The organism is Actinophytocola glycyrrhizae (assembly GCF_042653545.1).
Taxonomy (GTDB): Bacteria; Actinomycetota; Actinomycetes; order Mycobacteriales; family Pseudonocardiaceae; genus Actinophytocola; species Actinophytocola glycyrrhizae.
On record NZ_JBHSIS010000002.1, the window covers coordinates 1141287 to 1256629 of the forward strand.

Consider the following 115343-nt stretch of genomic DNA (forward strand, 5'->3'; position numbering starts at 1 on the left):
TCCCACGCCCTCGGCCCAGATCGCGCCGTCGGCGGAGCCCGCGAACGACTTGCAGCGGGCGTCGGCCGCCAGGCCGCCGGTGGCGGCGAAGTCGACGAAGGTGTTCGGGGTGACGAGCGCGGACACGCCGCCCGCCAGTGCCAGCGTGCACTCCCCCGACCGCAGTGCCCGCACCGCGAGGTGCAGCGCGACCAGCGAGGACGAGCACGCGGTGTCCACGGTGACCGACGGGCCCTCCAGGCCAAGCGAGTAGGACACGCGCCCGGAGATCACGCTGCCCGCGCTGCCGGTGCCGACGTAGGCGCCGACACCCTCGGGGATGTCGAGGACCCGGCCGATGTACTCGCTGTACATGGCCCCGGCGAACACGCCGGTCCGGCTGCCGCGCAGCGACAGCGGGTCGATGCGGGCGCGCTCGAGCGCCTCCCACGACGCTTCGAGCACCAGCCGCTGCTGCGGGTCCATCGCCTGGGCCTCGCGCGGGCTGATCCCGAACGGGGCCGGGTCGAAGTCGGCGAGGTCGGGAAGGAACCCGCCTGCCCGGCGGAACCGGGCGCCGGGACCGTCGAAGTAGGACAGGTCCCAGCCGCGGTCGGCGGGGAACGGGGACGTGGCGTCCACACCGGCGTCCACCAGCTCCCACAGCGCCTCCGGGGAGTCGGCGCCGCCGGGCAGGCGGCACGCCATGCCGACGATCGCGATGGGCTCCCGGTCGGCGGCCTCGACCGCGCGGAGCCGCTTGCGGACCTGGTCGAGGTCCGCGGTCGCGCGCTTGAGGTAGTCGCGCAACTGCGTCTCATTCGCCATCGGAACCTCCGTCGATCAACGCGAACATCTGCTCGTCGGTGGCCAGGTCGAGGTCAGGCTGGGAACTGACGCCGTAGGAGTCGCCGCCGTAGACGCCGGTGTCGTACCTGGCGATGAGGGCCTGCAGGCGGTCCACGACCCGGGTGCGGGTCTCGTCACCGGCCCCGGTCAGCGCCAGCGCCGCTTCGAGCCGGTCGAGTTCCGCGGTCAGCGGCGGGACGCCCGCGACCGCGGAAACGGCCAGCGCGGTGCGCAGGTGCTCGGCGAGCTTGGCCGCGGTGGGGTGGTCGAAGATGAGCGTGCTGGGCAGCCGCAGCCCGGTGGCGGCGGCGAGCCGGTTGCGGATCTCGATCGCCGTCAGCGAGCTGAAGCCCAGTTCGGTGAACCCGCGGCCGGGGTCGACCGCGGCGGGCGAGGCGTGGCCGAGGACAGCGGCGGCGTGGCCGAGGACCAGGTCGAGCAGCAGCCTGCGCTGCTCCAGCTCGGACAGCCCGCCGAGGCGGGCGACCAGGTCGGGGCCCGCGTCGCCCCCGCTGCCCGCCGTCCGCCACACCGGGGCGCGGACCAGGCCGCGCAACAGGCCGGGCACCGGTCCGGTGCCCGCGCCCGCTCGCATGGCGGCGATGTCCAGGCGGGTGGCGACCAGGTGGGCGGTGCCGGCGCGCAACGCGGCGTCGAACAGGGCGGCGCCGTCCTCGTCGGACAGGGCGGCACCCGCCCGGGTGGCCCTGGCCAGGTCGGCGGCGTCGAGGTGCGCGCTCATCGCGCTCACCCGCTGCCACATGCCCCAGCCGATCGCGGTGCCGGGCAGTCCGGCGGCGCGCCGCCGCTGGGCGAGTGCGTCGAGGAAGGCGTTGGCGGCGGCGTAGTTGCCCTGGCCGACCGAGCCCATCGCGGCGGCGGCCGAGGAGAACAGGACGAACAGCCGCAGTGGCATGTCCCTGGTCAGCTCGTCGAGGTGCACGGCGGTGTCGACCTTGGGCGCGAGGACGGTGTCGAACTGCTCGGGCAGCAGCGACCCGATGACGGCGTCGTCGAGCGCACCCGCGGCGTGCACCACGCCGGTGAGGGCGCGGTCGCCGATGGCGGCGGCCAGGGCGGCGCGGTCGCCGGTGTCGCAGGCGATGACCTCGGCGGTGGCGCCGAGTCCGGCCAGCTCCGCGACCAGTTCGGTGGCGCCGGGGGCGGCCGGGCCGCTGCGGGAGAGCAGGACCAGCTCGCGGACCCCGTGCTCGGCGGCGAGGTGGCGGGCCACGACCCCGCCGATCATCCCGGTGCCACCGGTGACCAGCACCGGTCCGGCCAGTTCCGGCAGAGCGGCCGAGCCAGTGGCATCGGCAGCGACATCGGCACCGGCACGGGCCAGGCGCGGCACCAGAAGGCTCCCGCCGCGGACCGCCACCTGCTCCTCGCCGAGGCCGACGGCCTCGGCGACGGCGGAGGCGGCGGTCTCGGGGTCGTCGACGTCGACGAGGACGATCCGGCCGGGGTTCTCGCTCTGCGCGGTGCGGACCAGGCCGCGGACCGCGGCGGCGGCGAGGTCATCGACGCCGTCGGCCGGGTCGGCGGCGACCGCGTTCCTGGTGAGGACGACCAGGGTGGCGTCGGCGAGGACCGGGTCCTCCAGCCAGAGCTGGAGGGTGGTCAGCGCGTCCTCCAGCAGCGTCCTGGTGGCCTCGGGCAGGTCGCCGCCGGGGGTGTCGCCGGACCAGACCACGACGTCCGGGACGGCGCGGCCCGCGGCGACCGCGAGCGCGAGCGCGTCGACGTCGGTGTGCCAGTCGATGTCCGGGACACGGCCGGCGAGCTGCTCCGCGATGCCGAGCGAGTCGTCACCGACGACCGACCAGGACACGGGGACCGGGCCGGGGACCGACGCGGCGGGGGCGGTCCAGTCGATCCGGAAGAGGGCGTCACCGGGGCCGGTGGCGGTGCGCAGGTCCGCCGGCGAGACGGCGCGGGTGGCCATCGACTCGGCGGTGAGGACCGGGGCACCCGCCGGGTCGGCGATGTCCAGGCGGACGGCGTCGGCGCCGTCTGCGCGGGACAGGCGGACCCGCAGGCCGGTCGCGCCGACCGCGTGCAGTGCGACCCCGCGCCAGGCGAAGGGCAGCCGGACCGTGCCTGGGTTCTCGACCATGCCGCCGACCTCGACGGCGTGCAGGGCGGCGTCGAGCAGGGCAGGGTGGACGCCGAACCAGCGGGCGTCGGCGTGCGCCTGCTCGGGCAGGGCGACCTCGGCGTACACCGCGCCGTCCGCGGCCTTCCAGACGCCGCGCAGGCCGCGGAAGGTGGGGCCGTAGGCGTAGCCCGCGGCGGCGGCGCCGGCGTAGAAGCCGTCCAGCGGCACCGGCTCGGCACCCGGCGGGGGCCACTGGGTGAGCGAGAGCGGCTCCACCGGTCCGGCGGGGACGAGGTGGCCGACGGCGTGGGCGGTCCACGGGGCGTCGGTGTCGGCGGACTCGGGGCGGGAGAACACGGTGACCGGCCTGCCGCCGCCCGCCTCCGCCGCCCCGACGGAGACCTGGAGGCGCACGGCGTCGCGTTCGGGGACGGCGAGCGGGGCCTGAAGGGTCAGTTCGTCGAGGCGGACGCAGCCGACCTGGGCCCCCGCCAGCAGCGCCATCTCGACGAAAGCGGTGCCGGGCAACAGGTTCGTGCCGCGCAGGGCGTGCTCGGCCAGCCAGGTCTGGGTGCCCGCGGCGAGCCTGCCGGTGAGCAGTACACCGTCGGAGCCCGCGACCGGGAGGGCCGCGCCGAGCAGCGGATGCGCGGTGGCGCCGAGGCCCACACCGGTGACGTCGCTGACGAGGTGGCCGCGCTCGGGCCAGAAGCGGGTGCGCTGGAACGCGTAGGTGGGCAGCTCGACCGGGCGGCCCTGCGGCAGCACGGTCGTCCAGTCGACGGCGACGCCGTGCACGTGTGCGTCGGCGACGGCGGTGAGCCAGCGGTCGCGGCCGCCGTCGTCGCGGCGCAGGGTGCCGAGGACGGCACCTGCCGCGTCGAGGACGTCCAGGGTCTCCTGGATCGGGGCGGTCAGCACCGGGTGCCCGCTGACCTCCACGAAGACGGTGCGCCCTTCGGCGATCAGGTTGCGGGTGGCCTGCTCGAACAGCACCGGCTCGCGCAGGTTGCGGAACCAGTAGGAGGCGTCGAGGGCGGCGGTGTCGAGCAGTGCGCCGGTGACGCCGGAGTAGAAGGGGATCTCGCCGGTGCGGGGGGCCAGCCCGGCGAGGACGTCCAGCAGGCGCTCGCGCACCTGGTAGGTCTGCCGGGAGTGCCCGGCGCAGTCGGTCGGGACGCGCTTGGCGCGCACGCCCCGGCGCTCGCACTCGGCCAGCAGCGCGGCCACGGCGTCGTTGTCGCCGGACACGACCGTCGACATCGGACCGGACAGACCCGCGATGCTGAGCTCGGTCTCCCAGGGGCCGATGAGCCGGGCGGCGTCGACGGCGGAGACCGGCAGGGAGACCATGCCGCCCTTGCCCGCCATGTGCTCGGCCAGAAGCTTGCTGCGCAGCGCCACCACGCGTGCGCCGTCCTCGAGGCTGAGGCCGCCGGCCACGACGGCGGCGGCGATCTCGCCCTGCGAGTGCCCGACGACCGCGGAGGGCCGCACGCCGACCGAGCGCCACAGCGCCGCCAGCGCGACGTTCACCGCCCACAGGGTCGGCTGGACGACGTCCACTCGCGCGAGCGACGGACCCTCGCCCCGCAGGACCTCCAGCAGGGACCAGTCGACCAGCGGCGCGAGCGCCAGCTCGCACTCGGCGAGCCGCGCGCGGAACACCGGCTCGGACTCCAGCAGCTCCAGCGCCATGCCCTCCCACTGCGAGCCCTGGCCGGGGAAGACGAACGCGACCCCGCCGTGGCGGGCGGCGCCGGTCAGCACGCCGTTCCCGGCGCGGCCGTCGGCGACGGCGGCGAGCCCGGCCGCGAGGCCGTCGCGGTCGTCGGCGAGCACGACGGCGCGGTGTTCCAGCGTGGCCCGCGAGCGGACCAGGGCGGACGCGACGTCGTGCGGGTCGGTGCCCGGGTGTGCCGCGGTGTGCGCGGCGAGCCGGGCGGCCTGGCCGCGCAGCGCGTCGGCGGTCGTCGCGGACAGCACCCACGGCACCGGGCCGGGCCGTGCGCCACCGGTCTGCCCGGCACGGTCCCGGTCGGGGGCCTGTTCGAGGACGACGTGGGCGTTGGTGCCGCTGACGCCGAAGGACGACACGCCGGCGCGGCGGGGGCGGCCGGTCACCGGCCACGGCCGGGACTCGGTCAGCAGCTCCACCGCGCCCGCCGACCAGTCGACCTCGGGCGTCGGCTCGTCGACGTGCAGGGTCGCGGGCAGCACGCCGTCGCGCATCGCCATCACCATCTTGATCACGCCGCCGACCCCGGCCGCGGCCTGGCTGTGGCCGATGTTGGACTTGAGCGAGCCCAGCCACAGCGGGTCACCCACCCGGTCCTGGCCGTAGGTGTTGAGCAGCGCCTGCGCCTCGATCGGGTCGCCGAGGGTGGTGCCCGTGCCGTGCGCCTCGACGGCGTCCACGTCGGACGTGCCGAGGCCCGCGTTGGCGAGCGCCTGGCGGATGACCCGCTCCTGCGACGGACCGTTGGGGGCGGTCAGGCCGTTGGACGCGCCGTCGGAGTTGACCGCGGTGCCCCGGACGACCGCCATGATCGGGTAGCCGGCGCGCAGCGCGTCGGAGAGCCGGGCGACCAGCACGACGCCGACGCCCTCGGCCCAGCCGGTGCCGTCGGCGCCCGCGGCGAACGCCTTGCAGCGCCCGTCCGGCGACAGCGCCCGCTGCCTGCTGAACTCGACGAACACCGCCGGGGTCGACAGCACGGTGACACCGCCCGCGACGGCGAGGTCGCACTCCCCCGTCCGCAGTGCCTGTGCGGCCAGGTGCAGGGTGACCAGCGACGACGAGCACGCGGTGTCCACGGTCATCGCCGGGCCCTCGAACCCGAAGGTGTAGGAGACGCGGCCCGCCAGGACGCTGCCGGAGGTGCCGGTGCCGATGAAGCCCTCGACGCCCTCGGGCAGGACGCTCATCGTGGTGGCGTAGTCGTAGTACATGAGCCCGGCGAACACGCCGGTGCGGCTGCCGCGCAGGCTGGAGGGGTCGAGCCCGGCGCGCTCCAGTGCCTCCCAGGAGGCCTCCAGCATGAGCCGCTGCTGCGGGTCCATCGCCAGGGCCTCGCGGGGGGAGATGCCGAAGGGCGCGGGGTCGAACTCATCGGCGTCGTGGACGAAGCCGCCCTCGACCACATAGGACTTGCCGGAGCTGTCGGGGTCGGGGTCGTAGAGGCCGTCGGTCTGCCAGCCGCGGTTGACCGGCAGCGGGGAGACCGCGTCGGTGCCGTTGGAAACCAGCTGCCACAGGGCTTCCGGGCTGTCGACGCCGCCGGGGTAGCGGCAGCTCATGCCGATGATGGCGATGGGCTCGTCGGACACGGTCCGGGTGGTGGCGGCCCCGGTCGTGCGTTCGACGCCGAGGAGGCGCTCCCGCAGCCGGGTGCCGAGCACCTCGGGGTTCGGGTAGTCGAACACGAGGGTGGCGGGCAGGCGCAGGCCGGTGGCGCCCGCGAGCCGGTTGCGGAGCTCGACGGCGGTCAGCGAGTCGAACCCCAGCTCCTTGAAGGGGCGGCGGGGCTCGACCGCGTCCGCCGACGGGTGGCCGAGCACGGTGGCGGCCTCGGTCCGGACCAGCTCGACCAGGACCCGCAGCTGCTCGTCGTCGGTGAGGGCGGCGATCCGCGCGCCGAGACCGGTCGCGACCGGGGCGCTGCCCGCGCGGCGGGCGCGGGGGCGGACCAGGCCGCGCAGGAGCGCCGGGACCTCGCCGCCCGGGTCGCGCTCGTGGCGGGCGCGCAGGAGGTCGACGTCGATCGGCATGGCCACGACGTGCGGCCTGCCCGCACCGATGGCCCTGTCGAGCAGGGCGAGGGCGTCGCCGGTGGTCAGCGCGCCGCCCGCCTGGGTGATGCGGGCGCGGTCGGCGGCGTCGAGGTGCGCGGTGATGCCGCTTTCCAGCTCCCACAGACCCCAGCCGACCGACAGGGCGGGCAGGCCGTGCTCGACGCGGTGCCGGGCGAGGCCGTCGAGGAAGCCGTTGGCGGCGGCGTAGTTGGCCTGGCCCGCCGCGCCAAAGGTGGCCGACGCGGAGGAGAACAGGGCGAACAGGGCCAGGTCCGCGGTGGCGGTCAGCTCGTGGAGCAGGGCGGCGGCGGTCGCCTTGGGCGCGAGGACGGCGTCGACCCGGTCCGCGGTCAGGGTCTCGGCGGTGCCGTCGTCGACGGTCCCGGCGGCGTGGACGACGCCGGTCAGCGGGTGCTCGGCGGGGATCGCGGCCAGGACCGCGGCGAGCGCGTCCCGGTCGGACACGTCGGCGGCGACGAAGGTGATCGTGGCCGCTTCTGCGAGGTCCGCGAGTGCGGCGGCGCCCGGGGCGCCGGCGCCGCTCCGGCTGGCCAGTACGAGGTGCCGGACCCCGTGGCTGGTGACGAGGTGGCGGGCGACGGCGGTGCCCAGCGCACCGGTGCCGCCGGTGATCAGGACGGTGCCGCCGGGGTTCAGCACCGGGGACCCCTCACCGCTGCCCGCGGTGCGGGCCAGGCGCGGTACGAGGACCTTGCCGTCGCGGATGCGCAGCTGCGGCTCGGCGACGGTGAGCGCGGCGGCGGGCGCCAGGGTGCCGTCGGTGTCGACGACGGTGAACCGGCCGGGGTGCTCGGTCTGGGCGGCACGGACCAGGCCCGCGACGGCGTCGGCTGCCGGGCCGCCGGTCGTGACCAGCGCGAGGTCGGTGTCGTCGGCGACGGCCCGCTGGAGCGCCGCGAGGGCGGCGTGGGTGGCCGAACGGGTCGCGGTGCTCATGGCGTCGGCGGTGGCAGCCGACGCGGTCGGGATCTCGACCAGCGGGACGCCGGTCCGGGGCTGCCCCGGCGCGCCCGCCGGGATCCAGTCCACGGTGAACAGCCAGGGGCGGGCGCCGGGCCGCGTCACGGCCGGGTCCGCGGGCCGCAGCACGAGCCGCTCGACGGTGGCGACGGGCGCGCCCGTCTGGTCGGCGACGGCGAGGGTGACGGCGTCGGGGCCGTCGGCGGTGATCCTGACGCGCAGGGCGGGCGCCCCGGCCGCGTGCAGGTGGACACCGGTCCAGGCGAACGGGAGCCGGACGCCACCGGTGACCAGACCACCTACGCCCGCCGCGTGCAGGGCCGCGTCGAGCAGGGCGGGGTGCAGGCCGAACCGGTCCGCGGGGATGTCCTCGGGGAGGGCGACCTCGGCATAAACGGTGCCGCCGGTGTCACCATCGACCCAGGCGGCGGTGAGGCCCTGGAAGGCGGGCCCGTAGTCGAGCCCTGCCCGCGCGGCGGCGGCGTACCAGTCGTCGACGGGGAGCGCGGTGGCGGCGGGCGGCCAGGTGGCGAGGTCCTCGGGGGCAGCGGCGGAGGTGGTGGACAGGACTCCGTCGGCGTGGCGGGTCCACTCGCCGTCCGCGCCGCCGGAGAAGATCGCGATGGTGCGCCTGCCGTCGGGGTCGGGGGCGCCGACGGTGATCTGGACGGTGACGCCACCTGTTTCGGGGAGGCGGAGCGGGGCGCCGATGGTCAGTTCGTCGACGACGGGGCTGCCGGCGAACTCGCCGGCCCGCAGGGCCAGCTCCACGAAGGCGGTGCCGGGCACGAGGACCGAGCCGAGGACGACGTGCCCGGCCAGCCACGGGTGGGTCGCGGTCGACAGGGTGCCGGTGAGCAGCGCGCCGTCGCCGGTGGCGAGGGTGACCGCGGCGCCCAGCAGCGGGTGGTCGGCGCCCGCGAGCCCGGCGGCGGCCACGTCGGCGGCGGGGGCGTGCGCTGGCCAGTAGCGCTGGCGCTGGAAGGCGTAGGTGGGCAGCGGGATCACACGTCCTGGCACGACGGCGGCCCAGTCGGCGTCGACGCCACGCACCCAGGCCGCGCCGAGACCGGTCATGAGTGCGCGGACCTCGTCGCGGTCGCGGTGCCGCAGCGGCACGGCGTCCTCGACGTGGGCCGAGAGTGTGGCGTCGGGGCCCAGCTCCAGGAAGGTGGTCACGCCGTCCTGGCGAACCGTGGCGACGGCGTCGGCGAACCGGACGGTGTCGCGGACCTGACGCACCCAGTACGAGGGCTCGGTCACGTCACCGGCCATGCGGATCGCGGGCTGGTGGTAGGTCAACGACCCGGTGACGGTCGCGAACTCGGCCAGCATCGGCTCCATCAGCTTCGAGTGGAACGCGTGCGACACCACCAGCCGCTTCACCCGGCGACCCTCGGCCCGCCACCGCTCCTCAAGAGCCGAGATCTCCGCCTCGGTGCCGGACACCACCAGCGAACCAGGACTGTTGACGGCCGCGACGTCGATGCCATCCGGAACGTCCTCTTCGGACACCTCAGCCGCCAGCATCGCCCCACCGGCGGGCAACCCGTCCATCAACCGGCCCCGCGCCGACACCAGCGCACACGCGTCGTCGACCGACAGCACACCGGCCACGTGCGCGGCCGCGATCTCACCGATCGAATGGCCCACCAGGTGGTCGGGGGCGACACCCCAGGACGCCAGCAGGCGGAACATGGCCACCTCGAACACGAACAACGCCGCCTGCGCGTGCCTGGTCTGGTCGAGCCGTTCCTGGTCGTCCCACGGAATCCCGCCCAACCGCGCCGAAAGGTCCTCGACCGTCTCGGCGAACACCGGGAACGCCGCACACAGCTCGCGGCCCATCCCGGCCCGCTGCGAACCCTGACCGGAGAACAGGAACGCGAGCAGGCCAGGCTCGGTGCGACCGGTGAGGTACCCGCGGCCGGCCAGGCCGGTGCGTGCCTCGTCCACATCGGACGCGACGAGGGCGGCGCGGTGCTCGAAGGCGGCGCGGGTGGTCGCCAGGGAGTGCGCGAGGTCGGCGAGACGGGTGTCCGGGGCGATGGTCTCGGCCACCCGGTCGATCTGGGCGGCGAGCGCGGCCTCGGTGCGGGCCGACACCAGCACCGGGACGAACGGCGGGGCGTCGGCGACGGGGCGCTCGGCACGCTCGGGCGCGCTCTCCACGATGAGGTGGGCGTTGGTGCCGCTGATGCCGAAGGAGGAGATGCCGATCCGGCGCGGCTCGTCGCCCGGGGGCAGCGGCTGGGCGGTGGTGAGCAGCTCGATCGCCCCGGCGGACCAGTCCACGTGCGGGGTGGGCTCGTCCGCGTGCAGGGTGGCTGGCAGGGCGCCGTTGTTCAGCGCCAGTACGGACTTGATGACGCTGGCGACGCCCGCGGCGGCCTGGGTGTGACCGATGTTGGACTTCAGCGAGCCCAGCCACAGCGGCCGGTCCCGCTCGCCGCCGTAGACCGCGAGCAGGGCCTGGGCCTCGATCGGGTCGCCGAGGCGGGTGCCGGTGCCGTGCGCCTCGACGGCGTCGACCTGCTCCGGGGAGAGCCGGGCACTGGCCAGTGCGGCGGTGATGACCCGCTGCTGGGACGGCCCGTTCGGCGCGGTGAGGCCGTTGGAGCCGCCGTCGGAGTTGACCGCGGACCCGCGGATCACCGCGAGCACCGGCAGGTTCTCCGCCAGCGCCCGCGACAGCGTGGTGACGAGCACCATCGCGGCGCCCTCCGCCATGCCCATGCCGTCGGCGGCCGAGGAGAACGCCTTGCAGCGGCCGTCGGAGGCCAGTCCGCCCTGCCGGTCGAACTCGTGGAACATCGTCGGGTGCGGCATGACGGTCACGCCGCCGACGAGGGCGTGGGTGCAGTCGCCCGCCCGCAGCGCGTGGCCGGCGACGTGCAACGCGGTCAGCGAGGACGAGCACGCCGAGTCGACGGTGACGGCGGGGCCTTCCAGCCCGAGGGTGTAGGCGATGCGGCCGGACACCACCGACGTGGCGCTGCCGGTCATGACGTAGCCCTCCGAGCCGGCCGCGCCCGCGCCGACGGCCACGTCGTAGCCCTGGCCGTTGGCGCCGACGAACACCCCGGTGCGGCTGCCGCGCAACGTGTGCGGGTCGATGCCCGCCCGCTCGACGACCTCCCACGCGATCTCCAGCGCGAGCCGCTGCTGCGGGTCCATCGCCACGGCCTCGCGCGGGTTGATCTCGAAGAAGGCGGGGTCGAACCGCGCGGCGTCGTGCAGGAAACCGCCGTGGGCCCGGCCCGCGAGGTGCTCGGGCACCCAGCCGCGGTCGGCGGGGAAGCCGGTGACCGCGTCGCCACCGTGTTCGAGCAGCCGCCACAGGTCCTCGGGGGTGCTCACCCCACCGGGGAGCCGGCAGCTCATCGCGACGACGGCGACCGGTTCCTGTCCGCCGGACTCGGCGGTGCGCAGGCGCTGGCGGGTCTCGTGCAGTTCGGCGACAACCCGGCCCAGGTAGTCCCGGAGTTTCTTTTCGTCAGCCATCGTGTCCAGTCGCTCCTTCATCACCGGCGAGGTCAGTTGACCCCGAGGTCCCGGTCCACCAGGTCGAACAGCTCGTCGTTGGAGGCGGTGCCCAGGCGGGCAAACAGGTCGTCGGCGGCGGTCGTGCGCTGCCTGGCCAGCAGCGACTCCAGCCGCATCACCACGCGGACGCGGGCGACGTCGTCGTCGGCCAGCGCGGACAGGGCGGCGTCGAGCCGGTCGAGCTCGTCGGGTGTCGGGAGGTCCCCGCCGGCCGCGGCGGGTTCCGGTTCCAGCCGGTCGAGCAGGTACCGGGCGAGGACGGCCGGGGTGGGGTGGTCGAACACCAGCGTCACGGGCAGCCGCAGCCCGGTGGCCGCGGCGAGGCGGTCCCGCAGCTCGACCGCGGTCAGCGAGTCGAAGCCCGCCTCGCGGAAGGGCCTGCCCGCCGCGACGTCGTCTGCGCTGTCGTGGCGCAGCACGGCCGCCGCGCTGGCGCGGACCAGCCCGGTCAGCGTGCGCTCGCGCTCGGCCGGGGTCTGCCCGGCCAGTGTCCCGGCCAGTGTCGTCGCCAGCCCCGCGTCGGCGGCGGTCTCCTCGGCGTGGGCGGGGGCCGCGGCGTTGACCAGCCTGACCTCGGCCAGCTCGCCGATCAGCGGGCTGGGCCGCATGACGGTGAACGCCGGGGCGAAGCGGTACCAGTCGACCTCGGCGGCCGCGACGAAGGTGTCGTCGTGGTCGAGGGCCTGCTGGAGGGCGCGGACGGCGGGCCCCGGCTCGATCAGCGGGACGCCGCGGCGCAGCATCGGCTCGACCTCGGCGGCGTCGACCATGCCGCCGCCGTCCCACGGGCCCCACGCCACCGACAGGGCGGGCACGCCGTCGGCGCGGGAGCGCTGCGCGAGGGCGTCGAGGTAGGCGTTGCCCGCGGCGTAGCCGCCGTGCCTGCCCACACCCCACACGCCAGCGATGGACGAGAAGTGCACGATCGCGTCCACCTCGGCCGGGTCGAGCAGCTCCGTGAGGTGCCGTGCCCCGGCGACCTTCGCGCCCACCAGGCCGGCCAGGTCGGCGACCCCGGTGTGCTCGAGGCGCTCCAGGGTGCTGGCGCCCGCCGTGTGCATGACGGTGCGGACGGGCAGCCCCTGGGCCCGCAGGTCGTCGAGCAGGGCGGCGACGGCGGCGCGGTCGGCGACGTCGCAGGCGGCGAAGGTCACCGCGGCGCCCCGGGCGGCCAGGTCCCTGGCGAGTTCGTCGGCGCCGGGGGCGTCCGCGCCGCGCCTGCTGACCAGGACCAGGTCCTCGGCGCCGTTGTCGGCCAGCCAGCGGGCGACGTGCCCGCCGATGGCGCCGGTGCCGCCGGTGACCAGCACCGCGCCGCGCGGACGCCAGGTGCGGACCGGACCACCGCCGCTCGCACGGACGAGCCTGCGGGCCAGGAGCCCGCCGGGGCGCACGGCCAGCTGGTCCTCGCCGTCGTCGCGGGTGATCGCGGCGACCAGGCGGGCGGCGGCGCGGGTGTCCACCTCCTCGGGGAGGTCGACGAGACCACCCCAGTGCCGGGGGTGCTCCAGCGCCGCGACCCGGCCGAGGCCCCAGACCTGGGCCTGCTCGGGGCTGGCCGGGGCGTCCTGGGCGGCGGCGACCGCGCCCTGGGTCACGCACCACAGCGGGGCGCCGGGGTCGGCGTCGAGCAGGGCGTGCAGGAGGGTCAGGGTGGCGGCCAGGCCCGCGGGGAGGACGGGGTGCGCCGGGTGGGCGGCCGTGTCCAGTGCCAGCAGCGACAGGACACCGGTCCAGCCGCCGTCGCGCAGCCGCTCCGACAGGTCCGCGGCGTCGGCGGTGGCCGGGTCGACCACCAGGGTGTCCACGGTGGCCAGCCGGTCGCGCAGGGCGGCGGTGACTCCGGCGGCGACCGGGTGGCCGGCGTCCGGCGTGACGACCAGCCAGCGGCCGGTCAGGACCGGCGTGTCGGGTTCGGCGACCGGTTGCCAGGTGACCGTGTAGCGCCAGGCGTCCACGGCGGCCCGCTCACGCAGGCCGCGCCGCCAGGCCGACAGGGCCGGGAGCAGCGGGGCCAGTGCGCGGCCGGAGGCCAGGTCGAGCACGTCGGCGGCCTCGGCGGCGTCGCCCGACTCCACGGCGGACCAGAAGCGGCCCTCGGCGGCGGTGCCCGCCGGGGGCGGCTGCGCCGTCCACTGGTGTGGTGCCGGCCAGTAGCGCTTGCGCTGGAAGGCGTAGGTGGGCAGGTCGACGAGGGCGCCGCCGGGGAAGACGGTGGTCCAGTCCGGGCGGGCGCCGTGCACGTGGGCCTCGGCGAGGCTGGTGTGGAAGCGGCGCATGCCGTCCTCGTCGCGGCGCAGCGTGCCGACCACGCGTGCCTCCGCGTCGGTCTCCCGCACGGCCATCGCCAGGACGGGGTGCGGGCTGACCTCGACGAACAGCCGGTGCCCGTGGGCGAGCATGGCGGTGGTGGCCGCGTCGAAGCGGACGGTCTCGCGGAGGTTGGTGTACCAGTACTCGGCGTCCAGCCCTGCGGTGTCGATCTGCTCGCCGGTGACGGCGGAGTAGAACGGGAGGTCCGACGACCGGGGGGCGATGCCCGCGAGGTCGCGGCGCAGGCGGTCGCGGATCGCGGCGACCTGCGCGGAGTGCGACGCGTAGTCCACCGGGATGTGCTTGGCGCGCTCACCTTCCGCGGTGAACGTGGCGACCAGGTCGGCGAGCCCGGCTGGCGTGCCGGAGACGACGACCGACGCGGGGCCGTTGACCGCCGCCAGCTCGACCGCGCCCTGCCAGTGCGGGAGGCGGGCGCGGACCTGCTCGGCGGGCAGTGCGACCGAGACCATGCCGCCGCGGCCGGACAGCTCGTCGGCGATGGCCCGGCTGCGCAGGGCGACGACCTTCGCCGCGTCGGCCAGCGACAGCGCGCCGCACACGACGGCCGCGGCCACCTCACCCTGGGAATGTCCCACCACGGCGACGGGTTCGACGCCGCACGAGCGCCACAGCGCCGCCAGGGACACCATCACCGCGAACAGCAACGGCTGGACGACCTCGACCCGGTCGAGCCACCCGTCGTCACCACGCAGCACCGAGGACGGGACGAAGTCGACGTGCGGGGCCAGTGCGTGCTCGCAGGACTCGAAGGCCGCGAGGAACACCGGGGACGTGTCGAGCAGGTCGACGGCCATGCCCGCCCACTGCGAGCCCTGGCCGGGGAAGACGAACACCGGCCTGGTCCGGCCGCCGTCGGGGTTGATGGTGGTGCCGCTGACCACCGCGGCCGACGGGGTGCCCGCGGCCAGCGCGGCGAGACCGTCGAGCAGCTCGGCGCGGTCGCCGACCACGGCGGCCCGGTGCGCCAGCCCGGCGCGGGCGGCCAGGGTGGCGCCGACGTCGGCGGCCGGGAGGCCGGGGTGGGCGGCGAGGTGGGTGCGCAGGCGGGCGGCCTGGGCACGCAGCGCCTGCTCGCTGCTCGCGGAGAGCACCAGCGGGACCGGCCCGTCGGTCACCCCGGCTGTCGGCGCGGGCGCTTCCCCGGGCTCCTCGATGATCACGTGTGCGTTGGTGCCGCTGGCGCCGAAGGACGACACGCCCGCACGGCGCGGCCGGTCGCCGCGGCCCCAGGGGCGGGGCTCGGTGAGCAGCTCGACGGACCCGGCGGACCAGTCGACGTGGGTGGTCGGCGCGTCGACGTGCAGGGTCGCGGGGAGCAGCCCGTTGCGCAGGGCCAGCACGACCTTCATGACCCCGGCGACACCGGAGGCGGCCTGCGTGTGGCCGATGTTGGACTTCACCGAGCCCAGCCACAGCGGCTCGTCCCGGTCCTGCCCGTAGGTCGCGAGCAGCGCCTGGGCCTCGATGGGGTCCCCGAGGGTGGTGCCGGTGCCGTGCGCCTCGACGGCGTCCACATCGGACGGTGCGAGGCCCGCGCTGTCGAGCGCGGCCCGGATGACCCGCTGCTGCGCGGGGCCGTTCGGGGCGGTGAGGCCGTTGGAGGCGCCGTCGGAGTTGATCGCGGAGGCGCGGAGCACGGCGAGGACGGGGTGGCCGAAGCGGGCGGCGTCGGAGAGGCGTTCGACCAGCAGCACGCCCGCGCCCTCGCCCCAGCCGGTGCCGTCGGCGGCGTCGGCGAACGCCCGGCAGCGGCCGTCCTCGCTGAGCCCGGACAGGGTGCTGAACTCGACGAACGGGCCGGGGGTCGACATCACGGTGACGCCGCCCGCCAGCGCCATCGTGCACTCCCCCGCCCGCAGCGCCGACGCGGCCATGTGCAGTGCGACCAGCGAGGACGAGCACGCGGTGTCGACGGTGACGGCCGGGCCTTCCAGCCCGAACGTGTAGGCGAGCCTGCCGGAGAGGATGCCCGCCGTGGTGCCGCCGACCAGCTGGCCGGAGACGTCCTCCGCCGACGACGTCAGCACGTAGCCGTAGTCCTGGGCGTTGCTGCCGACGAACACGCCGGTGCGGCTGCCCGCCAGTGCGCGCGGGTCGACGCCCGCCAGCTCGAAGGCCTCCCAGCTGGTCTCCAGCAGCAGCCGCTGCTGGGGATCCATGGCTACGGCCTCGCGGGGGCTGATGCCGAAGAACGCGGCGTCGAAGTCGGCCGCACCGGTCAGGAAGCCCCCCGCACGCACGTAGGACGCGCCGCGCTCGCGGCCGAACAGCTCGTCGAGGTTCCAGCCGCGGTCGGCCGGGAACGGCGAGAGCGCCTCGCCGCCGTTCGCCAGCAGCTCCCACAGCTGTTCTGGGGTGGCGATGCCGCCCGGGTACCGGCAGGCCATGCCGATGATCGCGATCGCGTCGTCGTCGGTGGTGGCGGTGTCCCGGGTGACGGTGACACGGACCGGGGCGCTGTCGGCCACCAGTTCGGTGAGCAGGTGCGCGGCCAGCGCGCTGGGCTTGGGGTAGTCGAAGGCGAGGCTGGCGGGCAGGCGCAGACCGGTGGCGGCGGTGAGCCGGTCGCGGACCTCGACGGCGGTCAGCGAGTCGATGCCGAGGTCGGCGAACGACAGGCCGGGGGCGACGTCGGCGGGGCCGCGGTGGCCGAGCACGGCGGCGACCTCGGTGCGGACCAGGTCGAGGACGAGGTCGGCGCGCTCGGCGGCGGGCAGCGGCGCGAGCCGGCCAGCCCACCGGGTGCGGGCGTCGGTCCGGCCGCCGGTCCGGTCCTCGTCGCCGCCGGTCCCGGCGAGCACGGCGGCCGCCTCCGGCACGGCGGTGATGAGCGGGCTGCGCCGGGAGGTGCAGAAGATCGGCGCGAACACGGCCCAGTCCACGGCGGACACCACGAGCGTGGTCTCGTCGGCGTCGAGCGCCTGGCCGAGCGCGGACAGGCCCAGTTCTGGAGCCATCGGGGCCAGTCCCCACCTGGCGATGTGCTCCGCGGTCTCCCCCGCGGCCATGCCCTCGCCGGCCCACGGGCCCCAGGCGAGAGCGGTGGCGGACAAGCCGCGGACGCGGCGGTTCTCGGCGAGCGCGTCGAGGTAGGCGTTGGCGGCGCCGTAGGCGGCGGCGTTGCCGCTGCCCCAGATGCCGCCGATGGAGGAGAACAGCACGAACGCCTCGGCGTCGGGCAGCAGCTCGTCCAGGTTGCGCGCGCCGCCGACCTTGGCCGTCAGCACGTCGGCGAACTCGGCGAGGGTGACGTCGGTCAGCGGGGCGGACTCGGCGACGCCCGCGGTGTGCATGACGGCGGTGACCGGGTGGTCGGCCAGCACGCGGGCGAGCGCGTCCCGGTCGGCGACGTCGCAGGCCACGACGGTGGCGGTGACGCCGAGTTCGGCCAGTTCGGTGACGAGGTCGGCGGCACCGGGGGCACCCGGGCCGGAGCGGCTGGTGACGACCAGGTCGGTCGCGCCGCGCCCGGCGAGCCAGCGGGCGACGCGGCGGCCGAGTGCGCCGGTGCCGCCGGTGATCAGGACGGGACCGGCAGGCCGCCAGTCGCGGTCCGGTGCGGCGGCGGGGGCGCGGTGCAGGCGACGGCCGAAGGCGCCGGTGCCGCGCACGGCCACCTGGTCCTCGCCGCTGCCGCCCGCCAGGACGGCGGCCAGCGCGGCGCCCGCCCGGGTGTCGATGGTCTCCGGCAGGTCGACCAGGCCGCCCCAGCGGCCGGGCAGTTCCAGCGCGGCGACCCGTCCAGCGCCCCAGATCTGGGCGAGCATGGGGTCGGGGGCGGTGTCGGCGCGGCCGACGGCGACCGCGCCCCGGGTGGCGACCCACAGTGGCGCGTCGAGCGCCGCGATGCCGAGCGCCTGCAGCAGCACGACATTGGCGGCGAGGCCGGTGGCGGTCGGCCCGTACTCGGGGTGCGGTTCGGCGTTGCCGCCGAGCAGGGACAGCACGCCGTCCACGCCGTCGGCCGCGGTGACCGCGTCGAGCACGAGCCCGGCGACCTCCCAGCGGTCGTCCTCGGCGGGCAGCGCCAGCTCGACGACGGTCGCGCCGTGGTCGCGCAGGGCGTCGGCGGCCGGGTCGGTGCCACCTTCGGGGGTGACGACGAGCCAGGTGCCGAGGGCGTGCGGGGTGGGCAGGTCGGTCAGGGGCGCCCAGGTGACGCGGTAGCGCCAGGAGTCGACGGTGGTGGTGTCCCGGCGGCCCTTGCGCCAGCGGTGCAGGGCGGGCAGCACGGTGGCCAGGCCGTTGCCGGGGTCGAGCCCGAGGGTCGTGGCGACGGCCGCGGTGTCCTGGGCGTCGACCGAGCGCCAGAATCGTTCCTCGGCCGGGTCGGCGTTGGCGGTGCCCGCGCGCTCCGGCAGCCAGTAGCGGTCGCCCTCGAAGGGGTAGGTCGGCAGGTCGGTCAGGCGCCCGCCCCAGGGGGCGAACACGGCGGTCCAGTCGACGCGGACCCCGGCGACGTGCGCGGCGGCGAGCCCGCCGAGTGCGCATCCGACCTCGTCGCGGTTCCGGCGCTGCAGCGGCACGGCGCCCTCGACGTGCACGGACAGGGCGTTGTCCGGGCCCAGTTCGACGAAGGAGGTCACACCGTCCTCGCGGAGCGCGGCGACGGCGTCGGCGAACCGGACGGTGTCGCGGACCTGACGGACCCAGTAGGCGGGGTCGGTGACCTCACCGGGCAGCCGGATCGCGGGCTGGTGGTAGGTCAACGACCCGGCGACCGTCGCGAACTCGGCCAGCATCGGCTCCATCAGCCTCGAGTGGAACGCGTGCGACACCACCAGCCGCTTCACCCGGCGACCTTCGGCCCGCCAACGTTCCGCCAGGGCCGAGATCTCCGCCTCGGTCCCCGACACCACAAGCGAAGTGGGACTGTTCACCGACGCGACATCGACACCGGCTGGAACGTCCTCTTCGGACACTTCCGCCGCCAGCATCGCCCCACCGGCGGGCAACCCGGCCATCAACCGGCCCCGCGCCGACACCAGCGCACACGCGTCGTCGACCGACAGCACACCGGCCACGTGCGCGGCCGCGATCTCACCGATGGAATGACCGAGGACGTAGTCGGGAGCCAGGCCCCACGACTCGGTGAGCCGGAACAACGCCACCTCGAACACGAACAACGCCGCCTGCGCGTGCCGTGTCCGGTCGAGCCGTTCCTGGTCGTCCCACGGAATCCCGCCCAACCGCGCCGAAAGGTCCTCGACCACCCCAGCGAACACCGGGAACGCGGCACTCAGCTCGCGGCCCATCCCGGCCCGCTGCGAACCCTGGCCGGAGAACAGGAAGGCCAGGCGGCCGTCGGTGGCGGTGCCGCGGACCTGGCCGCCGCCCGCGGCGATCTCGCGCAGGCCGCGCAGGAGTTCGGTGCGATCGCGGGCGAGCACGGCCGCGCGGTGCGGCAGGGCGGCGCGGGACGTGGCGAGCGAGCGGGCGACGTCGAGGACACCGAGGCGGGGCCTGCCGTCCAGGTGGGCGACGAGCCGCTCGGCCTGCGCCCGCAGCGCGGTCTCGGAGCGGGCCGACACCAGGCACGGGACCGGCGTGGCAGGCTCGGCCGGCGCGGGCACGGTCGGGGTTTCCGGGGCCTGCTCGATGATCGCGTGGGCGTTGGTGCCGCTCATGCCGAAGGCCGACACCCCCGCCCGGCGGGGGCGGCCGGTGGCCGGCCACACCTGGGTCTCGGTGAGCAGGTCGATGCCGCCCTCGGTCCAGTCGACGTGGCTGGCGGGCTCGGCCACGTGCAGGGTCGGCGGGAGCAGTCCGCGGCGCAGCGCCAGCACGGTCTTGATCACGCCGGCGACACCGGCGGCGGCCTGGGTGTGGCCGATGTTCGACTTGACCGAGCCCAGCCACAGCGGCCGCTCGCGCTCCTGCCCGTAGGTCTCGATGAGCGCCTGCGCCTCGATCGGGTCGCCGAGCCTGGTGCCGGTGCCGTGTGCTTCCACGGCGTCCACATCGGACGGCGCCAGCCCGGCCGCGGCGAGTGCGGCGGCGATGACCTTGCGCTGGGAGGGCCCGTTGGGGGCGGTCAGACCGCTGGAGGCGCCGTCGGAGTTGATCGCGGAGCCGCGGATCACCGCGTGCACCCGGTGCCCGGCGCGCAGCGCGTCGGAGAGGCGGGCCAGCAGGAGGACACCGGCGCCCTCGCCCCAGCCGGTGCCGTCGGCGGCGTCGGAGAACGCCTTGCAGCGCCCGTCGCCCGCCAGGGCGCCCTGCTTGCCGAACTCGCTGAACAACCCGAGCCCGGCCAGGACGGACACGCCGCCCGCCAGTGCCGTCTCGCTCTCGCCGGCCCGCAGGGACTGGCAGGCGAGGTGGATGGCGACCAGGGAGGAGGAGCACGCGGTGTCCACCGTGACCGCCGGGCCCTTGAGACCGAAGACGTAGGCGACGCGGCCGGACACGACGCTGGCGGCGCTGCCGGTGAGCAGGTGGCCTTCCGCGGTGTCGGGCAGGTCGGCCGCGGTGGCGTAGGCGGAGGAGCCCGCGCCGAGGAACACGCCGGTCTGGTGGCCGCGCAGCGACAGCGGGTCGATCCTGGCGTCCTCCAGCGCGGACCACGCCGTCTCCAGCGCCAGCCGTTGCTGCGGGTCCATCGTCAGCGCCTCGCGGGGGCTGATGCCGAACAGTGCGGCGTCGAAGCGGTCGGCGTCGGCGAGGAACCCGCCGCGCAGGCCCATCGCGTCGCCAGCGGCGGTGTCCCAGCCACGGCCCTCCGGCAGGCCGGTGACGGCGTCGCCGCCGTCGGCGACCAGCCGCCACAGCGCCTCCGGGTCGGCGACCCCGCCGGGGAAGCGGCAGCCCATGCCGATCACGGCGATCGGCTCGGGTGCCGCGCCACGCGCCTCGGCAAGCTCCCTGCGGGTCTCGGCGAGGTCGGCCGTGACCTTCTTCAGGTACCGCAGCAACTTCTCTTCGTTGGTCACGACACACCAAGCTCTCTGTCGATGTAGTCGAAGACGTCGTCGACCGAGGCGGCCTCGAGCCGCTCGGCGACACCATCACCGGTCACGGCGGGGCGGGTGAACCGCCGCAGCCGCTCGGCCAGCGCGGCCGGGTCCAGCCCGCCTGCCAGCAGCGCGTCGAGCTCGGTCGTGAGCCGGTCCAGCGGGTCCGCCTGGACCGGGACCTGCTCGCCGCCGAGGCGTTCGAGCAGCCGTTCCGCGAGGTCGGCCGGGGTGGGATGGTCGAACACGAGCGTCGCGGGCAGCCGCACCCCGGTGGCGTCGGCGAGCCGGTTGCGCAGTTCGACCGCCGTGAGCGAGTCGAACCCGAGGTTCTTGAACGACTGGTCCGGGCCGATCGCCTCGGCGGTGCGGTGCCCGAGGACGGCGGCGGCCTGCGAACGCACCCGGTCGAGCAGGGTGCGGCGGCGCTCGGCCGCGGGCAGCCGGGCCAGGTGGTCGGCGAACGATATTTCCACCGCGCCGGCCGCCGCGCCGGTCGTCGTGGCGGCGATCCGGCGGGACCGCGGGGCGACGAGCCCGCGCAGCAGGGCCGGGACCGGGTCGGTGCGGCGCACCGCGGCCAGGTCCAGGTGCATGGGGACCAGGTGGGTGTCCTGTGTGGCGATCGCGGCGTCGAACAGCGCCATGCCGTCCTCGGCGGTGATCAGCTCGCCCGCCCTGGCCCGGTCGCGGTCGGACAGGTGCCCGGTCATCGTGCTCGCCTGCGCCCACAGGCCCCAGCCGAGTGAGACGGCGGGCAGTCCGATGGCGCGGCGGTGGGCGGCCAGGGAGTCCAGGTAGGTGTTGGCGGCGGCGTAGTTGGCCTGGCCTGGCGAGCCGATGGTGGCCGACGCCGACGAGAACAGGGCGAACAGGGCGAGGTCGGCGGTCGCGGTCAGCTCGTGCAGGACGGCGGCGGCGGTCTTCGGGCGCATGACCGCCGCGGTCCGCTCCGGCGTGAGCGTCTCCAGGACGCCGTCGTCGAGGACGCCTGCCGCGTGCACCACGCCGGTCAGCGGGTGCCCGGCCGGGATGGCGGCCAGCAGCGCGGCGAGCGCGGCGCGGTCGGCGACGTCGCAGGCGGCGACGGTGGCGTGCGCACCGAGGGCGGCCAGGTCGGCGACGAGTTCGGCGGCGCGGGGGGCGTCGGGGCCGCCGCGGCTGGTCAGGACCAGGTGCCGCACACCGTGCGCGGTGACGAGGTGCCGGGCGAGGATGCCGCCCAGCGTGCCGGTGCCGCCGGTGACGAGGACCGTGCCGCCGGGGTCGAGGCGCCGGGGGAAGGTCAGCACGTTCTTGCCGGTGTGGCGGCCCGTGGCCATGTGGCGGAAGGCGGTGGCGGCGTCGCGGACGTCCCAGCCGGTCACCGGGAGCACCTGCAGGGCGCCCTCGTCGATCAGCCTGGTGATGGTGACCAGCATGTCCGCGATCCGTTCGGCGCCCGCGTCGGCGAGGTCGAACGCGCGGTAGGTGACACCCGGGTGGTCGGCGGCGACGGCGTCCGCGTCGCGGATGTCGGTCTTGCCCATCTCGATGAACCGGCCGCCCGCGGCGAGCACCTCCAGTGACGCGTCGACGAACGGCCCGGTCAGCGAGTTGAGGACCACGTCGACGCCCCGGCCGTCGGTGGCGGCGCGGAAGGCGAACTCGAAGTCGGTGTCGCGGGAGGAGGCGATGTGGTCGTCGTCGAGGCCCATGGCACGCAGCACGCCGTGTTTGGCCGGGCTCGCGGTGGCGTAGACCTCGGCGCCGAGGTGGCGGGCGATCTGCACGGCGGCCATGCCGACCCCGCCCGCGGCGGCGTGCACCAGGACCGTCTGTCCTGACTGGACACCGGCGAGGTCGGCGAGGCCGTGGTAGGCGGTGAGGAAGACCGTGGGGACCGAAGCCGCCTGCGCGAAGCTCCACTCCGGACGCATCGGGGCCAGCATCGACCGCTCGGTGACGGTCACCGGGCCGAAGCCGTCGGCGAACAGGCCGAACACGCGGTCGCCGGCGCGCAGGTCGGTGACGGCGGAGCCGGTCTCCAGCACGACGCCCGCGCCCTCGGTGCCCATGCCGGTCTGGTCGGGCACCACGCCCAGCGCGATGGCCACGTCGCGGAAGTTCACGCCCGCCGCCCGCACGCCCACCCGGACCTGGTCGGGACCGAGGTCGGCGGTGGCGCCGGGCGCGGGGACCGCGGCCAGGTGGTCGAGGGTGGCGCCGCCCGCGACGTCGACGCGCCACGGGTCGGCGGGCAGCGCGATGCCTGCCGGGGTCGCCTGGGCCAGCCGCGGCGCGAGCAGGCCGCCGCCGCGGACCGCGAGGCGCGGCTCGTCGGTGGCGGCGAGCGCGTCGAGCAGGCCGGGCAGCGGGGTGTCGTCGAGGTCGACGAGGCGGAAGCGGCCGGGGTTCTCGGTCTGGGCGCTGCGGACCAGGCCGTGGACGGCGGCCCCGGCGAGGTCGCGGACGTGGTCGCCGGGTGCGGCGGCCAGCGCGCCGCGGGTCAGCACGGCGAGGACGGTCCCCGCGAACCGCTCCTCGGCCAGCCATGCCTTGGCCAGGGCGAGTGCCGTCGTGGCGGCGGCGACCGGGTCGGTCTCCTCGCTGGTCCACAGGACGGCGTCGGGCAGGTCGGCGCCCGCGTCGACGGCCTCGGCCATGGCGGCCGGGTCCGCGTACCAGGCGACGACCCCCAGGGCGGCGGTCATGCTCTCGGCGAGGCCCCCGGTGTCGGCGCCGACGACGGCGACGCGCTCCGGCGGGCGGCCCGCCGGGGTGACCGGGGTCCAGTCGACGCGGTAGAGGGAGTCCGCGCCGGCTCGGGCCGAACCGGCCGGGCGCAGGGTGAGCGAGTCGATCGCGGCGACCGGGTTGCCGAGCGGGTCGGCGACGAGGACCGCGACGGTGTCCGGGCCCACGGCGGTGATCCGGGCCCGCAGAACGGTCGCGCCCCTGGCGTGCAGCGACACCCCGGCCATCGCGAACGGCAGCAGCGCGCCGGAGAGCAGCCCGCCTGCACCCGCGGCGTGCAGCGCGGCGTCGAGCAGGGCCGGGTGGAGGCCGAAGCGGGCGGCGTCGGCGTGCGCGGCGTCGGGCAGGACGACGTCGGCGTAGACGGTGTCCGCCGCCCGCCACACGGCCCGCAAACCCTGGAAGGTCGGGCCGTAGCCGTAACCGGCGGCGTCGAGGTCGGCGTAGAGGCCGGTCACGTCGACCGGCTCGGCCCCGGCCGGCGGCCAGTCGGCGAGACCCGTGGGGGCGGCGGGCTGGTCGGGCGACAGGGTGCCCGCGGCGTTGCGGGTCCAGTCGGCGTCGCGGTCGGCGGCCGGTCGCGAGTGGACGGTGAAGCGGTCCTCGTCGAGCCGGACCTGGATGGTGACCGCGCCCGCCGCCGGGATGACCAGTGGCGCCTGGAGGGTGAGGTCGTCCACCTGACCGAGGCCGGTGGCGGCGCTCGCGCAGAGGGCGAGGTCGGCGACGGCGGTGCCGGGCAGGACCGCCGTGCCGTGCACGGCGTGGTCGGCCAGCCACGGGTGGGTGGCCAGTGACAGCGTGCCGAGCCAGATGGCGCCCGCGCCCGCCACCGGGACGGCGGCGTCGAGCAGGGGGTGGTCGGCGGGGTCGAGGGGGACCTCGCGCCTGGGGCGCGGCCAGTACCGCTCGTGGTCGAAGGCGTAGGCGGGCAGCGGGACGGGCGCGGTCTCGGGCAGCACGGCCGACCAGTCGACCGGCAGGCCGCGCACCCACGCCTGCGCCAGCGCGGTGAGCCAGCGCTCCCGGCCACCGGACTCGCGGCGCAGCGTGCCGAGCACCACACCGTCGCCCGCCAGGGTCTCCTCGACGCCCACGGTCAGCACCGGGTGCGGGCTGACCTCGACGAACGTGTCGCGGCCCCGGTCGCGGACGGCGGCGACGGCCTGGTCGAAGCGGACGGTGCGGCGCAGGTTCTCGTACCAGTACCCGGCATCGAGTCCCGTGGTGTCGAACTCGCCGCCGGTGAGGGCGGAGAAGAACGGCACCTGCGCGGCGCGGGGACTGATGCCCGCGAGGGCGGTGTGGAGCTCCGCACGGATCAGCTCCACGTGCGCGGAGTGGGAGGCGTAGTCGACGGGGACGCGGCGGGCCCGGTCGGGAGCGGCCGCCAGCAACGACTCCAGCGCGTCGGCGTCCCCGGAGACCACAGTGGACAGTGGACCGTTCACGGCCGCGATCCCGATCGCGTCGCCCCACGGCGCGATCAGCTCGGTGACGGCGTCCACCCCGGCGGCGACCGACACCATGCCGCCGCGGCCGGACAACACCGCCCCGATCGCCTTGGCACGCAACGCGACCACCGCCGCGCCGTCCTCGACGCCCAGTGCCCCGGCGACGACCGCGGCGGCGATCTCGCCCTGCGAGTGGCCGACGACCGCGGCGGGCCGCACCCCGGCCGAACGCCACAGTGCGGCGAGGCCGATCATCACCGCCCACAGCGCGGGTTGCACGATGTCGACCCGGTCGGGCACGCCGTCACGCAGGACGTCGAGCAGCGACCAGTCCACGTGCGGGGCGAGCGCGCGCTCGCAGTCCTCGATCGCGGCACGGAACACCGGTTCGGTGTCGAGCAGTTCGGCGGCCATGCCCGGCCACTGCGCGCCCTGTCCGGGGAAGACGAACACGACTCCACCGGTGTGCCTGGCCGTGCCGCGGACCAGGCCGGGTGCCTCGGCGTCCTCGGCGAGGGCGGCGAGCGGCACGCGTGGGTCGGTCTCGCCCGCGACGACGACGGCGCGGTGGTCGAGTGCGGCGCGGCCGGTGGCCAGGGTCCAGGCGATGTCCGCGGGGTCGCCCTCGACGGTGCGCAGGCGGGTGGCCTGCGCACGCAGGCTGCGCGCGGTGTTGGCGGAGACCACCCAGGCGGTCGGGCCGGGGACGGCAGCGGCAGCGGCCGCTGTCTCGGGGGCTTCCTCGATGATCACGTGGGCGTTGGTGCCGCTGACCCCGAAGGAGGAGACACCTGCCCGGCGGGTTCTGCCGGTCTCGGGCCACGAACGGGACTCGGTGAGCAGCTCCACCGCGCCCGCCGACCAGTCCACCTCGGGGGTGGGGGCGTCGACGTGCAGGGTGGGCGGCAGGGTCCGGTGCCGCAGGGCCTGCACCATCTTGATCACCCCGGCGACACCGGAGGCGGCCTGCGTGTGGCCGATGTTGGACTTCACCGAGCCCAGCCACAGCGGCTCGTCCCGGTCCTGGCCATAGGTGGCGAGCAGTGCCTGGGCCTCGATGGGGTCCCCGAGGCGGGTGCCGGTCCCGTGTGCCTCGACGGCGTCCACATCGGACGGCGTCAGCCCGGCGGCGGCCAGCGCGGCCCGGATGACCCGCTGCTGCGACGGCCCGTTCGGGGCGGAGAGGCCGTTGGAGGCACCGTCCTGGTTGACCGCGGAGCCGCGGACGACGGCGAGCACGGGGTGGCCGTTGCGGGCGGCGTCGGAGAGGCGTTCGAGCAGCAGCACGCCGACGCCCTCGCCCCAGCCCGCGCCGTCGGCCGACGCGGCGAACGCCTTGCAGCGACCGTCGGCTGCCACGCCGTTCTGCCTGCTGAACTCGGTGAAGATGCCGGGCCGGGCCATGACGACCACGCCACCGGCCAGCGCCATGCCGCACTCCCCCGCCCGCAGCGCGGCCGCCGCGAGGTGCAGCGCGACCAGCGACGACGAGCACGCGGTGTCCACGGTGACCGCGGGCCCTTCGAGACCGAAGGTGTAGGAGACGCGACCGGAGACCACGCTGGCGGCGCTGCCGGTGGCCAGCTGGCCCTCGACGCCGTCACCGGACTCGGTGAGCACGGACAGGTAGTCCTGGCTATTGGTGCCCGCGTACACCCCGGTGCGGCTGCCGCGCAGCGACAGCGGATCGATCCCGGCGGACTCGAAGACCTCCCAGGCCGCTTCGAGGAGCAGCCGCTGCTGCGGGTCCATCGCGAGGGCCTCGCGGGGCGAGATCCCGAACAGGGCGGCGTCGAACTCGGCGGCGGTGTGGACGAAGCCGCCCTCGGTGGCGTGTGAGCTGCCCGGCCGGTCGCGGTCCTGCGCGGCCAGCCAGTCCAGGGGCCAGCCCCGGTCGGTGGGGAACGGTCCGATGCCGTCGCGGCCGTCGGCGACCAGTTGCCACAGGTCCTCCGGCGAGGCGACGCCGCCGGGGTAGCGGCAGCTCATGCCGATGATCGCGATGGGGTCGTCGCCCGAGGGGACCGCGGCGGGCAGGGCACCGGTGTCCTCGACGCTGTCCGTCTCGCCGAGCAGTACGGCGAGGTGGGCGGCGAGAACACGGGGGCTGGGGTGGTCGAAGACCAGGGTCGCGGGGAGCGCGATGCCGGTCAGCGCGGTGACGCGGTCGCGGAGCTCGACGGCGGTCAGCGAGTCGAAGCCGAGTTCGGAGAAGGCGCGGTCGGGCTCGACGGCGTCGCCGCGCGCGTGGCCGAGTACCTCGGCGGCGGCGGAGCGGACCAGGTCGAGCAGGACCTCGTCCCGGTCGCCCGCCGCGAGTTCGCGGTGCAGGTCGGCCGCCCCGGCGCGGTCCGGTCCGGCCGGGGCCGGTGCGGCGGCCTCGGGCAGCGCGGACAGCAGCGGGCTTGGCCTGCCGGAGGTGAAGGCGGGGGTGAAGGCGGCCCAGTCGATGTCGGCGACGACGATCGGGCCGAGGTCGTGGTCCACCGCGTCGGCGAACGCGGCAGCGGCGGCGACCGGGTCCATGGCGGACAGGCCGCGGCGGCGCAGGGTGTCCTCGGCGCCCTCGGCGGCGAGCATGCCCGCCCCGGCCCACGGACCCCACGCGATAGCGGTGCCGGTGCGGCCCAGCGCCCTGCGGCGCTCGACCAGGACGTCGAGGTAGGCGTTGGCGGCGGCGTAGGCGCCGTGACCCGCGCTGCCCCACACCCCGGAGATGGACGAGAAGACGACGAACGCCTCGGCTTCGGGGAGCAACTCGTCCAGGATGCGCGCACCGTCCACTTTGGCGCGCAGCACGGCGGCGACCTCGGCGAGCCCGGTGTCGGCGACGGCCTGCTGGTCGACGGCGCCCGCGGTGTGCACGACGGCGGTGACGGGGTGCTCGGCGAGGAGGGCGGCCACGGCGTCGCGGTCGGCGATGTCGCAGGCGGCCACGGTGACGCGGGTGCCGAGCGCGGTCAGCTCGTCGGTCAGTTCGCCCGCGCCGGGGGCGGCCGGGCCGCTGCGGCTGGCCAGCACCAGGTGCTGTGCGCCGCGCTGCGCGAGGAGCCGCGCGACCTGGGCACCGAGGGCGCCGGTGCCGCCGGTGACCAGGACGGTGGCCGGTTGCCACGGGGTGGCGGTGCCGGTGAGCGGGGCCCGGCGGACGCGGCGGGCGAAGAGGCCGGAGCCGCGTACGGCGACCTGGTCCTCGGTGCCGTCGGCGAGGACCGCGGCGACCCGCTCGGCGGCGCGCCGGTCGAGGGTGGCGGGCAGGTCGAGCAGCCCACCCCAGCGGCGGGGCTGTTCCAGGGCGGCGACGCGGCCGAGGCCCCACACCTGCGACTGTTCGGCGCTGGGCGCCGGGTCGAGCCTGCCGACGTGCGCGGCGCCGGTCGTGGCCGTCCACAGTGGAACGTCGAGCCGGGCGGCCTCGATGGCCTTGATCAGGACGATGGTGGCGGCCATGCCGGTGGTGAGGCCCGGGTACTCCGGGTGCGGGCCGGTGCCGGTGCCCAGCAGGGACAGCACACCGGCGAGGGCGCCGGACCCAGCACAGTCGAGCAGGTCACCGGCGACCTGCCACGGGTCGGTGTCGGCCGGGTCCACCACCAGCCCGCGCACGTCGACGCCGACGGCGCGCAGCGGGGCGGCCAGGTCGGGTGTGCCGCCGGGCGGGGTGACCAGCAGCCAGGTGCCCGACGGGACGGCGGCGCGGTCGGCGACCGGGGTCCACTCGGCGCGGTAGCGCCAGGCGTCGGCGGCGGACCGGCGGGCGGCGGTGGCGCGCCAGGCGGAGAGCGCGGGCAGGACGGTGGCGAGGGTGTCGTCGTCGAGGCCGAGTGCGGTGGCGACGGCCGCGGTGTCGGCGCGTTCGACGGCGGCCCAGAAGCCCGCGTCCTCCGCGGGGACGGTGGCGGCGGGCACGAGGGGGTCGGCGGCGAAGGTGTCGAGCCAGAACCGCTTGCGCTGGAAGGCATAGGTGGGCAGGTCGACGGTCCTGCCCGCGGGCGCGACGGTGCGGGCCCAGTCGACGTCGGTGCCGGACACCCAGGCCGCGGCGACGCCCGCGAGCACGGCGCGGACCTCGTCCTGGTCGCGGCGCGCCAGCGGGACGGCCTGGTCGACGTGGGCGGACAGGGCGGCGTCGGGCCCCAGCTCCAGGAAGGTGGTCACCCCCTCCTCACGGACCCGCGCGACCCCGTCGGCGAACCGGACGGTCCGCCGCACCTGGTCCACCCAGTAGGCGGGATCGGTGACATCTCCGGGAACGACGACAGGGATGCGTGGCTGGTGGTAGGTCACCGACCCGGTGACCGTCGCGAACTCGGCCAGCATCGGCTCCATCAGCTTCGAGTGGAACGCGTGCGACACCGCCAACCGCTTCACCCGGCGGCCTTCCGACCGCCAACGCCGTTCAAGAACGTCGATCTCGTCCCCGGCGCCGGACACCACAAGGGAAACCGGGCTGTTCACTGCCGCGATGTCGACACCGGCCGGAACGTCCTCCTCGGACGCTTCCGCCGCCAGCATCGCCCCACCGGCGGGCAGCGCCTGCATCAGGCGACCACGGGCGGAAACCAGCCGGCAGGCGTCGTCCAACGACAGCACACCGGCCACGTGCGCGGCGGCGATCTCGCCGATCGAATGGCCCACCAGGTAGTCGGGAGTGACGCCCCAGGACTCCAGCAGACGGAACAACGCCACCTCGAACGCGAACAGCGCCGCCTGGGCGTGCCGCGTCCGGTCGAGCCGTTCCTGGTCGTCCCACGGGATCTCGCCGATCCGGGCGCTCACCGCGGCGAGGGCCTCGGCGAACACCGGGAACGCGGCGCACAGCTCCCGGCCCATCCCCGCACGCTGCGACCCCTGACCGGAGAACAGGAAGGCCAGGCGGCCGGGGCGGGTGTCGCCGACGACGGCGGCGTCGGCGGGCCGCTCGCCAGCCGACACGGCGGTCAGCGCGGTGGCGGCGGAGCGGGGGTCCCCGGCCAGGACGACGGCACGGTGGGCCAGGTCGGCCCGGCCGGTGGCGAGGGTGAACGCGACGTCCACAGTGGACAGGTCGGCGGTGGCGACGCGGGCGCCGATGGCGGCGCACTGGTCGGCGAGCGCGGCCGCGGTGCGTGCCGACACCGGCCATGGCACCAGAGCGGGCACCAGGGCGGGCGTGGTCTCGGCGACCGGCGCCACCTGCTCGGTCGCGGGCGCGGCCTCCAGGACGACGTGGGCGTTGGTGCCGCTGACCCCGAAGGAGGACACGCCTGCCCGGCGAGGTCTGCCGGTCTCCGGCCAGGGGCGGGCCTGCGTGAGCAGTTCGACCGACCCGGCCGTCCAGTCGACGTTCGTTGCGGGGGCGTCGACGTGCAGGGTCCTCGGCAGGACACCGTTGCGCAGCGCCATGACCATCTTGATGACGCCCGCCGCACCCGACGCGGCCTGGGTGTGGCCGATGTTCGACTTGATCGAGCCGAGCCACAGCGGCTCGTCGCGGTCCTGGCCGTAGGCGGTCAGCAGGGCCTGGGCCTCGATCGGGTCGCCGAGGGTGGTGCCGGTGCCGTGCCCCTCGACGGCGTCCACCTCGGACGGTCCCAGCCCGGCGGCGGCCAGCGCGGCGCGGATGACCCGCTGCTGCGACGGACCGTTGGGCGCGGTGAGGCCGTTGGAGGCGCCGTCGGAGTTGACCGCCGAGCCGCGCACGACGGCGAGGACCTCGTGGCCGAGGCGGCGGGCGTCGGAGAGGCGCTCCACCAGCAGGGTGCCCACACCCTCCCCCCAGCCGGTGCCGTCGGCGGCGTCGGCGAAGGACGCGCAGCGGCCCGCGGTGGCCAGGCCGCGCTGGGTGCTGAACTCGGCGAACAGGTCGGGGCTGGTCAGCACGGACACGCCGGCGACGACGGCCTTGTCGCACTCGCCCCTGCGCAGCGCGGCGGCGGCGAGGTGCAGGGCGACCAGGGCGGACGAGCAGCCGGTGTCGACGGTGAGGGCGGGACCCTCGAGGCCGAAGGTGTAGGCGACGCGGCCGGACATGACGCTGGCCGAGGTGCCGGTGATGTAGTGGCCCTCCAGCCCGGCGGCCACGCGCATGCCGACGCCGTAGCCGGAGGTGGAGGCGCCGACGAACACACCGGTCGCGCTGCCGTGCAGGGAGTGCGGGTCGATGCCCGCCCGCTCCAGCACCTCCCAGGCTGCCTCCAGCAGCAGGCGCTGCTGTGGGTCCATGGCGACGGCCTCGCGCGGGGAGATGCCGAAGAGGTCGGCGTCGAAGCCGGTGGCGTCGTGGACGAAACCGCCCTCGGGGGTGAACCCGGCCGCCGGATCGACCTCCCAGCACCGGTCGGCGGGGAACGCGCCGATGCCGTCGACCCCGGTGGCCACGACCTGCCACAGGTCCTCGGGAGTGCGGATGCCCGCGGGGAACCGGCAGGCCATCGACACGATGACGACCGGGTCGTCGTGGTCCGCGGCCGCGATCGTGACCGGCGCGCCCGTGTCCTTCCCGGACTCGCCGGTCAGCTCGGCCAGGAGGTGGCGGGTGAGGGCCAGCGGGGTCGGGTGGTCGTAGAGCAGGGTGACGGGGAGCTTGCGGCCGAGCGCGGCGGCGAGCTTGTTGCGGGTGCCGACGGCGGTCAGCGAGTCGATGCCGACCTCCTTGAACGGCCTGCCGGGCTCGACCGCGTCGGTGTTGTCGTAACCGAGGGCGCTGGCGGCGCAGCGGCGGACCAGTGCCAGCACGGCGTGCTTGCGCTCGGTGGGCGGCAGCGCGCGCAACCGGGCGGCCTCGTCGTCGGCAGGCTCGTCGTCGGTGACCGGCCCCGCCGGGACCGGGGTGCGGAGGTCGGCGATGAGGGCGCTGGGGCGGACGGCGGTGAACGCCTCGGCGAAGCGGTCCCAGTCGACGTCGGCGACGGTGAGGGCGGAAGCACCTTCGTCCACAGCGGCGGCCAGTTCCGCGACGCAGCGGGCGGCGGGCATGGGGGTGAAACCACGACGGCGCAACGAGTCCTGGACGCCGTCGCGGGTGGCCATGCCGCCGCCGTCCCACGCGCCCCAGGCGATGGCGGTGGCGGGCAGGCCCGCGGCGGCGCGGTGCGCGGCGAGCGCGTCGAGGTAGGCGTTGGCCGCGGAGTAGGCGGCCTGGCCGCCGCTGCCCCACACCCCGGCAACGGACGAGAACAGCACGAACGCCTCGGCGTCGGGCACCAGCTCGTGCAGGTGGGCCGCGCCGAGCACCTTGGCGCGGCTGCCGTCGGCGAAGTCGGGCAGTTCCAGGTCGGTCAGCGGCATCGACGGGTCGGTGCCCGCGGTGTGCACGACGGCGGTGACGGGGTGCTCGGCCAGCAGCGCGGCGAGCGCGTCCCGGTCGGCCACGTCGCAGGCCGCGACGACCGCGTCGGCGCCGAGGTCGGCGAGGCGGGCGACCAGGTCGGCGGCGCCGGGGGCGGTGGGACCGCGGCGGCTGGTCAGTACCAGCTTCCGCACGCCGCGGCCGGCCAGCCAGGCGGCGACCTCCGCGCCGAGGGCGCCGGTGCCGCCGGTGACGAGCACGGCACCGGAAGGGGTCCACGGCTGCGCGGGCGCGGCGGCGGGGGCGCGGCGGAGCCTGCTTGCCAGGACGCTCGCGCGAACGGCGAGCTGGTCCTCGCCGGTGGCGCCGAGGGCGGCGGCGAGCAAGGCGCCGGTGGTGGTGTCCTGGCCGGCGGGGAGGTCGATCAGGCCGCCCCACCGGCCGGGGTGCTCGAGGGCGGCGACCCGGCCGAGACCCCAGACCTGGGCCTGCGCCGGGTGGGCGACGGTGTCGCCGGGGGCGGCGGCCACGGCGCCCGCGGTCGCGCACCACAGCGGGACCGCGATCTCGGTGTCGGTGAACGCCTGGATCAGGGCGACCGTGGCACCGACGCCGGTGGTGACGGCCGGCTCGTCGGGGTGCGGGGTCTCGTCGAGGGCGACGAGGGAGAGCACACCCGCGAGGTCGGGCAGGGTCGCGGCGGCGTCGTCCAGGAGGGCGGAGATCGCCCAGCGGTCGAGTTCGGCGCGGTCGAGTGCCACGGTGTGGACGTCGAGGCCCTCGGCACGCAGGGCGGCCACGTACGCGGCGGACCCATAGTCGTCGGCATCGTCGTCGGCATCGTGCTCGGACGGGGACGTCACGACGAGCCAGCTACCGCCCGCCGCGGTGGCGGTGACCGGCTGCCACTCGACGCGGTAGCGCAGGCCGCCGCGCGGGGTGCTCTCGCTACGCCGCCACGCGGACAGGGACGGGAGCAGGTCGCGGAGCGGTGTGTCGCCGGGGACGTCGAGCATGGCGGCCAGGCCGTCGAGGTCGGCGCGCTCGACGGCGTCCCAGAACGCGGAGCGGTCGGGCCCGGCGGCGGTGGGGGCGTCGAGCCAGAAACGGGTGCGCTGGAAGGCGTAGGTGGGCAGGTCGACGGTCGGGCCCGCGGGCAGGACCTCGGCCCAGTCGACGGCGACGCCGTGCACCCAGGCCTCGGCGAGGGCGGTGAGCCAGCGGTCCTGGCCGCCGCGGTCGCGGCGCAGCGTGCCGAGCACGGTGCCGGGCTGGTCGATCGCCTGCAGGGTCTCCTCCAGCGCGGAGACCAGGACGGGGTGGGCGCTGACCTCGATGAAGGTCGTGCGGCCGTCGGCGGCCAGCGCCCTGGTCGTCTCGTCGAACCGGACCTGCTCGCGGAGGTTGCGGTACCAGTACTCCGCGTCGAGCGTCGCGGTGTCCACGACGGACCCGGTGACCGCGGAGTAGAACGGGAGCTCCGACGCTCTCGGCGCGATGTCCGCGATGGCGGCGAGCAGCTCGTCGCGCAGCACCTCGACGTGTGCGGTGTGGCTGGCGTAGGCGCCCGCGACGCGGCGGGCGCGGAGGTCCCGGCGCTCGCATTCGGCCAGCAGTTCCTCGACGGCGGCGCGGTCGCCCGCGACGGTGGTCGACAGCGGTCCGGAGCGGGCGGCCACGCTGAGCGCGTCCGCCCAGGGGGCGATCAGTGCCTCTGCTTCCCCGGCGCCGAGGTTCAGCGACACCATGCCGGTGCGGTCGCCGAGGTGCTCGGCGGCGATCCTGGCTCGCAGCGCGACGATCCGGGCGCCGTCGGCCAGGCTCAGCCCGCCGCTCACGACGGCGGCGGCGATCTCGCCCTGGGAGTGGCCGACGACCGCGGAGGGCACCACACCCGCCGAGCGCCACAGGGCGGCGAGCGCGACGTGGACCGCCCACAGCGCGGGCTGCAGGACGTCGACGCGGTCCAGCGACGGGCCGTCCCCGAGCAGTACGGCCGTCAGGGACCAGTCGGTGTGCGGGGCCAGGGCGGCGGCGCACTCCTCGATGCGGGCGCGGAACACCGGCTCGGTGTCGAGCAGCCCGGCGGCCATGCCCGCCCACTGTGAGCCCTGGCCGGGGAAGACGAAGACGATGCCGCCGCGTCCGGGGTCACCCGCGCGGCGCAGCACGCCGGGGGTCTCCTCGTTGGCGGCGAGCGCGGCGAGTCCGGCGCGCAGGGTGTCGGTGTCGGCGCCGAGGACGACGGCGCGGTGGTCGAGGGCGGCGCGGGTGCCCGCCAGCGAGCGGGCCACGTCGACCGGGTCGGCGTTCGAACGGTCCACATGGGACAGGAGGGCGGCGGCCTGCGCGGCGAGCGCGTGCCTGGTGCGGCCGGAGACCACCCAGCCAAGCAGCTCGGGCCGGGGTGCCTCCTCGACCGGCTCGGCGGGCTCCTCGGCCGGGGCCTCCTCGATGATCACGTGCGCGTTGGTGCCGCTGACGCCGAACGAGGACACACCGGCGCGGCGGGGTTCCGCCTTCTTCGGCCAGGGCCGGGTCTCGGTCAGCAGCTCGACCGCGCCCGCCGACCAGTCGACCTCGGGGGTGGGCGCGTCGACGTGCAGGGTCCTGGGCAGCGACTCGTTGCGCAGCGCCATGACCATCTTGATGACCCCGGCGACACCGGCCGCGCCCTGGGCGTGGCCGAGGTTGGACTTGACCGAGCCGAGTCGCAGCGGCTCGGTCCGGTTCCTGCCGTAGGTGGCCAGCAGCGCCTGCGCCTCGATGGGGTCACCGAGCCGGGTGCCGGTGCCGTGCGCCTCGACGACGTCCACATCGGACGCGGCGACGCGGGCGGCGGCCAGGGCGGCGCGGATGACCCGCTCCTGCGACGGCCCGTTCGGCGCGGAGAGCCCGTTGGAGGCACCGTCCTGGTTGACCGCGGAGCCGGTGACGACGGCCAGAATGGGGTGACCGTTGCGGCGGGCGTCGGACAGGCGTTCGAGCATGAGCACGCCCGCGCCCTCCGACCAGCCGGTGCCGTCGGCCGCGGCGGCGAACGCCTTGCAGCGGCCGTCCTGCGCCAGGCCGCGCTGCCTGCTCAGCTCGGTGAAGATGTCGGGGTTGGTCATGACCGTGACGCCGCCCGCGAGCGCGAGGTCGCACTCCCCCGCCCGCAGCGCGGCCGCCGCGAGGTGCAGCGCGACCAGCGACGACGAGCACGCGGTGTCCACCGTGACCGCGGGCCCCTCGAAGCCGAAGGTGTAGGAGACGCGGCCGGACAGGACGCTGCCTGCGTTGCCGGTCAGCAGGTGGCCCGCGCCGTCGGGGAGTTCGCGGACGCCGAGGCCGTAGCCGGAGGTGGCGGCGCCGACGAAGACGCCGGTGCGGCTGCCGCGCAGCGCGACGGGGTCGATCCTGGCGCGCTCGACGGCCTCCCAGACGACCTCCAGCAGGAGCCGCTGCTGCGGGTCCATGGTGAGGGCCTCGCGGGGGCTGATGCCGAACAGGCCCGCGTCGAAGTCGGCGACGTCGTCGACGAAGTTGCCCACCCGCACGTAGCTGGTGCCGGGGTTCTCCGGGTCGGGGTGGTAGAGGCGGTCGAGGTCCCAGCCGCGGTCGGCGGGGAAGGCGCCGATGGCGTCGCGGCCCTCGTCCAGCAGCCGCCAGAGTTCCTCGGGGGTGTTGGTCCCACCGGGGAAGCGGCAACCCATGGCGGTGATCGCGATCGGCTCCCGCTCGCGGGCCTGCGCCGCCGACAGGCGCCGCCGGGTCTGGCGGAGGTCGGCGGTGAGCCGCTTGAGGTAGTCGAGGTACTTCTGGTCGTCCGCCACTGACACGTCACCTCTCCAGGCAGGCGAAGGCATCCCGCACCCATCCGCGCACCCGGGTCGGCCACCGCTTTCACCGTGCTGAAACGTTGTGGCACCGGGCTTTTCGGACGTTGAGGCGACCATATGAGCGGCCAGAACCCCGCAGACACCCCTACAGCCCCCACCCGTGGGCCCCGCACCACCTGTGTGCCGCGGACGCGCGAACGCCGCATCGGGCGGTCGGTCCGCCCCGATGCGGCGTTCGGCGCAAGCCAGGAGGACTCAGATACCCAGCTCCTGCTCGATCATCCGGAGCATGTCGGCGTCGGTGTCCGCCTCGGCGTCGGTGTCGGCGAGGTCGAGCCCGGCCGGGGCCGGGCGCCCGTCGACCCACCGGTCGAGGAAGGTCCGCAGCCGCACGGCGACCCTGGCCCGGGTGAGGCCGTCGGGGGCCTGCCTGCCGAACACCTCGTCCACCTCGTCGAGCCCGGCCAGCAGGGCAGCCACCCCGCTGCGGCCGCCGCCCAGCTCGCCACGCAGGTGGCGGGCGAGGTCGCGGGCGGTCGGGTAGTCGAAGGCGGTCGTCGCGGGCAGGGCCAGCCCGGTGACGGCGGAGAGCCTGCCGGCCAGCTCCACGGCGGTCAGCGAGTCGAAGCCCAGTTCGCCGAACGGCTGGTCCGGTTCGACGGTGCTCGTCCCGCCGCTCGTCCGGTCGTGGCCGAGGACCACGGCTACCGCACCGGTCACCAGCTCCAGCAGCGCCGCGTCCGCCGCGGCGTCGTCGAGCCCGGCGAGCCGGTTCCGCAACTGCTCGCCGCGGTCGGGCTCGGGCTCGGCGACGTGCGCGGCCTCCGCCATGGCCAGCACCTCTGGCAGGTCTTCGACGAGCGTGCTGGGCCGGACCAGGGTGAACGCGGCGGCGAACTGTTCCCACCGCACGTCCGCCACGGTCACGCAGGTCTCGCCCGCGTCGACCGCCTGGCCGAGCGCGGTCAGGGCGACCGGGCCGGGCAGGGCCCGCAGTCCGCGCCGCCGCAGGTACTCGCGGGCGGTGTCGTCGGCGGCCATGCCGGTGTCGGCCCACGGGCCCCACGCCACCGACGTCGCGGCGCGGCCCCGGCCGCGACGCTGCTCGGCGAGCGCGTCGAGGAACGCGTTGCCCGCGGCGTAGGCGGACTGGCCGCCGCTGCCCCAGGTGGCGGCGATGGAGGAGAACAGCACGAACGCCTCGGCGTCGGGCAGCAGCTCGTCCAGGTGCCTTGCACCGTCCACTTTGGCCCGCAGGACATCGGCGAACCCGTCGGTTCCGGTGTCGGTGACCGGGACGGCCGCGGTGACGCCCGCCGCGTGGACCACCGAGCTGACCGGGTGCTCGGCCAGCAGTGCCGCCAGGGCGTCCCGGTCGGCCACGTCGCAGGCGGCGACCGTGGCGGTCGTGCCGAGCGCGGCCAGGTCCGCGACCAGGTCGGCCGCCCCGGGGGCGGCCATGCCGCTGCGTGCGGTGAGCAGGAGCCGCCGCGCGCCGCGTTCGGCCAGCCAGCGGGCGACCTGGGCGCCGAGGGCGCCGGTGCCGCCGGTCACCAGGACGGTCCCGGCCGGGGTCCACCGGTCGGGGCTCGGCTCGCCGAGCGGGGCCCGGCAGAGCCTGCGGGCCATGGCACCGGCAGGCCGCAGCGCCACCTGGTCCTCCCCCGTCCCGGCAAGGACGGCGGCGAGCCGGGTCCCGGCCTGGGTGTCGAGCCGGTCCGGCAGGTCGACCAGGCCACCCCAGGTGCCCGGGTGTTCCAGGGCGAGCACCCGGCCCAGGCCCCAGACCTGTGCCTGGAGCGGGTGAGCGGGCGGGTCGGCCGGGCCGGTGCCGACGGCACCCCGGGTGAGCACCCAGAACGGCGCCGCCACGGCGGCGTCGCGGAGCGCCTGCGCCAGGGCGAGGGTGGCCGCGAGACCGGCGGTGAGGCCGGGGCCGTCGGACTCGTCCATGGCGAGCAGCGACACCACGCCGTCGACCGGGCCCGTCTGTTCCAGCCGCTCGGCCAGGGCCGCGCGATCGGGTTGTCCGACGGTCAGCGGCACGACCGCGGCCCCGTGCTCGGCCAGGATGCCGGCGACCGCGCGGGCTGGTCCGTCGGCGACGCCGGCGGGCGGGAGGGCCAGGAGCCACGTGCCGGTGAGGGCGGCGGGGGTGTCGGCCAGCGGCTTCCAGGTGATCCGGTAGCGCCACTGGTCGGTGGTCGCCTGGTCGTGGAACTGCTTGCGCCAGGCCGAGAGGGCGGGCAGGACGGCGGCCAGCCCGTCGCCCGGTTCGAGGCGCAGCGTGGTGGCGACGGTGTCGACGTCCTGGCTCTCCACCGCGGACCAGAACCGGGTCTCGACCCGGTTCGCGGCCGGGGCCGCCGGGGGCTCTGGCCAGAACCGCTCGTGGTCGAAGGGGTAGGTCGGCAGCGGCACGCGCTGTCCGCCCCACTCCCCGGCCATGGCCGCCCAGTCGACCCCGACGCCCGCGACGTGCAGTTCGGCGAGGGCCCGCAGCAGGGTCTCCGTCTCGTCCCGGCCGTGCCGCAACGTGGCGACGGCGCCGGTGACGTGGGCGGCGAGCGCGGTGTCGGGGCCGATCTCCAGGAACGACGCCACACCCCGCTCCCGCAGCCACGCCACACCGTCGGCGAACCGGACGGTGTCGCGCACCTGCCGCACCCAGTACGCCGGGTCGGTCACCGCACCCGGCAACGGAATCCGGGGGTCGTGGTAGGACAACGACTCCGTCACCACGGCGAACTCGGCCAGCATCGGCTCCATCAACGCCGAGTGGAACGCGTGCGACACGACGAGCCGCTTCACGCGACGGCCTTCGGCCCGCCACCGCTCCTCCAGTGCCGAAATCTCCTCCTCGGTTCCCGACACCACCAGCGACGTCGCACTGTTCACCGCCGCGACGTCGACACCAGCCGGAACGTCCTCTTCGGACACCTCAGCCGCCAGCATCGCCCCGCCCGAAGGCAACGCGGCCATCAGCCGACCCCGAGCAGCCACCAACGCGCAAGCGTCATCCAGCGACAACACCCCGGCCACATGCGCGGCCGAGATCTCGCCGATCGAGTGCCCCAGCAGGAAATCCGGCCGGACGCCCCACGATTCGAGCAACCGGAACAGAGCGACCTCGAGCGCGAAGATCGCCGCCTGCGCACCATCCGTCCGGGCCAACAACACCTCGTCGTCGACCGGAACCCGCTCGAACCGTGAACACACCTCATCCCACGCGGCAGCGAACACCGGGAACGCCGCATACAGTTCCCGGCCCATCCCGGGCCGCTGAGAACCCTGACCGGTGAACAGGAACGCCAGACCGCCCGGCGCGCGCTGCCCGGTCACCAGGCCGGGTGCGTCCGCACCCGCTGCCAGCGCGGTCAGCCCCGCCGTCAGTTCGGCCGTGTCGCGGGCCAGGACCACCGCGCGGCGGGACAACCCCGCGCGGGTCGTGGCCAGGGACACCGCGACGTCGGCCGGCCGCTCGGCACCGACACGGCGCAGGAGCCGGTCCGCCTGGGCGCGCAGTGCCCGCTCGGAGCCCGCGGAGACCAGGTGCGGCAGGACAGCGGGAACCGGGCTGTCCTGCCGCGTCTCGGTCACCTCGTCGCGCACCTCCTCGATGATCGTGTGTGCGTTGGTACCGCTGATGCCGAACGACGACACGCCTGCCCGGCGCGGGCGGCCCGCCGCGGGCCATGGCCGGGGCTCGGTGAGGACGGCGACCGAGCCCGCCGACCAGTCGACGTGCGGGGTCGGGGCGTCCACGTGCAGGGACGCGGGCAGCGTCCCGTTCCGCAGCGCCATCACCGTCTTGATCACCCCGGCGACCCCGGCCGCGGCCTGGGTGTGGCCGATGTTGGACTTGACCGACCCGAGCCACAGCGGCTCGGCGCGGTCGGGCCCGTAGGCACAGATCAGCGCCTCCGCCTCGATCGGGTCGCCGAGCGCGGTGCCGGTGCCGTGCGCCTCGACCGCGTCCACATCGGACGGGACGAGCCCGGCGTCGGACAGGGCATCCCGGATGACCCGCAGCTGGGCGGGTCCGTTCGGGGCGGTGAGCCCGTTCGACGCGCCGTCGGAGTTGACCGCCGATCCGCGGACCACCGCCAGGACCGGGTGCCCGTTGCGGCGGGCGTCGGACAGGCGCTCCACCAGCAGCACGCCGACGCCTTCGCCCCAGCCGGTGCCGTCGGCGGCCGCCGCGAACGGCTTGCACCGCCCGTCGGGCGCGACCCCACGCTGGCGGCTGAACTCGACGAACGCGGCGGGGGTCGACATCACCGTCACGCCACCGGCCAGTGCGAGCGTGCACTCGCCGCGCCGCAGCGCCTGGACGGCCAGGTGCAGGGCGACCAGGGACGACGAGCAGGCGGTGTCGACGGTCATGGCAGGCCCGGACAGGCCGAACGCGTAGGAGACGCGGCCGGAGAGGACACTGGCGGCGTTGCCGGTGCCCAGGTGGCCGTCGAGACCGGCGTCGGAGTCGAGCAGCAGGCCGAGGTAGTCCTGCCCGTTGGTGCCCGCGAAGACGCCGACGCGGTCGCCGTGCACGGACCGCGGGTCGATACCCGCCCGCTCGAACGCCTCCCACGACGCCTCCAGCAGGAGCCGCTGCTGCGGATCCATGGCCAGGGCCTCGCGCGGGGAGATCCCGAAGAGGCGGGCATCGAAGCCACTCGCGTCCGCGAGGAAGCCGCCTTCCCTGGCGTAGGTGGTGCCGGGGCGGTCGGGGTCGTCGTCATGCAGGGTGCCGAGAGGCCAGCCGCGGTCGGCAGGGAACGGGGCCATGGCGTCCACCCCGGTCGAGACCAGCTCCCACAGCTCCTCCGGCGAGGACACCCCGCCGGGGAAGCGGCAGCTCATGGCGACGATCGCGACCGGGTCACCGTCCACCGGGGTGGACGCGGCAGCCGGTTCGGTCCGCGCCGGTCCGGTGTCGGCGAGCAGGCCCACGAGGTGGTCGGCGACGGCGCCCGGGGTCGGGTGGTCGAAGACCAGCCCCGCGGACAGGGTGAGGCCGGTGGCCGCGCCGAGCAGGTTGCGCAGCTCGACGGCGGTCAGCGAGTCGAAACCGAGGTCGCGGAACGCCTTGCCGTCCTCGATCCCGGCGGGTGAGCCGTGGCCGAGCACCGCGGCGACCGTGCCGCGCACCAGGTCCCGTACCGCCCGGCCGCGGTCGGCCGGGGTGAGCGGGGCCAGCCGCGCACGCCAGTCGTCGCCCGCGGTGTCCGGCGTGCCCGTCACGAGTCCGGCCAGCAGCGGGCTGGGCCGGGCGGCGGTGAAGCCCTCGGCGAAGCGTGTCCAGTCGATGTCGGCGACCAGGAGCGGGCCTTCGCCGCTGTCGACGGCGGCGGCCAGGACGGCGATCGCCGTGTCCGGGTTCATCGGCCGCACCCCGCCGCGGCGGAGGCGGTCGGCCAGTCCGTCGTCGGCGGCCATGCCACCACCCGCCCACGGTCCCCAGGCGACGGCGGTGCCCGCTTCACCCTCGGCGCGACGGCGTTCGACCAGCGCGTCGAGCCAGGCGTTGGCGGCGGCGTACCCGGCCTGGCCGGGACTGCCGACCGTGCCGGCAAGCGAGGAGAAGACCACGAACAGGTCCACGTCGCCGGTCAGGTCGTCGAGCGCCGACGCGGCGTCCGCCTTGGCGCGCAACACTTCGGCGAGCCGTTCGGGGGTGAGTGTGTCGAGCACGCCGTCGGCGACGACGCCCGCCGCGTGGACGACGCCGGTCACCGGGTGTTCGGCCAGCAGCGCGGCGAGCGCGTCGCGGTCGGCGACGTCGCAGGCCGCGACGACCGCGGTGGCGCCGAGACCGGCGAGGCGCTCGACCAGGTCGGCCGCGCCAGGGGCGTCGAGTCCGGACCGGCTGGCCAGCACCAGCTTGGGCACGCCGCGCCCGGCCAGCCAGGCGGCGACCTCGGCGCCGATGGCGCCGGTCCCGCCGGTCACCAGCACCGGTCCGGTCGGGGTCCAGGCGGGCCCGGAGGGCGCCGGCCCGGCCGGTTCCATCCGCCTGCCGAACGCCCCGGAGCGCCGCAGGGCGACCTGGTCCTCGACCGAGCCGGACAGCACCGCCGCGAGCCTGCCCCCGGTCACGGGGTCGAGTTCGGTGGGCAGGTCGACCAGCCCGCCGAAGCGGTGCGGCAGTTCGAGGGCGGCGACGCGGCCGAGGCCCCACACGGCGGCCTGGTCGGGGTCGGGTGCCGGGTCGGTCGCGTCGACGGCCACCGCTCCCCTGGTCGCGCACCACAGCGGCGCGTCGATGCCCGCCTCACCCAGTGCCTGCACCAGGGTCACGGTGTCGGCGAGGGACGTGGTGGCGAGGACGCCGCCGAACGGTCCGGCCGGGATCGCGTCCACAGTGGACTCGACGACGTCCGCGCCGCCCGCCTGGAGCGCGGCGCGCAGGGCGGGGTCGGCGGGTCCGGCCAGCAGCCAGGTGCCGGTCAGCGTGCCCGGGGTGTCGGGCAGGGGCCGCCATACGGCGCGGTAGCGCCAGGAGTCGTCGGTGCGGGTCGCGCCCGGCAGCCAGTAGCGCTCGCGTTGGAAGGCGTAGGTGGGCAGGTCGACCGGCTTGCCGCCGGGGAACAGCCTGGTCCAGTCGACGTCGGCGCCGCGCACCCAGGCAGCCCCGGCGGCGGCGAGGACCGTGCGGACCTCGTCCCGGCCGCGTCGCAGCGTGGGCACGGCCCCGTCGACCATGGCGGACAGCACGGCGTCCGGTCCGAGTTCGACGGTGGTGGCGACGTGTTCCCCGGTCAGGCGCCGCATCCCGTCGGCGAACCGGACGGTGTCGCGGACCTGGCGCACCCAGTAGCCGGGGTCGGTGACGTCGCCGTTGCTGTCACCGCCGGTGGTGACCAGCGTGATGCGGGGCCGGTGGAAGGTGAGGGTGGCGGTGACGGCGGCGAACTCGGCGAGCATGGGGTCCATGCGGTGCGAGTGGAAGGCGTGGGAGACCGTGAGCCGTTTGACCCGGCGGCCCTCCCACAACGCCGCCACCCGGTCGATGGCGTGCTCGTCGCCGGAGACGACGACCGCGTCGCGCCCGTTGACGGCGGCGATGTCCGCGCCGGCGGGCAGCAACTCGGTCACCTCGGCCTCGGTGGCCTCGATGGCGAGCATCGCCCCGCCCGGCGGCAGGGCCTGCATCAGCCTGCCGCGGGCGGACACGAGCGCGCAGGCGTCGTCCAGGGACAGCACCCCGGCGACGTGCGCGGCCGCGATCTCGCCGACGGAGTGGCCGAGCAGCACGTCCGGGGTGAGCCCCCAGGACTCCAGCAGCCGGTACAGGCCGACCTCGATCGCGAACAGCGCGGCCTGCGCGTGCCGCGTCTGGTCGAGCCGGTCCTGGTCGTCCCAGGGGATGCCGCCGACCCGCGCCGAGATCTCGTCGACGGTGTCGGCGAACACGGGGAAGGCGGCGTGCAGTTCACGCCCCATCCCGGCACGCTGGGTTCCCTGTCCGGTGAACAGGAACGCCAGTTTGCCCTCGGCGACCGCGCCGCGCGGGGTTCCCGCACCGGCGGCCACCTCGGCGAGGGTGTCGGTCAGTTCGGCGTGGTCGGCGCCGAGCACGACCGCGCGGTGTTCGAGCCCGGCTCTGGTCGCCGCGAGCGACCAGCCGATGTGTCCCGGGTCGGCCGCCGGGTGCGCGCGCAGGCGGTCGGCCTGGGCGCGCAGGGCGGCGGCGCTTCTGGCGGACAGGACCCAGGGCACCACGGGCGGGGTCGCCGCCGGTGTGGTGTGTCCCGGCTGGTTCGGGGGTTCCTCGATGACGACGTGCGCGTTGGTGCCGCTGATGCCGAAGGAGGACACCCCCGCCCGGCGCGGCCTGCCGGTGGTTGGCCACGGCCGGGCGTCGGTGAGGAGTTCGACGGCGCCGGAGGTCCAGTCGACGTGCCTGCTCGGGGTGTCGACTCCGATGGTGGCCGGGAGCGACTCGTGGCGCATGGCCTGCACCATCTTGATCACGCCCGCGACACCCGACGCGGCCTGGGTGTGGCCGATGTTGGACTTGAGCGACCCCAGCCACAGGGGATTCTCACGCTCCTGCCCGTAGGCGGCGAGCACCGCGGTCGCCTCGATGGGGTCGCCGAGGGCGGTGCCGGTGCCGTGTGCCTCCACGACGTCCACATCGGACGGTTGGAGTCCGGCGGCGGCCAGTGCGGCGCGGATCACGCGTTGCTGGGCCGGGCCGTTGGGCGCGGTGAGCCCGTTGGAGGCGCCGTCGGAGTTGACGGCGGAGCCGCGCAGGACCGCCAGGATGTGGTGGCCGTTGCGCTGGGCGTCGGAGAGCCGCTCGACGAGCAGGAGGCCGACGCCCTCGGACCAGCCGGTGCCGTCGGCGGCGTCGGCGAAGGGTTTGCACCGGCCGTCGGCGGCGAGACCGCCCTGGCGGGCGAACTCGGCGAACCCGGCCTGGGTGGCGAGCACGGCCACCCCGCCCGCGACCGCGAGGTCGCACTCGCCGGAGCGCAGTGCCGTCGCCGCCCAGTGCAGGGCGACCAGCGACGACGAGCAGGCCGTGTCGACGGTGACCGCCGGGCCCTCGAGACCGAGGGTGTAGGCGACGCGGCCGGACAGGACGCTGTTGGCGTTGCCGGTCAGGAAGTGCCCTTCCGGTCCGGCGTCCGCGCCGTGACCGTAGAACGAGTGCGACGCGCCGACGAACACCCCGGTCCGGCTGCCGCGCAGCGCGTGCGGGTCGATGCCCGCCCGCTCGACCACCTCCCACGACGCCTCCAGGACGAGCCGCTGTTGGGGGTCCATGGCGGTGGCTTCGCGGGGGGAGATGCCGAACATCGCCGCGTCGAACGTCGTGGCGTCGTGCACGAACCCGCCGACGGGGGTGTAGTCGCGCGGGGCGAGGTCGAAGCCGCGGTCGGCGGGGAACCCGGAGATCGCGTCGGTGCCCTGTGCGACGAGGTCCCACAGGTCGTCGGGGTGCGCGACGCCGCCGGGGTACCGGCAGCTCATGGCGATGATCGCGATCGGCTCGTCGGTGCCGGAGCGGGCCGCGACGGGGTCCGCCGCTGTGGTCGCGCCGGTCAGCGTGGCGAGCAGGTGCGCGCTGAGCGCCGCCGCCGTGGGGTGGTCGAACACCAGGCTGCCGGGCAGGGTGAGCCCGGTGGCAGCGGCGAGCCGATCACGCAGTTCGACCGCGGTGAGGGAGTCGAACCCGAGGTCGGTGAAGGCCCGGTTGCGGTCGACGACGGTGTTTTCGGGGTGGCCGAGCACGGCAGCGGCGTGGGTGCGGACGAGGTCGAGCACGACCCCGGCCCGGTCGGCCTCGGCCACGTCGGCCAGCCGGTGATCGACGACGTCCGCGCGCTGACCGGTGGCGGGCCGGGGGGCGAGGTCGGTGAGCAGCGGGCTCGGGCGGAGCGCGGTGAAGGCCGGGACGAACCGGTCCCACGCGACGTCGGCCACGGTCACGGACGCCTCGCCGGAGTCCACGGCCCTGCCCAGCGCGGTCAGCGCGAGGTCGGGTCGCAGGCCGGTCAGGCCGCGGCGGGCGAGGTAGTCGGCGGCGCCGTCGTGGACGGCCATGCCCGCCCCGGCCCACGGTCCCCAGGCGACCGCGGTGGCGGCGCGTCCTGCGGCCCGGCGGGTGCGGGCGATGGCGTCGAGGAAGGCGTTCCCCGCGGCGTAGGCGGCTTGCCCGCCGCTGCCCCAGGTGCCCGCGATGGACGAGAACAGCACGAACAGGTCCGCGTCCGGCAGCAGTTCGTCCAGGTGTGCGGCCCCGAGTGTCTTGGCCCGGGTCGCGGTGGCGAACCCGTCGGCGGACAGGTCGGCCAGCGGGGTCGTGTCCGCGACCCCGGCGGCGTGGACCACGCCGGTGACGGGGTGTTCGGTCAGCAGCGCGGCGAGCGCGTCGCGGTCGGCGACGTCGCAGGCGGCGACGACCACCTCCGCGCCCAGGTCGGCGAGTTCCGGTGGCACCGCGCCGCCCCGGCGGGAGACCAGCACGATCTTGGGGGTGCCACGGCCCGCGAGCCAGCGGACGGTCTCGACACCCAGTGCGCCGGTGCCGCCGGTGACGAGTACCGCGCCGGATGGTGTCCAGGCGGTGCCGGTGGCCGCTGCGGGCGCCGGCCGGAGCCTGCGCCCGAAGCTGCCGCTGCCGCGCACGGCGACCTGGTCCTCGGTGCCGGTGAGCACGGCGGCGAACCGGGCGCCGGTGGCCGGGTCGAGAACGGCCGGGAGGTCGACCAGCCCGCCCCACCGGTCGGGCGCCTCCAGCGCGGCGACCCGTCCGATCCCCCACACCTGGGCGGCGCCGGGACTGGTGACGGGGTCGGCCGCGCCGACCGAGACCGCGCCCCGGGTGACCGCCCAGAGAGGGCCGGGCAGGTCGGAGCGCAGCAGGTCCAGTGTGGCGGTGACAGTGGCGGTGGCGTCGGTGGCGACGCAGACCACGCCTGCCCAGTCGCCCGGGACGGGCCCGGCGGACTGGACGACCTCGGCCCCGGCGGCGCGCAACGCGCACGCCACGTCGTCGCCCGCGTCCTCGCCCGCGCCGACCACCAGCCAGGTGCCGTGCGGCGCGCCGGTCTCCGCGGTCAGGGGCTGCCACGCCTCTGCGTAGCGCCAGGAGTCGACGGCGGCGTGTTCCCGCCGGTCCCGCCGCCACGTGGCGATCGCGGGGAGGACGGTGCCGAGTTCTGGGCCGGGGTCCAGGCGCAGTGCCTCGGCGAGTTTGCCGGTGTCGCCCGCCTCGACGGCGGCCCAGAACTCGGCCTCGGCCGGGTCGGCCGCCTGCGCGGCGGGTTCGGGGACGAGCCAGTAGCGGCTGCGCTGGAACGGGTAGGTGGGCAGGGCGATCCGGGTGCCGCCCCAAGGGGCGAACACCGCGGCCCAGTCCACGGTGAGTCCTCGGGTCCAGGCGGCGGCGAGGGCACCGAGCAGGGTCCGCGCCTCGTCGTGACCGCGGCGCAGCGCCGGGAGCGCACCGTCGACGTGCGCCGACAGCACCGGATCGGGCCCCAGCTCGACGAACCGGGTGACCCCCGACTCCCTGGCCTCCCGCACCGCGTCGGCGAACCGCACGGTGTCCCGGACCTGGCGGACCCAGTAGACCGGGTCGGTCACCGCACCCCGCAACGGAATCCGGGGTTCGTGATAGGTCACCGACTCCGCGACCTCGGCGAACTCCGCCAGCATCGGCTCCATCAACCGTGAGTGGAACGCGTGCGACACGACGAGCCGCTTCACCCGCCGCCCCTCGGACCGCCACCGCTCCTCCAGAGCCGCGATCTCCTCGTCGGTGCCGGAGACCACAATGGACGACGGGCCGTTGACCGCCGCGAGGTCGACCGTGTCCGGAACGTCCTCTTCGGACACCTCGGCCGCCAGCATCGCCCCACCGGAGGGCAGAGCGGCCATCAACCGGCCACGCGCGGCCACCAACCTGCACGCGTCATCCAACGACCACACACCAGCCACATACGCGGCAGCAAGCTCGCCAACCGAGTGGCCCACCACCCGATCCGGCCGGACGCCCCACGACTCCACAAGCCGGAACAGCGCCACCTCCAACGCGAAAATAGCCACCTGCGCACCGTCGGTCCGGTGCAACGACTCCTCGTCGTCGACCGGCACCTGATCGAACCGCGCACACACCTCGTCCCACGCGGTGGCGAACACCGGGAACGCCGCATACAGTTCCCGGCCCATGCCGACCCGCTGCGAACCCTGGCCCGTGAACAACAACGCCAGACCGCCGGGCTCGACCGACCCGGTGACCACGTCATCGCCGAGGATCACGGCGCGGTGGTCGAGGACGGTGCGGGCGGTGGCCAGGGTGTGCCCGATGTCGACCGGCCGCCCCGGCAGGCCGCCGATCCGGTCGAGCTGGGCGCGCAACGCGGTCCCGGACCTGGCCGAGACGACCATCGGCACGACCTCCGGCGCGGTGCCCGCCTCCGCGGCGGGCGGCGCGGGCGGGGCGTCCTCGATGATCACGTGCGCGTTGGTGCCGCTCACGCCGAACGAGGACACCCCCGCACGGCGGACCCGTTCCCCCTCCTGCCACGGCTGGGCCTCGGTGAGGAGCCGGACGTCGCCCGCCGACCAGTCGATGTGCTGCGACGGCTCGTCCACGTGCAACGTCTTCGGCAGCACGCCTTCCCGCAGCGCCATCACCATCTTGATGACACTCGCGACACCCGCCGCCGTCTGGGCATGCCCGATGTTCGACTTCACCGACCCCAACCACAACGGCCGGTCCCGGTCCTGCCCGTAGGTGGCGAGCACGGCCTGCGCCTCGATCGGATCACCAAGAGCGGTCCCCGTACCGTGCGCCTCCACCACATCCACATCCGACGACACCAGACCGGCACCGTCCAACGCCGCCCGAATCACCCGCTGCTGCGACGGACCATTCGGCGCCGTCAAACCATTCGACGCCCCATCGGAGTTGACGGCGGACCCCCGGACAACGGCGAGCACGTCGTGGCCGTTGCGCCGCGCGTCCGACAGTCGCTCGACCAGCAGCACACCGACGCCCTCGGACCACCCGGTCCCGTCGGCGGCGGCGGCGAACGACTTGCACCGGCCGTCGGCGGCGACACCGTTCTGCCGGGTGAACTCGGTGAAGATGCCGGGGGTGGCCATGACGTTCACGCCGCCCGCCAGCGCCATCGAGCATTCGCCCGCACGCAGTGCCTGGACGGCCAGGTGCAGGGCGACGAGCGACGACGAGCACGCCGTGTCGACGGTGACGGCGGGGCCTTCGAGGCCGAAGGTGTAGGCGATGCGGCCGGAGGCGACGCTGGTGGAGGTGCCGGTCAGTGACAGGCCGGCGACCTCGTCGGGGATCTCCCCGCTGAGCCCGTAGAGCGAGTTGGCCGCGCCGACGAACACGCCGACGGGTGTGCCACGCAGCGACAGGGGCGCGATCCCGGCCCGCTCGAACACCTCCCACGCGGCCTCCAGCAGGAGCCGCTGCTGCGGGTCCATCGCCAGGGCCTCGCGGGGTGAGATGCCGAAGAGGTCGGCGTCGAAGTCGCCCGCGTCGTGGACGAACCCGCCTTCCCCGGTCCGGCTCGCCCCGGTGAGGGCGGAGAGGTCCCAGCCGCGGTCGGCGGGGAACGCGCCGACGGCGTCGCCTCCCGCGTCGACGAGCCGCCACAGGTCGTCGGGCGAGGACACCCCGCCCGGGAAGCGGCAGCTCATGCCGACGATGACGACCGGGTCGTCAGCATGGCCGGTCCCGGTGCGCGCGGCCGGGGCGACCGGTTTCGTTGTGTCGTCGAGAAGTGTGGTGCGCAGCCGCTCGGCGAGCGCCTCGGGAGTCGGGTGGTCGAACACGACGGTCGCGGGCAGCCGCATTCCGGTCGCGGTGCCGAGCCGGTTGCGTAGTTCGACGGCGGTCAGGGAGTCGAAACCGAGTTCGGAGAACGCGCGCCCGGGTTCGATCGCGTCGGCGTGACCGTGTCCGAGGACGGCGGCCGCCTCGGCGCGGACCAGGTCGGTGAGCAGACGCCGGGCGTCCTCGGGTGTCCTGCCCGTGAGCCGCTCGGCGAGGCCTCCGTCGGCGACCACTCGTTTCGGGGCGGACCGGACGAGCGCACGCAGCAGCGGCGGGACACGGTCGGACGGGACCGTGCCGAGGCGGGCTGGGACGACGTGGGCGTGGCCGGTGCGGTGGGCCAGGTCGAACAACGCGAGACCGTCCGCATCGGACAGTGCGGGGCCCAGACGTGTCTTGTCCACAGCGCTCAGACCGCCGCTGATGCCACTGGCCCGCTCCCATAATCCCCACGCCAGGGAAACAGCGGGCAGTCCGGCGGCCCGCCGCTGGAACGCGAGACCATCCAGTACCGCGTTGGCGGCGGCGTAGTTGGCCTGTCCCGCGGTACCGAACAACGCCGACGCCGAGGAGTAGAGGGCGAACACCGCCAGGTCGAGGTCCCGGGTGAGGTCGTGCAGCACGAGGGCCGCGTCGACCTTCGGCCGGAAGGCGATGTCGATCCGTTCGGGGGTCATCGCGTCGACCAGACCGTCGTCGACCACCCCGGCGGCGTGCACCACCCCGGTCAACGGATGCTCGGCGGGGATGTCCGCCAGCACCGCGGCGACAGCGTCCCGATCGGACACATCACACGGGATCACCCGCACGTCCGCGTCCAGATCAGGCACCTCTCCACCGCCACGGCTCAGCAGAACCAGATGCCGAACCCCATGTGTGGTGACCAGGTGCTCGGCCAGCAGCGAACCGAGCGCACCGGTGCCACCCGTGATGAGAACCGTGCCTTCGGGGTCGAGCGTGCGGGGCATCGTCAGCACGTTCTTGCCGATGTGCCTGCCCTGTCCCACGAACCGGAACGCGGACTTGGCGTCCCGCACGTCCCACGCCCGGACCGGGGAGACCTGGAGCGCTCCGCTGCCGAAGAGGTCGAGCAGTTCGGACAGCATCTCCTGAACGCGGTCATGCCCGGCCTCACTGAGGTCGAACGCCCGGTACGCGACACCCTCCGGGGCACGCAGGTCGGCCTTGCCCATCTCGACGAACCGCCCGCCCGGCCGCAGCAGCCGCAGGGAGGCGTCGATGAACTCACCGGTCAGCGAGTTCAGCACGACATCCACCGGCCCGAACTTCTCGGCGAACCCGGTGTCCCGCGACGACGCCAACCGCTCCACAGGCAGACCGGTGGCGTCCCACTTGCCCGGACTCGCGGTACCGAGGACACGCGCACCGAAGTGATGGGCCACCTGAACCGCGGCCATCCCGACCCCGCCCGCGGCGGCATGCACGAGGATCGACTCACCGGCCCGAAGCCCGGCCAGATCCACCAGCGCGTAGTAGGCGGTCAGGAACGCCATCGGCACCGACGCCGCCTCGGCGAAGGTCCACTCGGCGGGCATCGGCGCCACCAACCGGCGATCCGCCACCGCGTGTGGCCCGAAGCCACCCGACACCAACCCGAACACCCGATCACCGGGCACCAGGTCCGCGACCTCGGCACCGACCTCGATCACCACCCCCGCCGCTTCGGACCCCATCTCCGCGGCCTCCGGATACGTACCCAACGCGATCAGCACATCCCGGAAGTTCAGCCCCGCCGCACGCACCTCGATCCGGACGTCGCGCGGCCCGAGGACGACCGGCTCGGCGGGGATCAGGGCGAGGTCGTCCAGGGAGCCTGCCGCAACCGTGTCCAAGTGCCAGTCCGGTTCCTCCGGCAACGGCAACGCACCGGCCCGCACGAGCCGCGGCACCAGCACCTCACCGCCACGGACCGCGACCTGCGGCTCGTCGGGCCCCGCCCACACCGGCACGTCCCGCGGACCGTCCGTGTCGACCAGTACGAACCGGCCAGGATGCTCCGACTGCGCCGACCGCACCAGACCCCACGCACCGGCAGCGGCCGGGTCGACGGACTCGGCGGTCACGGCGACGGCGTCGCGGGTCACCAGCACGAGCGGGGTGTCCGTGCCGGACGCCAGCCGCTCCCGCACGATCGCCAACGCGCGGTGGGCGACCTCGCGCGGGTCGCCCGCGGTCAGGTGCACGATGTCGGCGGCGACGGGCGCGGCGGGCGCCTGGGTCCACTGGACGGTGTAGAGGGCGTCGCCGACCGGGCGTGCGCGGCCCGCGGCGACGGGCCGCAGCGTCAGGGAGTCGACGGTGAGGACGGGTCCGCCCGCTCCGTCGGTGGCGGTCACGGCGACGGAGTCCGCGCCTGCCGGGGTGAGCCGCACCCGCAGGGCGGCGGCCTTGGTGGCGTGCAGGGTCACCCCGGACCAGGAGAAGGGCAACCGGGCCGCACCGGCGGCGAGATCGCTCGCGGCGAGGGCGTGCAGGGCGGCGTCCAGCAGCGCCGGGTGCAGACCGAAACCGGCCGCCTGGGCGACGTCGGGCAACACCACCTCGGCGAGGACATCGCCGCCCGCGCGCCAGACCGACCGCAGCCCGCGGAAGCCGGGGCCGTAGCGGAGACCGGCGTCGGCCAGGCCGTCGTAGAGGCCGTCGAGCGGGACCGGTTCGGCGTCGGCGGGCGGCCAGGTGTCGTCGTCCCTGGCCGGGAGGGGGCCGTCGGGGGCGACGACGCCGCTGGCGTGGCGGGTCCAGTCGGCGGTGTCGCAGGGGCGGGCGTAGACGGCCACCTGGGCGGGGTTCTCGCCGGTGACCAGCACCTGCACGTCGACGGCGCCGTGGGCGGGCAGTGTCAGCGGCACTTCCAGGGTCAGCTCGTCCACGGTGGGGTGGCCGGTCTGGTCGCCGGCGTGCCGGACCATCTCGATCAGCGCGGTGCCGGGCACGACGACCTCGTCGAGCACCACGTGGTCGGCGAGCCACGGCTGCGCCGAGAGCGACAACCGTCCGGTGAGGACGATCCCGTCTCCGGTCGCCAGCGGGACGGCCGCGCCGAGGAGGGGTTCCTGGACGGCGGCCCAGTACCGCTCGCGCTGGAACGCGTAGGTCGGCACGTCCACGACCCGGGCGTCCCAGGTCCCGTACACGGCTGCCCAGTCGACCTCGGCGCCCCGCGTCCATGCCGCGCCTAGCGCGGCGAACACGGTGCCCGCCTCGTCCCGGCCGCGCCGCACCAACGGGACGGCACCTTCGACGTGCGCGGACAGCACGGGATCAGGCCCCAGCTCCAGGAAGGTGGCCACGCCCCGCTCCCGCAACGCCGTGACCCCGTCGGCGAACCGCACTGTGTCGCGTACCTGCCGCACCCAGTACGCCGGGTCGGTCACCGCACCCGGCAACGGAATCCGCGGCTCGTGGAAGGACAACGACTCCGCCACTGCCGCGAACTCGGCCAGCATCGGCTCCATCAGCCTCGAATGGAACGCGTGCGACACGACAAGCCGCTTCACCCGACGGCCCTCGGACCGCCACCGCTGCTCCAGCGCCGAGATCTCCTCCTCGGTCCCCGACACCACCAGCGACGTCGCACCGTTCACCGCCGCGACATCGATTCCGGCGGGAACGTCCTCTTCGGACACCTCAGCCGCCAGCATCGCCCCACCCGAAGGCAACGCAGCCATCAACCGCCCACGCGCAGCGACCAGCGTGCACGCGTCATCCAGGGACAACACCCCGGCCACGTGCGCGGCCGAGATCTCACCGATCGAGTGACCCAACAGGTGATCCGGCGCAAGGCCCCACGACTCCAGCAACCGGAACAGAGCGACCTCGAGCGCGAAGATCGCCGCCTGCGCACCATCGGTCCGGTTCAACAACTCCTCGTCGTCGACCGGCACCCGGTCGAACCGCGAACACACCTCGTCCCACGTCCGCGCGAAGACCGGGAACGCCGCATACAACTCACGACCCATCCCGGGCCGCTGCGAACCCTGACCGGTGAACAGGAACGCCAGACCGCCGTCGGCCACCGACCCCGTGACCGTGGTCCCGCCGACCAGTGCGGCCCGGTGCGCCCACCGCGCACGGGTGGTGGCCAGGGAGAGGCCGATGTCCACACGCCGCGTCCCGGCCTCGTCCAGGAACTCGCGTACCCGCGCGACCTGGTCGCCCACCACGGCCGCGGTGGGCGCGGAGACCGGCAGCGGAACGGCCGCGATGTCTGCGCCGGGGGGCGTCACCTCGACGGCGGGCGGCTGCTCGATGATCACGTGCGCGTTGGTGCCGCTCATCCCGAACGACGACACACCCGCCCGCCTGCTCCGGTCCGCCGGCCAGTCACGTGCCTGCGCGAGCAGCGCGACCGCGCCCGCCGACCAGTCCACGTGCGGCGACGGCGTTTCGGCCCGCAGCGACGCGGGCAGTGTGCCCGCCCGCATGGCCATGACCATCTTGATCACGCTGGCGACACCTGCCGCGGCCTGGGTGTGCCCGATGTTGGACTTCACCGAGCCCAGCCAGAGCGGCACGTCCCGGTCCTGCCCGTAGGTGGCCAGGATCGCCTGCGCCTCGATCGGGTCCCCGAGCCGTGTCCCGGTGCCGTGTGCCTCGACCACGTCCACATCGGACGCGACGAGCCGGGCGTTGGCCAGCGCGGCCCGGATCACGCGCTGCTGCGACGGTCCGTTCGGCGCGGTCAGTCCGTTGGACGCGCCGTCCTGGTTGACCGCGGAACCCCGCACGACCGCGAGTACCCGGTGCCCGTTGCGCACCGCGTCGGACAACCGCTCGACCAGCAGCACACCGACGCCCTCGGACCACGCGGTCCCGTCGGCCTCGGCGGAGAACGGCTTGCACCGCCCGTCGGCGGCCAGTCCGCGCTGGCGGCTGAACTCGACGAACGCGCCCGGGGTGGCCATCACGGTGACACCGCCCGCGACGGCCAGCGAGCACTCACCGGCCCGGAGTGCCTGGGCGGCCAGGTGCAGGGCGACCAACGACGACGAGCACGCGGTGTCCACGGTCACCGCGGGCCCTTCCAGCCCGAACGCGTAGGAGATCCGCCCGGACATGACGCTCGCGGCGGCCCCGGTGCTGACGTGCCCTTCGAGTGCTTCGGCGTTGAGCAGGGTCAGCCGGGTGTAGTCCTGTCCGTTGGTGCCCGCGAAAACACCGGTACGGCTGCCCCGCAGGGATCGCGGATCGATCCCCGCCCGCTCGAACACCTCCCACGTCGCCTCCAGCAACAACCGCTGCTGCGGATCCATCGCCACAGCCTCCCGCGGCGACACCCCGAACAACCCCGCATCAAAATCCGCCACACCAGAAACGAACCCACCCACCCGGGCAGACGACGTACCGGTGGCATCAGGGTCGTCGGCGAACAACGCGTCGAGATCCCAGCCGCGGTCGGTCGGGAACGGCCCCATGACGTCGCCGCCGGCCGACACCAACTCCCACAGCGCCTCGGGCGAGTCGACGCCGCCGGGGAAGCGACAGCTCATGCCCACGATCGCGACCGGCTCGTCGTCCACCGGCCCGGCAACGACCACGGCTGGTTCCTCGGCACCGCCGAACAGCCGGGTGAGGAGGTGGTCGACCAGCGTGGACGCGTTCGGGTAGTCGAACACCAGGCTCGCGGGCAACGACAGCCCGGTCGCCGCGACGAGCCGGTCCCGCAGCTCGACCGCGGTCAGCGAGTCGAACCCGAGATCACGGAAGGGCCGGTCCACCTCGACCGCGGCCGGGTCCTCGTGCCCGAGGACGGCGGCGGTCTCGGTGCGCACGGTGTCGGCGACGGCGCGGCGGCGCTCGTCCCCGGTGAGTCCGGCCCACGCGCCGACCCGCTCGGCCGCGGGTTCCGGCCCGGCGGGTGCGAGGTGGGTGAGCAGCGGGCTGGGCCTGCCGGTGGTGAACGCGGCAGCGAACCGCTCCCAGTCCACGTCGGCCACCGTCACACAGGTTTCGCCACCGTCCACCGCCGCCGCCAACGCGGACACCGCCAACGCCGGACTCATGGCGTTCAGGCCACGGCGGCCGAAGTACTCCACCGCGCCCTCGGTGTCGCCGAGCATGCCCGCCCCGGCCCACGGCCCCCACGCCACCGACGTCGCCACCAACCCGCGACGGCGCCGATCCTCGGCAAGCGCATCCAGGTACGCGTTCGCCGCCGAGTACGGCCCCTGTCCACCGCTCCCCCACACACCGGCGATCGACGAGAACAACACGAACGCCTCGACATCCGGCAACAACTCGTCCAGATACCGCGCCCCCAGCACCTTCGCCGCCACCGCCTCCGCGAACCCGGCCGCAGAAAGATCCATGATCCGCGACGGCCGATCCACCCCAGCCGCGTGGACCACAGCCGTCACCGGATGCTCGGCAAGCACCTCCGCGAGCGAATCCCGGTCCGCCACATCACAAGCGACCACCACGGCCTCGGACCCGAGTCCGGCCAGTTCCGCGACCAGCTCGGCGGCGCCCGGCGCGGAGCTACCTCGCCGACTCGCCAGCACCAGCCGCCGCGCGCCGCGCCCCGCCAGCCACCGCGCCACCTGCGCACCCAGCCCACCAGTGCCGCCCGTGATCAACACCGGACCGGTCGGCACCCATTCCGCGACCGGGTCGTCCCCTGACGGTGCCCGCACCAGGCGGCGGGCCAGCACCTTGCCGCCGGTTACCGCGACCTGGTCCTCCCGCCCGTCCGCCAGCACACCGGCGAACGCCGTCCCGGAAACACGGTCGAGCACCTCGGGCAGCTCAACCAGCCCGCCCCACCGCTCCGGCACCTCCAGCGCGGCAACGCGACCGAGTCCCCAGACCAACGCGCCGTCCGGACCCGCTGTGGCCCTGGTCGCGGCCCACACCCGGCCACCGAGGTTCGCCTTGATCAGCTCGATCGTCCCCTCGGCGTCCAACAGGGACACCACACCCGCCCAGTCACCGGCCTCTGGCCGGTCGGCGGTGACCGCGTCGGCGCCACCGGCCCGCAGTGCGGCGACGACATCGTCCCCACCCGAGCCGACGACGAGCCACGAGCCGGACAGGGTGCCCGTCCGCCGCTCGACCGGCTCCCACTCGATCCGGTAACGCCAACAGTCCACAAGGGACTGTTCGCGCCTGCTCCGCCGCCACGCGGACAACGCCCCGACGACGCCGTCCAGGCCGTCCGGCGCGACGCCGATGGTCTCGGCGACGGTCGCGGCGTCACCGGACTCGACGGCGTCCCAGAAGCGTCCCTCGATCGGGTCGTCGCGCGTCTCCCCTGGCGTGGGCGGGTCGATCCAGTACCGGGCGCGCTGGAACGGGTAGGTCGGCAGCGGCACCCGCCTGCCGCCGGGCGCGAGCCGCGCCCAGTCGACGTCGACACCCCGGACGTATGCTCCCGCGACCGCGGACAGCGTGGTACCGACCTCGTCGCGGCCGCGGCGCAGCAGCGGACAGGCGTTGTCGACGTGGGCCGAGAGCGCCCCGTCCGGGCCGAGTTCGAGGAAGGTGGTCACGCCTTCGGCGACCAGCCTCCGCACACCGTCGGCGAAGCGCACGGTGTCCCGCACCTGCCGCACCCAGTACGCCGGATCAGTCACCGCACCCGGCAGCGAAATCCGGGGCTCCTGGTAGGACAGGGACTCCGCGACAACGGCGAACTCGGCCAGCATCGGCTCCATCAGCCTGGAGTGGAAGGCGTGCGACACGACAAGACGCCTGACCCGTCGCCCTTCGGCCCGCCACCGCTCCTCCAGCGCCGAAATCTCGTCCTCGGCCCCCGACACCACGAGCGACGTCGCGCTGTTGACCGCCGCGACGTCGACACCGGCCGGAACGTCCTCTTCGGACAGCTCCGCCGCCAGCATCGCCCCACCCGAAGGCAACGCGGCCATCAACCGGCCACGAGCAGCCACCAACGTGCACGCATCCTCCAGGGACAACACACCGGCCACATGCGCGGCCGCGATCTCGCCGATCGAGTGCCCCAGCAGGAAGTCCGGGTGGACACCCCACGACTCCAGCAACCGGAACAGGGCGACCTCGAGCGCGAAGATCGCGGTCTGCGCACCGTCGGTCCGGTTCAACAACTCCTCGTCGTCGACCGGCACCCGCTCGAACCGCGAACACACCTCGTCCCACGCGGCGGCGAACACCGGGAACGCCGCATACAGTTCCCGGCCCATGCCGACCCGCTGCGAACCCTGGCCCGTGAACAGGAACGCCGTCCGCCCCTCGGTGTCGACTCCGCTGACCCGGTTGTCCCCGAGCAGCACGGCACGGTGCGCCAGCCGCGCCCGGGTCGTCGCCAGCGAGAACCCGACGTCGACCGGATCGGGCAGCGCGCGGACGGACGCCACCAACTCGTCCAGCGCGGCCGCCGACCTGGCCGACACCACCAACGGCACGGTCCCCCACGGAACGGTCCGGGCAGCGGGTTCCGCCGCCGCACCTGCCTGCGCCTCTTCGATGATGACGTGCGCGTTGGTGCCGCTGACGCCGAACGCGGACACGCCGGCCCGGCGCGGACGACCGTCCACGGTCCAGTCGCGGGCCTCGGTCAGCAGGGACACCGCGCCGCGCGACCACGGCACGCCCGGGGTGGGGCTGTCGACATGCAGGGTGGCCGGCATGCGGCGGTGCCGCAGGGCCTGCACCGTCTTGATGACACCGGCCAGGCCGGACGCGGCCTGGGTGTGCCCGATGTTGGACTTGAGCGACCCCAGCCACAGCGGCTCGGACCGGTCCTTCCCGTAGGTGGCCAGCAACGCCGACGCCTCGATCGGGTCGCCGAGCCGGGTGCCCGTGCCGTGTCCCTCGACCAGGTCGACCTCGGCGGGCGCGAGCCGGGCACCGGCCAGCGCGGCGCGGATGACCCGTTGCTGGGCCGGCCCGTTGGGCGCGGTGAGGCCGTTGGAGGCGCCGTCGGAGTTGACCGCGGAGCCGCGAACGACCGCCAGCACCTCGCGGCCGTCGCGCACGGCGTCGGACAGCCGCTGCACCAGCAGCACCGCCGCGCCCTCGGCCCAGCCGGTCCCGTCGGCCGCGGCGGCGAACGACTTGCAGCGGCCGTCCTCCGCGATGCCGCCCTGCCGGGCGAACTCGGCGTAGGTGGACGGCGACGGCATGACCGTGACACCGCCGACCACCGCGGCGTCGCACTCCCCGCCCCGCAGCGCCTGCACCGCCATGTGCAGCGCCACCAACGACGACGAGCAGGCGGTGTCCACGGTGACCGCCGGGCCTTCCAGCCCGAACGCGTACGCCACCCGGCCGGAGATCACGCTGTTCGCGGTCCCGGTCAGCGCGTGCCCCGCCAACTCGGCCGGCACGTCGGCACCGGCGCCGTAGCCGGCGTCGGAGGCGCCGACGAACACCCCGGTCCTGCTGCCGCGCAACGCGTCCGGGGCGATCCCCGCCCGCTCCAGCGTTTCCCACACCACCTCCAGCAGCACCCGTTGCTGCGGGTCCATGGCGGTGGCCTCGCGCGGCGAGATCCCGAACAGCCCGGCGTCGAAGGCGGTCGCGTGGTCGATGAACCCGCCGACCTTGGCGTACGCGGCCGGTCCGGTGTCCCAGCCGCGGTCGGTGGGGAAGGCGGTGACCGCGTCGCCGCCGGTGGCGACGAGCCGCCACAGGTCGTCGGGCCCGGCAACGCCACCGGGGAGCCTGCAGCCGGTCCCGACGATCGCGATGGGCTCGCGGGCGGCGGCGGTGAGGCGCCGGTTCTGCTCCCGGAGCCGCTCGGTCTCCTTGAGGGACGCGCGCAGGGCTTCGACGGTCCGTTCCTCGCGTGTGGTCATGGTTCTGCTCCGAGTCATCGGGGTGCGTCAGGAGTCGTGGGTGTCGAGCGCGGTCTGGATCAGCGCGTCGAGGTCCATCAGGTCGAGTGAGTCGCCCGGGTCGCCGCCGGGTGTGTCGTCGGGCGGGTCGCCCGCCAGTCCGGCGAGGCGCAGCATCACGTCGAGCACCCCGGCGTCGCGGAACCGCGACAGCGGGACGGCGGCGAGCGCCTGCCGGACGGCGTCCTCACCTGGGTCACCGTCACCGTCGGCCGCGAGTTCCTCGCCGAGGTGGGCGGCGAGGGCGAGCGGGGTCGGGTAGTCGAAGACCAGCGCCGAGGACACGTCCAGTCCGGTGGCGTCGGCCACCCGGTTGCGCAGGGCGACCGCGGTGAGCGAGTCGAAACCCAGGTCGGTGAACGGGGTGGCGGCAGGGACGGCGGCCGTCCCGTCGTGGCCGAGCACCGCGGCGGCGTTGGTGCGGACCAGGTCGAGCAACGCCCGTTCCCGGTCGGCCGCGGGCGCCGCGGCGAGCCGTTTGGCCAGGTCGGTCGGCCCGTCCGGCGCGGGAGTTTCCTTGGTGGCGCCGGGGAGTTCCTCGAACAGGCGGCTGGGCCGGGCGGCGGTGAAGGCCGGGGTGAAGCGGGCCCAGTCGACGTCGGCGACGGTGACGCAGGGCAGACCGCTGCCGACGGCCCCAGCGAGCGCGGCGACGGCGGGTTCCGGTGGCATGGGCCGCAGGCCGCGCCGGGCGAGGTAGTCGCCCGCCACGCCGGAAGCCATGCCGTCCCCGGCCCACGGGCCCCAGGCGACCGCGGTCGCGGCGCGCCCTTGCCCTCGGCGGCGTTCCGCCATGGCGTCGAGGTAGGCGTTGGCGGCCGCGTAGGCGGCTTGGCCGCCGCTGCCCCAGACACCCGCGATCGAGGAGAACAGCACGAACGTGTCGGCGTCGGGCAACAGTTCGTCCAGGTGCCTGGCACCGGAGACCTTCGCGCGGATCGCGTCGGCAAAGGCATCGGGGGTCAGGTCGGCCAGCCGGGCGCCGTCGTCGACGCCCGCCGTGTGGACGACCGCGGTCACGGCGTGCTCGGCCACCAGTGCGGCCAGGTCGTCGCGGTCCGCGACGTCGCAGGCCACGACGTCGGCGTGGGTGCCGCGTTCGGCGAGCGCGTGGACGAGGTCGGCCACGCCCGGCGCGTCCGGGCCGCGCCGGCTGGTGAGCACGACGTGCCGGGCGCCGCGGTCGGCGAGCCAGCGGGCGACCTGGCCGCCCAGGGCCCCGGTGCCGCCGGTGACCAGCACCGGCCCCGACGGGGTCCACGGCTCCGCCGGGACGGCCGGGTCCGCGGGGGTCAGCCTGCGGACGAGGACGCCATCGGCGCGGACGGCCACCTGGTCTTCCGCGTGGTCGGCGAGCACGGAGACCAGCAGCCCTCCCGTGTGCGTGTCCAGGGTCGCGGGCAGGTCGACCAGGCCGCCCCAGCGGTCGGGGTGCTCCAGCGCGGCGACGCGGCCGAGGCCCCACAGCATGGCCTGGTCCGGGTCCGGCAGCTCACCGTCCCGCGTGGACACCGCGCCTCTGGTGGCGCACCACACCGGCGCGCCGGGGTCGTCGGTCAGCAGACTGATCACGGCTGCGGCGTCCAGTGTGGACACGATGCCGGCCCAGTCGCCGTGACTGGCGGTTTCGGCCTGGACGACCTCCGCGCCGCCGTCGCGCAGGGCGTCGGCGATGTCGTGGGTGGCTGCCGGTGTCCCGAGGACGAGCCAGCGGCCGGTCAGGGCGGCGGGCGGGACCGGGTGGGGGCGCCAGGCGATCCGGTAGCGCCAGCCGTCGGCGGCGGTGCGGGCCTGGCGGTTCCTGCGCCAGGCGGACAGGGCGGGCAGGACGGTGCTCAGCCCGTTGCCGGGGTCCAGGTGGAGGGTGCCCGCCACCTGCTGGAGGTCGCCGTCGTCGACGGCGGCCCAGAACTCGGCCTCGGCCGGGTCGGCGGTGGCGGGTGCGGCGCTCAGCCAGTACCGCTTGCGCTGGAAGGCATAGGTGGGGACGTCGGTCCGGGGACCGGAGACGATCCGCGTCCAGTCGACGGGGGTGCCCCGCGTCCATGCCCCGCCGACGGCGGTCAGCGCGGTCCGGGTCTCGTCCTGTCCACGCCGCAACAAGGGGACTGCGCCGTCGACGTGCGCGGACAGCACAGGATCGGGCCCCAGCTCCAGGAACGACGTGACACCCTGCTCCCGCAACGCCGCGACCCCGTCAGCGAACCGCACGGTGTCGCGCACCTGCCGCACCCAGTACGCCGGATCGGTCACCGCACCCGGCAACGAAATCCGGGGCTCGTGGTAGGACAACGACTCCGCCACCTGAGCGAACTCGGCCAGCATCGGCTCCATCAACTTCGAATGGAACGCGTGCGACACCACAAGACGCTTCACCCGCCGCCCCTCAGCGCGCCACTGTTCCTCCACCGCGTCGATCTCGGCAGCCGGTCCGGACACCACCACCGAGGTCGCACTGTTCACCGCGGCGATGTCGACACCGTCCGGAACGTCCTCTTCGGACACCTCCGCCGCCAGCATCGCACCACCAGCAGGCAACGCCGCCATCAACCGGCCACGAGCAGCCACCAACACGCACGCGTCGTCCAGGGACAACACCCCGGCGACGTGCGCGGCGGAGATCTCACCGATCGAGTGCCCCAACAGATGATCCGGCCGGACTCCCCACGACTCCAGCAACCGGAACAGCGCCACCTCCAACGCGAAGATCGCCGCCTGAGCACCATCCGTCCGGTTCAGCAACACCTCGTCATCAACCGGCAGCGGCTCGAACCGCGAACACACCTCGTCCCACGCGGCGGCGAACACCGGGAACGTTTCGTAGAGTTCCCGGCCCATCCCGACCCGCTGCGAACCCTGACCGGTGAACAGGAACGCCGTGCCACCCGGGGTGGCGGTGCCGTGCAGGACGGCCGGGCCGGGGAAGTCGGCCAGGGCGCGGGTGCCCGACGCGCCGACCAGGACGACGGCCCGGTGGGCGAGCCGGGCCCGGCGGGCCAGGGTGGCCGCGACGGCGGCCGGGTCCCGGTCGGGTCGGTCGTCGAGCCGGGTGGCCTGGGCGTGCAGCGCCTCGGGTGACGCGGCCGACAGGACCCACGGCACCGTGCTCGGCGCTCTCACCGGCTCCGGCGTCTGCTCGGGGGCCTGTTCCAGGACGACGTGGGCGTTGGTGCCGCTGACGCCGAAGGACGACACGCCCGCACGGCGAGGCCGGCCACCGGTTTCCCATGGCCGGGTCTCGGTCAGCAGTTCGACCGCGCCAGCCGACCAGTCGACGTGCTGGGACGGCTCGTCCACGTGCAGCGTCGTGGGCAGCGCACCTTCCCGCATGGCCATCACCATCTTGATCACGCCCGCGACGCCCGCGGCCCCTTGGGCGTGCCCGATGTTCGACTTCACCGAGCCCAGGAACAGCGGCGTGTCCCGGTCCTGCCCGTAGGTGGCGATCACGGCCTGGGCCTCGATCGGGTCGCCAAGGGCGGTCCCGGTGCCGTGCGCCTCCACGGCGTCCACATCGGATGGTCGCAGGCCTGCGCTGGTCAGTGCCGCCCGGATGACCCGCTGCTGTGATGGGCCGTGGGGCGCGGTCAGGCCGTTCGACGCGCCGTCCTGGTTGACCGCGGTGCCGCGCACGACCGCCAGTACCTGGTGGCCGTGACGGCGCGCGTCCGACAGGCGTTCGACCAGCAGCACGCCGACGCCCTCGGACCACCCGGTGCCGTCGGCGGCCACCGAGAAGGGTTTGCACCGGCCGTCCGGGGCAAGACCGCGCTGGCGGCTGAACTCGGTGAAGATGCCGGGGGTGGCCATCACGGTCGCGCCGCCGGCCAGTGCCATCGTGCACTCGCCCGACCGCACGGCCTGTGTCGCCAGGTGCAGCGCCACCAGCGACGACGAGCACGCGGTGTCGACGGTCATGGCGGGGCCTTCGAGGCCGAAGGTGTAGGCGATGCGGCCGGAGGCGACGCTGGTCGCGCTGCCGGTCAGCAGGTGGCCCTCGACCTCGCCGACGGAACCGGACAAGGGCAGGCCGATCCCGTAGTTGGAGGCCGCGACGCCGACGAACACGCCGGTCCGGCTGCCCCGGACGGAGTCCGGGTCGATCCCTGCCCGCTCGAACACCTCCCACGACGCCTCAAGCAGCAGACGCTGCTGCGGATCCATGGCCAGGGCCTCACGCGGGGAGATCCCGAACAGGGTCGCGTCGAAGTCGGCGGCGTCGGCGAGGAAGCCGCCCTCGCGGGCGTAGGTGGTGCCCGGCCGGTCCGGGTCGGGGTGGAAGAGCGCAGACAGGTCCCAGCCGCGGTCGGCCGGGAACGCCCCGATCGCGTCACCGCCGGTGGCCACGAGCCGCCAGAGGTCCTCGGGCGAGGCGATTCCGCCCGGGTAGCGGCAGCTCATACCGACGATCACCACGGGGTCGTCGGTGCCGTCCGCCCGGCGTTCTGCTTCCTGTCGTTCCTGCGGCGCGGCAACGAGTTCGGTCAGCAGGTGGTCGGCGAGGGCGGTGGGGGTCGGATGGTCGAACACGACGGTCGCGGGCAGCCGCATTCCGGTCGCGGTGCCGAGCCGGTTGCGTAGTTCGACGGCGGTCAGGGAGTCGAAGCCGAGTTCGGAGAACGCGCGGCCGGGGTCGATGGTGCCGACCGACGAGTGGCCGAGGACGGCGGCGACCTCCCCGCACACCAGCCCGGTCAGCAACCGGACGCGTTCGGCCCCTGGGAGCCCGGCGAGCCGTCCGGCCAGGGTGGCCGCGCCGACGCCGTGCGCCGCGCGTTTCGGGGCGGGCCGGACGAGTGCGCGCAGCAGTGGCGGCACCGCGCCGTCCTTGCCTGCCCCCAGGCGGGCGGGGACGACGTGGGTGTGGCCGGTGCGGTGGGCCAGGTCGAACAACGCGAGACCGTCCGCATCGGACAGTGCCGGTCCCAGACGGGTCCTGTCGACAGCGGTGAGACCGCCGCTGATGCCGCTGACCCGTTCCCACAATCCCCACGCCAACGACACCGCGGGCAATCCAGCGGCACGCCGCTGGAACGCCAGACCGTCCAGCACCGCATTCGCAGCCGCGTAGTTGGCCTGCCCCGGGGTGCCGAACAACGCCGACGCCGAGGAGTAAAGAGCGAACACAGCCAGATCGAGATGAGCGGTCAACTCATGCAGGTGCAACGCGCCGTCAACCTTCGGCGCGAAGACAGCAGCGACCCGCTCGGGCGTCAGCGATTCGACGAGACCGTCGTCGACCACACCGGCCGCGTGCACCACACCCGTCAACGGATGCTCGGCCGGAATCCCCGCCAGTACAGCGGCGACGGCGTCCCGATCGGACACGTCGCAGGCGACCACCCGCACATCCGCATCCAGATCCGGCGCCACACCACCACTGCGGCTCAACAAAATCAGGTGCCGGATCCCGTGCGTGGTGACCAGATGCTCGGCCAGGAGTGAACCGAGCGCACCGGTCCCCCCGGTGATCAGGACCGTGCCCTCCGGGTCGAGCGTGCGCGGCATCGTCAGCACGTTCTTGCCGATGTGCCTGCCCTGCCCCACAAACCGGAACGCCGCCTTGGCGTCACGCACATCCCACGCCCGAACCGGAGAGAACCGCAGCGCGCCGCTACCGAACAGGTCGACCAGGTCGAGCAGCATCTCCTGAATGCGATCGTGCCCGGCCTCACTGAGGTCGAACGCCCGGTACACAACACCCTCGGGAGAACGCAGGTCGGCCTTGCCCATCTCCACGAACCGGCCACCCGGCCGCAACAACCGCAACGACGCGTCGATGAACTCGCCGGTCAGCGAGTTCAGCACCACATCAACCGGCCCGAACCTCTCCGCGAACCCGACATCACGCGACGACGCCAACCGCTCAACAGGCAAACCGGTGGCACCCCACTTCCCCTCGCTCGCCGTGCCGAACACCTCAGCACCGAGATGACGAGCCACTTGAACCGCCGCCATACCAACACCACCAGCAGCGGCATGAACAAGGATCTGCTCGCCCGCCCGCACATCCGCCAGATCCACCATGGCGTAATAGGCGGTCAGGAACGCCATCGGCACCGAAGCCGCCTCAGCGAACGACCACCCCGCGGGCATCACCGTCACCAACCGGCGGTCCGCCACCGCACACGGCCCGAAACCACCCGACACCAGGCCGAACACCCGATCACCTAGGGCCAGATCGGTCACCGCGGCACCGACCTCGACCACCACACCAGCAGCCTCGGAACCCATCTCCGCGACCTCCGGATACGAACCCAGAGCGATCAGCACATCACGGAAGTTCACCCCCGCCGCACGCACCTCGACCCGGACCTCGCCCGGCCCCAACGGAACCGGCGGCACCACGACGGGCGCGAGGTTGTCCAGAGAACCGGGTTCGACCGCGTCGAGCCGCCAGTCGGCATGGTCGGGCAACGGCAGCACAGCGGCTCGCACCAGACGCGGCACCAGCACCACACCACCGCGAACAGCGACCTGCGGCTCGTCCGGGCCCGCCCACACCGCCACATCCGGATCGTCGGTGTCGACGAGCACGAACCGGCCAGGATGCTCCGACTGCGCCGACCGCACCACACCCCAGGCGCCCGCGGCGCCGAGGTCGGTGACCGTCTCCTCGGGTCCGGTCGCGACCGCGCCCTGGGAGACCAGCACCAGCGGGGTGTCGGTGCCGGACGCCAGCCGCTCCCGCACGGTGCGGAGGGCCCAGTCCGCGGCGTCCTTCGGGGCGCCGACGGGGAATAGTAGGACGTCGCCGATCACGTCGGACGCGTCGGCCGGTCCCCAGTGGACGGTCAGCAGCGCGTCTGTGACCCGGTTCGGGGCGGCGGTGGCCGGGCGCAGGACGAGTGAGTCGACGGAAAGTACCGGGGCGCCGGTGTGGTCCCAGGCGTCGAGGCGCACCGCGTCCGTCCCGGCGGCGGTCAGCCGCACCCGGAGCGCGGCGGCCCCGGTGGCGTGCAGGGTGACGCCGGTCCAGGAGAACGGGACCCGGGCGGTGCCGTCGTCGAGGAGCCCGCCCGCGGCGACGGCGTGCAGCGCGGCGTCCAGCAGGGCCGGGTGCAGACCGAACCCGGCCGCCTGAGCGACGTCGGGCAACACCACGTCGGCGTAGACGTCGTTGTCTGCCCGCCAGACCGATCGCAGACCGCGGAAACCCGGCCCATAGCGCAGACCCACGTCGGCCAGGGCGTCGTAGAGGCCGGTCAGGTCGACCGGTTCGGCCTCCGACGGCGGCCAGGACGGCATGCCGTCCGGCAGGTCCGCGGCGTCGGCGAGCCGGCCGCTGGCGTGCCGGGTCCACGGCGACTGCTCGTCCGGCCGGGAATGGATCTCGATGGTCTGGTCGGCGGTGACCAGCACCTGGACTCCGACGGTGCCGCGGTCGGGCAGGACGAGCGGCGCCTCGATGGTCAGTTCGGTCACGGTCGGGTGCCCGAACCGCAGCGCCATCTCGATCAGCGCGGTCCCGGGGACGACGACGTCCTCGCCGACCACGTGGTCGGCCAGCCACGGCTGTGATCCGGTGGACAGCCGCCCGGTCGCCACCGCCGCGTCCCCGGAGGCCAGCGGCATGGGCGCGCCGAGGAGGGGTTCCTGGACGGCGGCCCAGTACCGCTCGCGCTGGAACGCGTAGGTCGGCAGGTCGACGACCCGTCCGTCCCAGGTCGCGTGGACGGCGGCCCAGTCGACGGCGGCACCGCGCGTCCATGCGGTGCCCACGGCCGTGAGCAGCGTGCCTGCCTCGTCGCGGCCGCGCCGGAGCACGGCGACGGAGTCGGCGACGTGTGCGGACAGCACGGGGTCGGGCCCCAGTTCGAGAAAGGTGGTCACGCCCCGCTCCCGCAGCGCCGTGATCCCGTCGGCGAACCGCACGGTGTCGCGGACCTGCCGCACCCAGTACGCCGGGTCGGTCACCGCACCCGGCAACGGAATCCGGGGTTCGTGATAGGACAAGGATTCCGCGACAACGGCGAAGTCAGCCAGCATCGGCTCCATCAACCGCGAGTGGAACGCGTGCGACACAGCAAGCCGCTTCACCCGACGCCCCTCGGTCCGCCACCGCGACCCCACCGCGTCGATCTCGTCCTCGGCACCGGACACCACAAGCGAAGTGGGGCCGTTCACGGCCGCGATGTCCATACCAACTGGAACGTCCTCTTCGGACACCTCAGCGGCCAGCATCGCCCCACCAGCAGGCAACGCCGCCATCAACCGACCACGCGCGGCAACCAACGTGCAGGCATCGTCCAGCGACAACACCCCGGCCACGTGCGCCGCCGCGACCTCACCGATCGAATGCCCCAGCAAGTGATCCGGCCGGACACCCCACGACTCCAGCAACCGGAACAACGCCACCTCGAGCGCGAAGATCGCGGCCTGCGCACCATCCGTCCGGGCCAACAACACCTCGTCGTCGACCGGAGTTCGGTCGAACCGCGCACACACCTCATCCCACGCCTCGGCGAACACCGGGAACGCTCCATAGAGTTCCCGACCCATGCCGACCCGCTGCGAACCCTGGCCGGTGAACAGGAACGCCAGACCGCCGTCGGCCACCGAGCCCGTCACGGTCGTCCCGTCGACGAGCACCGCGCGGTGTTCCAGGTGGGCGCGGGTCGTCGCCAGCGTGAAGCCCGCGTCGACCGTCCGGACCCCGCCGAGAGCGGACCGGACCCGCGCGGTCTGGGCGGTGAGCCCGGCGGCGGTCCGCGCCGACACCGGCAACGGCGCGACCGGATTGTCCGGTGCGGCAACAGTGTCCTCGACGGCCGGCGCCTGCTCGATGATCACGTGCGCGTTGGTGCCGCTCATCCCGAACGACGACACACCGGCTCGGCGTGGCCGTCCGTCCGTTTCCCACCGCCGGGCCTCGGTCGGCAACGCCACCGCGCCCGCCGACCAGTCCACGTGCGGCGACGGCCCGCCCGGCTGCGGCATACCGGGGAGTTCCCCGGCCCGCGTCGCCATGACCGTGGCGATCACGCCCGCCACGCCCGCCGCGGCCTGGGTGTGCCCGATGTTCGCCTTCACCGACCTCAGCCACACCGGCCGGTCCCGGTCCTGCCCGTAGGTGGCCAGGATCGCCTGTGCCTCGATCGGGTCGCCGAGCCGTGTCCCGGTGCCGTGCGCCTCGACCACGTCCACGTCCGTGGCTGCCAGCCCGGCCGCGCCGAGCGCCTGGCGGATGACCCGCTGCTGCGACGGCCCGTTCGGTGCGGTCAAACCGTTCGACGCACCGTCGGAGTTGACCGCGGAGCCCCGCACGACGGCGAGCACGTTGTGCCCGTTGCGCTGTGCGTCCGACAGCCGCTCCACGACCAGCACACCGACGCCTTCTGACCACGCGGTCCCGTCGGCCTCGGCCGCGAACGGCTTGCACCGCCCGTCCGCGGCCAGTCCCCGCTGACGGCTGAACTCGACGAACGCGCCCGGGGTGGCCATCACGGTGACACCGCCGACGACCGCGAGCGAGCACTCCCCCGCCCGCACCGCCTGGGCGGCCAGGTGCAGGGCCACCAACGAGGACGAGCACGCGGTGTCCACGGTGACGGCCGGGCCCTCCAGCCCGAACGCGTACGCCACGCGTCCGGAAAGGACACTCGCGGCGCCGCCGGTCGCCAGTTGGCCTTCCTTCGCGTCGGCCGCGGCGATGGCCAGGCGGGCGTAGTCCTGTCCGTTGGTGCCCGCGAAAACCCCGGTACGGCTCCCCCGCAGCGATCGCGGATCGATCCCCGCCCGCTCGAACACCTCCCACGTCGCCTCCAACAACAACCGCTGCTGCGGATCCATCGCCACAGCCTCCCGCGGCGACACCCCGAACAACCCCGCATCAAAATCCGCCGCACCAGACAGAAACCCACCCACCCGAACAGACGAAGTACCGGTGGCATCCGGGTCGTCGGCGAACAACGCGCCAAGATCCCAACCACGATCGACCGGGAACGGCCCCATCACATCCCCACCCGACCGCACCAGCTCCCACAACGCCTCGGGCGAGTCGACGCCGCCGGGGAAGCGACAGCTCATGCCCACGATCGCGACCGGCTCGTCGGACGCGGCGACGGTGACGGTGGTGGTCGCGGCGGACGTACCCGCGAGCTGGGCCGCCAGGTGGCCGGCGAGGGTGGTGGCGTCCGGGTAGTCGAACACCAGGCTCGCGGGCAACGACAGCCCGGTCGCCGTAACGAGCCGGTCCCGCAGCTCGACCGCGGTCAGCGAATCGAACCCGAGATCACGGAAGGACCGGTCCACCTCCACCGCGGCCGGGTCCTCGTGCCCGAGGACCGCGGCAGCCGCCGCGCGGATCTCCGCGCACAGGATGCGTGCCCGTTCGGCCGGGTCGCGCCCGGTGAGCCCGGCGACCAGCGCGGTCTCCGCGACAGCCGGTGGCTCGGTCGTGGGCAGCAGGTCACCCAGCAGCGGGCTGGGCCTGGCGGTGGTGAACGCGGCAGCGAACCGCTCCCAGTCCACGTCGGCCACCGTCACACAGGTCTCGTCGCCGTCGACGGCCCCGGCCAACGCGGACACCGCCAACGCCGGACTCATGGCGTTCAGGCCACGGCGGCCGAAGTAGTCGGCGGTGTCGCCGAGCATGCCCGCGCCCGCCCACGGCCCGAACGCCACCGACGTCGCCACCAACCCGCGACGACGCCGATCCTCGGCAAGCGCGTCCAGGTAGGCGTTCGCCGCCGAGTAGGCCCCCTGCCCACCGCTGCCCCAGACTCCGGCGATGGAGGAGAACAGCACGAACGCCTCGGCGTCCGGTAGCAACTCGTCCAGATACCGCGCCCCGAGCACCTTCGCCGCCACAGCTTCCGCGAACCCGGACCCGGACAGCTCCTCGACCCGGCCCGGCCGATCCACCCCGGCCGTGTGCACCACGGCCGTCACCGGATGCTCGGCAAGCACCCCCGCCAAAGACTCCCGGTCGGCCACGTCGCATCCCACGACCACGGCCTCGGTCCCGAGTCCGGCCAACTCCGTCACCAACTCGGCCGCGCCCGGCGCTTCCAGGCCACGCCGACTGGCCAGCACCAGCCGCCGCGCCCCACGTCCGGCCAACCAGCGCGCCACGTGCGCACCCAAACCACCGGTCCCGCCCGTCACCAACACCGCTCCGGACGGCACCCACTCACCCGCGGCGTCCCCCAACGGCGCCCGCACCAGACGACGAGCGACCACACCGGACTCCCGGACGGCGACCTGGTCCTCCCGCCCGTCCGCCAGCACACCGGCCAGCGCGGCGGCGGCCCGCTCGTCCAGCACGTCAGGCAGGTCGACCAACCCACCCCACCGCTCCGGCAGCTCCAGCGCCGCGACCCGGCCCAACCCCCACACCAGCGCGCCATCCACCGCGCCCCTGGTCACCGCCCACACCCGGCCACCGAGACCGGCGCGCAGCACGGCAGGGAGTTCCTCGGCGGCGACGTCGACCAGCACCCCGGCCCAGTCGCCGGACGCCTCCGCCACCGAGTCGACGGCGACGACAGCGGCGCCCGCGTCCTGCAGCGCCTGCCGGATCGTGTCGTCGCACCCGATCGTCAGCCACGTCCCGGACAGCGATCCGGCCCCGACGGGCAGCGGCCGCCATTCGACCCGGTAGCGCCATCCGTCCACTGTGGACCGGGCGCGCCGGGTGCCGCGCCATGCCGAGAGGGCACGCAGCACGCGGTCCATGCCGTCGGGTTCGGTGCGCAGGGTCCGCGCGACCGTGTCGACGTCACCGGAGTCGACAGCGGCCCAGAACCCGGCCTCGTCCGGGTCGGCGGCCGGTGCGGCGGGCTCCAGCCAGTACCGGTTCCGTTGGAACGGGTAGGTGGGCAGCGGCACGCGCCTGCCGCCCCAGCCCGCGAGCAACGGCGTCCAGTCGACGGTCACCCCCCGCACGCTGGCGGCGGCCACGGCGTCGAGCAGTGCCCGGAGCTGTGGTTTCCCGGCACGCTGCGCCGGGATCGCGGTGACGTCCACGCAGCGGGCGGCCATCGCGGACAGCACACCGTCCGGCCCGAGCTCCAGGAACGTCGTCGCGCCCGCGTCCCGCAGGGCAGCGACCCCGTCGGCGAAGCGGACGGCGGCCCGGACGTGCCGGACCCAGTACTCCGGGGTGGCGATCAGCGCGGGGTCGGCGACCGCACCGGTCACATTGGACACGACCGGCACCGTCGGCACTCGCAGCTCCAGACCGGCGACGACCGAGGCGAAGTCGTCGAGCATCGCGTCCATGCGCGGCGAGTGGAACGCATGGGACACCCGAAGCCACGTGGTCCGGTGCCCCGCCGTCCGCAGCTCGGCGAGCACCTCCGCGTCGCCGGAGAGGACGACCGACTCGGGCCCGTTGACGGCGGCGATGTCGACGGCGTGCTCGTGCCCGGCGATCAGGGCGGCGGCATCGGCCTCCGTCGCCTCGACCGCGAGCATGGCCCCGCCCGGCGGCAGGGCCGCCATCAACCGGCCGCGCGCCGACACCAGCGTGCACGCGTCGTCCAGGGAGAACACACCTGCCACGTGCGCGGCGGCGATCTCGCCGACGGAGTGGCCCAGCAGCAGATCTGGCCGCATCCCCCAGGAGTCGAGCAGCCGGAACAGCGCGACCTCGTGGGCGAACATCGCAGCCTGGGTGTACTCGGTCCGCGCCAGCAGCTCCCCGGCCTCGTCGAACAGGACGGTCCGCAGCGGCTGGTCGGTGCCAGTGCCAGTGCCGAAGTCGGAGTCGGAGTCGGAGTCGGAGTCGAACCGTGCGCACACGGCGTCGATGGCGTCGGCGAACACCGGGAACGCGTCGTACAGATCCCGGCCCATGCCCGGCCGCTGCACCCCCTGCCCGGCGAACAGGAACGCGAGCCTGCCGTGCCCGGCCACGCCCTGGTGCCCGCCGACGGGTGCTCTGCCGTCGGCGAGCGCCGCCAGGTCCTCGGCGTCGAAGACGACGGCCCGGTGGTCGAGCGCGGCCCGGCCCGCCATGGTGTAGGCGGCGTCCACCGCCCGGACCCCGTCGACGGTCCGCAACCGCTCGGCCTGGGCACGCAACGCGGCCGGGGTCCTGGCCGACAGCACCAGCGGCACCGGCCCGGCGGGCTCACCGTGGACCGGCGCGGCGGCGGTGGACTCGGTGACGGACTCGATGACGGACTCGATGACGACGTGGGCGTTGGTGCCGCTGATCCCGAACGACGACACCCCGGCCCGGCGCGGCCGCCCGCCCGGCGCCCACGGGCGGGGTTCCACCAGCAGCGACACCGCCCCGGACGACCAGTCGACGCGCGAGGTGGGGCGGTCGGCGTGCAGGGTCTTCGGCAGGGTCCCGTGCCGCATGGCCTCGACGATCTTGACCACCCCGGCGATGCCGGACGCGGCCTGGGTGTGGCCGATGTTCGACTTGAGCGACCCCAGCCACAGCGGCTCCGCACGGTCCTGCCCGTAGGCGGCGAGCAACGCGGCGGCCTCGATCGGGTCGCCGAGCGCCGTGCCCGTGCCGTGCGCCTCGACAGCGTCCACGTCGGACGGTTCGAGTCCGGCGTCGGCCAGTGCGGCGCGGATGACCCGCTGCTGGGCGGGCCCGTTGGGCGCGGTCAGCCCGTTCGACGCGCCGTCGGCGTTGACCGCGGTGCCACGCACGACGGCGAGCACGTCGTGCCCGTTGCGTCGTGCGTCGGACAGCCGCTCGACCAGCAGGACGGCGACGCCCTCGGACCAGCCGGTGCCGTCGGCGTCCTGCGCGAACGCCTTGCACCGCCCGTCGGCGGCGAGTCCGCCCTGCCTGCCGAACTCGGCGAACCCCACCGGGGTCGCCAGCACGGCGACACCGCCCGCCACCGCGAGGTCGCATTCGCCGTCCCGCAGCGACTTCGCGGCCAGGTGCAACGCGACCAGCGAGGACGAGCAGGCCGTGTCGACCGTGATGACCGGCCCTTCCAGGCCGAACGTGTAGGCGAGCCTGCCCGAGACGACGCTGGTGGCGCTGCCGGTGATCAGGTGCCCCGCGAGGTCGGCGGACACGCCGCCGGTGGTGCCGTAGCCGGACTGGGAGGCGCCGACGAACACGCCGGTGCGGCTGCCCCGCAACGCGTCCGGGGCGATCCCGGCCTGCTCGAACAGCTCCCAGCCCGCTTCGAGCAGCACCCGCTGCTGCGGGTCCATGGCGGTGGCCTCGCGCGGGGAGATGCCGAACAGGTCGGCGTCGAAGTCGGTGGCGTCGGCGAGGAAGCCGCCGCGGCGGGCGATCGACGGGTCGAGCCCGGCGGTGTCCCAGCCGCGGTCGGCCGGGAACCCGCCGATGGCGTCGCCGCCGGTGCTGACCAGCCGCCACAGGTCCGCGGGCGAGGCGACGCCGCCGGGCAGCCGGCACGCCATCGCGACGATGGCGATCGGGTCGTCGTGGTCGCGCGCCGCGGCGGCCGGTGCGGCCGTGGCGGCGCCGCGGCCGAGCCGGGCGGCCAGGTGGCCGGCGAGGGCGGCGGCGTTGGGGTGGTCGAAGACGAGGGTGGTCGGCAAGTCGACGCCGGTGGCGCGGGCCATCCGGTCACGCAGGTCGACGGCGGTCAGCGAATCGAAGCCCAGGTCGGCGAACGGGGTGGTGGCGGAGAAGGACGCGGGGTCGGCGTGTCCGAGGACGGCGGCGACGGCGCGGCGCACCAGGTCGGGGAGGTCCGACACGGCACTGCTGGGAGTGACCGGTGCCTGCTCGGCGGGCGGGGCGAGTGCGGCGAGCAGCCCACTTCGCCGGGTGGCGGTGAACACGGCGGCGAACCGGGTCCAGTCGACGTCGGCGACGGTCACGCAGGTCTCGCCGGAGTCGACGGCGTGCGCGAGGGCGGACACCGCCCGCTCGGGCGGCAGCGGCCGCAGTCCCCTGCGGCGCAGCCTGTCGGCGGCCTCGCCGGAGGCCATGCCGGTGTCGGCCCACGGGCCCCAGGCGATGGCGCTCGCGGCGCGGCCGAGAGTCCGGCGGTGGCGGGCGAGGGCGTCGAGGTAGGCGTTGGCGGCGGAGTAGGCGGCCTGGCCGCCGCTGCCCCAGACGCCCGCGATCGAGGAGAACAGCACGAACGCGTCGGCGTCGGGCAGCAGCTCGTCCAGGTGCCGGGCGCCGAGCACCTTCGCGCGGATCGCCGTGGCGAACGCCTCGGGCGTCAGCTCGGTCAGTGGGGCGCTGTCGTCGGTCCCGGCGGCGTGGACGACGGCGGTCACGGGGTGGTCGGCCAGCAACGCGGCCAGGGCGTCCCGGTCGGCCACGTCGCAGGCGACGACGACCGCGTGGGCGCCGAGGGCCGCCAGTTCGTCGACCAGGTCGCCGGCGGCGGCCGGGCCGGAGCGGCTGGCCAGCACGATCTCGGTCGCGCCGCGGCCGGCGAGCCAGGCGGCCACGCGGGCGCCGAGGGCGCCGGTGCCGCCGGTGACCAGCACGGGGCCGGACGGGGTCCACGCCGGGACCGGGTCCTGCGCGGGTTCGGCGCGGCGCAGCCTGCGGGCGAACAACCCGGAGTCGCGGATCGCCACCTGGTCCTCGCCGCCCCCGGCCAGTACCGCGGCCAGGCGGGCCGCCGCCCTGGCGTCGAGCCGGGCGGGCAGGTCGATCAGGCCGCCCCAGCGGGTGGGCTGTTCCAGCGCGGCGACCCGGCCGAGGCCCCAGACCATGGCGGCGTCCGGGTCGGTGAGCGGATCGGACCGGCCCACCGACACCGCACCTGTTGTCACGGCCCACAGCGGCGCGTGGTCGGCTGCCAGCAACCCGAGCGTGGCCGTGGCGTCCACAGTGGACACCACACCGGCCCAGTCCCCCCGGATCGGTTCGGCGGTGTGTACGACGTCCATGCCCGCTGCGCGGAGGGCGTCGGCGATGGCGTCGTGGCCGACGACCAGCCAGGTCCCTTCGGGGACGGCGGAGGTGACGGTGACCGGCTGCCAGGTCTCGCGGTAGCGCCAGTTGTCGATGGCGGTCTGTTCCTTGCGGTCCTTCCGCCAGACGGACAGGGCGGGCAGGACGGCACGGAGGCGGTCGTCCTCGGGCAGCCCGAGGGTGCCCGCGACCGTGCGGGTGTCGCCGGACTCGACGGCGGCCCAGAAGCGCCGCTCGGCGGGGTCGGCGTCCCGGGCGGGCGGAGTGGCGGGTTCCAGCCAGAACCGCTCGTGCTGGAACGGGTAGGTGGGCAGGTCGACCACGCGCCCGGCGGGCACGACACGGCCCCAGTCGAGCACCGCGCCGCGCACCCAGGCGCCCGCCAGGGCGGTGAGCAACGCGGCCGGCTCGTCCCGGTCGCGGCGCAGCACCGGGACGGCGTCGGTGACGTGCGCGGTGAGCACGGCGTCCGGCCCCAGTTCGACGAACCGGGTGACTCCCGACTCGCGGGCCTCGCGCACCGCGTCGGCGAACCGCACGGTGTCGCGGACCTGCCGGACCCAGTAGGCCGGGTCGGTCACCGCACCCCGCATCGCGATCCGGGGTTCGTGGTAGGTCACGAACTCCGCGACAACCGCGAAGTCGTCCAGCATCGGCTCCATCAGCTTCGAGTGGAACGCGTGCGACACCACAAGCCGCTTCACCCGACGACCCTCAGCCCGCCACCGCCCCTCCAACACCGAGATCTCTTCCTCAGCGCCAGAAACCACAAGCGAAGACGGGCCGTTCACCGCCGCGACATCGATCCCAGCCGGAACGTCCTCTTCGGACACCTCCGCCGCCAGCATCGCCCCACCAGACGGCAAAGCAGCCATCAACCGGCCACGAGCCGCCACCAACGCGCAGGCGTCGTCCAGAGACCACACGCCAGCCACATACGCGGCGGCAAGCTCACCGATCGAATGACCGATCACGCGATCCGGCCGGACACCCCACGACTCCAGCAACCGGAACAACGCCACCTCGAGCGCGAAGATCGCCGCCTGGGCACCATCGGTCCGGTTCAGCAACTCCTCGTCATCGACAGGAATGTGCTCGAACCGCGAACTCACCTCATCCCACGCGGCCGCGAACACCGGGAACGCCTCGTACAGTTCCCGGCCCATCCCGACACGCTGAGAACCTTGACCAGTGAACAAAAACGCCAACCCGCCGGGCTCGGCCGACCCGGTGACGACGTCGTCGCCGAGCAGGACCGCGCGGTGGTCGAGCGTCGCGCGGGTGACGGCCAGCGAGCGCGCGATGTCCGCGGGCGGGCCGGTCAGTCCGCGCACGCGGTCCACCTGGGCACGCAGCGCGGCCTCGGACCGGGCGGAGACCACCATCGGCAGCAGTGCGGGCGCCGCGACGGGGAGCGTCTCGGGCTCCGGGTCGGCGGACTCCAGGATCAGGTGCGCGTTGGTGCCGCTCACGCCGAACGACGACACCCCGGCCCGGCGGGGCCGTCCGCCGGTCTCCCACGGCTGGGCCTCGGTCAGCAGTTCGACCGCGCCAGCCGACCAGTCGACGTGCTGCGACGGCTCGTCCACGTGCAACGTCTTCGGCAGCACGCCTTCCCGCATGGCCATCACCATCTTGATGACACTCGCGACACCCGCCGCCGTCTGGGCATGCCCGATGTTCGACTTCACCGACCCCAACCACAACGGCCGGTCCCGGTCCTGCCCGTAGGTGGCGAGCACGGCCTGCGCCTCGATCGGATCACCAAGAGCGGTCCCCGTACCGTGCGCCTCCACCACATCCACATCCGACGACACCAGACCAGCACCGTCCAACGCCGCCCGAATCACCCGCTGCTGCGACGGACCATTCGGCGCCGTCAAACCATTCGACGCACCATCGGAGTTCACGGCTGACCCCCGCACAACGGCCAGCACCCGGTGCCCGTTGCGGCGCGCGTCCGACAGGCGTTCCACCAGCAGCACACCGACACCCTCGGACCACCCGGTCCCGTCGGCGGCGGCGGCGAACGACTTGCACCGGCCGTCGACGGACAGCCCGCGCTGGCGGCTGAACTCGGTGAAGATCCCCGGCGTCACCATCACGGTCACCCCGCCGGTCAGCGCCATCGTGCACTCGCCTGCCCGCAGCGCCTGCACCGCGAGGTGCAGTGCCACCAACGACGACGAGCACGCGGTGTCCACGGTGACCGCAGGGCCTTCCAGCCCGAACGTGTACGCCACCCGCCCCGACGCGACGCTGGTGGAGCTGCCGGTCAGGTAGTGCCCCTCGACGCCGTCCGGCAGCCGCGCACCCGCACCGTAGCCGGAGGACGCGACGCCGACGAACACGCCGGTCCGGCTGCCCCGCACCGAGTCCGGGTCGATCCCGGCCCGCTCGAACACCTCCCACGACGCCTCCAGCAACAGACGCTGCTGCGGATCCATGGCCAGGGCCTCACGCGGGGAGATCCCGAACAGGCCCGCGTCGAACCCGGCCGCGTCGGCGAGGAAACCGCCTTCGCGGGTGTGGCTGGTGCCGGGCTGGTCCGGGTCGGGGTCGTAGAGGGCATCGAGGTCCCAGCCGCGGTCGGCCGGGAAGGCGCCGGTGGTGTCCGACCCGGCGAGGACGAGCCGCCACAGGTCCTCCGGCGAGGCGATCCCGCCCGGGTAGCGGCAGCTCATGCCGACGATCACCACGGGGTCCGCGTCGTCGGCCGCGGTGACCGCCGACGTCGTCGCGGCGGTGTGGTCGCCGGTGAGTTCACCGGCCAGGTACGCGGCGAGGGCGGCCGGTGTCGGGTGGTCGAAGACCAGGGTGGTCGGCAGCCGCAGTCCGGTCGCGGCGTTCACCCGGTTCCGCAGCTCCACCGAGGTCAGCGAGTCGAAACCGAGGTCGGAGAACGCCCTGCCCGGGTCGACCGCCGATGGCGACGAGTGGCCGAGCACGGCCGCCACCTCACCGCGGACCAGGTCCACCAGCAGCTGCTCCCGGTCCGCCTCGGGCAGCCCGGACAGCCGCCGCGACAGGGACCGGGAGCCGTGGGCGGCCCGGCGCAGCGGGGCGCGGACCAACCCGCGCAGCAGGGCGGGCACGGGGGTGCGGCGGCGGAACGCGGCCAGGTCCAGCCGGATCGGCACGGCGTGCGCGAGGCCGGCGGCCAGTGCGGCGTCGAACAGCGCGACGCCCTGGTCGTCGGTGAGCGCGCCGCCGATGCGGGCGAGGTCGGCGCGGTCGAGCCCGGCGCTGATGGCGCTCTCCCGCGCCCACAGCCCCCAGCTCAGCGACAGCGCGGGCACACCTTCGGCCCGCCACTGGCCCGCCAGCGCGTCGAGAACGGCGTTGGCGGCGGCGTAGTTCGACTGACCTGGCGAGCCGAACACGGCCGCGGCCGACGAGTACAGGGCGAACCACGCCAGGTCCAGGCCAGAGGTCAGCTCGCGCAACACGATGGCGGCGTCGGCCTTCGGGGCGAGGAGGGCGTCGATCCGCTGCGGGGTCATCCCCGCGACGACCCCGTCGTCCGCGAGGCCCGCGGCGTGGACGACGGCCGTCAGCGGGTGTTCTGCGGGAATGGCCGCCAGCAGCGCGGCGACCGAGTCCCGGTCGGCGACGTCACAGGCGACCATCCGCACGTCGACCCCGAGGTCGAGCAGGTCGTCGACGTCGGCGGTCCCGGAACGCCCGGCGAGGACGAGGTGGCGGACGCCGTGGCGGGTCACCAGGTGGCGGGCGAGGAGACCGCCGAGCACGCCGGTGCCACCGGTGACGAGGACGGTGCCGCCGGGGTCGGCCGGACGTGGGACGGTCAGGACGTTCTTGCCGGTGTGGCCGCCCCGGCCGATGAACCGGAACGCGGCCACGGCCTCCCGGACGTCCCACGCCCGGGTGGGCAGCGGGCACAGCTCACCGGAGCGGAAGAGGTCGAGCAGGGCCAGCAGCATCTCCTGGACGCGGTCGGGCCCGGCCTCGCCGAGGTCGAACGCCCGGTAGTGGCGGTCCGGGTGGCCGGCGGCGTCGCGGAGGTCGGCCTTGCCCATCTCCAGGAACCGGCCGCCGGGGCCGAGCAGGTCGAGCGACGCGTCGACGAAGGCGCCGGTGAGGGCGTTGAGGACGGCGTCGACCCGGTGGCCGCGGAACCGGTCCGCGAAGTCCAGGTCGCGGGAGGAGGCGAGGTCCTCGTCGGCGACGCCGAGCGCGCGGACGGCGTCCCACTTGCCCGCACTGGCCGTGGCCAGCACCCGGGCGCCGAGGTGGTGGGCCACCTGTACGGCGGCCATGCCGACACCGCCCGCGGCGGCGTGCACGAGGACGGTCTCGCCGGAACGCAGACCGGCCAGGTCGACCAGCGCGTAGTACGCGGTGAGGAACGCCATCGGGACAGCCGCGGCGTCCACAAAGGACCACTCGGCTGGCACCGGCGCCACGAACCGGCGGTCCACCACCGCTTCGGGGCCGAACGCGCCCGCGAACAGGCCGAACACCCGGTCACCTGGGGCGAGGTCGGTGACGCCGTCGCCGACCTCGACGACCACGCCGGCCGCCTCCGAGCCCATCATGGCCTGACCGGGGTAGGTGCCCAGCGCGATCAGCACGTCGCGGAAGTTGACGCCCGCCGCCCTGACCTCGACCCGGATCTCGCCGGGCGCGAGGCCGGGGCGCGGGATCTCGCGCAGCACGAGGCGTTCCAGCGCGCCCGGTCCGTCGGAGTCCAGCCGCCATACCGGGCCGTCGGGCACGGTCAGCGACGGCAGCGCGGACGCGCGGGTCAGCCGGGGCACGAGGACCTCGCCGCCACGCACGGCCAGCTGTGGCTCGTCCATGGCCAGCAGGGACGACGGGTCGAGCGCGCCGGGGTCGTCGGTGTCCACGAGCACGAACCGGCCGGGGTGCTCCGACTGGGCCGAGCGCACGAGCCCCCAGGCGCCCGCCGCGGCGGTGTCCGCCGCGATCTCACCTGGCCGGGCGGCGACGGCGCCCCGGGAGACGAGCATGAGGCGGGCGTCGGCGAAGCGGTCGTCGGCGAGCCATGCACTGACCACCGCCAGGACGTTGTGGACGGTCTCCCGGACCGGACGCTCCCGCGGGATCCTGGCGACGACGATCGTGTCCGGGGTGATGTCAGTGGCGATGTCAGTGGTGATGTCGGAGGTGCCGTCGGTGCCGCCCAGTTCGTCGAACCGGACGACCGGCTGTTCCGGTGCTTGTGCCGGGGAGACCGGTGTCCACTCGATGGCGAAGAGGGCGTCGTCGGCGCGGGGGCGCATGGCCGCCGCGGCACGCAGGGCCAGGGTGCCGACCTCGGCGACGGGAGCGCCCGCGTCGTCGGCGAGCCGCAGGGCGTGGCCGCCGGGGACGGGGGTGATCCGCACGCGCAGTGCGGTGGCCCCGGCGGCGTACAGGCGCACACCGGTCCAGGAGAACGGGACGCCTGCCTCGGCCGGGTCGAGGCCGGTCGGGTGCAGGGCGGCGTCGAGCAGGGCCGGGTGCAGGCCGAAGCCTTCGGCGTCGCGGTGGGCGGACTCGGGCAGCTCGACCTCGGCGAAGGTCTCCTCCCCCGCCCGCCAGACCGCGCGCAGCCCCTGGAACACCGGCCCGTACTGGAACCCGGCGGACTCGGCGGTGGCGTAGAAGTCGTCGACGGCGACGGGTTCCGCACCCGGCGGCGGCCACTGCACCAGGTCGAACGGCTCGGTGGGCAGTTCATCGGTGGGCAGTTCGTCGGTGAGCAGGCCGCTCGCGTGCCGGACCCACTCGTCGTCGGCGCCGCCTCCCACGCTGCCGTGGATCTCGACCGTGCGGGTGTCGTCGTCGCGTGGCGGGCCGACGCTCACCTGGAGCGCGACCGTGCCGCGCTCGGGCAGGACCAGCGGGCTGTGCAGGGTCAGTTCGGCGATGGCGCGGCACCCGACCTGCTCACCGGCCCGCAACGCCAGTTCGACGTACGCGGTACCGGGCAGGATGGCGTCGCCGAGGACGCGGTGCTCGGCGAGCCAGCCGTGGGTCGAGGTGGACAGCCTGCCGGTCAGGAGGACACCGTCGGCGGCGGCGAGGGAGACCGCGGCGCCCAGCAACGGGTGGTCCACGGCGCCGAGGCCCGCGGCGGCGAGGTTGCCCGCGCCGACGCGGCCACCCGGCCAGTAGCGGGTCCGGTCGAAGGCGTAGGCGGGCAGCGGGACGCGGCGCGGCGCCGCCGGGGCGAACAGGGCGGGCCAGTCGACGAAGCCGCCGCGGACGTGGAGTGCGGCGACCGCGGACAGCAGCGTCGCCGGCTCGTCGTGTCCGGCACGCAGCACCGGCGCGGCGTTCTCGGCCAGCGGCGCGAGGACGGCGTCCGGGCCGACCTCCAGGAACCGGGTGACCCCCGCTTCGGACAGCGCGGTGAGGCCGTCGGCGAAGTGGACGGCCGCGCGGACCTGGCGCACCCAGTAGCCCGCGGTGGCGACGTCGCCGCCCTCGGCGGACGCCGGGACGACCGGGATGGCCGGGCGGTGGTAGGTGAGCGACTCGGCGACGGCGGCGAAGTCGGCGAGCATGGGCTCCATCAGCCTGGAGTGGAAGGCATGCGAGACAGCCAGCCGCTTGACCCGGCGGCCATCGGCGCGCCACCGGTCCGCCAACGCCCCGATCTCCTCCTCCGCACCGGACACGACCAGCGAGGTCGGACTGTTGACGGCGGCGATGTCGACGGAGTCTGGAACGAGGTCGGCGGGGTTCTCGTCCTCGGTCATCGAGACGGCCAGCATCGCGCCGCCTTCCGGCAGCGCCTGCATCAGCCGTCCCCTGGCCGCGACGAGCGCGCACGCGTCCGCGAGGGACAGCACGCCCGCGACATGGGCCGCGGCGACCTCGCCGATGGAGTGGCCCAGCAGGTGGTCCGGGGTGACGCCCCACGACTCCAGCAGCCGGTAGGCGGCCACCTCGACGGCGAAGATCGCGGCCTGGGCGTACCGCGTCTGGTTCAGGCGGCCGGCGGCGTCGTCATCGTCGATGATGACCTGCCGCAGCGAGGTCCCCAGCGCGGGGTCCAGGTGCGCGCAGACCGCGTCGAAGGCGGCGGCGAAGGCGGGGAACGCCTCGTACAGGCCGAGTCCCATGCCGGGGTGCTGCGCGCCCTGGCCGGTGAACAGGAACGCCTGCCTGCCCGGCGTGACCGCTCCGGTGACAGCGGGGGCCTGGAGTGCGTCGGCGCGGTCGGTGGCGAGCACGACGGTCCGGTGTGCCAGGCGGGCCCTGGTCGTCGCCAGTGAGTGGGCGAGGTCCACGAGACCGAGGTCGGGCCGGTCGGCGAGGAAGGCGCGCAGGGCGTCCGCCTGCCGGGAGAGCCCGTCTGCGGTGGCGGCCGACAGCAGCAGCGGCGTGACCGGCAGTACGTCCCGCCCGGGTGACACGGGCTCGACCGCGGGGGCCTGTTCCAGGACGACGTGCGCGTTGGTGCCGCTGACCCCGAAGGACGACACGGCGGCGCGGCGGGGACCGGCGGTCCGCGGCCACGGCTGGTTGGCGGTGAGGAGCGCGACCGCGCCCGCCGACCAGTCCACGTGCGGCGAGGGCGCGTCGGCGTGGAGGGTGCGGGGCAGCACGCCGTGCCGCATGGCCTGCACCATCTTGATCACCCCGGCGACACCGGCGGCGGCCTGGGTGTGCCCGATGTTGGACTTGACCGAGCCGATCCACAGTGGACGGTCGCGGTGCTGTCCGTAGGTGGCGATCAGCGCACCGGCCTCGATCGGGTCGCCGAGCGCGGTACCGGTGCCGTGCGCCTCCACGACGTCCACGTCGGACGTGGTGAGCCGGGCGTCGGCGAGCGCGTCGCGGATGACCCGTTGCTGCGACGGCCCGTTCGGGGCGGTGAGCCCGTTGGACGCGCCGTCGGAGTTGACCGCGCTGCCGCGCACGACCGCCAGCACCCGGTGCCCGTCGCGCAGCGCGTCGGACAGCCGCGCCAGCACGAGGACGCCGACGCCCTCGCCCCAGCCGGTGCCGTCGGCGCCCGCGCCGAACGCCTTGCACCGGCCGTCCGGCGCCAGCCCGCGCTGGCGGCTGAACTCCACGAACGCGGCCGGGGTCGACATGACGGTGACGCCGGAGGCCAGCGCCAGCCCGCACTCCCCCTCCCGCAGCGCCCGCACCGCCAGGTGCAGGGCCACCAGCGACGACGAGCAGGCGGTGTCGACGGTGAGGGCGGGGCCCTCCAGCCCGAGCACGTAGGCGACGCGGCCGGAGAGCACGCTGGCGACGCTGCCGGTGCCGAGGTAGCCGTCGGACACCTCGGGGTCGGCGATCATCAGGTGGGCGTAGTCCTGCCCGTTGGTGCCCGCGAAGACCCCGGTCCGGCTGCCGCCCAGTGAGGTCGGGTCGACACCGGCGTCCTCGAGCGCCGCCCAGGTCGCCTGGAGCAGCAGCCGCTGCTGCGGGTCCATGGCCATGGCCTCACGCGGGGAGATCCCGAACAGGTCCGCGTCGAACTCGGCGGCCCCGGTGAGGAACCCGCCGGTGCGGCCGTAGGTGGTGCCCGACCGGTCGGGGTCGTCGTCGAACAGGGTGTCGAGGTCCCAGCCGCGGTCGGCCGGGAAGGCGCCGACGGCGTCCCCGCCGGAGGCGACCAGCCGCCAGAACGCGTCCGGGTCGGCGACATCACCGGCATCACCGACTTCGCCGGCCGCACCGGGGAACCGGCAGCCCATGCCGACGATCGCGATCGGCTCGCTGCGCTGGTCCTCCACCTCCGACAGCCGGGCCCTGGTCTGCCGCAGCTCGCCGGTGACCCACCTGAGGTTGTCGAGCAGCTTGTCTTCGTTCGTCGCCATCAGGTTTCTCCCGGGCACGTCAGGACTTGCCGAATTCGTTCTGGATGATCTGGAAGAGGTCGTCCGCGCTGGCCGCGTCGAGCCCGTCGGACCCGGCGGCCGCACCCTTTCCGTCCACCGTGGACACCAGCCTGCGCAGGCGGGCGGCGATCTCGGTCAGCCGCGCGGAGTCCGCGGGCAGGTCGGCCAGTGCCGCCTCGAACCGGTCGAGGGAGGCCTCGGCGACGGTCCCGTCCGGCTCGTCACCGCCGCCAAGCAGCGACCCGAGCAGGTCGGCGACCGCGGCCGGGGTGGGGTGGTCGTAGACGAGGCTGGTGGGCAGGACGACACCCGCACCCGCCGAGAGCAGGTTGCGCAGTTCCACGGCGGTGAGCGAGGTGAGCCCCAGGTCGCGGAACGGCCTGCCCGGGTCGACGGCCGCCGCGTCGCGGTGGCCGAGCAGGGCGGCGGACTGGCCGAGCACGAAGTCCAGCACGATCCCGGCACGCTCGGCGGCGGGACGGCCGGCCACCCGGTCGCGCAGTGTCCCGGCCGGGCGCGCCGTCGCCGCCTCCGGGATGCCGGCCAGCAGCGGACTTCGCCGCGCGGCGGTGAAACCGGGTGCGAACGCCGTCCAGTCGACGTCCGCCACGGCGGTGACCACGTCGCCCCGGTCGACCGCGCGGCCGAGGGCGGCCAGCGCGGCGGCGGGCCGGAGCGGGGTGACGCCGGGCCGGCCGGCACCGGTCATGCCAACGGCCCACGGTCCGAAGGCGACGGACGTGGCCGGCAGACCCTCCGCGCGGCGGCGCTGCGCGACGGCGTCCAGGTGCGCGTTCGCGGCGGCGTAGCCCGCCTGGCCGGGGTTGCCGAGGACACCGGCGAACGAGGAGAACAGCACGAACGCGGAGAGGTCGGTGTCGCGGGTCAGTTCGTCGAGGTGGGTGGCGCCGTCGGCCTTGCCCGCCAGGACGGTGTCGAGGAGGTCGGGGGTGATGGCGTCGACGGTGCTGTCGGCGAGGACACCCGCCGCGTGGACGACGGCGGTCACCGGGTGCGCGGCGAGCAGCCGGGCCAGCGCGTCCCGGTCGGCGGTGTCGCAGGCGACGACGTCGACGCGGGTGCCGAGAGCGGTCAGCTCGGCCACCAGGGCTCCGACGCCGGGGGCGTCGGAGCCGCGCCGGGAGGTCAGCAGCAGGTGGGGTGCGCCGCGGGCGGCCAGCCAGCGGGCGGCGTGGGCGCCGAGCGCGCCGGTGCCGCCGGTGACCAGCGTGGTCCCCTCGGGCTGCCACCGCGTTACGGGCGGTGCGGCGTCGGCCCGGTGGAGGCGGCGGGCGTGGACGCCGTCGGCGCGGACGGCGACCTGGTCCTCCGTCCCGCCGAGGATCCCCGCCAGCCTGCGCCCGGCGTTGGCGTCGAGCCGGGCGGGCAGGTCGATCAGGCCGCCCCAGCGGTCGGGGTGCTCGAGCGCGGCGACCAGGCCGAAGCCCCACGTGCGGGCGGGCGCCGGGGCCACGGGCGGGTCAGCGTCGCCGGTGCTGACCGCGCCCCGGGTCGCGCACCACAGCGGGGCGCCGAGCCCGGCGTCGCCCAGCGCCTGGACCAGGACGACGGTCCACGCCAGGGGCTGGTCGGCGGCGAGGACGCCGCGTACCGCGGGGAAACCGCGCAGGCGCTCGGCGAGCGCGGCCCGGTCGTCGCCGCCCTCGACCGCCACCACGTCCATCCCGGCGCCGGTCAGTGCGTCGGCCAGGTCGGTTGGCGGGGAGACCAGCAGCCAGGTACCCGCTGGCGGCGGTCCCGCGGGGTCCGGCAGGAGGTCCCAGCCGACCTGGTAGCACCACGAGCCGGAGGGGTCGGCCACCGAGGTGGTCGCCGCCGGCCAGTAGCGTTCTTCCTGGAAGGCGTAGGTGGGCAGTGGGACGCGGCGGGCGCCCCAGTCGGCGAACACGGCTTCCCAGCGGGGCCTGCCGCCGCGGACGTAGACCTCGGCGAGGGCACGCAACGCGGTGGTGGTCTCGTCGCGGCCGGACCGCAGGGCGGGCACGGCGCCGTCCACGAAGGCGGACAGCACCCCGTCCGGACCCAGCTCGACCGCGGCGCGGACGCCGTCGGCCAGCAGGCGCTGGACGTGGTCGGCGAACGGGACGGTCGCCCGGACCTGGCGAACCCAGTAGGCGGGGTCGGCGGGGTCGCCGTCGGTCAGCATCGGGATACGCGGCCGGTGGTAGGTCAGGGTCCCGGCGACCTCGGCGAACGCGGCCAGCATCGGCTCCATGAGCCGGGAGTGGAACGCGTGCGAGACGGCCAGCCGCTTCACCCGGCGACCGTCGGCCCGCCACCGGTCCTCCAGGTCCGAGATCTCCTCCTCGGTACCGGAGACCACGATGGACGCCGGGCCGTTCACGGCGGCCAGGTCGACGGTGTCCGGTACGTCATCCGCGGTGCCCTCGACCGCGAGCATGGCGCCGCCCGCCGGGAGTGCCTGCATGAGGCGGCCCCTGGCGGCGACGAGCGTGCACGCGTCGTCCAGCGACAGGACTCCGGCGACGTGGGCGGCCGCCAGTTCGCCGATGGAGTGACCGATCAGCACGTCCGGGACGACGCCCCAGGACTCGAAGAGCCGGAACAGCGCGACCTCGACGGCGAACAACGCGGCCTGCGCGTACCGGGTCTGGTCGAGCAGGCCGGTGTCACCGGCGAGGACGGTCTTCAGCGGGACGTCCAGGCCGGTGTCGAACCGGGCGCAGACGGCGTCGAGCGCGTCGGCGAACACCCCGAACTCCCCGGCGAGGCCGAGTCCCATGCCGGTGCGCTGCGCGCCCTGACCTGTGAACAGGAAGGCGATCCGGCCGGGTACCGGTGTGCCGCGCACGACGTCGACGCCGGGCAGGCCGTCCGCGACGGCACTGAGTCCACTGTGGAATCCGGCGGGGTCGGCGGCGAGGACGACGGCGCGGTGCGGCAGGCCGGACCGGGCGGACGCCAGCGTCCAGCCGGTGTCCACCGGGTTCCCGTCGGCGGGCAGCGCACGCGCCTGGGCGCGCAGGGCGGTCTCCGTGGCCGCCGACAGCGGCCACGGCACGGTCCCGGTGTGGCGAACCGGCGCGGCGGCGGGGACCGGCGGCCCCTGTTCGAGGATGATGTGGGCGTTGGTGCCGCTGATGCCGAACGCGGACACCCCTGCCCTGCGGACCTCCCCCGGCCACGGGACGCGCTCGGCGAGCGGCTCGACCGCACCTGTGGACCAGTCGACGTGCGGGGAGCGCTGCGCGAGGTGCAGGCTGGCGGGCAGTTCGCCGTGCCGCATGGCCAGCACCATTTTGATCACGCCGGCGACACCGGCGGCGGCCTGGGTGTGGCCGATGTTCGACTTCACCGAACCGAGCCGCAGCGGCCGTTCCCGGTCCCGCCCGTAGACGGCGAGCAGTGCGGCGGCCTCGATCGGGTCACCGAGGGCGGTGCCGGTGCCGTGCGCCTCCACCGCGTCCACATCGGACGGCCGGAGACCGGCGTTGGCCAGTGCCCGCTGGATGACCCGTTGCTGCGACGGACCGTTCGGGGCGGTCAGCCCGTTGGACGCGCCGTCGGAGTTGACCGCGCAGCCGCGGACGACGGCGAGCACCTCGTGCCCGGCCCGCCGGGCGTCGGAGAGGCGTTCCAGCAGGACCACGCCGACGCCCTCGCCCCAGCCGGTGCCGTCGGCGGCGGCCGAGAACGGCTTGCACCGCCCGTCGGCGGCCAGCCCGCGCTGGCGGCTGAACTCGGCGAACGCCGCCGGCGTCGCCATCACCGTCACCCCGCCCGCCATGGCGAGTGTGCACTCGCCCGATCGCAGCGACTGCACGGCCAGGTGCATCGCGACCAGGGACGACGAGCATGCCGTGTCGACGGTGACCGCGGGGCCTTCCAGCCCGAGCGCGTAGGCGACGCGGCCGGACAGGACGGCGGCGGCGTTGCCCACGGCGGCGTGGTCGGCGACCCCGGCAGCGACACCGTCCCCGGCCCCCGCGAGCAGCGCCGGGTAGTCCTGTCCGTTGGTGCCCGCGAACACGCCGGTCTGGCTGCCGCGCAGGGATGTCGGGTCGACGCCGGCCCGTTCGAGCGCCTCCCAGCAGACCTGGAGCAGCAGCCGCTGCTGCGGGTCCATGGCGAGGGCTTCCAGCGGGGAGATGCCGAACAGGTCGGCGTCGAAGTCGCCGGGCCGGTCCAGGAAACCACCGAGCCGGGCGAAGGGCGTGTCCTCGGGCAGGTCCCAGCCGCGGTCGGCCGGGAACTCGCCGACGGCGTCGACCCCGTCGGCGAGCAACCGCCAGAAGTCCTCCGGCGTCGCGACTCCGCCAGGGAACCGGCAGGCCATCGCCACGATCGCAACATCGTCGTCACGGTCGTCGTCACTGTCGTCGTCACGGTCGTCACCGGTGCCGGCCACCGTGTTCGTCACCGTGTTCGTGGCCGGGGCCGTCCCGGTCAGTTCGGCGCGCAGGTGGGCGGTGAGGGCGGCGGGGGTCGGGTAGTCGAAGACCAGTCCGGCGGGCAGTCGCAGGCCGGTGGCGGCGGACAGGGCGTTGCGGAGTTCGACGGCGGTCAGTGAGTCGAACCCGAGGTCGCGGAACGCCAGGCCGGGGTCGACGGCCGCGGCCGAGGAGTGCCCGAGCACGCGGGCGACGGTGGTTGCCACCAGCTCGGCCGGATCGGCGGGGGCGACCGGTTCGGTGACCGCCGGGGTGGCCAGTTCGGTGAGCAGGTCGCCGCGGTTCCCGGCGGCGGCGAAACGGTCCCAGTCGACGTCGGCGACGACGACCACCGGGTCTGCACCGCCGACGGCGGACGCCAGCGCGGCCAGTGCCGGGTGCGGGTCCATCGGGGGGAGACCGGCACGGCGCAGGCGGTCGGCGACACGTTCGTCGTCGGCCATGCCGTCCTCGGCCCACGGCCCCCAGGCGAGCGCGGTCGCGGGGAGCCCGTCGGCGGCCCTCGCGGTGGCGACGGCGTCGAGGTGGGCGTTGGCGGCGGCGTAGTTGGCCTGGCCCGGCGAGCCGACGACACCGGCCAGCGACGAGAACAGCACGAAGGCGTCCAGGTCGCGGTCGCGGGTCAGCTCGTCCAGGTTGACGGCCGAGTCCGCCTTGGCGGTGAGCACGGCGGCGAAGCGGTCGGGGGTGAGGGCGGACAGGACGCCGTCGTCGAGCACCCCCGCGGTGTGCAGGACGGCGGTGAGGTCGGGGAGGCCGTCGAGGACATCGGCGAGCGCGGCCCGGTCCGCGGCGTCGCACGCCACGACGGTGGCGGTCGCGCCCAGTGCGGCGAGGTCGGCCACGAGCTGCTCGGCGCCGGGGGCGTCGGGGCCGCGGCGGCTGAGCAGCACCAGCCGGTCCGCGCCCTGCCCGGCCGCCCAGCGGGCGACGTGCCCGCCGAGCGCGCCCGTGCCGCCGGTGACCAGCACCGTGCCGCGCGGCTGCCAGGGTGTCCCGTCGCCGCGGGGTGCGCGGCGCAGGCGGCGGGTGTGGACGCCGGAGCCGCGGATGGCGATCTGGTCGCCCGCACCGCCCGCGAGGACCGCCACCAGGCGGGCGCCCGCGCGGCCGTCCACCTCGACCGGCAGGTCCACCAGCCCGCCCCAGCGGTCGGGGCGTTCCAGCGCGGCGACCAGGCCGAAGCCCCAGACCCGGGCGGCGACCGGGTCGGTGAGCCGGTCGGACCGGCCGGTGGCGACCGCGCCCCTGGTCAGGCACCACAGCGGCACCGGGGGCCTGGCTTCCAGCGCCGCGCTGAGCGCGACAGTGCCCGCCAGGTCCATTCCGGACACGACACCGGCGAGGGTCGTCGGCAGCTCGTCCGGACCGTCGATCTCGACCACGTCCGCGCCGCCTGCCCGGAGTGCGGCGACGACGTCGGCGCCCACGCCCGCGACGGCCCAGGTGCCGGTCAGGACGGCGGTGGGCGGGGTGACGGGCCGCCAGGCGACGACGTAACGCCACGAGTTCACCGTGGCCGAGGTGCGGCCGCGTTCGCGCCACGCGGTGAGTGCGGGGAGGACGGTGCTCAGAGCGGCGCCGTCGGGGAGGCGGAGTTCGTCGGCGAGAACGGCGACGTCGCCGGTCTCGACCGCCCGCCAGAACCCGGCGTCGTCCTGCCCCGGCAGGGTGGGGGCGGGCGCGTCGGCCCAGTACCGCTCGCGCTGGAAGGCGTAGGTGGGCAGGTCGACGCGGCGGCCGGGGCTGATGCGGGCCCAGTCGACCACGGCGCCGCGCGTCCACGCGGAGGCGACGGCGGTCAGCACGGTGTCGATCTCGGCGCGGCCGCGCCGCAGCACGGCGACGGCGTCGGTGACGTGCGCCGACAGCACCGGGTCCGGCCCCAGCTCCACAAAGGTGGTGACACCGCGTTCGCGCAGGTCCGTGACACCGTCGGCGAACCGCACCGTGTCGCGCACCTGCCGCACCCAGTACGCCGGTTCGGTCACCGCGCCCGGCAAGGGAATGCCGGGTTCGTCGTAGGTCAGGGACTCCGCGACCTGAGCGAAGTCGGCGAGCATCGGCGCCATCAGCCTGGAGTGGAACGCGTGCGACACCACGAGCCGCTTCACCCTGCGACCCTCGGCGCGCCACCGCCCCTCCAGAGCGGAGATCTCGTCCTCGGTTCCCGACACCACAAGGGAAGCGGGACCGTTCACCGCGGCGACGTCGATCCCGGCCGGAACGTCCTCTTCGGACACCTCCGCCGCCAGCATCGCGCCACCGGAGGGCAAGGCGGCCATCAACCGGCCACGAGCCGCCACCAGCGCACAGGCGTCGTCCAGAGACCACACGCCGGCGACGTACGCGGCGGCGAGCTCGCCGATCGAGTGCCCCAGCAGGTGGTCCGGCCGCAGCCCCCAGGACTCCAGGAGCCGGAACAGCGCGACCTCCAACGCGAAGATCGCCGCCTGGGCGCCGTCGGTCCGGTTCAGCAACTCCTCGTCGTCGACCGGAACCCGGTCGAACCGCGAGCACACCTCGTCCCAGGCGGCCGCGAAGACCGGGAACGCCCCGTACAGGTCCCGGCCCATCCCGACGCGCTGCGAACCCTGGCCGGTGAACAGGAACGCCAGGCCGCCGGACGAGGTCCTGCCTGCGACGGTGTGGTCGCCGAGCAGGACGGCCCGGTGGGCCAGCGCGGCCCGGGTGGTGGCCAGGGAGAAGGCGACGTCGGCGGGCCCCAGGTCCTCGGCGGCGGCTCGCACCCGGTCGATCTGGTCGGACAGGGCCGTCTCGCTGCCCGCCGACACCACCCACGGCGTCGCCACCGGCTCCCCGGCCGGTGCCGGTACGGGTGCCGGGGCGGCTTCCTCGATGACGGCGTGCGCGTTGGTGCCGCTGATGCCGAAGGAGGACACGCCCGCGCGGCGCGGCCGCTCCCCCGCCTGCCACGGCTGGGCCTCGGTCAGCAGCCGGACCGCCCCGGCCGACCAGTCCACGTGCGGCGACGGCTCGTCGACGTGCAGTGTCCTGGGCAGCACACCGCCACGCAGGGCCATGACCATCTTGATGATCCCGCCGACGCCGGCCGCGGCCTGGGTGTGGCCGACGTTGGACTTGAAGGAACCCAGCCACAGCGGCCGGTCCCGGTCCTGCCCGTAGGTCGCGAGCACCGCCTCGGCCTCGATCGGGTCGCCGAGGACGGTGCCCGTGCCGTGCGCCTCCACCGCGTCCACATCGGACGGTGTGAGCCCGGCGTCCCGCAGAGCGGAGCGGATGACCCGTTCCTGCGCGGGACCGTTCGGGGTGGTGAGGCCGTTGGAGGCGCCGTCGGAGTTGACCGCCGTGCCACGCACGACCGCGAGCACCGGGTGCCCGTTGCGGCGGGCGTCGGACAGGCGCTCCACGAGCAGCACGCCAGCGCCCTCCGACCAGGCCGTGCCGTCCGCGGTGGCCGAGAACGACTTGCACCGGCCGTCCGGGGCCAGCCCGCGCTGCCTGCTGAACTCGACGAACGTGTTCGGTTTGGCCATCACGGTGACGCCGCCGACCAGGGCCATCGTGCACTCCCCCGCCCGCAGCGCCCGGACCGCCCAGTGCAGGGCGACCAGCGACGACGAACAGGCCGTGTCGACGGTGACCGCCGGGCCCTCCAGCCCGAAGGTGTAGGCGACGCGGCCGGACACGACGCTGGCGGCGCTGCCGGTGCCGACGTACCCCTCCGCGTCGTCGGGCACGGCGGCCATGCTGGAGGCGTAGTCGTGGTACATGACGCCCGCGAACACCCCGGTGCGGCTGCCGCGCTGCGCGGTCGGGTCGAGACCGGCCCGCTCGAACACCTCCCAGGACAGCTCCAGCAGCAGGCGCTGCTGCGGGTCCATGGCGACCGCCTCGCGCGGCGAGATGCCGAAGAAGGCCGCGTCGAACCGGTCGGCGCCGTGCAGGAACCCGCCCTCGCGGGTGTAGCTGGTGCCGGGGTGGGCCGGGTCCGGGTGGTAGAGGCGGCCGAGGTCCCAGCCGCGGTTGTCCGGGAACTCGGTGACGCCGTCGCCGCCGCGCTCGACCAGCGCCCACAGCTCCTCGGGGCTGTCTGCGCCGCCGGGATAGCGGCAGCTCATGGCGACGATCGCGATCGGGTCGTCGGTGGGGGCGATCGCCGGCTCGTCGGCGACGGGGCCGACGGCGGTGCCGGTCAGCTCGGCGATCAGGAAGGTGGTGAGCGCGGCGGCGTTGGGGTGGCTGAAGACCAGGGTGGACGGCAGCCGCAGGCCGGTGGCCGCGCTGATCCGGTTGCGCAGTTCCACCGCGGACAGCGAGTCGAACCCGAGGTCGGCGAACGCCTGGCGCGGGTCGATCGCGGCGGCCGACGCGTGCCCGAGCACGTCGGCGACCTGGGTCGCCACCATGTCCCCGACCCAGGCGGCCGGGTCGGCCGCGGTGCGGGTCACAGGGTCGGCGGCGCGGCGGCGGGCCGGGCGGACGAGACCGCGGAGCAGGGCGGGCACGGCCGCGCCCTGCGGCACGCGCGGTGGCGCGGCCATGGGCACGACGTGCGGTAGTCCCGCGGTGAGCGCCTGGTCGAACAGCGCCAGCCCGGCGTCCGCGTCGAGGGCCCCGCCGAGGCGGGCCCTGTCCGCGTCGCCGAGATGGGTGGCCATGCCGCCGTCCCACAGCCCCCAGGCCATGGCGGTGGCGGGGAGGCCGAGGGCGCGGCGGTGGGCGGTGAGGGCGTCGAGGACGGCGTTGGCCGCGGCGTAGCCGGCCTGCCCGGCGGTGCCCATGGTCGCCGCGAGGGACGAGAACACGGCGAAGAAGGCCAGCGGCAGGTCGCGGGTCAGCTCGTGGAGGACGAGCGCGGAGTCCACCTTGGCCCGCAGGACGCGGTCGAGCTGGCCGGTGGTCAGTGTTTCGAGCACACCGTCGTCCAGGACGCCCGCGGCGTGGACGACCCCGGCGACGCGGTGGGCGGCCAGGACCGCGGCGACGGCGTCCCCGTCGGCGGCGTCGCAGGCGGCGACGTGGACGGTGGCGCCGAGCCCTTCGAGTTCCTCGACCAGCGCGGCGGCCCCCGGTGCGGCAGCGCCGCTGCGGCTGAGGAGGACCAGGTCGCGGACGTCGTGCCGGACCACCAGGTGGCGGGCGACGAGCGCACCGAGCGCGCCGGTCCCGCCGGTGATCAGCACGGCGCCGTCGGGGGCGGGGGGCGCGGCGTCGCCGGTGGGCTGTGTGCGGGTCAGTCGGGGTGCGCGGAGGACGCCGTCGCGGAGGGCGAGGTCGGGTTCGTCGGCGGCGAGCAGCAGCGGGCCGTCGCCGTCGAGCAGGACGAGACGGCCGGGGTGCTCGGTGCGGGCGGAGCGGACCAGGCCGGTGACGGCGGCGCCCGCGAGGTCTGGCGCGTCCTCGTCGCCCGTGGCCAGGGCGCCTCGGGTGCGGACGACCAGGGTGCCGGTGCCCTCGGCCAGCCAGGTGCGGACGGCGGAGAGCGCGTCGGTGGTGCGGCGGCGGATCTCGCCGGGGTCGGTCGCCGGGGTGTCGCGCAGGTCCAGGACGGTGGTGTCGGCGGCGGGGGCGGGCGGGACCTCGACCCAGTCGACGGTGAACAGGGCACCCGCGGTCGAGTCCCGCGCCTCGCGGGGCCTGCGCAGGACGAGGGCGGCGATGCCGATGACGGGGTTGCCCTCGGTGTCCCAGGCGTGGAGGGCGTACTCGTCGGGTGCGGTCCTGGTGATGCGGACCCGGACGGCCGTGGCGCCGGTGGCGTGCAGGGTGACGCCGGACCAGCTGAACGGGACGCGGGCGTCGTCCTCGCCGGTGATGAGCGTCGTGGGGTGGAGGACGGCGTCGAGCAGGGCGGGGTGGACGCCGAAGCGGTCGGTGGCGGTGCGGGCGGACTCGGGCAGCTCGACCTCGGCGTGCAGGGTGTCGCCGGAGCGCCAGAGCGCGGTGAGGCCGTGGAAGGCCGGTCCGTAGTCGAACCCGAGCCGGGCGAGGACGTCCCGGATCGCCTCGGCCGACGCGGGGTCGCCGGGCGGCGGCCATGGTGTCGGCCCGGCGGGGGCGGGCTGGTCGGCGGTGAGCAGACCGGTGGCGTGGCGGGTCCAGCCGTCCGCCTCGACGGGTCGCGAGTGGACGGTCAGCGTGCGGCCCGCAGGGCGCTCGGGGCCGACCGCGACCTGGATGGCGACGGTCCCGCGACCGGTGAGCGCCAGCGGCGCCTCGAGCGCGAGTTCGGCGACGGTCGGGCAGCCGACGTGGTCGCCCGCGCCGAGCGCCAGTTCCAGCACGGCCGTGCCGGGCAGGACCACGCGGCCGCCGACCACGTGGTCGGCGAGCCAGGGCTGCTCGTCGACGGACAGCAGACCGGTGAAGACCCGGCCGTCGTCCTCGGCGACGGTGACGGCCGCGCCGAGCATGGGGTGGTCGGCGCCGCCGAGCCCGGCCGCGCCGAGCCCACCGAGCAGGTTCTGGTGCCGCGGCCAGTAGCGGGTGCGGCAGAAGGCGTAGGTGGGCAGGTCGACGCGCCTGCCCGCGGGCACGATCCGCGCCCAGTCGAGCACGGCGCCGCGGGTCCACCCGGCCCCGACGGCGCCGAGCAACGTCTCGACCTCGGCGCGGTCCTTCCGCAGGACCGCGACGGAGGTGCCGACGTGCGCCGACAGCACCGGGTCGGGCCCCAGTTCCAGGAACGTCGTGACGCCCTGCTCGCGCAGTTCCGTGACGCCGTCGGCGAACCGCACCGTGTCCCGGACCTGCCGGACCCAGTAACCGGGGTCGGTGACAGCACCGGGCAACGGAATCCGGGGTTCGTGGTAGGTCAGGGATTCCGCGACGGCGGCGAACTCCGCCAGCATCGGCTCCATCAACCGCGAGTGGAAGGCATGCGACACCACCAGCCGCTTCACCCGGCGGCCTTCGGCCCGCCACCGCTGCTCCAGCGCGGCGATCTCATCCTCGGCACCGGAGACCACGATGGCCGACGGACCGTTGACGGCAGCGATGTCGACCGTGGCCGGAACGTCCTGTTCGGACACCTCCGCCGCCAACATGGCCCCACCGGAGGGCAAGGCGGCCATCAGCCGGCCACGAGCGGCCACCAACGCGCAGGCGTCCGCCAACGACCACACACCAGCGACATACGCGGCGGCCAGCTCACCGATCGAGTGCCCCAGCAAGAAGTCCGGCCGCAACCCCCATGACTCCAGCAACCGGAACAGCGCGACCTCCAGCGCGAAGATCGCCGCCTGCGCGCCGTCGGTCCGGTTCAGCGCCTCCTCGTCCTCGACCGGAACCCGATCGAACCGCGAACACACCTCGTCCCACGCCGCGGCGAACACGGGGAACGTCTCGTGCAGTTCCCGGCCCATCCCGACGCGCTGCGAACCCTGACCGGTGAACAGGAACGCCAGGCCGCCCGGTTCGGCGACGCCCCGCACCAGCGCGTCGCCGACCAGGACGGCCCGGTGCTCGAGGTCGGTGGCCCGGGTGGTGATCAGGGAGTGCGCGAGGTCGGCCGGCGGGACGTCGAGGGTCCGCACCCGCGCCACCTGGGCGTGGAGGGCCTCGGCGGACCCGGCAGAGAACACCAGCGGCACCACCGCGTCCACCGGGACGACGTCGGTGGCCCCGGGGGACGGCGGTGGTTCCTCGATGATCGCGTGTGCGTTGGTGCCGCTGATGCCGAAGGACGACACCGCGCCGCGGCGCGGCCGCTCCCCCGGCTCCCAGACCTGTGCCCGCGCCAGCAGGGAGACCGCGCCCGCCGACCAGTCCACGTGCGGCGACGGGTCGGCGGCGTGCAGCGACACCGGCATGGTGCCGTGGCGCATGGCCAGCACGGTCTTGATCACGCCCGCGACGCCGGCCGCGGCCTGGGTGTGGCCGATGTTGGACTTGACCGAGCCGAGCCACAGCGGCCGGTCGCGGTCCTGTCCGTAGGCGGCGAGCAGGGCGGCGGCCTCGATCGGGTCGCCGAGGCGGGTGCCGGTGCCGTGCGCCTCCACGACGTCCACATCGGACGGCCGGAGTCCGGCGTCGGTCAGGGCCTTGGCGATCACCCGTTCCTGGGCGGGCCCGTTGGGTGCGGTGAGGCCGTTGGAGGCGCCGTCGGAGTTGACCGCGCTGCCGCGCACGACCGCGAGCACCCGGTGCCCGTTGCGGCGGGCGTCCGACAGGCGTTCGACCAGCAGCACCCCGACGCCCTCGGACCACGCGGTCCCGTCGGCCGCCGCCGAGAACGGCTTGCACCGGCCGTCGGCAGCGAGCCCGTTCTGCAGCCCGAACTCGGTGAACACGCCCGGTGTCGCCATGACGGTCACCCCGGCGGCCAGCGCCAGCGACGACTCACCCGACCGCAACGACCGCACCGCCAAGTGCAACGCGACGAGCGACGACGAACACGCCGTGTCCACCGTCAACGCCGGGCCCTCGAACCCGAACGTGTAGGCGATCCGGCCCGACGCGACGCTGGCGGTCGTGCCGGTGAGCAGGTAGCCACCGAAGTCGGCGGGCGCCTCGTGCATGCGCGGCCCGTACTCCTGCGACATCGCACCCACGAACACGCCGGTCCGGCTGCCACGCAACGACAACGGATCGATACCAGCCCGCTCCAACGCCTCCCACGACGTCTCCAACAACACCCGCTGCTGCGGATCCATCGCCAACGCCTCACGCGGCGAGATACCGAACAGCGCGGCGTCGAAGTCGGTGGCGTCGGCGAGGAACCCGCCGCGCATGCGGTCGGCACCGGGCAGCAGCCAGCCGCGGTCGGCGGGCAGGGCGGTGATGGCGTCGCCGCCGGCGTCCACCAGCCGCCACAGGTCCTCCGGGGTGCGGACGTCGCCGGGGAACCGGCAGGCCATGCCGACGATGACGACCGGGTCGTCGGTCCCGCCACTGTCGGTGGTCACGACCGGCCTGGCGGCATCGACGGCCTCGGAGCCGCCCAGTTCGACGAGGAGATGCCTGGTCAGCTCGGCCGGGGTGGGGTGGTTGAAGACGACGGTGGGCGGCAGGCGCAGGCCGGTGGCGGCCGTGACGCGGTTGCGGAGTTCGACACCGGTCAGCGAGTCGAAACCCAGTTCCTTGAAGGTGCGTCCGGGGTGGACGGTGTCGGCCGAGCCGTGGCCGAGGACGGCGGCGACCTCGGCCCGCACCATGGCGGCGACGGTGCGTTCCCGGTCGGCGGCCGACAGTCCGGCCAGCCGCTCGGCGAGCCCGCCGCCGGAGCCACCGGCCGCGGCCCTGCGCGGGCCCGGACGGACCAGCGACCGCAGCAGCGGTGCGGGGTCGGCGGTGGCCGACAGGTCGAGCCGGGTCGGCAGGACGTGCGCGGGGCCTGCGGTCAGCGCCCGGTCGAACAGGGCCAGCGCGTCCGGTGTGGACAGCGCGGTGCCGGTGCGTTCGAGGCGGGTGCGGTCGCGGTCGGTCAGCTCGCCGCTGATGCCGCTGCTGTCGGCCCACAGACCCCAGCCGAGGGACAGCGCGGGCAGGCCCCTGGCCCTGCGGTGGTGGGCGAGGGCGTCCAGGACGGTGTTCGCGGCGGCGTAGGTGGCCTGGCCCGCCGTGCCGAACGTGGCGGCGACCGAGGAGTACAGGACGAACAGCGCGGGGTCGGCGTCTGCGGTGAGTTCGTGGAGCAGGAGCGCGGCGTCGGCCTTGGGGCCGAGGACCGCGGCGAGCCGTTCCGGTGTCTGCGCGCCCACCACGCCGTCGTCGGCGACGCCCGCGGTGTGGACGACACCGGTGAGCGGGTGCTCGGCGGGGATGCCCGCCAGCAGGGCGGCCAGCGCGGCGCGGTCGCCGACGTCGCAGGCGACGAGCGAGACCGTCGCGCCGAGGTCGGCCAGTTCGGCGGCGAGACCGGCGGCGCCGGGGGCGCCGGGCCCGCGCCTGCTGGTCAGGAGCAGGTGCCGGACGCCGTGGCTGGTGACGAGGTGGCGGGCCATGCGCGCGCCGAGCGTGCCCGTTCCACCGGTGATCAGCACGGTCCCGTCGGGGTGCTGCGAACGCGGGACGGTGAAGACGTTCTTGCCGGTGTGCCTGCCCTGGCCGACGTGGCGCAGCGCGGTCTGGGCGTCCCGGATGTCCCACGCCCGCACCGGAGGCGGCGACAGCACGCCCGCGGCGAACAGGTCCAGCAGTTCCGCCAGCATCTCCTGGAGCCGGTCCGCTCCCGCCTCGAACAGGTCGAACGCCTGGTAGGAGATCCCTTCCGGGGCACGCAGGTCGGCCTTGCCCATCTCCACGAACCGGCCGCCGGGGGCCAGGAGGGCCAGCGAGGCGTCGATGAACTCCCCGGTCAGCGAGTTCAGCACGACGTCGACCGTCGGGAACCGGTCGGCGAAGCCGAGGTCGCGGGAGGACGCCAGCCGGTCGGTGGGCAGCCCGGTCGCGGCCCACTTGGCCGGGCTGGCGGTGCCGTAGACCTCCGCGCCGAGGTGGCGCGCCAGCTGCACGGCGGCCATGCCGACACCGCCAGCCGCGGAGTGGACGAGCACCGACTCGCCCGCACGCAGCCCGCCGAGGTCGACCAGGCCGTAGTACGCGGTGAGGAACACGACGGGCACGGCCGCCGCGTCGGTGAACGACCAGCCGTCGGGGATCGGCGCGAGCAGCCTGCGGTCCGTGACGGCGCTCGGGCCGAAGCCGCCCGTGACCAGACCGAACACCCGGTCGCCGACCGCGAGGTCGGTGACGTCCGGCCCGACGCCGGTCACGACACCCGCGGCCTCGGTGCCCAGCCGCACGTCCGGGTCGGGGTAGCTGCCCAGCGCGATCAGCACGTCCCGGAAGTTGATGCCGGCCGCGCGCACCGCGATGCGGACCTGCCCCGATGGCAGCGACTCCGGTTCGGTGACGGGTTCGCAGCGCAGCCCGGTCAGCGCGCCGTCGTCGCCGGGGACCAGCCGCCACGGGACCGCGGGCGGCGTCAGCACCGGCTCGCCGGCGACCCGGACCAGGCGCGGCGCGAGCACGGCCCCGTCCCGCAGCGCGACCTGTGGTTCCCCGGACGCGATCACCGACGGCAGCGCCGCCAGCAGGTGGTCACCGTCGTGCGGGATGTCGACCAGTACGAACACGCCGGGGTTCTCGGTCTGCGCCGACCGCACCAGCCCCAAGGCGCCCGCGGCGAGCGGGTCGGCGACGTCCTCGGCCGGGCCGGTGGCGACCGCACCCCGCGAGACCAGGACCAGCGGCGCGTCGGCGGCCCGCACGAGGCGCAGCGCGGCGGCCGGGTCCGTGGGCAGCTCCCGCACCTCGGGCACCTCGTCGGAGCCGTCCCCAGCGCCGTCCCCGCCGTCCGCCGCGATGGGGGTCCAGCGCACGGTGAACAGGGCGTCGTCGCCGGATGCGTGAAGCGCCTTTGCCGACAGTGGTCGCCAGACCAGGGAGTCCACGGTCAGGACCGGCGCGCCGTCGCCGTCGAACGCGGCCAGCGCGACGGTGTCCGGTCCGGTCGCGGTGACCCGCACCCGCACGGCCCTGGCGCCGACCCGGTGCAGGGTGACGCCGGACCAGGAGAACGGCAGGTGCGGTGTCCCGTCGGGCAGGAGCCCGCCGAGCAGGACGGTGTGCAGGGCGGCGTCGAGCAGTGCGGGGTGGACGCCGAACGCGTCGGTGTCGGCGGTGTCGGGCAACGCCACGTCGGCGAACACGGTGTCCGCCGCGCGCCACAGGGACCGCAGGCCCTGGAACACCGGACCGTAGGCGTAGCCCGCGCCGGCCAGGTCGTCGTAGCAGCCGGTGGTGTCGGCACGCGCGGCGTCGGGTGGCCACACCGGTTCCGGGGCCACCGCCGGTGTGCTGGTGGCGAACGCGCCGGTGGCGTGCCTGGTCCAGGGTGCGTGACCGGTGTCCGGCCGGGAGTGGATCTCCAGGGTGTGGTCGGCGGTGACGCCGACCTGGACGCGCACGGCCCCGCGCTCGGGCAGGACGAGCGGCGCCTCGATGGTCAGCTCGGCCAGCGCCGGGCAGCCGACGTGGTCACCGGCGTGCAGTGCCAGCTCCACGAAAGCGGTGCCGGGGAGCAGGATCCGGCCCGCGACGACGTGGTCGGCCAGCCACGGTTGCAGGGCGGGCGAGAGCCGCCCGGTGAGCACGATCCCGCCGCCGGTGGCCAGTGGCACGGCCGCGTCGAGCAGTGGGTGCCCGGTCGCGTCGGCGGTGGCGGGCCGGGAGGCCAGCCAGTAGCGCCTGCGCTGGAAGGCGTACGTCGGCAGCGGGACCCGCCTGCCGGGCAGCAGCCGGGCCCAGTCGACCGCGGTCCCCCGGGTCCACGCGGTGGCGACGGCGGACACCAGGGTCCCGGCCTCGTCCCCGCCCCGCCGCAGTACCGCGACGGACTCCGGGACGTGCGCCGACAGCACCGGGTCCGGCCCCAGTTCGAGGAACGTGCGCACGCCCGCCGCGCGCAGGTCCGCCACCCCGTCGGCGAACCGCACGGTGTCCCGCACCTGCCGGACCCAGTACCCGGGGTCCGTGACGTCGCCGGGCAGCGGGACCGCGGGTTCGTGGTAGGTCAGGGATTCCGCGACCTCGGCGAACTCCGCCAGCATCGGTTCCATCAGCCGCGAGTGGAACGCGTGCGAGACGACGAGCCGCTTGACCCGTCGGCCCTCGGCCCGCCACCGCTGCTCCAGCGCGGCGATCTCGGCCTCGGTTCCGGACACCACGAGCGAAGCCGGGCCGTTCACGGCGGCGACGTCAACGCCTGCCGGAACGTCCTCTTCGGACACTTCGGCGGCCAGCATCGCGCCACCGGAGGGCAGCGCGGCCATCAGCCTGCCCCGCGCCGCGACCAGCGTGCAGGCGTCGGCCACCGACAGCACCCCGGCCACGTGCGCGGCCGCGATCTCGCCGATCGAGTGACCGAGCAGGCGGTCCGGGTGGAGGCCCCACGACTCCAGCAGCCGGAACAGCGCCACCTCCAGTGCGAAGATCGCGGCCTGAGCGCCGTCGGTCCGGTTCAGTGCCTCCTCGTCGTCGACCGGAACCCGGTCGAACCGCGAGCACACGTCGTCCCACGCGGCGGCGAACACCGGGAACGCGGCGTACAGCTCACGCCCCATGCCGACCCGCTGCGAACCCTGACCGGTGAACAGGAACGCCAGGCCACCCGGCTCGGCAACCCCTTCGACCACCCGGTCACCGATCCGCACCCCGCGATGTTCCAGCTCGGCCCTGGTCGTCGCGAGGGAGTACCCGACGTCGACCGGGGCCGCGTCGATCTCGGTCACCAGCGCCATCTGGGCGCGCAGCGCCTCCTGCGACCGCGCGGAGAACACCCATGGTGCCACCGCGCACGGTGGCGACACCGCCATCACGTCCACTTCGGACGGTGGTGGTTCCTCGATGACCACGTGTGCGTTCGTCCCGCTGATCCCGAAGGACGACACCGCGCCCCGGCGCGGCCGCTCCCCCGCCGCCCACGGCTGGGTCTCGGCCAGCGGCCGCACGGCGCCGGACGACCAGTCCACGTGCGGCGACGGCGCGTCGAAGTGGAGCAGGTGCGGCAACAGCCCGTGCCGCAACGCCAGCACCGTCTTGATCACGCCCGCGATGCCCGCGACGGCCTGCGTGTGCCCGATGTTGGACTTGACCGACCCCAGCCACAGCGGCCGGTCCCGGTCCTGACCGTAGGTCGCCAGCAACGCGCCCGCCTCGATCGGGTCGCCGAGGCGGGTGCCGGTCCCGTGCGCCTCCACGGTGTCCACATCGGACAGCGTGAGGCCCGCGTCGGCGACGGCGGCCCGGATCACGCGTTGCTGCGCGGGCCCGTTCGGTGCGGTCAGCCCGTTGGACGCGCCGTCGGAGTTCACCGCCGACCCGCGCACCACGGCCAGCACGTCGTGCCCGCCTCGCCGGGCATCGGACAGGCGCTCCACGAGCAGCACGGCGACGCCCTCGGACCAGGACGTGCCGTCCGCTGCGGCGGAGAACGCTTTGCAGCGGCCGTCCTCGGCCAGCCCGCTCTGCCTGCTGAACTCGGTGAACATGCCCGGTGTCGCCATGACGGTCACCCCGGCGGCCAGCGCCAGCGACGACTCACCCGACCGCAACGACCGGACCGCGAGGTGCAACGCCACCAACGACGACGAACACGCCGTGTCCACCGTCAACGCCGGGCCCTCGAACCCGAACGTGTAGGCGATCCGACCGGACGCGACGCTCGCCGTGCTCCCGGTGAGCAGGTAGCCCTCGGCGTCCGCGGTGGCCTCGTGCATGCGCGGCCCGTACTCCTGCGACATCGCACCGACAAACACGCCGGTCCGGCTGCCACGCAACGACAACGGATCGATACCAGCCCGCTCCAACGCCTCCCACGACGTCTCCAACAACACCCGCTGCTGCGGATCCATCGCCAACGCCTCACGCGGCGAGATACCGAACAAACCGGCGTCGAATCCGCTGGCGTCGTGCAGGAAACCGCCCCGCACCGGTACGTCCCGGTCGCCGAGGTCCCAGCCACGGTCGGTGGGAAGGCCCGACACGGCGTCGCCGCCCGAGGCGACGAGGTCCCACAGGTCCTCCGGCGACCGCACGTCGCCGGGGAACCGGCAGCCCATCCCCACGATGACGACCGGGTCGTCATCGTCGGCGAGCGGCGCCACCACCTGCGGCGCGCGCCGCGCGCCACGCAGGTGGTCCGCGACGGCGGCGGGGGTCGGGTAGTCGAACAGCAGAGACGCGGGCAGGGGGGTGCCGGTCGCGGCGGCGAGGCTGTCGCGCAGCTCGACCGCCGTCATGGAGTCGAAGCCCAGCTCCTTGAAGGTGCGGTCGACGGCGACCCGGTCCGGCGAGGAGAACTCCAGGATCGCGGCGACGTGCGCGCGCACCAGGTCCAGGGCGTCTCGCGTGGCGGCCCGCGCGGTCGTCGACGACCCCTCGGCGACCTCGGCCCTGGTCACGGCGCGCGTGGCGGCACGCGCCCCGTCCCGCCAGTAGCGTTCGCGTTGGAAGGCGTAGGTGGGCAGGTCCACGCGGCGGGGACCGGTGCCGGCGAAGACGGCGTCCCAGTCGACCTCGGCCCCGGCGGTGTGCGCGGCGACGACGGCGGACAGGACGGTCTCGACCTCGTCGCGGTCGCGGCGCAGTGGCACGGCGGTGCCCGGCACGTGGGCGGCCAGCACGGCGTCCGGCCCGATCTCGATCCCGGCCGCGACGCCGTCGGCGGTCAACCGGGCCATCCGGTCGGCGAACCGCACGGTGTTGCGGACCTGCCACACCCAGTACATCGGGTCGGTGACCTCGTCGGACACCATCGGCACGCGCGGCTCGTGGTAGGTGAGCGTGCTGGCGACGGCGGCGAACCCGTCCAGCATCGGGTCCATCAGTTTGGAGTGCGAGGCGTGCGAGATGGGCAGCGCGCGGACCCGCCTGCCTTCCGCCTTCCAGCGCGCGGCGAGCGCGGCGACCTCGTCCTCGGTGCCGGAGACCACCAGCGCCGTCGGGCCGTTGATCGCGGCGATGTCCATCCCGGCGGGCACGTCGGCCTCGGACACCTCCGCGGCGAGCATCGCGCCGCCTGCCGGCAGCGCCTGCATCAGCCCGCCGCGGGCGGCGACCAGGGTGCAGGCGTCGTCCAGGGACAGCACACCCGCGATGTGGGCGGCGGCGACCTCGCCGATGGAGTGCCCGGTGATCACGTCGGGCACGACACCCCACGACTCCAGCAGCCGGGCGAGCGCGACCTGCACCACGAACAGGGCGCACTGGGCGCTGCCGGTCCTGGTCATCACGGACTCGTCGTCCAGCGGGACGTCGGCGAAGCGGGCGCGGGCGGCGTCGGCGGCCTGCGCGTAGGCGGGGAAGGCGCGGTGGAGCCCATCGCCCATGCCGGGGCGCTGGCCGCCCTGGCCGGAGAACAGGAACGCGACGCGGCCGTGGCTGGCGGGCCCGGTGGTCAGCGCCCGCGCGGGCAGGCCGTCGGCGAGCGCGTCGAGGGCGCCGAGGAGTTCGTCGCGGTCGCTCGCCACGATCCCGGCGCGGCGCTCGAAGGCGGTGCGGGTCGTCGCCAGGGAGTGGCCGAGGTCGGCGAGCCTGCCGCCACCGGGTGCGGCGAGCGCCGCGCGCAGCCGGGCGGCCTGGTCACGCAGCGCCTGCTCGGTCCGGCCGGACAGGACGATCGGCGTCGGCAGCCCGGTCTCGGGCAGGGCGGCCGGTGCCTGCCGCGGAACACCGGAGAGGACGACGTGGCAGTTGGTGCCGCCGGCACCGAAGGAGCTGACGCCCGCGACGAACCGTCCGTCCCGCGCCGGGAAGTCGCTCAGCTCCGTGACGACCCGCAGGTTCAGCTCGGTCAGGGGGATCTCGGGGTTGGGGGTCTCGAAGTGGAGGCTGGCGGGGAGGCGGCCGTGCGTGACGGCGAGGACGGTCTTGAGCAGGCCCGCCGCACCCGCGGCGCCCTCCAGGTGGCCGATGTTGGTCTTCACCGAGCCGACCGGCAGCGGCTCGGACCGGTGCGCGCCGAGGACCGCGCCGAGGGCGGCGGCCTCGACGGGGTCGCCGAGGCGGGTGCCGGTGCCGTGCAGTTCGACGTAGCCGAGCGCGCCGGGGTCGACACCCGCGCGGGTGTACGCCTCCCGCAGCACGGCCTCCTGGGCGCGCCTGCTCGGCGCGGTGAGGCTTGCACCGCCACCGTCGTTGTTGACGGCGGTGCCGTGGATGACGGCGTGCACGCGGTCGCCGTCGGCCATGGCGCGGTGCAGCGGTTTGAGTACGAAGAGGACACCGCCCTCGCCGCGGACGAAGCCGTTGGCGCGGGCGTCGAAGGTGTGGCAGCGCCCGTCCGGGGACAGCCCGCCGAACCGGGCGGCACTGACCGTGCTCTCCTCGGCGAGGATGAGGTTCACCCCACCCGCGACGGCGGTGTCGGTCTCCCCCCTGCGCAGGCTCTCCACGGCCAGGTGCACGGCGACCAGGGACGACGACTGTCCGGCGTCGACGGTCATGCTCGGTCCGCGCAGGCCGAGGGTGTAGGAGACGCGGTTGGCGATGACGCCCCGGTTGAGGCCGGTCATGGTGTGCTGGTCGAGGGCCCCGGCGCGGTGCGTCAGCGCGGCGTAGTCGTCCCAGATGGCGCCGACGAACACGCCGGTGCGGCTGCCCGCGACCGACCCCGGCACGGTGCGGGCGTCCTCGAACGCCTCCCAGGCGAGTTCGAGGGCGAGCCGCTGCTGCGGGTCCATCGCCGCCGCCTCGCGCGGCGAGATGCCGAAGAAACCGGGATCGAAGCCCTCGACGTCGGCGAGGAAACCGCCACGGCGGACCTCCAGGCTCTCGGGCCAGCGCTCGCGCGGCGCGACACCGACGGCGTCGGTCCCGTCGCGCAGCAGCCGCCAGAACTCCCCGGGACTCGCCGCTCCCGGCACCCGGCAGGCCATTCCCACGATCGCGATGGCGTCGGCGTCGCCGGTGCGCAATTCAGACATGGACGTCCTCAAAAGTCACTCGACACAGCGGACCAGCCCGGGACGGAAACCGGGAAAGCATTCCAAGAATCCAATTGCCGCACGGAATCTGCCCTGTTCCGAACGGCCGACCAGGACGCGTTTCACGGTAGTAATCGGCCCGGAGTGCCATACACCCCTACGGCCCCCACGCCGGAAACGCGAAGGACTCCCCCCGGACCCGTATGAGTCCGGGGGGAGTCCCCGTGCGTGTGCTACCCCTGTGCGGAAGTCAGGCTGTCAACCCCTGTGCACCCGTAACGGCGGCACCGGACCGCGCTTTCCGGATTCTGCGCCGCTCGGCGAGGAAAACCCGCACGGCGACGGTGAACGCGACCATCGCCACGACGACCATCGCGGCGATGGTCGGCCACTGCCACGACGCAGGCATGTACAGCGCGAGGAACCACACCTTGGCGACGTCGCCCGAGGCCAGCATCATCCCCGGCACGACGGCCTGCGGGAACAACGCGATGCAGCCGATGCCGAAGGCACCCCACATGAGGCGCTGACGGGACTTCGGCATGGCGGCGAAGACCGACGCGTCCGCGTTGACCTTCTCCTGTGCCTCCTTGCCCGCGCGCATCAGGTACAGCAGCTCCGGGCCGCGCTCGCTCAGCCTGCGCACGGCCGCACCGCCGATCGAGGTCCAGTACGCCAGGCCCGTCATCACACCGACCGCGACGCCGAGGACCTCGAGCTGTTCGTAGCCCAGCGCCGAGGCGACGGCCACGGTCGCGATCGCCGGTGCGGCGAGCACGAGCGTGCCGACGAGCGCGGCGAACGCGCCGCCGACGGCGTCGCCGTGGTCCATCGGCGAGTTGCGGTTGCGGTGCGGGTCCGGCCCCGGCGCGAGCTGGCTGAGGCCGATCAGCGGGACCAGTGCCGCGCCAGCGCCGAGCACACCGGTGGTCGCCGCGGACGCCCAGTGCCACGACCCGTACTCGCCGGACAGGACGGTGCCCAGGATCGTCAGCAGGATCGACACCGGCGCGAAGAACGTCAGCCACGCCAGCTGCCTGCCGCGCACGTCGGCCGCCGCGGTGTCCGGCGCGACCAGGTTCATCCACAGCGCGGTGCCGTCCTGCCCGTACAGGTTGGCGCTGACCGCGGCGCCCATCACCGCGGTGAGCGCTCCGGCGAACGGCAGCAGCGCATCGGCTCCGAAGGCCAGCGGCACCAGGCAGGACAGGACCGCGAACACGGGCGCGAGGACGAGGGCCTGCACCCGCTGCGGGCTGCGCAGCCAGGTGCGGACCTCCTTGCGGTACACCGAGCCGGTGCGCCCGGCCGCGGTGGCCGGCAGGCCGGCGGTGCCGCGCACGACCGGCCTGCCAAGGCGCGGCGGCCCGAGCACCCGGCTCCAGGCCAGCACCAGCAGCGCGGCCAGCACCACGAGCCCGGCCAGCGGCACCGCGGTCCACAGCCAGTCGCCCCGCGCGGACGCCTCGATGGCGACCAGGCCCCAGCTCGACGGCAGCGCCCGCACCACGGTGGAGAACCCGGAGGAGAACCCGTAGGTGAGGACGGCCTCCACACCGGCGAAGACGATCCACCCGGATGACGCTAGCACCAGCATGACCGCACTGATCACGGCCGTGATCACCGCGCCCGCCCTGGACCGTGACAGCGCCGCGAACAGCCGGGCGGTCAGCCGCGACAGCAGCACCACGAGGGTGAGCTGGAGCAGCACGGCGGGCACCGCGAGCACGACCGGGACGACCCCGCCGAGCCGGGCGGCGAACACGATCGCCGAGGCGAACGCCACCAGGGAGACCGCGGTGGTGATCCCGGCGAACGCCGCCACCAGCAGCCCGACGGCGAGCTTGTGACGCGGGATCCCCAGCAGCGCGAAGTGCTCGGCGCGCAGCACGGGCTCGCCGGTCCAGGCAGGTCCGAGCATCCAGCCGAGCGCCCATACCGCGTACACGAGTGCGAGCAGGTCCAGGACGGTGCCGGGCGCGGTGTCGATGCCGGCGACCGCGATCGTCGCGAACGCGGCGAGGACGCCGAGCAGGGCGCCGGTCGCGGTCCAGTTGGCCTTGCCGCCGGTCGTGGACCGGCGCAGGACCGCGAGCTTCATCCGGATCAGGACGCCAACCACGACAGTCCCTTCGCCTCGGCGGTGTCGGCGCCGACCAGCTCGACGAACGCCTCCTCCAGCGTCTTGCCCGCCCGCACGCCCTCGACCGGTCCCTCGGCGAGGACCGTGCCCTTGGCGATGACCGCGACGGTGTCGCACAGCTGCTCCACCAGCGCCATCACGTGGCTGGACAGCACGACGGACCCGCCAGCGGCGACGAAGCCGCGCAGGATCGCCTTGAGGTTGGCCGCCGACACCGGGTCGATGGCCTCGAACGGCTCGTCCAGCACCAGCAGTCTCGGCGCGTGCAGCATCGCGGCCGCCAGGCCGATCTTCTTGCGCATGCCGGTCGAGTAGTCGATCACGAGGGTGCGCTCGACGTCGCCGTCGAGTTCCATGACCGCGAGCAGCTCGTCGGCGCGGGCGGTGGCGGTGGCGGAGTCGATGCCGCGCAGCCGGGCGGTGAAGGTGAGCAGCTCACGGCCGGTGAGCTGCTCTGGCATGGCCAGGCCGTCGGGCAGGACGCCGATGAGCTGCTTGGCCTTCCCCGGCTCCGCCCACAGGTCGACGCCGAACACCAGGGAGCGGCCCTCGTCGGGGCGGAGCAGGCCGGTGGCCATGGACAGCATGGTGGTCTTGCCCGCGCCGTTGGGGCCGACGAGTCCGTAGAAAGAGCCGGGTGCCACGGTCAGTTCGGCGCGCTTCACCGCGACGTGGTCGCCGAACGTCTTGTGCAGTCCGGCGATCGCCAGCGCGGGTGGGTGGCCGGTCGCGTTCACTCGGTCGCTCCTTCGGTGGGGTTGGGATCCGTGTCGGGCAGGTCGTCGGTCAGGTGTGCGAGACCAGGTCGTCGGCGAGGTCGTCGGTCAGCTCGCCGTCGATGAGGTCGAAGATCGTGTCAGGGGTGGCGTCGTCGAGGTCGTCGTTCCCGGGCCCGTCGTTAGCGGGATCCGCTTCCCACTTGGCCAGCAGGGCCGCCATCCGGGCCCGGACCGCCGACACGCCGTGCTCGTCCATGCCGGGCAGCAGGGCCGCGACCCGCTCCAGGCCGGCCAGCGCGGTCTCGGCGGGCGCCGGTCCGGCGGGCAGCGCCTCGGCGAGCAGGAACGCCGCGAGCGCCGCGGGCGTCGGGTGGTCGAACACCAGCGTCGCGGGCAGCCGGACGCCGGCGGCCGCGGCCAGCCGGTTGCGCAGCTCGACTGCGGTGAGCGAGTCGACGCCCAGGTCGGTGAACGGGCGGTCGGGGCCGACGGCGTCCGGTGACGGGTGGCCGAGCACCAGGGCGGTGTTGGTCAGCACGAGGTCCAGCACGACCCGGGTGCGTTCGGCGCCGGGCAGCCGGGCGAGCTGGTCGGCCAGACCGCCGGGCGTCTCCCGCGCCGCCGCCCGCGGCGCCGGGCGGACGAGCCCGCGCAGCAACGGCGGGACCGGCACGTCGGAGGCGCGTAGACCCGCGAGGTCGAGGTTGGCGGGGACGACGTGGGCCGGTGCCATGGCGGTGGCCGCGTCGAACAGGGCAGCGCCCTGTGCCGTGGTGATCGCGGTGCCGCCGCGGGCCCGGTCGTGGTCGGACAGCGCGCCGGTCATGCCGCCCTCCCACATGCCCCACGCCAGGGCCGTCGCGGGGAGACCGTCGGCGCGGCGGCGCTGGGCGAGGCCGTCGAGGACGGCGTTCGCGGCGGCGTAGTTGGCCTGGCCGGGCGTGCCGAACACGGCCGAAGCCGAGGAGTACAGGGCGAAGACGGCCAGGTCGGCGTCGGCGGTCAGCTCGTGCAGGACGATGGCGGCGTCGGCCTTGGGGGCCATGACCGCGGCCAGCCGGTCCGGGGTGACCGCCTCGACCACGCCGTCGTCGAGCACACCGGCCGCGTGGACCACCGCGGTGAGCGGGTGCTCGGCGGGGATGCCCGCGATCAGGCCGGCGAGGGCTGCGCGGTCGGTGACGTCGCAGGCGACGACCCGGATGTCCGTGCCGGGCAACGTCTCCCGGTCCGGCCCGCCCCGCCCGCTTCGGCTGGCGAGCAGGAGGTGGCGGGCACCGTGGCGGGTGGCGAGGTGCTCGGCGACGGCGGTGCCGAGCGCACCTGTCCCGCCGGTGATCAGGACGGTGCCGTCGGGGTCGATCGGGCGCGGGATGGTGAACACGTTCTTGCCGGTGTGCCTGCCCGCCCCGATGTGCCGGAAGGCGGTGGCGGCCTCGCGGATGTCCCATGCCCGCACCGGCGGCGGGGTCAGCGCGCCGGACGCGAACAGGGCGAGCAGGTCGGCGAGCATGGCGCTGGTGCGGTCCGGCCCGGCCTCACCGAGGTCGAACGCGCGGTAGGTGACGCCGGAGTCGATATCGGCGGGCGAGCGCAGGTCGGCCTTGCCCATCTCGATGAACCGGCCGCCGGGGGCCAGCAGCCCCAGCGAGGCGTCGACGAACTCACCCGCGAGCGCGTTGAGCACGACGTCCACGCGGGGGAACCGGTCGGCGAAGCCGAGGTCGCGGGAGGAGGCGAGGTGGTCGGTGGCCAGGCCGGTGGCGGGCCACTTGGCCGGGCTCGCCGTGCCGTACACCTCCGCGCCAAGGTGCCGGGCCAGTTGCACGGCCGCCGTGCCGACACCACCCGCGGCGGCGTGGATCAGCACGGACTCGCCCGCGCGCAGCCCGGCCAGGTCGACCAGGCCGTAGTAGGCGGTCAGGTAGGCCATCGGGATCGACGCGGCGGTGGCGAAGGACCAGCCCGCGGGGATCGGGGCGAGGTGGCGGCGGTCGGCGGTCGCGACCGGGCCAAAACCACCGGACACCAGCCCGAACACCCGGTCGCCGGGGCGCAGGTCCGGCACGTCGTCGCCGACTTCGAGCACGACGCCCGCGGCCTCGGTGCCCATGGCCGCGGCCTCGGGGTAGGACCCGAGCGCGATCAGCACATCCCGGAAGTTGATCCCGGCCGCGCGGACCGCCACGCGGACGTGGCCTGCCGCCAGTGGTCCGGTCTCGGCCGGGGCCAGGTCGAGGCCGTCGAGGGTGCCGTCGGCGGGCGGGGTGAGCTGCCAGGTGTCCCCGGCCGGGATCGTCAGCGCGGGCAGGGTCGCGGCGCGGGTCAGGCGCGGCACGAGGACGTCCGCACCGCGCACCGCGGCCTGCGGCTCCCCCGACGCGACGACGGCCGCCAGCACGGTGGCCGGGGCGTCGCCGTCGACCAGGACGAACCGGCCGGGGTGTTCGGTCTGCGCGGAACGGACCAGGCCCCAGGCACCCGCCGCGCCGAGGTCGGTGACGGTGTCGCCGGGCCTGGCCGCGACCGCGCCGCGGGTGCGGATCACCAGCGGGTCGGTGCCGGGCCCGGCGAGCCGGGCGCGGACCAGGTCCAGTGCGTGGCAGACCACGTCGCGGACCGGGCCGGACGGCAGGTCGGCCACGTCGGGGAGCGCGGTGGCGGTGTCGGCCAGGACGGCCGGGGTCCACTCGACGGCGAACAGGGCGTCGTGCGTGCCATGGTCGGCGGGGGCGGCGCCGGCCACGGGGGTGCGGACGGTGAGCGAGTCGACGACGGCGACGGTGGCACCCGCCGCGTCGGCGGCCCGCAGGCGCAGGGAGTCCTGGCCGGTGCGGGTCAGCCGGACCCGCAGCATGGCCGCGCCGGTGGCGTGCAGGGCCACCCCGGACCAGCTGAACGGCACGCGGGCGCCGTCGGGGAACAGGCCGCCCGCGCCGACGGCGTGCACCGCGGCGTCGAGCAGGGCCGGGTGCAGACCGAACGCGCCGGGGTCGTGCCGGTTCTCCTCGGGCAGGGCGACCTCGGCGAGGACGTCGTCACCGTGGCGCCACGCGGCGCGCAGGCCGCGGAACGCGGGCCCGTACTCCAGGCCGACCGAGCCGAGCCGGTCGTAGAGGCCGGTCAGGTCCAGCGGGACGGCGTCCTCGGGTGGCCAGGCGGCCAGGTCGAGGCCGTCGGGCGATGGGGCGTCGGCCTCGACCTGGCCGCTGGCGTGGCGGGTCCAGGGCGCGGTGTCGTCGTCGGGCCGGGCGTGGATCTGGAGGGTGTCGTCGGCGGCGACCGACACCTGCACCTGGACCGCGCCGCGCTCGGGCAGGACCAGCGGCGCGTGCAGCGTCAGCTCCGCGACGGCGGGGCGGCCGGCGCGGGCCGCGGCGCGCAACGCCATCTCCAGCAACGCGGTCCCCGGCACCACGACCCCGCCGAGGATGCGGTGGTCGGCCAGCCAGGGCTGGAAGGCCGTGGACAGCCTGCCGGACAGCACCACCCCGCCCGCGGCCAGCGGCGTCTCGGCGCCCAGCAGCGGCGGCTGGCCGCCCGCCCAGTACCGCTCCCGCTCGAACGCGTAGGTCGGGACCTCGGTGCGCCGGGCGTCCCAGGTGGCGAACAACGCGGCCCAGTCGAGGCGCGCGCCGTGCGTCCACGCCGCCGCGGCCGCGGACAGCACGGTCGTCGTCTCGTCGCGGCCCGTGCGCAGGGCCGGGACCGCGCCGTCGACGTGGGCGCAGAGCACCGGGTCGGGGCCGAGTTCGACGAACGAGGTGACGCCCTGTTCCCGCAGCCATGCCACGCCGTCGGCGAACCGGACGGTGCCGCGCACCTGCCGCACCCAGTAGTCCGGGTCGGTGACGTCGCCGGGCATGGCGATGCGGGGTTCGTGGTAGGTCACCGACTCCGCGACGGCGGCGAAGTCGGCGAGCATGGGCTCCATCAGCCTGGAGTGGAAGGCATGCGAGACGACCAGGCGCTTGACCCGGCGGCCTTCCGCGCGCCACCGGTCCTCCAGCGCCTGGATCTCGTCCTCGGCACCGGACACCACCAGTGCGGTCGGGCTGTTGACGGCGGCGATGTCGACGCCTGCCGGAACATCGTCCTCGGCCGCCTCGACGGCCAGCATGGCGCCGCCTTCTGGCAGGGCGGCCATCAGCCGGCCGCGTGCGGAGACCAGCGCGCAGGCGTCGTCGAGCGACAGCACCCCCGCGACGTGGGCGGCGGCGAGCTCGCCGATGGAGTGGCCGAGCAGGAATTCCGGTGCCATGCCCCAGGACTCCAGGAGCCGGAACAGCGCCACCTCGACCGCGAACAGCGCCGACTGCGCGCCGTCGGTGCGGTTCAGCAGGTCCACGTCGTGAAGCGGCACGCCACCGATGCGGTCGGCGACCGCGTCCCACGCCTGTGCGAACACGGGGAACGCCGAGTACAGCTCCCGCCCCATGCCCACTCGCTGCGTGCCCTGGCCCGTGAACAGGAACGCGGTGCGCCCGCCGGTCGCCGTGCCCATGTGGATCACGCCGGTGCCCGCGCTGGACAGCACGGCCCGGTGCGTGAGCGCGGCGCGGGTGGTGCCCAGCGCGAGGCCGATGTCCACCGGGCGGAGGCCGGTGCGCCCGGTGGCCCAGTCGCGCAGGCGCTCGGTCTGCGCGGCGACACCGGTCGCGGTGCGCGCGGAGACCGGCCACGGCACGTCGGCGGGACCGGGCATGGCCGGTGGGTCCACCGGGTCGGCGGCGGGCGCCTCCTCGACGACCACGTGCGCGTTGGTGCCGCTCATGCCGAACGACGACACCCCGGCGCGGCGCGGCCTGCCGACGGACGGCCACGGCCTGGCCTCGGTGAGCAGCTCGACGTTCCCGGCGGTCCAGTCCACCTCGGGGGTGGGGGCGTCGACGTTCAGGGTGGGCGGCAGCTGGCCGTTGCGCAGGGCCATGACCGTCTTGATGACGCCCGCCACGCCGGACGCGGCCTGGCTGTGGCCGATGTTCGACTTGATCGAGCCGAGCCACAGCGGCTCGTCGCGGTCCTGGCCGTAGGTGGCGAGCAGCGCCTGCGCCTCGATCGGGTCGCCGAGCCGGGTGCCGGTGCCGTGCGCCTCCACCATGTCCACATCGGACGGTTCGAGGCCGGCGTCGGCCAGTGCCGCGCGGATGACCCGCTGCTGGGACGGCCCGTTCGGCGCGGTGAGCCCGTTGGACGCGCCGTCGGAGTTGACCGCGGAGCCACGCAGGACGGCGAGGACGTCGTGACCATTGCGCCGCGCGTCCGACAGCCGCTCCACCAGCAGCACGCCCACCCCCTCGCTCCACCCGGTCCCGTCGGCGGCCGCCGCGAAGGACTTGCAGCGCCCGTCCGCGGCCACGCCGTTCTGCCTGCCGAACTCCACGTACGCAGCGGGGGTCGCCATCACGACCACCCCGCCCGCGAGCGCGAGATCGCACTCCCCCCGCCGCAGCGACTGTGCGGCCAGGTGCAGAGCGACCAGTGACGACGAGCAGGCGGTGTCTACCGAGATCGAAGGTCCCTCCAGACCGAAGACGTAGGACACCCGACCGGACACGACGCTCGCCGAGCCGCCGGTGGCCAGGTACCCGGACGCGGCGGGCAGCAGCGACACGTAGTCCTGGCCGCTGGTCCCGGCGAAGACTCCCGTCCGGCTGCCGCGCAACGAGGTCGGGTCGACCCCGGCGCGCTCGAACACCTCCCAGGACGCCTCGAGCAGCAGGCGCTGCTGCGGGTCCATGGCGACCGCCTCGCGCGGGGAGATCCCGAACAGACCCCCGTCGAACTCGGCGGCGCCGTCGACGAACCCCCCGACGCGCGCCGTCGGCGCGTCCGGACCGGACATGTCCCACCCGCGGTCGGCGGGGAAGGGACCCATCCCGTCGCCGCGGGACATTACCAACCGCCAGAGGTCCTCCGGCGAGGACAACCCTCCCGGGTACCGGCACGCCATCGCTACGATCGCGATCGGATCTCCGTTGGCCACAACGGTTGCCGAGGTTTTCCCGGTGTCTTCGCCGGTCAGCCGGGTCACCAGGTGCCCGGCGAGGACGACTGGCGCCGGGTGGTCGAAGACGAGGGTCGACGGCAGGGCCAGACCGGTGGCCTCGGCCAGCGCGGTGCGCAGTTCGACGGCGGTGAGCGAGTCGAAGCCCAGGTCCCGGAACGGCCGGACCGGGTCGACCCCCGAGGCGTCCGGGTGGCCGAGGACTGCGGCGGCCTTGGCGCGCACCAGGTCGAGCACGGTCCGGTCGCGGTCGGCGGGGGCGAGTGCGCGCAGTGTCGCGGCGAACCCGGTCGGCGCGACGACCTCCTCCGTGTGGACGCGTGCGGCGGGCACGCCTGCGAGCAGCGCACTCGGCCGGGTCGCGGTGAACGCCACGGCGAACCGCTTCCAGTCCACATCGGACACAGCGACGCAGGTGTCGCCGCCGTCGACGGCGGTGGCCAGCGCGGCGACCGCACTGGCTGGTGCCATCGGGCGCAGACCGCGTTCGCGCAGGTAGTCGGCGGTGGTGCCGGCGGCGACCATGCCCGCGCCGGCCCACGGCCCCCACGCCACGGAGGTGGCGGCCGCGCCCCGGGCCCTGCGGGACTCCGCGATGGCGTCGAGGGTGGCGTTGGCGGCGGCGTAGGCGGCCTGCCCACCGCCGCCCCACACACCGGCGACGGAGGAGAACAGCACGAACGCCTCGGCGTCGGGCAGCAACTCGTCCAGGTGGACCGCGCCTGCGACCTTGGCGGCGGCGACGGCGGCCAGGTGCTCCGGCGTGACGTCGGGCAGGGCGGCGTACTCGGCCCAGCCCGCGGCGTGCACGACGGCATCCACGGGGTGGGCGGCGAGCAGGGCGGCGACGGCGGCACGGTCGGCCGTGTCGCAGGCGACCACGGTGACGTCGGCCCCGAGGTCGGTCAGCTCGGTGACCAGTTCGGCGGCGCCGGGAGCGGCCGGGCCGCGCCTGCCGGCGAGCAGCAGGCGCTCGGCGCCGCGG

9 protein-coding genes and 1 pseudogene (2 of these 10 cut by a window edge) are annotated in these 115343 nt (G+C 75.1%); all 10 read right to left on the reverse strand.

Annotated elements, in window-relative coordinates; translation table 11 throughout:
• On the reverse strand, positions 1 to 807 hold the start of the coding sequence (locus ACFPCV_RS05105) for a type I polyketide synthase (protein WP_378054828.1). 13038 nt of this gene lie to the left of the window's left edge; 807 of the gene's 13845 nt are visible here — the first part of the coding sequence; it begins with the start codon at positions 805 to 807; its stop codon lies beyond the left edge, outside the window.
• Entirely contained in the window at positions 797 to 11209 is a 10413-nt protein-coding gene (locus ACFPCV_RS05110; RefSeq protein ID WP_378054829.1) for an SDR family NAD(P)-dependent oxidoreductase, read from the reverse strand. Before ACFPCV_RS05110 ends, ACFPCV_RS05105 begins: the two co-directional genes overlap by 11 nt.
• A 32-nt stretch (positions 11210 to 11241) precedes the next feature.
• Positions 11242 to 20508: pseudogene (locus ACFPCV_RS05115) on the reverse strand (type I polyketide synthase); the annotation flags it as partial.
• Between the two features lie 8 nt (positions 20509 to 20516).
• Complete coding sequence (locus tag ACFPCV_RS05120; protein WP_417281549.1) at positions 20517 to 35822, reverse strand: type I polyketide synthase; 15306 nt, start codon at positions 35820 to 35822, stop codon at positions 20517 to 20519.
• Positions 35823 to 36077: 255 nt separating this feature from the next.
• Complete coding sequence (locus ACFPCV_RS05125) at positions 36078 to 58937, reverse strand: type I polyketide synthase (protein ID WP_378054831.1); 22860 nt, start codon at positions 58935 to 58937, stop codon at positions 36078 to 36080.
• A 27-nt stretch (positions 58938 to 58964) separates the two neighbouring features.
• A complete protein-coding gene (locus ACFPCV_RS05130; protein WP_378054832.1) occupies positions 58965 to 83621 on the reverse strand; it encodes an SDR family NAD(P)-dependent oxidoreductase in 24657 nt (8218 codons plus the stop codon).
• A 19-nt stretch (positions 83622 to 83640) separates the two neighbouring features.
• Positions 83641 to 105489, reverse strand: a complete 21849-nt coding sequence (locus ACFPCV_RS05135) for a type I polyketide synthase (RefSeq protein ID WP_378054833.1) — start codon at positions 105487 to 105489, stop codon at positions 83641 to 83643.
• 250 nt (positions 105490 to 105739) lie between these two features.
• Complete coding sequence (locus tag ACFPCV_RS05140) at positions 105740 to 107611, reverse strand: hypothetical protein (protein ID WP_378054834.1); 1872 nt, start codon at positions 107609 to 107611, stop codon at positions 105740 to 105742.
• Entirely contained in the window at positions 107596 to 108369 is a 774-nt protein-coding gene (locus tag ACFPCV_RS05145) for an ABC transporter ATP-binding protein (protein ID WP_378054835.1), read from the reverse strand. The genes ACFPCV_RS05140 and ACFPCV_RS05145 overlap by 16 nt, the downstream gene beginning before the upstream one ends.
• A 49-nt stretch (positions 108370 to 108418) precedes the next feature.
• Positions 108419 to 115343, reverse strand: partial view of an SDR family NAD(P)-dependent oxidoreductase gene (locus ACFPCV_RS05150; protein WP_465251551.1) — the 3' portion only. Its footprint extends 3218 nt past the window's final position; only the last 6925 of its 10143 coding nucleotides appear in the window; its start codon lies off the right edge, out of view; it ends in the stop codon at positions 108419 to 108421.

Excerpts from the sequence above, each read along its gene's own strand:
- ACFPCV_RS05130 (WP_378054832.1), bottom strand. The coding sequence starts at position 83,621 with ATGGCGACGAACGAAGACAAGCTGCTCGACAACCTCAGGTGGGTCACC.
- ACFPCV_RS05135 (WP_378054833.1), bottom strand. The coding sequence starts at position 105,489 with ATGTCTGAATTGCGCACCGGCGACGCCGACGCCATCGCGATCGTGGGA.
- ACFPCV_RS05110 (WP_378054829.1), bottom strand. The coding sequence starts at position 11,209 with ATGGCTGACGAAAAGAAACTCCGGGACTACCTGGGCCGGGTTGTCGCC.
- ACFPCV_RS05125 (WP_378054831.1), bottom strand. The coding sequence starts at position 58,937 with ATGACCACACGCGAGGAACGGACCGTCGAAGCCCTGCGCGCGTCCCTC.